We start from the raw sequence: 115,343 nt of genomic DNA, 5'->3' as shown, positions 1-115,343 counted from the left end.
GTGTTAACCGAAGTGCCTGAAATGTTTGGTGCTGAACAAATTCTAATGAACCACTGCCATGATGAACTGACGTTTGAGAAAACAGTCAATATGATCAATGACTTCAAACAGTATTTTATTGCCCATGACCAGCCAATTTATGAAAACCCATCTCCAGGTAATAAAGCCGGAGGCATTTCGACACTCGAAGAAAAATCTCTCGGCTGCACACAAAAAGCTGGCACTAGCCAAGTAATGGATGTTTTAAAATACGGGGAGCGCCTGACAACCCCAGGGTTCAACTTGTTAAGTGCACCGGGTAATGATGCCATTGCCACCAGTGCCTTAGGAGCAGCTGGCTGCCATATGGTATTATTTACAACAGGGCGCGGCACGCCATATGGTGGATTTGTCCCCACCATGAAAATTGCGACCAATAATGAATTAGCCGCCAAAAAACCCCATTGGATTGATTTTAATGCAGGTGCCTTATTAACAGGAAAATCCATGGATCAGTTATTAGATGACTTCATTCAGTTGGTTGTCAAAACCGTTAATGGTGAACCCACAAAAAATGAAATCAATGATTTCCGTGAATTAGCAATTTTTAAAATGGGCGTCACACTTTAAAAACAAACTGATCCCTATTGCTTTGGTTATTATTAAGCAATAGGGATATAACTAACTATTTATATTTATTAACTTTTTCCTACCGACCTTACTTTCTATCCTAAGCCATAAGCCCCATTATCGTGACACGAAGACAATAAAGAAAAGTCACCATTTCCCTATTTTTAAGATATGGTAGGATCCATTTCGTAATGACGAATTTTAATTTATTAGCAGGGTAAATAATGATAGACCTAAAACTTAGAGAGGCCAGAGACAGCCTTTCCACCAAAGAAAAACAAGTCGCTGAGTACATTATTGCTAATAAGAAAAACATGCAAAGTATGAGCATTCAATCCCTAGCCCAAGAAAATAAGGTCAGTACCACCACTATCTTGCGCCTGTGCCATAAGTTAGGCTACCAAGGCTTTAGCGATCTAAAAATTGATTTAATTTCATCGATTAATCACAAGTCTTACGGCACTCTACTACAAGAAGATATTGATATTAATGATTCAATGGAAACCGTTAATCACAAAGTAGGATTGATTGAAAAATCATCCATAGAAGAAACTTGCGCTTTGGTCAATTTAAATGCCTTTAAGCTAGCAAATGAATTAATTAGTAAGAGTAAAAAAATTGTCATTTATGGTGCAGGCAGTAGTGGATTAGTTGCAAAAGAATTTGAATATCAACTAATTAAAATAAAAAAAGATGTTAATTGTCACCTTGATTACAGCATTCAATTTAGTATCGTGAATACATTAGATCAGAACGATCTTGTCATTGTCATCTCTCATTCTGGTGAAAACCACGAATGTATCAAACTACTCACTCTTGCCAGAGAATTGAAAGTTCCGACCATTGCTATCACGAAAATGGGGCAAAGCTCGGTGTCATCGCTAGCAGAAACAGTCTTGCACACGATCTCCACGGAGCACGTTTCAAGGCTTATCCCTATTCGCTCAAAAATTTCGCAACTGACTGTAATTAATATGCTGATTACTAATCTATTTATTAAACAATATGATGAAAGAATTCAAAAACAAATTAGCACTCGTGCGGAGCGCTTTTCTCGCTTAAATAGCAATAACTAATCGGCTTTCTCCTCCTTAATATCTTCTATGTGGCTCTAAGTAGCCACTTCGATCTTGCTCACAAAAATGACCCTTTCTAGGAACTCCCCCTTTTCATTCCCCTTTTTTGTGATATTGTTACTTTAAAATAAATATATAAAAGTAATTTTATTACTAAAATAAAAAAATAAATATAAGGGGAAAAAATGAGCTCTCAAATACCTATCATACTGGCTAGCCATGGGCCTTTTGCACAAGGGTTATTGGAATGTGCTGAAATGCTAATCGGCTCTCAAGAAGATATCAGCGTGATTTCCATTCAAAGAGAAAGCAATATTAATGAGGTAAAAAAACATTTATTTGAAACATATCAAAATGTTAATAAAGGCGATGGCGTTTTAATTTTAGTGGATTTATTAGGCGGTTCTCCTTGCAATTTAGCCAGCGAGCTCGTTATTACCCAAAATGATGTTGTGCTGTACTGCGGAATCAATGTTCCTACTTTTCTCGAAATACTCAGCAGCCGAGACCTCCCTTTACATGAACTTCATCAAGTCATTAATGATGTATTCCCTGACAGTTGCCTTAATGTCGGTGAACAACTTAAACCATTAGCACAAAATGATAGCGAACTTTAGGAGAATCCCATGCCAATTAATGTTGCTCGAATTGATGACAGACTTATCCATGGCCAAGTTATAACCACTTGGGTTAAAAATTTTGATATTGAACAGGTGATTATCGTCAATGACAAAGTTGCCAATGACACCGTTCAACAATCAGTTCTTACTATGGCTGCTCCACCAGATCTAAAAGTAGTCGTTTTTGGCGTCGATAAATTCATTGAAGTCTTAAAAAAAGCGGAAATTAAACGCCGCACTATGCTGCTGTTTACTAACAGTATTGATGTGAACAGGCTTGTCGAAAGTGGCTTAAAACTGGAAAAACTGAATGTCGGCGGGATGCGTATGCAAGAAGGCCGTCGTAATTTATCCCGTGCAGTTGCCGTCACACCAGAAGAAGAACAAGCCTTTAGGTCACTTATCAACAATAACGTTGCCGTTGAAATTCAAATGGTTCCTAAAGATCCCATTGTTGAATTGAAAACATTACTCAATTAATTCATTTAGTCATGCTTATTTTCACTTAATAAGTGAGGAGCCTATTATGTTAGTAGAGGCCATTTTAATTGCAATTTGGGCAGGCATTTGCTCATTGGATGATGTCGGTCCGCAAATGCTAAGACGCCCACTGCTCACCGGTACTGTGGCCGGTATTATCATGGGCGATATGGTTCAAGGGTTAGCCATTAGCGCCACATTAGAATTGATGTGGATGGGAATTGGTAACGTCGGCGCTTATTCTGCACCCGATATTATCGCTGGTTCAATTATTGGAGTTGCACTCGGTATTGCTTCCAATGGCGGAATTGCAGCGGGTATCGCCCTTGCCGTGCCAGTCTCTATTCTATGTCAACAATTACTGATTATCTGGCGTTCTTTTGCCAGTTTCTTAAATGTCTGGGCCAGTAAATCCATTCTTGATGGAAACTACAGTGGCCTAACAAAAGTCCATTATTTTTCGACGCCACTGTGGTTTTTTATTCGCGCCATTCCCTGCTTTATTGCCGTTTATTTTGGTAGTGACTTAGTCAATAGCATATTAAATGCCGTACCTGAAAGTATTCTTACCGGTATGGGGGTCGCATCTAAACTGATCCCTGCTGTCGGTATCTGTATTCTGCTACTCATGTTGCTTAAAGGCAGAATGTGGTTTTTCTTTCTGCTCGGTTTTATGCTCACAACCTATTTAAAACTGCCAATTATCCCAATTACTTTTATCGCTCTGGCATTTGCAGTGCTTTATGACATGGCATTTGCCAGCAGTTTGCGCCAAACACCAGAAGAAAAAACAGCACCAACCTCCCATAAAAATGAAGAAGAGGAGTATGACCTATGAGTGAAGTAACCACCTCTGAAAATAAAAAACTCACGAAAAAAGAGCTTAATGGTATGTTTTGGCGAATTCAAACCATGTCATTCTCATACAACTACGAAAAACTGCAAACTATTGGTTTTGCGCATTGTATGGTGCCCGTTCTCGATAAACTGTATGAAAAAGCGGATCAAGAAACACGTATTAAAGCCATGCAACGCCATTTCGAGTTTTTTAACACGCAAATTAACGCTGGCGCATTAATTCTCGGTGTCACCGCTGCATTAGAAGAAAAAACAACAGAAGAAGAAAAAGAAGCTGTCGTTTCTGTAAAAGCCGGTTTAATGGGGCCATTTGCAGGCCTAGGTGATAGCTTATTAAAATTTACGTGGTTGCCTATTTGCGGCAGCATCGGAGCCGCATTTGCACTGCAAGGTAATATTATTGGCCCTATCTTAATGTTTATTCTGTTTAATATCGTCAATATCGGCACCAAATATTTCTTTATTCATTATGGCTATAACAAAGGCGTTGATTTAATCGAGCAATCGAAAAAATCAAATATTATTCAGCGAATTACTAATATAGCGAACGTTGTCGGGGTCATGGTCCTAGGTTCCTTGATAGCGACGACCGTCAAGCTTTCCACTCCGCTAACCATTGCCGTCGGTGAGCAATCTATCAAAGTACAAGAGATGTTTGACAAGGTAATACCTAACTTACTCACTCTTCTCTTTGCCCTCGGTATTTTCTTCCTTGTTCGTAAATTTCAAGGGAAACATACCGTTGCACTCATTGTCGCCATTATGGTTTTAGGTGTTATTTGTTCTGTGTTCGGAATTTTAGGATGATAAAGGGAAATATATGGAAATCGAAGTCAACAGAGTGAGTGAATCAACACTCGAAATAAAGTTTAGTGAAATTCCATCCTCTCCTCTAGCATTATATTGGACGGATAGACCTGATACTCAAGTTTATCCTGAGAATTTCATTACAGATAAATTAGAGAATACCATTACAGTTCAAGACCCATTAAATGCTAAACAACGTATCTATTTTATTTTACAAAATGCCAACGGACGTAGATTATTCGCTGAAAGAACATTGCCTATTGAGGGATTAAATAACTTCCGTGATTTTGGGGGTTATACCACAACAGACGGAAAACAGGTGAAATGGGGAATGTTATACCGTTCCAACCATTTGTTTAATTTGAATCAACAAGCGGTCAACTATATTTCCCACCTAGGGATTAACAGCATTATCGATTATCGTACTCAAAATGAAATTAATAAATCGCCTAATTGCTATGTTGGTGAAAAGGAAACTTATCACCTTGATGCAACGGCTCAAACTGCTGAATTAGCAGCACAATTTGCCGCATCACCAGATAATGAAGACAAAGCACTAATCGAAAGTGTTATCCAACACATTCCGAAAGAAATGATTAACGGCGATGGGTTACAAATATTGGAACAATATCGCCAATTTGTGGTGAGTGATAAGTCAAAAGCTGCCTTTAAGCAAATGATAGAGGTTTTATTAAATAAACAAAATGCCCCAAGTATTCAGCATTGCCGTGGAGGAAAAGACCGAACTGGTTATGGTGCATTGCTGGTACTTTCCATGTTAGGAGTGCCAAAAGAAACCATTGTACAGGATTATATGATCACCCATTTTAACCGGCTTGAACGTAACGAAATTAAAATGGCGGGATATCGAAAAATAACCCAAGACCAAAATGTACTGGATTATTTACTCTCACTAATTGATACTCAAGAATCATTTATTTTAGAAGTCTTTAATACAATGGAGGAAATATCTGGCTCTGTTGAAAGGTATATTAAAGATGAACTTAAATTCACAGATAATGATATTAAGCAGCTTAGAGAGATATACTTAGTTTAAATAAATTTAATTATCTTATAAACAACCACAGGTTTAATCAAATAAACCTGAGAAATTGCTTTATTTAAAATAACAGTAAAATAGCCACATAGAATATTCATTGTGGCTATTTTATTGACGAAAAAAAAATCCGTTATTGATCATAGAATCAATAATTACTCTCGTTCGCCAATTCTATTTAATTAATTTTTTAGCTACTTTATTTTTGCCCGTAATATGCATTTTTACCGTGCTTACGTAAATAGTGTTTATCTAATAATACTTGTTGCATTGAACCTACTTGTGAACTTAATTGACGGGTAAATAAATTCATATAGGCAATTTCTTCTAACACTACGGCGTTATGCACTGCGTTATCGGGGCTTGTCCCCCAAGCAAATGGGCCATGGCTATTCACTAATACGGCAGGAATATCTTTTGCTGACAGGCCTTTTTCCTTAAAGGTTTCAATGATCACATGGCCCGTTTCTCTTTCATAATCCCCTTCAATCTCACTTTCTGTCATTTTACGGGTACAAGGAATTTCACCGTAGAAGTAATCGGCATGGGTTGTCCCTAAGGCGCTCAATGGCTGCCCTGCTTGAGCCCATATCGTGGCGTGACGGGAGTGAGTATGAACAATACCGCCAATTTCAGGGAATGCTTTGTACAATGCCAAATGCGTGTCGGTATCTGAAGACGGTCGATATTTCCCTTCGACTACTTCTCCACTTTCTAACGATACCACCACCATGTCTTCTGCTTTCATGGTTTCATAGTCAACGCCAGAAGGTTTTATCACCATTAGCTCAGCTTCGCGGTCAATACCACTCACATTTCCCCAAGTAAATGTCACTAGGTTATGTTTGGGTAAGGCAAGGTTCGCTTCAAAAACCTGTTGTTTCAATTGTTCTAACATAACAACTCCCTAGCTTGCTTAAATATGCTTTAATATCAACAACAAAAATTTATTATGGTGATGTTTTTTGTGTGTTGATAACCTTTATCTGGCTATTAAGGTAAACAGATTTAGGCCATTTAAAAAGCACCTCACTTTACAAATTCGTAACAAAATCGCCTAAGTCGGTCTTATTCGGGCATATTCAGTCAAATAAAGTCATAATACAGATGTGGTTAAATGACCGAGTTAGCCCAATATTTTTTGTTTATTAAGAGAAAAGCAAAAAAACACCGCAAATATAGTGATTCAAATCTAATTATTATGTAACAAGCCACATTAGCACTCTTAAAATTAAGATCAAAATCACTTTAGCAGGCTTTGTTTTTTTCAAAAACAGATTACTTGAATCCAATCACGACAAAAAAAAAGCAACACGGGCAGAATAAATATCGTGGAAAGAATAGGAGTTAAATATGTTACAAGCCGAACGCCATAAATTAATTTGTTCTCATGTTTCGCAGAATGGCTCGGCGCTAGTGCGTGATTTAGCTCAATTATGTCTCGTTTCTCAAGAAACTATCCGTCGTGATTTAACTACCCTTGAGCGGGAAAATAAGATCATCCGTAGCTTTGGGGGCGCGGTAGCCATCGACCAAGAAGAAATGTCGATGGTGAATGTTATGCCTTCTTCGGTCAAACTCAGTCAAATGGTTGATGGCGCAGAGTCTTTTCGCAAAAGAACCGAAGAGCACCCTGATGCCAAGATGAAGATTTCAAAGGCCGCACTAAAATTAATTCAGCCTGGTGACTGTATTATGTTAGATAACAGCAGTACTTGCTGGTTTTTAGCACGGCAAATACCTGATATCGACATTACGGTAGTGACAAACTCGGTCAAGATTATCCAAGCCTTGGCCTGCCGTGACCGAGTACGTGTTATTGGTATTGGCGGGGAATATTCAGAACGCCATGATGATTTTCATGGCCCAATTGCAGAAAGTATTATCCGTAGCTTTCAGATAAAAACCTTATTTCTTTCATGCCAAGGGTTCAATATCGAAAATGGTATTCGCGATGGCAGTGAAATAAACTCAAAATTAAAAAATATTATGTTACAGGTTTCCGAAAATAAAGTTTTGCTCGCGGATAATAGTAAATTAGGAAAATATGCATTTAGCCAGGTTTGTACATTTGATGATATTGACGTATTAATTACAAACAAACTAAATGATAATAGTTTTCAAGAAAAGTTCTCTAACCTTAGAATTATCGAGTGCGATAAATAAGTTATAAAAATAAAAATCATGTAACTGTGATGTAAGTAAAAAACAATAAGTTCTATTTTATTTTCTGTATTAAATAAGCGCAGGGATATTATTTACCCATAATTTCTTGGCACTTAATTATAGGCATATCTAAATATAAGAAGTTCATTATTTCTAAATAATGGAATTTCTTGATTTAGTATCCATCTACACTAAGGAATACAACTATGAACATGAAGAAGCTAGTTTTACCTTGTTTAATGAGCGTTGCACTATTTTCAAATGTCGCGATGGCTGAATCACAAAAAGCACAAAAGCCCTTTACCATGGGTGTCGTCGTTAAAGTCGGTGGTATTCCTTGGTTTAATGTGATGGAACAAGGTATTACTGAAGAAGGCAAAAAACTCGGTGTAAATGCCTTCCAAGTTGGCCCAACAACGGCTGACCCAGCGGAACAAGTTCGTGCTATCGAAGATTTAATCGCGAAGAAAGTGGATGTCATTGGCGTTGTCCCTAACGACGCTAAAGTGCTTGAGCCTGTATTAAAACGTGCTCAAGACGCTGGAATTAAAGTCATTACCCACGAATCACCAAACCAAAAAAATGCAGATTGGGACTTTGAATTACTTGATACCCAAAGTATGGGCGCTAACCATATGAGAGATATGGCGGCATGCATGGGCGAAGAAGGCAAATATGCCATGTTTGTGGGAAGCCTGACAGTACCATTAGTGAACGAATGGGCCGACGCTGCAATTGCTTACCAGAAAGCGAACTACCCGAAAATGCAAATGGTCGATGACCGCTTTGGTGTTGCCGAATCCGTTGATGACTCAATGCGTACAGCTAATGATTTGTTATCTAAGCACAAAGACTTAAAAGGTATCATGTCATTTGGTTCACAAGGCCCTATCGGTGCAGGCCGAGCCATTGATAAACGCCGTAAAAATGATGAAACCTGTGTATTCGGGACATTCACACCTGGCCAAGGCATCAAATTACTGGAAAAAGGCGCAATTGATGGCGGCTATATTTCTAATCCAAAAGTCGCAGGACAAGTATTTGTACAGGTTGCGACTGCCATGATGAATGGTGAAGAAATTAAAGATGGCGTGTCTATTGGTGATATGGGTGAAATCAAAGTCAGTGGCAACACGATTTTGAGTGACAACCCCGTTAATTTGAATATTGAAAATACGAAAAAATTGGTCGAAGTCGGTCTGTAATTTCACCTTGTCAAAATAATGTTCAAAACAAAAATACAATATTTATCAAGATATTAATTTTAATGTTCTTTGAGTTCGAGTCGCCTGCACTAACGCAGCGGCTCGAACTCATCACGAACAAGCCAACACCAATTTATTTGCAGTAGGAATTGTACTTATGACAAGCACCTCAAAAGCTGACAAATCCGATCCACTCATTACCTTGCGCGACCTTTCCAAAAGCTTCGGTGGTCACCGTGCATTACGCAATATCGATTTGACGCTCAACAAAGGTGAAGTGCACTGTTTAGCGGGCACCAATGGGTGTGGGAAAAGCACATTAATTAAAACTATCAGTGGTGTCTATGCCCCTGATGACGGTAGTAAAATTGAAATTGATGGGAAAAGTTATCACCGATTGACGCCCGATAAAGCACGTGAATTAGGCGTACAAGTTATCTACCAAGATTTGTCATTATTTCCAAATTTAACCGTTGCTGAAAATATCGCCTTTGAGCTAAACCTCAAAGGCTATTTTGGCTGGTTTCGCAAAAAACAACTGCGCGAGAAAGCCTTAGAAATCCTCAATGAACTGGCTTTCACCATTGACCCAGACACACCTGTGCAATTTTTACCCATTGCTCAACGCCAACAAGTTGCTATCTGCCGCGCCCTAGTTGCTGATGCACGCCTGGTCATTATGGATGAACCAACAGCGTCATTGACCCGTACAGAAGTCAACCAACTACTCTCAACGGTTAATTACCTAAAAGATAAGGGTATTACTGTTGTTTTCGTAAGTCACCGACTAGAAGAAGTGAAAGAGATTTCTGACCGCATCACGGTGATCCGCGATGGACAAAAAATTGGGACTTGGCCTGCTGAAGGCTTAACTACCCGCAAAATTACTGAGTTAATGACTGGCTTAGACATTGTCCATGAACGCAAGCCACCCAATAATGCGGAAGACCGACGCACAGTACTTGAGCTAAAAAACCTCAGTCGAGCTGGGCAATATCGTGATATCAACTTAAATTTAAAACGCGGTGAAGTGTTAGGTTTATGTGGTTTGTTAGGCTCAGGCCGTACCGAATTAGCATTATCGTTATTTGGTATTACCCATCCAGATAGCGGCGAATTATTTATCGAAGACAAGCCTGTTAAGTTAAAAAACAACACCGACGCCATTAAGCGTGGCATTGGTTATGTCTCTGAAGACCGCCTGACTTTAGGTGCCATTTTACAACAATCCATCGCAGACAATATGGTGATTTCGATTCTTGATCGACTCAAAACACCTTGGCATTTAATCGATGAAAAACAGTGCCAAGAAATCGTACAAGAGTGGATAGCCGACTTAGATATTAAAGTCACCGACCCAAATAACGCCCTTTCAACACTTTCAGGCGGTAACCAGCAAAAAGTGGTACTTGCCAAATGGATTTTAACTCGCCCTAAAGTACTGATTTTAGATTCGCCAACCGTTGGTGTTGATATCGGCGCAAAAGACAGTATTTACAAGCTGATTCACCGTTTGTCAGGTGTCGGTATCTCCATTTTATTAATTACCGATGAAGCCTCCGAAGCTTATTACAATTGCGACAGAATTTTACATATGAAACAAGGCGCTATCGTCAAAGAAATTGTGACAGATTCCATCAATGAGCAACAATTGGAGGAAATCATCAATGGCTAATTGGCAAAAATTACGACCACAATCTGTCGAAGGCTGGCTGACTTGGGTCATTCTTATCATGGTGGTGTTCTTCACATTGATGAGCCCACAATTTCTGACTATTCAAAATTTACTCGACCTCAGTGAAAGCTATGCGGTGACGGGTATTTTCGCCTTGGGCTTATTTGTGGTTCTTGTCACTGGGGGCATTGATATTTCGTTTGCCGCTGTGGCTTCCGTAGTGCAATACGTGATTGCCACTTGGTTATTGCAAGGTTTTATTGCAAGCCCTGCCGTTAGTATCACATTGGCGATTATCATCGGTATCGCTTTTGGCTTAATCAATGCCATTTTAATTTACTCGCTGAATGTTGTGTCAATTATCATCACCATCAGTATGCAATCACTGCTGTTTGGAATGCTGATGTGGTTAACCAACGGTCACAGCATTTATGACTTGCCTGATTGGTGGGTTGACCCTGTGACTATCCTGCCTTTTGAAGTGGATGGCGAATATTACCAAGTTGGCTTGCCGTTAATTGTAATGCTAGGCATTGCCTTCTTAACGTGGATTTTAATGAATAAAACCCACATCGGCCGTCAGTTATATGCTGTTGGCGGCAGCCAAGAATCTGCATCTCGTATTGGTATTCGTGTTTCCGTGATTTATCTGTTTGCTTACGGCTACCTTGGCGCGATGGCAGCGATTGGCGGCATGTTGCAAACCTACCGAATGAGTGAAGTGGTACCGAGTGCCCTTGTGGGAGGGGAGCTGGATGTGCTTGCAGCTGCTGTATTGGGTGGAGCCAGTTTATCCGGTGGCAGAGGCTCGGTGATAGGTACATTAATGGGGGTTTTCCTGATTGGTATCTTGAAAAACGGCCTTAACCTGATTGGTGTTTCAAACTACTTCGTCAATATCGTCATCGGGCTGGTTATTCTCATTGCGATTTGTATTACCCACTATAAAAAACGTAAAGAGACGGACGTAGGTTTTGTTTAACAGGAATATCACCATGAAAAAAAATGCTTTTTTTAAAATTGATGGCTCTGTTATCGGACTGCTTTCAATCTTTGTTCTGGCTATCGCCGCGTTTAGTATTGCCATGCCAGGGCACTTTTTTACTCAAAATACCTTTTTGAGTATCACTTTTCAGTTACCTGAATTGGGCTTACTCACCTTTGCCATGTTTGTACCTATGTTAAGTGGCGGCTTAAACCTCGCCATTATTAGTACCGCTAACTTAACTGGCCTGTTTATGGCTTGGGTGTTTATCAATTACCTGCCAGTGGATGCAGGGACGGGCACACAGCTGATGTGGCTGGTCTTCGCATTGATCGGCGCAACTGTAATTGCGGTCATTATCGGTAGCTTAACAGGGCTGATGATTTCCCATATCGGGGCACACCCTATTCTAGTCACTCTCGGTACTATGACGATTATTAGTGGTATTGGCGTTTACCTAACCAAAGGAGCAGCGCTGAGTGGCATGCCGCCCATTGTTCGTGCCATTGGTTCCGATACGGTGCTTGGGGTACCAATTGCGATGATTATTTTCATTGTTACCGCAATTCTCTTAGCGCTGTTTCTAGGCTGTACGCGTTTAGGTAAAAATATCTATATGAGTGGCAGTAACATCAATGCAACGTGGTTCAGCGGTATTCGTACCGACCGTGTCATGATTGCGATATACACCATTTCTAGCCTGTTATGTGTATTAGCTGGGCTCATCATGATGGCTCGCTTTAACTCTGCACGTATGGGCTACGGGGACTCCTATTTACTGCTCACCATTCTTGCCATCGTATTAGGTGGAACTAACCCATTTGGGGGAGTTGGTAAGGTTAGCCGAGTGTTCTGTGCCTTATTGGTTTTACAGGTCATTGCGACAGGTTTAAGCCTGCTTGGTGTAAGCCTGCACTTTAACCTCGCAGTTTGGGGGATCACGCTCATCTTGGCACTAGCATTCAAGTTCTTCAAAGAAAAATGGAGTGCTAAACGTGCGATGAACCGCAACCAACGCCTTAATAAAGCATCGACACAAAGTTAATTTTTCAAGGGGAAAACCATGCGCAAGCATCCAATTGGTATTTATGAAAAAGCATTACCGAAAAACAGCAGTTGGTTAGAAAAATTAGTTATCGCAAAATCTGCAGGTTATGATTTTGTGGAGATGTCAGTAGATGAAACTGACGAACGTCTAGCTCGGTTAGACTGGAGCCCCGCTGAACGTCTGGAAGTGGTTAGAGCCATTCAAGAAACAGGTATTCGCATTCCAAGTATGTGTTTATCGGGCCATCGCCGTTTTCCTTTCGGTAGCCATGATGAAGGCACTCGCATGATGGCCTATACCTTAATGGAAAAAGCCATTAAGCTCGCTCAAGACTTAGGCATTCGCACTATTCAGCTCGCGGGTTATGACGTTTACTATGAAGAGCAAGATACCGAAACGATTGCCAATTTCGAAAAAGGCATGCAATGGGTCAGTGAAATTGCGGCCGCTTCTCAAGTGATGTGTGCGGTAGAAATCATGGATACGCCATTTATGAATTCCATTAGCAAATGGCAAACGCTTTCCGATAAAATTCGCTCGCCTTGGTTCAAGGTGTATCCTGATGTCGGCAACTTAACGGCATGGGGCAATGATGTCGAAAAAGAATTCACCCAAGGAATTGAACACGTCGCAGCAATTCACTTAAAAGATACGTATGCGGTGACTGAAACCTGTAAAGGCCAATTCCGTGATGTGCCTTTCGGTGAAGGCTGCGTGGATTTTGTTAATTTATTCAAATTATTAAAACGTTTAAATTACCGTGGCTCCTTCCTGATTGAAATGTGGACAGAAAAAGCCGATGAGCCACTGATTGAAATTATCAAAGCTCGTCATTGGATGGAAGACAAAATGCAACAAGCAGGCTGGCACAACGCCTAAAGGAGCCGATAATGAATGCATTTTTTATGGGTGTTGACCTTGGTGGTACCGTCATTAAAGCGGGTATCTACACCGCAGAAGGCCAAGAAATTACCGTTGCTGAACATTCTTTTCCCACTGAGAGTCCACAAGCAGGTTTTAGTGAACGCAATATGGAAATGCTGTGGGAAGCGGCTTGCAGCGTGATTCGCCAAGCGATTCAAAATAGCCAGCTCAACGCCGCCCAAATTTCCGGTGTCAGCTTTTCTTCTCACGGCAAAGGGCTGTATTTACTCAATAGCCAAGGAAAACCGGTTAGGAATGGGATTGTGTCATCTGATTCACGAGCTCAATCTATTGTTGATGAATGGCACCAAGACGGCACCGCGGATAAAGCTTATCCATTGAGTTTTCAGCAATTATGGGCTTCTCATCCTGTGGCGCTGTTACGTTGGTTAAAACAACACGAGCCCGATAATTATCGCGATACTCAACATGTTTTGATGGTCCACGATTACATTCGCTACCGTCTAACCGACCAAATTGCCTGCGAAGAAACCAATATTTCTGGCAGCCAATTATTTAACCAAACCCTGTCGAGTTATGACCCTAAATTATGCCAACTATTTGGTATTGATGAGACAAATGACAAACTAGCACCGGTGATTAATTCGGCTCAACTTGCAGGAACGGTAACCCACAAAGCCGCTGCTGAGTCTGGACTTGTAGAAGGAACCCCTGTATTTGGTGGCTTCTTTGACGTGGTGGGTGCAGCGTTGGCGTCAGGGGTGAGCCAAAAAGATAAACTCAGCGCCGTAGCCGGAACTTGGACCATTTCAACCCGTGTCTTCGATGAAATTGTGCCTTCAGATTACCCATACGTATGGAGTAAATACTGTATTCCAGGTACCTATTTTGTCCACGAAGGCAGCCCGACTTCCGCCAGTAACCTCGCGTGGTTCACTCGTCACTTCTTCAATCAACGTTTGCAAGATTATAACGTACTGAATCACTGTGTGGCTGAAGGGGCAACACGGCCAAATGATATTCTGTTTTTTCCTTGGCTGTACGGTTCTAACTACCACAGTAATTTGCATGGTGGTCTACTCGGTTTGAGCTCACACCATACGGATGCTGATATTGTTTATGCTATCTATCAAGGAATTGTGTTTTCACATTTGCTACATCAAGACCGTATTGTTGGCCTTGATAATACAACAGAATCTATTCGTTTCACGGGTGGCCCAACACAGTCACCACTGTGGATGCAAATGTTCTGTGATGCCAGTAACTTGCCGTTAGATGTCGTCAATGTACAGCAATCAGGTTGCCAAGCCGCTGCACTTTGTGCCGCAGTCGGAACAGGTTACTATTCAGGTTTTGATGTCGCTATTGCGGCAAGCACACCCAAAATCACGACTTACCAACCAAACGCCGTTGGGTATCAACAGTTACGTGATAAATTTGCCCGCTTTAAAGCAGTTGCAGATGCATTGAGTCAATAACTTGTTGAATAAAAATAAAGGCAGAACTGATAGCTCGGTTCTGCCTTATTTTTTGACATATTAATTGTCAGCGACAACTTTGGTATTAACTGTGGCTGGTGATAATACGGTATCCTGCGGCAAGCTATCGTACTTCACAAACTCGTCCCGTGGGAAAACAAAGACATCGATATCTTTTTCAGGTGTGATAGTCTCCGCCACGATACTTTTCGCTGGGGAGGTTAGGTTAGTTTCTACTCCTAACCACGACGCGAAGTAATCAAATAAATTCCACTCACTTAACATTTCATCGCGAAATTCACGTTTAGTATCATCCGAATTGATGACCACTAATGGGACTTGATATGCCCCTTTCACGAGTTGACCATGGCGTAAGTATAGATTTCCGTCTTTGATATACCCTTTATACTCTGCTTCCAGTGCTTTTACGTGCTGCTTATTGGCTTTGACTAGCCCTTGCCCATGGTCAGAAAAATATAAAATGGAGAACGGGTAATCCCCATTTTTATTATTTTCTTGCAAGATACTATAAATATCGCCAATAAAATCATCACTCAGTTTAATCGCTGAAACATAACAGTTCGCTATACTTCCCCAGCCCGTATCAAATTGCTCAGGGTTAATGTTGTAATTATTTTTAACGAGTTCGCAAGCTCCTTTCGGCCAACCATCATGGTGAGGCCCCCACATATGAACAAAAATGACTTTTTCTTTCTCTGACGGGTTATTTAACGCAGCTTTAAAGGCAGGTAACATTTTAAAATCATTGGTGAGTTTATTCACACTGTCATCAACGACAAACTTTTCTTGCACGAAAAGGTTTTCAAAACCAGGCTTGCTGTCTCTAACCGGTAAAAAATAATTCGCCTTTAGAAAATAATTTGTAAAGCCAATTTCATCATCACCAAAACTGCCATTATTACCGATATAATAAGTTTCATAACCCGCTTTGTTGGCTAAATCAACAACTGAATTATTATTGTAATACGGCTTTTCATGGTGCTGTGTGATCGTCTTTAGATCATTTTTCGCTAAAGCTCGCGTTAAGGTCGGTACCGTATTGGATGCCGCACTAATAAAATTATTGAAAAAACGCCCATTTACCGATGAAAGAAACGGTGTATTTTCTAATGGGTAGCCATAAGTATTCATATAATTCTTATTGGTACTTTCACCAATAATGACAACTTTTATCTTATATTTATCATCGTTTTTTTTAGTGATTTGAATATCACTAGCCGTATTCACGCCATAGCAAATATCTGCATTGCTTTTTGCTGCTTGAATTAACTCAGGTGTACAGGCTTTTTTATAGACGCCGGCACTTTCATTGGTATTTGCTTGAGCCCATGAAACGCTAGCTAACAGAAGCACACTATAAAGTGCGGTTAATTTCATTACTTTCATACTCAGAACCTCATCTTCGTAACTTATTATATTTATGAGTTGCTGTGGTGTAGCCAGGGTAGAGTTTGTGAAATAATGTAGCATTGCACTAAAATTTCACACCTTAATTAATATATTGAAATATTATTTCATTAAAAGACGAAGAAGACGAAATTGAGATACAGCTAACAATAATTAATTATGAAGAATCACGCATTTACTAGGCATATTTTCATGCTAGCTGTATATCAAGAAAGATAAAAAATTAGTAATCAACTAGTTATATACCATAAATTCATTTATCAGAATGAATAATAAGCGTTACACCCATTACATATAGAGTTGTGATAAAGATCTGCAATTAAACATTAATCGCCATTTGATTAGTGATACAGCTCTAATTTTGCTCTTTCCTCACTAGAAAGCATTATGGAACCGGTTCCATAATACATTATTCGCAATGACAAATGGGCAAAATGCCCTTTAATCAGACAGAGGAAAGTCATGAGCAAACACATTATTGTTGTCACTGCGGCCTATGGGGCGCAAACCGTAAAACAATTAGGCGGCCAACAAGCCTTATTCGAAATGATTCAAAACAGCCATGCAGATGGCGTGGAGATCCGCCAAGAGCTTTTGCTGCCGAATGATAGCCTGACGGATATTGCTGATAAGCTACAAGCAAGGCAACTAAAAGCTGTCTATTCTATTCCTGATACCCTATTTCAACAACGAGCTCCTATCGCAATCACCAAATTACAAGGCTATTTCGAAGATGCCAAACAACTCAATGCACGCTTTTTAAAACTATCACTTGGTGAGCTACCTGAGTGCTATGACTTATCCGAAGTTATTGGTGTCATCAATCAATACACCACCCAATTAGTGATTGAGAACGACCAAACAGAAGCCGGTGGTCATATTGCGCCTCTTGAACGCTTTTTTGCTGATGTCAAAACCCAGAATATGCCCATAAAAATGGCGTTTGATATGGCGAACTGGCATTGGCATCGGGAAAATCCGTTAAAAGCCGCACATATTTTTGCTCCCCAAGTCGCTTACATTCACGTTAAAGCCTGCCAATTGCGTGACAACAAACGTGTTGCTGTAGCACTTGATGACAGCGATGGCACTTGGAAAGAAGTGCTAACCGCCCTACCGAATGACGTTCCTTGTGGTATCGAGTTTCCACTCGAAGGCGATGATTTACGTGCAGTCACTGAATACTATGTTTCTCTGTTAAAGACTTTCTAGGTTAGAGGGAGAATTAATTTTATGAAAAACCAATTAGATGTCGTAACTCTTGGTGAGGCCATGATGATGTTCGTCGCCACACAAACAGGGAAATTACATGAGGTCGAAAACTTTGTTCGCCGTGCCGCAGGGGCTGAACTCAACGTTGCTGTTGGCCTTTCACGCCTTGGGTTAAAAACGGGATGGATTAGCCGCTTAGGTAATGACTCTTTTGGGCGTTTTATCCAAGCCACATTGGATAATGAATATATAGATACTCAATGTGTTACGGTAGATTCTCGTTACCCAACTGGCTTTCAACTCAAATCTAAAGCCGAAAATGGAACCGATCCCATAGTAGAGTATTTTCGTCAAGGTTCTGCGGCAAGTCACTTAGATTTAACAGACTTTAATGAAGATTATTTTCTATCCGCACGCCATTTACATTTAAGTGGCGTGGCAGCAGCACTTTCACCCACCAGCTACCAACTGTCACTGCATGCCGCGAAATGGATGCGAAATGCAGGAAAAACACTATCATTTGACCCCAACTTGCGCCCTTCTCTATGGAAGAGTGAAACAGCGATGGTAGAACAGCTCAACCAACTCGCGTTCCAAGCTAATTGGGTCTTACCAGGCTTAAAAGAAGGCAAAATTCTAACGGGTTTCGACCACCCCGAGTCTATTGCTGACTTTTATCTCGCCCAAGGTGTTGAAGCCGTTGTGATTAAAACCGGAGAACACGGGGCTTATTATAAAACTGCGGGTAACCAACAAGGTATGGTTCCTGCCGTGCATATTAAACAAGTCATTGATACCGTCGGTGCCGGCGATGGTTTTGCCGTTGGCGTCATTAGCGCCTTACTTGAAGGCTTAACACTACCGCAAGCTGTTGCAAGAGGTAATTTTGTTGGAGCTAGAGCCATTCAAGTTATAGGTGATAGTGAAGGCTTACCAACTCAAGCGCAATTGCAGCATGAAATGGCATTACTCCCCGCAGCCACCACTAAAGCTGCATGTTAAAAGGAAATCGATTATGACAATGAATACTCCAGCAGCGTCACGTTGGTGGCGCATCATGCCAATCGTGTTTATCACCTATAGCCTTGCTTATTTGGATAGAGCAAACTACAGCTTTGCCGCCGCTGCAGGTATCAACGCTGACTTAGGCATTACCAAAGGGATGTCGTCACTACTCGGCTCATTATTTTTCCTTGGCTATTTCTTTTTCCAAATACCAGGCGCTATCTACGCGGAAAAGCGCAGTGTCCGCAAACTGATTTTTGCCTGTATTTTTCTCTGGGGAATGTTTGCCAGCTTAACGGGAATGGTCAGTAATATCCCAATGCTAGTGATTATTCGCTTTAGTTTGGGTGTCGTTGAAGCCGCCGTGATGCCAGCGATGCTCATCTATATCAGTAACTGGTTCACTCAATCAGAACGCTCACGCGCCAATACCTTTTTAATTTTAGGTAACCCAGTCACGGTGTTGTGGATGTCCGTGCTATCCGGTTATCTCATTCAAGCGTTCGGTTGGCGTGAAATGTTTATCATTGAAGGGGTTCCAGCGATTTTGTGGGCTTTTTTCTGGTGGAGAACAGCACGTGATAAACCAAGCCAAGTGAATTGGCTAAGCCAGACTGAAAAAGAGACATTAGATAAAATTCTCAGTGACGAACAGAAAAACATCAAACCCGTTCGTAATTACCGTGAAGCCTTTAAGTCTCGTAACGTGATTTTACTGTGCGCCCAGTATTTTTGCTGGAGCATCGGTGTGTATGGCTTCGTACTGTGGCTGCCATCTATTATTCGTGGAGCATCTAACCTTGGGATGGTAGAAACAGGCTGGCTTTCTGCCGTTCCTTACCTTGCGGCAACCTTAGCGATGATCCTCGTATCATGGGCATCTGACCGTATGCATAACCGCAAACTATTCGTTTGGCCAATGCTTTTACTCGGTGCGATTTGCTTCCTCGGTTCGTACTTACTCGGTAGCACGAATTTTTGGTTCTCTTATACCTTATTAGTGATTGCGGGTGCAGCAATGTACGCCCCATATGGGCCCTTCTTCGCTATCATTCCTGAAATGTTGCCAAAGAACGTTGCAGGTGGTGCAATGGCATTAATCAATAGTATGGGCGCATTAGGTTCATTCTTTGGTTCATGGTTTGTTGGCTATTTAAATGGAGCAACCGGTAGCCCAAGTGCTTCGTATATGTTTATGGGACTCGCATTATTAGCCTCGGTTTTCTTTACCTTGATAGTCAAACCAAACCAAGAACAAAACAGTGATGTTGTCATCACGAAGCATGCTTAAAAGGGATACTATGAAACAGAATATTATTTTATATAAATCCATTCCTACGGATCAACTTGAACGGCTACAGCAACACTTTAATGTTACTGTATTTGATAGCGTTACACCTGAAAATCTCGCTAGCTTTAAACAAGCGTTATCCCGCGCTGACGGCATTATCGGGGCCAGCTATCCTATCACGGCAGATGACATTGCCAATGCTCCGAATTTGAAAGCGGCATCGACCATTTCCGTTGGTGTCGATCAATTTGATATTGATGCAATGAATGCTAGAAAGATTGCATTAATGCATACACCTAATGTATTAACCGAAACCACCGCCGACACCATTTTTACGTTAGTGCTTTGCAGTGCACGCCGCATTATCGAAATGGCTGAGATGGTCAAAAATGGCCAATGGACTCAAAGTATTGGTGAAGATGCATATGGCAGTAATGTGAATGGGAAAACTATCGGTATTTTAGGCATGGGCCGCATTGGCTATGCCGTTGCCAAACGCGCTTATTTAGGCTTCGGGATGCCAGTTCTCTATTACAATAACCATATCCACCCCGATGCAGAAACCCAACTTAAGGCACGTCGTTGTGACCTCGATACGTTGCTGGCAGAATCGGATTTTGTCTGTGTCGTGCTGCCATTATCAGCGTCAACCGAAAAGTTGATCGGTAAAAATGAGTTGGCAAAAATGAAACCCAGTGCATTTTTGATCAACGGTTCAAGAGGCCGTATCGTCGATGAAGCCGCCCTGATCGATGCATTAGAAAGTGGCACAATTCGCGGGGCGGGTTTAGATGTGTTTGAAGTTGAACCCCTTCCAAGCAACTCTAAGCTACTCACGCTGCCAAATGTGGTTGCTCTGCCGCACATCGGTTCTGCCACCCATGAAACCCGTTATGCTATGGTCGAATGTGCCGTTGATAACCTAATAGCGGCTTTAAAGGGTGACCTAAGCCAAAACTGTGTTAACCCTGAAATAGCAAAATAGCTGGAATGCCCTAATTTATTAGGGCTCTTTGGCTCTTTAACCATCAATGCGCATGAGCGTGTCCCGGGCGAGCAACATTGCTTCGCTCACACTCGGTCAAAAATTGGATAGAATTCAGTTTACTGGTTGATGGCGCTAAATAATATAATCCGACGGTTTTTTGACTGGGTGAGTATATCTCCAACATGCCATTGACATCAGAATAATAATCACCTTTATTTATCACGATGTTAAAATCTTTTATTTTCTCAACGCGTCGCTGTTCCGTACTTTTCACTAACGGATAACTCATATACTCATAGCCAACAAAATCAACGATATTAACCTGATTATTATTGAAAAAGACTTGTACCTTACTTGCACCCGTTGGAAAGATAAATTTGCCATTTCGCTCTAATGTGATGTGATTATAGCTTTGGTCAACTTGGCAGGTATATTCTTTGATACCGCTTCTGGTGCTACACCCCGCTAAAACAAGGCTAGCTAGCAATAATATCCCTATCTTTCTCATATGTTCCCTATGCCCTCAAAATGGTTATAACATAATCTGCATATCAGTATACATGCAACAAACCTTAAGCCAAATTGAGAAATAGTAACGAAATTTTAAGAACCGAATAACTTAGCCCCAAAGACTACAATGTCGTCGATTTTCGGATCAGCAATTCCCCATTAAATAAATATTGCATTGGTGGCTTATCTGGGTTTTCAAGTTTTTCCAATAAGCACTCCACCGCTTTATGCCCCATTTCCGCTGTCGGTTGAGACACTGAGGTTACCCCTTGCCCAGCCAATGCCGCCCATTCGAGGTTATCGAAACTCAAAAAGCCAATATCCGTTCCCCAACGTAACCCTTGTTTATTCATGACATATGCCAACTGCAAAGTGAGCACTCCATTAGCGGCAACAATCACTTTGCGCATACCACGATGTGCAGTACAAAAATCGGCAACAATGGCCTCCAATTTTGTAGGGTCAGGCAAGGTCACTTCATGAAATTCGCTTTGGATATGTTGATGGCTCTGCGATAACGCTTGAAAGGTCTGTAAGCGCTCTTGGCGTGCGCTGTTATACACAATGGGCTCAGTCACGAAGCAAATCGCTTCAAACCCTTGTTCAATCAGATGATTAAAGGCCATTTGTGCAGAAGCGGGGTTATCTAACCCAACCATGTCACTGGGAAAATTGTCGATTTTTCTATCTAACAAGACGAAAGGTAGGGTGGTTTCTTTCAGCACTTCAATGAATTGTTCGTTAACACCCGCTGAATTTATGATAAGTCCATCAACGCGGTAACCTTTTAGCAATTGAATAAATTGGCATTCACGCTCAATGCTGTTATCTGCATTGCAAACCACGGTCATGAAACCTTGTTTGATTGACTCGGCTTCTACCCCTTTTAATACTTCAACAGAGAATGGGTTACCGATATCGGCAATAATCAAACCAATCAAGCCTGTCCGCCCATGTTTCAAGCTGCGCGCCATTTGGTTTGGGCGATAGTTTAATTCACGAATGGCGCTTTCAATGCGTTGACGTAAATTATCAGAAAGCAAATGAAATTCACCATTCAAATAACGTGAGATACTGGTTTTCCCTGCCTGAGCTTTGGCAGCGACATCTTTGATCGTGGCAACTTTTTGCGTTTTCGGGGCCATAGCTTCAGGTTTTTCCATTCTCTAGAAATATCACCAAGAGGTTATCTTACTCGAATAAGCATCATTTTACTTGTGGTATTGCGTTAACTTGCTGTTTTAACCATTGAATAAAAATATCCGCCTTTGGGTTTCGTTTATCATTTAGCATCGCAAAATAGTGGCGCTGTTGACACTTCAGCGAAATATCACCAAATGGCATTACCAGTTCTTGGCGCTTTAAGCGTTTTTCAACCAATTGTTTACGTCCCATCGCCACACCGGCATGGTTCATTGCGGCAACAATCGCTAAATCAGAGCGATCAAAGCATAGGTTTCGGCGATGAGGAAACAAGGTTAATTGGTAATGTTCACTCCACGCCTTCCATTCATCATAATCAGAGTTACTGCTCCAAGCTTGTCTATCATGTAGCAAAGTACAATTTTTCAATTGATGAATATTATTAAGCAAATCATGTTGTTTAGCATATTGCGGACTACAGACCGGAACAATTGACTCTGACATTAAATCTTCACAATATAAATTGGGCCGAGTGATATCATCATAATAAATAGCAATATCAATGCCATAGCCACGAAAGTTAACGTCATCGTTGCCCGTTAATAGATTTAACTGAATTGAGGGATATTGGTTAGCAAAATCCGCAATTTTGGGAATTAACCAGCACTGGGCGATGGATGGTCGTGAATACACCGTAAGTTCACCCGAGATTTCTTGGTTCTTGATATCAATAATTTCTTGGTTAATATCATCCAAATTTTTGCGTAGTGCCCAATAAATTCGCTCACCATCAATCGTCAGCTCAATACGCCGATGAAAACGCTCAAATAATTTAAAACCTAACTCCCCTTCTAACGTATTAATTCGGTGGCTAACTGCACTGGGTGTTAATGCCAGCTCCTGTGCCGCTAATGCAAAAGAGCTATGCCGTGCTGCTGCTTCAAAGGTATGTAGGCGCGATAGCTGATAACTTGATAGCCGTTTATTCCATTGAATAAATCCAGATTGCTCAAATTGATTGAAATTTTCTGACATCAACGCCTCCAATAAAAACAACGATACTCAATGATTTCTACAATACCCTTTTTAAGATGAATTTAGATGACCCAAAGACGCTATTCTCCGTTTTATATGACTAATATCACACCTTTGAGTTAATTTGATTCATCTAAAGCTCGTGTTTCATCGTTTGTCACCACTGAATATTTATTATCCAATAGAAAAACAATAACAAGATGATCAGAGGTAGGATATGGACTCTACAATGTGGATGATTGGTACTTTAGTTATCAGTATTTTACTAATCATCGTTTCAATTATTAAATTTAAGTTTCATCCCTTTTTAGCACTTTTACTCGCCAGCTTCTTTGTCGGTATCTCCATGCAAATGAATCCATTGGAGATGGTCAACGCTATCGAAAATGGCATTGGGGGTACACTTGGTTTCTTAGCTGCCATTATCGGGCTAGGAACTATTCTTGGAAAAATGATGGAAATCTCCGGGGCAGCAGAGCGAATTGGGGTGACATTACAAAAAAGCCGTTGGTTGACTCCCGATGTCACCATGGTACTCATTGGGTTAATCTGCGGTATCACCCTGTTTGTTGAGGTCGGTGTGGTGTTACTGATCCCACTCGCATTTTCCATTGCCAAAAGAACCAATACTTCATTATTAAAGTTAGCGATCCCATTGTGTACTGCGCTGATGGCCGTCCATTGCATCGTACCGCCACACCCTGCTGCTCTATTTGTCACAAATGAATTAGGTGCTGATATTGGTACGGTGATTGTTGCAGGGTTAGCCGTAGGCCTAGTCGCATCATTAGTCGGCGGGCCACTGTTCCTCAAATTCTTAGGTGACCGCTTACCGTTTAAAACTGTGCCAGAAGCGTTCTCAGATCTTGAGGTACGTGAAGAAAAAGACTTACCTTCTTTAGGTGCGACACTGTTCACGGTGTTATTGCCAATTGCCCTCATGTTAATCAAGACTGCCGCTGACTTGAACATGAGCAAAGATAGCCAGTTATTTACCCTCTTACAGTTTATTGGTAACCCAATAACCGCTATGTTTATTGCTGCTTTTGTCGCTTATTACATGTTAGGGATAAGACGTAACATGGGTATGAGCGTATTACTCAGCAAAACCGAAGAGAGTTTTAGCTCAATCGCTAATATTTTATTGATTATCGGCGCAGGCGGGGCATTTAACGGTATCTTAAAAGGCAGTGGACTGAGCGATTCCTTAGCGATGGTGTTATCTGGTATTGATATGCACCCAATTTTACTGGCTTGGCTAGTCGCCATTATTCTTCATGCCGCTGTCGGTTCTGCCACCGTTGCGATGATGGGCGCAACGGCGATTGTTGCTCCGCTAATGCCAATGTACCCACACATTAGCCCAGAAATTATGACATTAGCCATTGGCTCAGGCGCAATTGGCTGCACTATCGTCACTGATTCATTGTTCTGGTTAGTCAAACAGTACTGTAATGCGACTTTAGCCGAAACATTCCGTTTTTATAGTGTCGCCACGTTGATTGCGTCTTTCGTCGCGCTGGCCGGGACTTTTGCACTTTCATTTGTGATTTAAAAGAGAGTAATTATGACTCAGATAAATGTTGATAAGTTAATTGCTGACTACCCTTTAGTTCAGGACTTAATCGATTTAAAGCAAATTGCGTGGTTCAACCCAAAGGTCACGACGACCCAAGCGGGTTTGCCTTATGTCGGGCTTATCATTGAAGATGTTCAAGATGCAGAAGCGCGCTTAACCCGCTTTGCGCCTTATTTGATGAAAGCGTTTCCAGAAACTCAAGCGACACAAGGGATTATTGAATCTGAAGTTATCGATATTCCCAACATGCAGGCCGCGCTGGAAAAACGGTATCAAACGCCAATAACAGGGAAAATGTTACTGAAAAAAGATAGCCACCTGCCAATTTCAGGGTCAATCAAAGCCCGCGGTGGCATCTATGAGGTTTTAACCCATGCAGAAAAATTGGCTTTAGAAGCTGGTTTATTATCAACAGATGATAATTACGAAATTTTATTCTCAGAACAATTTCGTCAATTCTTTAGCCAATACCGCATCGCGGTGGGCTCAACCGGTAACCTTGGCATGTCCATCGGTATTATGAGCGCTAAACTTGGCTTTAGCGTCAGCGTGCATATGTCCGCAGATGCCAGACAATGGAAAAAAGACAAATTGCGTTCACATGGTGTGAATGTTGTGGAATATGAGCAAGATTACAGCATCGCCGTTGAACAAGGCCGTAAAGAAGCAGAAAAAGACCCAAACTGCTTTTTTATTGATGATGAAAACTCCACAACCCTATTTCTTGGCTATGCCGTCGCAGGCCTTCGCCTAAAAAAACAATTTGTAGAGCAAGGGATTACAGTGGATAACGACCACCCGCTATTTGTCTATTTACCTTGTGGTGTTGGTGGTGGCCCCGGTGGCGTTGCTTTCGGGTTAAAACTCGCCTTTGGGGATGCCGCCCATTGCTTATTTGCAGAACCAACGCATTCACCTTGCATGTTGTTAGGAGTACATACCGGGTTACATGATGGCGTGTCAGTTCAAGAGATTGGTATCGATAATATCACTGCCGCTGATGGCCTTGCCGTTGGCCGCGCATCCGGTTTTGTGGGGCGCGCGATGGAGCGGTTGATTGATGGTTATTACACTATCGATGATAGCGAAATGTATAACCTGTTAGGCTTACTCAACCAGACCGAATCTATTAAATTAGAGCCTTCGGCCTTGGCGGGTATGACTGGCTGTGTGCATGTCACGCAAAACACAGATTATTTGCAATCCAAATCACTCACGCCTAAGCAACTGGCCAACGCAACACATCTGGTATGGGCAACAGGTGGCGGTATGGTACCCGCAGATGAGATGCAAAAATATTTATCGCAAGCCAATCTAAGTTAACAATTAACATGTTCAAAGCCCTCCTCACGTTAAATGATATGAGGGCTTTTTACCATCAGCCGCAAATTATTAGTTTTGCAATGATTGCCCCGGTAATGGGACTAAATCACTTTCAATATAGCGTCTCACTAAAGTCGCGAGCGCGACTAATGAGTCCAAATGAGTCCTTTCCCAACCGTGGGAGCTATCTAGTGCGAAACATGCTAAAGCCGCACGAATATCCCATCCTGCATCAATTGCTGCAGCACTATCCGAACGATAGTGTTTAAACGTATCGCGGACGTGAGGAATGTCATACTGCTGGCATAATTGTAATAAATGCCGCGTAATTGCTAAATCAAACGGGCCGGTTCTGTCGCGAAAAGCTAAAGTGAGTACGTCATCCCGTGTAGTTTGGTCAGGGGCAGAAACAGAGTTATCAATCGCTAATAATTCTTGAACCTGCGGACCAAAACCGTGGGTGCCTCCGATACCGACCTCTTCTGAAATCGTGAACATCATTTGGCAAGATACCGCTGGCACAATACCGTCATCCACCAGTGATTTTAATGCGGCTAACATCACTGCACATCCGGCTTTATCATCCAAATGACGCGATACAATAAAACCGTTATCAATGAATTCGGGTTGAGCATCCACTGCAACAATATCACCGACGTTTAAGCCATGGGATTGCAAATCAGCAAAGTTATAACAGGGGACATCAAGGCGAATTTCTAAATTATCCCAATCGGCTACTTGGGTATCTACCTCAGTATTAAAACGGTGCCCTGAGGCTTTTAATGGCAAAATCGTCCCACGATATTGGTGATCATCACTAAATACTGTCACCCTTGCACCTTCCGCAAAACGGGCTGCCCATGTGCCTGTATTACGCAGTGCCAAACGCCCATTCGGTTTGAGTTGTGTCACCATCGCCCCTAATGTATCAAGATGTGCGGCCAATGCACGTTTAGGTTCTTCAGAACCGAGTGTGATATAGAGCACCCCGCGGCGTGTGTATTTTGGTGTAAACCCCAACTCCGACAACCATTGGTGAGTTTGCGCAACGGCTTGTTCAGTCATCCCAACAGGGCTAGGTGTGCATAATAATGTTTTTAATACAGAGGTCAGATATACTTTATCTATCATTATATTACCTATCTTCACTTAAGAAACGTTCTTGTAATGTGGCTTGCAGCGCTAACATGGCTTGTTCTGCATAAGCCATATGTGCTTCCATTACCGATTGAACTTTAGCGGCATCTTTACGGCGTAAAGCCTCGATTAATTGATATTGGTATTCAATACCTTGGCGTCTATCGACAGGCTCAGGTTTTAAATAAATGTCCTGACAAACGGCTAAGTCTTTGAGTAAGCGTTGTAAAAAATGGCAGATAAACACTAATAAAACGTTATCGGAATAGCTGGCGACCACCGCATGAAAATCCAGCTCTGCCATTCGTTGCTGCCAGCGCTCATTTTCATCTGCGGGCTCATGGTCATAAATGGCGATGGTATCGTACAGCTTTTGAATTCCTGCGTTATCGATATTATCAATGGCACTGACTGCTACCACTGGTTCTAATAATTTACGTAACGTATAAATATCCTTTATGGATATATCCCGCGTGAATAAATAATTCGATAACAAACTCATCGCTCGCGCTTCAGTCATTGAATCAATAAACGCGCCACCACCAGGCCCAGTTTTTGTTTTAATTAACCCTTGAACTTCCAATGACTTTAATGCTTCTCTCACAGTGCTTTTGCTAGCGTTATAATGTTCAATTAACTCTTTTTCTTGTGGCAAACGGTCACCGGGTATGAGGTTATTGGCCATAATGGTTTCTTTTATCGCATTGACGATTTCATCAGTACGTTTAATACGCACTGACTCTATCGTCATTGGCTTATTGGTGCTCATATTAGCTTCTCAACTGGTTTAAATAAGTTTCTAATCGACTGAATCAACACGAATTCGTGGGGCACTTGCCAATAAATTTCGCGTATATTCATGCTCCGGTGCGGCAAATAAGCTGCGGGTATCTCGACATTCTAGCAAATCCCCTAAATAGAGTACGGCAACTCTATCTGCAATCGACTCCACTACCGCCAAATCATGGCTAATAAATAAATACGATAATGAAAACTGTTGTTTAAGTTGTTCTAATAACAATAAAACTTGCGCTTGTACCGAAACATCCAGCGCACTAACGGGTTCATCAAGTACCAATATTCGTGCATCCGCAGCTAATGCTCTCGCAATCGCTAACCGCTGTGCCTGCCCTCCTGAAAACTCATGAGGATAGCAAGCTAAAGCGTCGATTGGCATATTGACGGCTTCGAGTAATTCCGCCAAACGCTTCGCTCTTTGTGATGTGTTCATGTGCTTTAAGTATTTCAATGGAACCGTTAATGTCTCGCCTATCGTTTTACGGGGGTTCAAAGAAGCAACCGGGTCTTGAAAAACGTACTGAATGGCTTGCCCAAATGTACGTGAACCTTGTTGCAGCCATTCGGCACGAGTTTGCCCTAATACCGTAATTTCCCCCGAGGTTTCACGCTCCAACCCAACTAAAATACGCGCTAAGGTACTTTTTCCTGAGCCACTCTCCCCTACAACAGCAAGGGTTTCACCTTCATAGAGCGATAATGAAATATTTTTTAGTGCGTGAACTTGGCGCCCTCGAGGGTGAAATAGGCCTCTTGGCTGCCCGAAGGTTTTCACCAACTGATTAACCTCAATCACTTTTTTCATTAAACCTCCTGAGCCGATGTTAAATCATCACCATTGGGCTGATGACCATAAAGTTGTTGGACTTGTTTTAAAAATCCACGCCCTTCCCCTAATTTAGGGACACTGGCGATCAGGCGTTGTGTGTAAGGATGCTGAGGCTGGCGTAATACCGTTTGTGTCTCCCCTGTTTCAACTATCTCACCTTGCTGCATGACGGCAACACGGTCGCAAATTTGGTTAATAACCGCGAAATCATGGGTAATAAATAAGAGTGCAACACCGCGTTCACGGCGTAGTTGGTTGAGTAACTCTAAAATACGCGCCTGCACCGTAACATCTAATGCGGTGGTCGGCTCGTCGGCAATAATCAACACAGGATCATTAGCCAATGCCATCGCTATCCCTACCCGCTGGCGCTGCCCGCCCGAAAGCTCATGGGGGTAGGCATCAAAACGCTCCTGCGCATCTGGGATCCCAACGCTATCCAATAATTCAATGGCTTTATTTTTCGCCTCATAGAATGACAACGATTGGTGAGCAGTAATGGCCTCACGCAATTGCACACCTATGGTAAATTGCGGATGGAGTGTCGTCAGCGGGTCTTGGAAAATATAGGATACCTTCGCACCGCGACGGCGCTGCATAACAGATAACGGTAATGACAACATTTCTTCATGTTCTACATAAATACCACCAGCGGTAACCAACGCAGGAGGCGATGCAAGCAACCCCATTACAGATAAAGCCGTAACACTCTTACCCGAACCGCTTTCTCCAATTAGCCCTAAACATTCCCCCGCACCAACGGTAAAACTGATCCCTTTTACCGTTGGGCGTAATTGATTTCCTTGGCGAAAAGCGACCGACAAGTCTTTGACTTCTAATACCGCTTGTTCACCTCCCGTTTTCGCAGGAATATTAACTCTGTCAGTCTGTGTCATCGGTTGTGAGCGCTGTAAAGCGCCTGATTTTAACCGGGGATCAAGAATGTCACGCACGCCATCTCCTAACAGGTTAAAACTAATCACAATAAGAAAGATCATAATACCGGGTACCAATGCCACATGAGGAGCAACAAACATTTGTGCGCGCCCTTGCCCTAGCATTGAACCTAAATCTGCATTCGGTGGTTGAGTACCTAGCCCTAAAAATGACAAGCCTGCCGTCTCTAAGATCATCCAACCAATGGTCGTTGACATGGTAACCACAATGATTGGCAAGACATTCGGTAACACTTCCGTTAATAGGACTTGTAGGTGGTTTTTACCTGACAACCTTGCAGCTTGAATAAAGTCTCTATCACGTAACCCCACCGTTAACCCACGAATATTCCTAGCAAAAAAGGGAATATTCACTAATGCGATAGCATACAACGCATTGAGTAGTCCTGGCCCAAGTACCGCTACAATCGCTAATGCCAATAAAATGTATGGAAATGCCATTAGCATATCAATACAACGCATCAATAATGTATCGGTACGGTGGCCAACATACCCAGCAACCAAGCCAATCAGGGTGCCGAATATTGCCGCAATCAGTGTTGCGGAAATACCGACCAATAGAGATACTCGCGTTCCCCACAGCAATCGAGACAAAATATCTCGCCCTAAATGGTCAGTACCTAATAAATGGCCAGATGAAAAAGCGGGAAGTAGCCGATTAACTAAATCCGTTTCATCAGGATTAGCAAGGGGAAGCCAAGGCGCTAAAAATGCCAAGAGCATAATGATAGATAACGTAAATAAGCCCAAAGTTGCTAAACGGTTCGCCAGTAATAATGAGCCAATCGATTGGCGATGACGATGCTGAATAACAGGGGTCACTGACTGGCTCATGATTTCAACCTCGGGTCTAACATGGCTTGCACAACATCTGCAAGTAAATTGATAAAGACATAGGACGCTGCTGCAATCAATACGCCCCCTTGAACTAAAAACAAGTCACGGGTTGCGACAGCCTTCACTAGCATTGCGCCGAGCCCCGGCCACTGAAAAACGGTTTCAATATACACCGCACCACCAAAAACAAAGCCCGCTTGGATACCAATGACTGGGATAACGGAAACCAGTGCCATGCGAAATGCATGGCGAAAAATCACTTTGCGCTCGCTCAAGCCTTTTGCTCTTGCGGTACGAATAAAATCAAGTCGCAGTACTTCTAACATTGCTGTGCGTGTCAAACGCGCTATCACCCCTGTTGCGACTAATGAAAGCGTCACTGCGGGTAAAACAAGGTGATGCAATAAATCGCTCAGGCCACCGCCTTGCCAAATATCGTACATTCCTGATGCCGGAACCCATTGTAATTGAACAGAAAAAAGCATAATCATCAATAAGCCGATCCAAAAAGATGGCATTGAGATCCCCAATAAAACAGCAAGTGTAATAAATCGGTCACTCCAACTGAATTGGCGAATGGCGGAAAGGACTCCGGCCAGTAACCCTAAAACTGAACTCAGTAACAACGCACTTCCGCCCAAAATTAATGTGGCAGAAAATCGCTCTAAAACTTCATCAACGACAGGCCGGTTAAGAACAAATGAACGGCCAAAGTCACCCGAAATTAAATTATGCATCCAAATAAAATATTGCTGATATAACGGCTTATCCAACCCAAGCTCTGTTTTTACTCTAGCCACATTTTCAGGAGTCGCCCAAGGGCCAAGCAGCGCTTGAGCAGGGTCTCCAGGGATCATTGCCATGATAAAAAAGACAATTAACGTCAAACCAATCAGTATGGGTATGGTCGCTAAAATGCGTTTCAAACAGTATAACCACATAGTTTTTCCCCATAAAATCAAAAGATTAATTGAATATTTAATTCACATTAATCAATCTTTACGAACGTCTTTAAGTAATAAGTTAAAGTTAGGCTGCAATTTGAAATGTTTAACATGCTCATTAGCGACCGCATTTTGCTTCCAATTCGCCACAAATAACCAAGGGGCATCTTGATGAACAATTTTTTGTACTTGCCGATATAACTGGGCGCGCTCCTCGAGATTATTGGTGACTCGAGCTTTGTCTAATAACCTATCGAGCTGCTTGTTACTGTAATAACCGGAATTGAACCCGCCTTTATCTGGCCAAGAAGCGCTATGTAAGGTTAAAAAGGGTAAAGTATCTGGGTCATTCGTCATCCATGCCATTTCGGCCATATGCGCTTGTTTTAGACCTGCATTGACCTTTGATAGGTAAGTATTCCATTCAAAGGTTTGAATTTCGACAGATAGCCCAACCGCTTTCAGGTCTGCTTGAATGGCTGTCGCCATGGGGATCGGGTCTAGCATCCCTGAGCCCCCTTCCGTGACATAAAAAATAACTTTTTGCCCTTGAGCCCCTGCTTCTGCTATTAATTGGCGTGCTTTTTCAGGGTCATAAGGATAAGCCTTGGTTTCTGCATCAAATGCCCAATCAAATGCCGATGGGATGGGCCCTTGTGCTACCCCCGCAGAGTCCTGAAGAATGTATTTCACAATATTGTCTTTATTTACCGCATAGTTAACGGCTTGCCTCACACGCACATCATCAAACGGTGGCTGAGACGCATTGAGCATGGCATACCAAACATGAGGCCCTACGGCTTCATAAACATAAAAGCGGTTGTCATTAACAAATAATGGGACGTTATCAGCAGGGACTTCCACCATGGCATCAATTCCCCCCGATAACATTTCGGCTACCCGAGTATTGGCGTCAGTGATAGGCCGAAAAACAACATGTTTTAAACTGGGTTTACCATCCCAATAGTCTTCATTAGCGGATACGACCACCCTTTGGTTTGCGGTCCACTCATCAAACTTGAAGGGACCTGTTCCGCTAGGGTGCCGGCTAAAGTCTTTGTCATATTTCTTTACTGCTGCGGGTGAAACAATCAGCCCTGCTGGTGTCGCTAAGTTCGATAAAAACGGGGCAAACGGTTCTTTTAAGGTAAACACCACCGTTTTATCATCTGGAGTTTCTATCTTGTCTATTGCAGAAAAGAAAAATGATAATGGGAATGGCCCTGTATGGTAGTACGGGTGCTGGTTATCCAACATTCGTTCAAATGTGAATTTGACTGCATCCGCATTGAATGGGCTGCCATCATGAAATTTTATATTCTCGCGTAAATGGAAAGTATATGTGAGACCATCATCACTAACAGACCATGATTGGGCTAAAGCAGGTTCAAGCGTTAATGTACCATCCGCATTGCGAACTAACCCTTCGTACAAGTTAACCAAAATTCGAGAATCATTCGCAGCGGTTGCCACTTGTGGGTCTAATGACTGCGGCTCAGCAACTTGCCCTAATAACAAGACATCAGGATGGTTCACTGCCAATGTCGGTAGCGAAATAAAGCATAAAAGCCAAAAACTGGCTATCCACCCACATAAACGCATTTTCATTTGCTTCCCCCTGAGTGCTGACATTGCTATATGATTGTGAAGTGTGATTTGTGTCAATTTTGTTAATAATTTTATCTTTTTCTTTATTTATGATGATAAATTATATTTCAAGCAAGAATTTATAATGATAAATTTGATCAAGGTCTAATTTATGAGGTGTAAAATGACATTTTCAATTGTGGCGCGCTGCCCATTGACAGGAAAAATAGGTGCAGCGACGGCAACAGGTGGCCCTGCGGTTGGTGCATTGGTCTTACATGGCAAAAGCCAAACGGGGGCAATCGCAACTCAAGCAATGACCAACCCCATTGCTGGCTTAACAGGTATTGAATATTTGCAGCAAGGCCATAATGCGAATAAAAGCTTAAATCATCTGGTTAAGGAAGATATTGACTGTGAACGGCGACAATTAATTATTATGGATAACTATGGTGATACAGCTGATTGGACAGGTCAATATTGCTTACCTTGGTGTGGAAGTCTATCGGAACCCAACTTAGCCATTGCTGGAAATATGTTAGCTAGTGAACAAGTTTTGGATGCTATTCATCGAAGCTATCATAAAAATGCTCATCAAGATCTGGCTGATCGATTACTTATTGCCATGCAAGCTGGTGCCGATGAAGGTGGTGATTATCGAGGCATCCGCTCCGCTGCATTAAAAGTATGGAATGACCGGCAATACGCAGACATTGATATTCGCTGCGATTGGTCAGAAGCACCGCTATCAGCGCTTGAAACCATCCTTCAACAGGTTCGCTCCGAGGATTATGCTAATTTTTTCGCGCAAATCCCCACAGGAAATGAATATATCGCTAATAAGTGAAGCTATCATGGTGCATATCGACTAATAAAGTAAAATAACTGAATGATGTGTACCTGAAGTAAAAGTAACTATTTATGAAAATATTATTAACTGCATGAATAACTCTGTATTTTTTATCATTAAAGCCAGTTTAGCTTATTATTCAATTTATCATTCATTACTTAATCTTAATTATTCACTCTTGTCATACGTTCTATTACTTTTTACTATTCGTTGCCATCAGAAAATAAGTGGCTATTTTTAACAACATTAAAAATAATGAAAAATATCTATTACTTTAAATTTATCTAATTCTATCTCATAAATGATTACGATAATTAACCTTAATAAAGACTAGGTTATTTATTTTTGTTTAGGCGCTTCACTACAGAAACAAAACAACATTTATTATCAACTAGTTATACACCACACCCCCAGCTAACCTAGTGGACAATATTTATGCAACCTAACCAATCAATATTAAATACGGTTAAATACTGCAAGCCTTAACAAATGGATGATTAATAATCAAATGAACAAAAATAGCTCAAAAAGTACATTTAAAACTCATTTATATATTAATTTCCCAATTTTAGAACTTAAGGGATATTCAGAATTTTCATCTATGGTGAAATATTAATCTCCCTCTTTGACCCCCTCATCAATTATTGCCTTTAAGCTAAATTTTCATATTTACACCTGTACACTTTTAATGACATTAACATTAAAAAAATATTAATTCTTATATCTCTAAAATAAAGTAATCACCTACAAAGCCTTTACAGCACTGAGTAGATCAATTTACGTCACATTTCATTTCAATGACCTTTATTAACAAATGCTACCGCCACTTAACAATTACAAAATATATGATAAGATCATTATCTCAATTTGAAATTATTTACTATATAAAAAACAAGATTGTTATTGAGGTTATAGATGAAAATCTCGAGAAGAAAGCTATTATTAGGGGTTGGTGCTGCTGGTGTTCTAGCAGGAGGTGCTGCGGTTGTTCCTATGATTAATCGTGAAGGTCGTTTTGAATCGACTAAATCACGTGTACCTGCTGTTGCCGGTACTGAAGGCAAATTACCTGAGTCTGCGGATGCAGTCATCATCGGTGCTGGCCTTCAAGGGATCATGACCGCAATTAACCTTGCAGAGAAAGGTCTTAATGTTGTTATCTGTGAAAAAGGTGTTGTCGGTGGTGAGCAATCAGGCCGTGCATATAGCCAAATCATCAGCTACAAAACCTCTCCAGCTATTTTTCCTTTACACCACTATGGGAAAATTCAATGGCTCGGTATGAACGAAAAAATCGGTGCTGATACTAGCTACCGTGTTCAAGGCCGCGTTGAAGTGCCTTCAAGCGAAGAAGATTTAGAAATTTCAAGAGCGTGGATTAAGTCTGCATCTGAAAACCCAGGTTTCGATACGCCTTTACGTACCCGTATGATTGAAGGTACTGAACTGGCTAATCGTCTGGTTGATGCGCAAACCCCATGGAAAATTGGTGGTTTTGAAGAAGACTCTGGTAGCCTTGACCCAGAAGTTGTTACGCCAACGATGGCAAACTACGCTAAATCAATCGGTATTCGCATCTACACTAATTGTGCAGTACGTGGTATTGAAACTGCAGGCGGCAAAATTTCTGATGTTGTCACTGAAAAAGGTGCAATCAAAACGTCTCGTGTTGTTCTGACGGGGGGTATTTGGTCGCGTCTGTTCATGGGTAACTTAGGTATTGACGTTCCAACACTAAACGTTTATCTGTCACAACAGCGTATTACTGGCGTACCAGGTGCACCAAAAGGTAACGTACACTTACCTAACGGTATTCACTTCCGTGAACAAGCTGATGGGACTTATGCTGTTGCACCACGTATCTTTACCAGCTCTATCGTTAAAGACAGCTTCCTGTTAGGCCCAAGATTCCTACATGTATTAGGTGGCGGTGAATTACCATTAGAATTCTCTCTTGGTAAAGACTTATTCAACTCCTTCATGATGGCAACATCTTGGAATTTAGACGAGAAGACTCCATTCGAAGAGTTCCGTACGGCAACAAATACACCAAACAATGAACACTTAGATGGCGTTCTAGAAAGACTGAGAAAAGAGTTCCCAGTATTTAAAGAGTCTAAAGTGGTTGAGCGTTGGGGTGGTACTGTTGCACCAACGGATGATGAAATTCCAATTATTTCAACCATCGAGCAGTATCCAGGTCTGGTCATCAACACCGCTACAGGCTGGGGTATGACAGAAAGCCCTGCATCTGGTCGATTAACGGCAGAATTGTTAATGGGTGAAACACCATTTATCGACCCTACGCCGTATAAACTTTCTCGTTTTAACTAAAAAACGGGGAAAATAACGATTTTTACTGTGGATCTATTAGCGAATAGTTTAAAGTTAAATGAAAGTTTAATTTTTGATAAAATTAATAGATCCTATTTACTTTGATAATGTTAAGGAGTTTACATGCGCTATAAAACTTTATTGCTTTCTCTGCCTTTGATTTTAGGTGTAGCAAGTGCGAATGCAGCTGATGATGTTAAACGCGTTCCAGTGAAAGGATTCCCTATCTCTGAATCAGTAGAAATCAATGCGGGCAACCTCATTTTCCTAAGCGGAAAAGTTCCTTCTAAAATCTCTGCAGACGCTAAAGAAGGCGTTTTAGAGTCTTATGGTAATACCGAAGCACAAACAATCAACGTATTAAAACAAATCCAAGCTAACCTCGAAGGTATGGGTTTGACAATGAATGATGTTGTTAAAATGCAAGTATTTTTAGTTGGTGGTGAAGAAACTCAAGGTACTATGGACTTCGCTGGCTTCATGGCCGGTTACAATAAGTTCTATGAGTCTGAGAAAATTACTAATCTGCCAGCTCGTTCTACCTTCCAAGTCGCTAAACTGGCTAACCCAGCTTGGAGAGTAGAAATAGAAGTGACAGCGGTACGCCCTGCTGCAAAAAAATAAGTTATTCAATAACGAATAGCTAAACGATAATGAGGCATAGTAATGTGCCTCGTTATAATAACACTTCTTAATTGCCACATCTTTCAACATTCCCTCACAGACTGTCATTATTGCTTCCTGTATGCTATTGCTTAAAGTTCTTCAATAAATAAACGTGCTATGCTGCAATCATTAGCACTGCAATCATTAGCACTGCAATCATTAGGGTAAAAATGAGTCATCGCATCAAATAAGGCAATATATGATTAAAGAGTCTCTCAAGATCCACGGTAAAAAACAGTTTGAAATCAAACAAAAAGTTCTATTGCCTCGTAAATCAAAAGAGATCCGCTATCAGGTCGAAAGTTTTTTCTTTCTTCCATCATCATTGCAAGTCAACCCTGATCTATACACGCCATCAAGCCTTCAACGTAGCCTCAAAAACTATATCCGCTTAAGCCCATCCACGGTTAAGCTTTCAGCTTTACCAGAAGAAAATGGCGAATTAGATGACTTAAAACGCTGGTTAGAACAATGTGACCCATTAAACCCACCCTCATTGGACGAGTATGAGAACAAGTTAAAACGCTATGCTTTAACCTTTAAGCGCACGGTACGAATTAATGTCAAAATGATAAGCCAAAACGCCCAACGACAAACAGATGAATACTTAACCGAGTTTATGGCGAACATGGCGAAATGCCTCGGGGTTTATCGGGCGTTAGCGCCACTGGCGGGAAAAATTGAAGAAAGCATTCGCTCAAATGCATTTTCTTATTGCGACGAATTTATGACCTACTACACCATGAATTATTTGCGTGATTTATTAGCTGAGAAGCAAATACCGTTACGTGAAGAAATCCGTCATTTTTGGTATCAAGAAATGCGTTACCTAAAGAAACAATACCCTGATTGTTTTCCCAGTGATGAAACTGATGCCGAATTAGTGACATATCGTCGCAATTTATTGAAAAAATACATCAATCGCTACCTTTACTTAGAGATCCGCCATAAACGTGGGTTGCCATTATTATTGCACTCCATTTATGGTATCGCTGCAGCAATCTCAATGATTTTTGCCACGTTAATCGCCTTTCTTTGGCAAGGAAAATATGGCGCGTTGAGTGCAAATTTATTTTTAGCTATGGTTATTGGCTATATTTTCAAAGATAGGCTGAAAGAAATCGGTCGTGAGCAACTCTATCGCGTTTTCCAAAAGTGGATCCCGGATAGACAGCTACGTATTTATCGTGAAGGTGTTAAGGCCCCTGTCGGGCTATGCAAAGAGTCTTTTCGCTTCATCAGTGAAAACATGCTCTCCCCTGATATCCGTGAAATGCGACAAAAATCCCATTGGGTTAATTTAGTTAATGTCCAACGTATGGAAGATATCCTGTATTACCGCAAAGATGTATTGCTACATAACCGCCATTCGGTGTTTGAAAAAAACCAATCATCAATTGCTGATATCACACGCTTTAATATTTCAGATTTTCTAAAATATATCGATATTAGCTATGAAGAACTCACTGTAAATGATGATGAACCTGCAATCATTGGTGAAAAGGTGTATCACATTTACCTTTGCCGCCGTGTCACAATTAACAAAAAAACCTACAATGAGCTGGCGCGTTTAGTGGTTAATGCCGATGGGATAAAACGCTTAGAAGTGTTGCAATCACTGGACTTGCTGACAACCGATGAAGACATTGAAATTTCACCGCAATGAATTCATTCTGCCACTAACGGTCTTCTATTCGGTACATTTAGGTTGTAGCCAACACCGCTACAGCTCAAACTATGATAACCATTTAATTTTCTAAATCATTCGAACTGTAGCAAGGCGGCAAGAGAAGATATCTCGGGGAGCATACAAAAGTATGTGACCCGACCGCTACAGCTCGAAGGATGACGAAAATTTAGTAGTAGAGAGCAATATACTGATCATCCACCCGTTTAATATCAACCGGAGTATCAAAAATATCCTCAATAATGTCAGATTTCATGATCTCTTCTGGCTTACCGTGATAAGACAGGCGGCCGTTTCTCAGAGCGACAATATAGTCCGAATAAACGGAAGCGAAATTTATATCGTGGATTACTAAGATAATGGTTTTGCCTAGCTCATCTGCCGCTTTACGCAGCAGTTTCATCATGATCACCGCATGTTTCATATCCAGGTTATTCAATGGCTCATCAAGTAAAACATATTCTGTATCTTGACATAAAACCATTGCGACATAAGCCCGTTGGCGTTGGCCACCCGATAATTCATCTAAATAACGGTGACGTAAATCTGACAAATTTAGAAAAGAGAGTGACTCATCAATTTTCTTTTTATCGTCAATGGTTAAACGGCCTTTAGTGTATGGGTAACGCCCAAAACCAACCAATTCCTCGACTGTTAAACGGCTGGCAAATTGATTTTCTTGGCGTAAAACTGACAAACATTTCGCTAATTTATCACTCGGTGTTGTCGATACGTCTAAATCATTCACTTTGACGTAACCACCGTGATCAGGCTGTAACAAGCGCCCAATTATCGACAACAGTGTTGATTTACCTGCACCATTAGGCCCGATGATTGAGGTAATACCGCTATTTTTAATTGTTGTTGTTACGTTATCTAAGACTTTAGTATCCTGATAACTTTTCGATATCTGACTAATTTCAATCATACTAAAACCTTCTTAACACCATATAAATAAAGAAAATACCGCCGACAAATTCGATAACAACTGATAATGTCCCAGCCATATTTAAGCCATATTCTAGAATCAACTGCCCACCAATCAACGCAATGACACCAAGTAGAAAGGAAACGGGTAGCAAATAGCGGTGTTGGCTACTGCCAGCCACTAAATAAGCTAAATTCGCGACCATCAAACCTAAGAATGTTAAAGGCCCAACTAATGCTGTAGAAACTGCAACTAATATTGAGATAAGCAACAAAATGACAGTGACTTGCTGGCGATAATTAATTCCTAGATTCACCGCATTGGCTTGCCCTAACGCGATAACGTCAAAACAATAACGCATGCGCCACAATAGGACACCGACGACTGCCGTAATCATTAATGTGAATAGAATTAGCTCAGGTGTTCCCTTTGTGAAGGTGGCAAACATCCGGCTTTGTAAAATGGAAAATTCATTAGGGTCCATTAAACGCTGCAGCAATGTCGCTACGCTGCGAAATAATGTGCCAAGAATGATACCCACCATCAATACTAGGTTGATATTCATTTTAACTGACACAAATAACCAGCGGTAGAGCAGAACAGAGAACAGTACAAGTAGTGTGGACTCTAATAAAAACTTACCAATATTCAATAACCAAGAGGATGGAAAGCTCTCACTATAGAAGATAAAAATGGTTTGTAATAATACAAACAATGCTTCTAATCCCATGATAGATGGGGTTAATATCTTATTATTAGCAATCGTTTGAAAGAGAACTGTTGAAACCCCAGCCGAGAAAGCTACCACAATCATGGTGAGAACAATATAGCCTCGATGCGGCAAAATATAAGCAAGATTGCTACCCAAATTGACCGTCATATAAAGCACAATGGATAGCAGCGATAGTGCCAGTAGTATCCATATTCTTTGCAACGGCGTTACCCCTTTTTTAGGTAACGCTATTGATGAATTAACTTTTTGCATAACGTTGTTGCTTCAACAATAAATATAAAAAAATCACCGCGCCAACGACACCTAAAATCACACTTGCTGGGATTTCAAATGGATAGCGAATTAAGCGCCCAATAATGTCACACAGTAAAACTAAGCCACCACCAGCAATACAAATCCATGGGATGGTTTTACGTATGTTATCGCCCATCACTAAGCTCACGAGATTTGGAATAATTAAGCCTAGGAAAGGTAATGCCCCGACCACCACGACCACGACGCCACTGATTAAAGCGATAATCGATAAACCAATGGTCATCACTTTGCGATAATTTAGGCCAACATTAATTGAAAACTCACGTCCCATACCAGCCACCGTAAAGCTATCGGCAATCCAGCAAGCAATTAATGTTAATATTCCCACTAACCACAAAAGTTCATATCGGCCTTGAATGATGCTAGAAAAGTCACCGCTCATCCATGCACCAAGAGATTGTAGTAAGTCGAAGTAATAAGCGGTAAAAATGGTCAATGCGCTAATAACTGCCCCTAACATAATCCCCACCAGTGGAACTATCAGGGCAGATTTTAAAATCACACGACGTAATAGCACCATAAACAACATGGTGCCAAGAAGTGCAAAACCGCTGGCCACCACCATTTTAGTCATAATACTTGCTGCTGGGAAAAGCACCATGACGACCAATAAGCCTAAACTGGCTGACTGGGTTGTTCCTGCGAGGGAAGGTTCAACAAAACGGTTTTGTGTTAATAATTGCATGATTAGCCCAGCAACACTCATGGCGCTACCAGCTAAAATCAAGGAGACGGTTCGGGGAATTCGGCTAATAAAAAAGATGTCTTGCATCTCTGGGTCGGTGAAAAGCGAAACGGGTGACACGTCACCCGCTCCAATAAACAAGCTTAATACCGCTAAAACCAATAACGCGACAATTCCACAAAAAAGATAAAGCGTTTTCATCGGTTATTTTGCTTGGCTCTTCTCTAATGCTGTATTGATATCGTCCATTAACTGAGAATAAGTTTGGATCCCACCGGCAATATATACTGCTGTTGGGTCAAGGTAAGTAATTTGGCCTTTTTCCCATGCAGCGGTTTTTCTAACTAATGCGTTATCTAATACTTCCGCAGCAGGCTGTGCATCCGTTTTGCCAATTGCGCTGTCACGGTCGATAACAAATAACCAGTCTGGGTTTAATTTCACCAGTAATTCTGCATTAACGATATTACCGTGGCGACCCGTGTTTTCTTCAAATACATAAGCAGGTTCAAAACCTAATACATCAAAGATAAAACCGAAACGAGAACCTGGTCCATACGCAGAAATTTTACCGCCACTAACTAAGATTACCATCGCTTTACCCGCAGTCGGCGCTTTAGCTTTGATACCTTCAATTTTAGTATTGAAGTCAGAAATCAGTTTTTTGGCTTGTTCTTCTTTACCGAATAGCGCGCCAAGTTCATTAGTACGTTCAGTTAAGCTACCAATAAAGTTTTTGTTATCAATATCTAATGAAATAGTTGGTGCAACACCGCTGAGTTTGTCATAGGCATCACGAGCACGGCTACCACCTAAAATCAGGTCAGGCTTAGCATTACTTAAGGCTTCATAAGCAGGTTCAAATAATGTCCCGCCATTGATGTATTCAGAACCACTGTATTTAGTTAAGAATTCAGGGAAGTGAACGTTGGTTTGTGGAACACCGGCAACTGGTGCCCCGAGTGCATCCATGATGTCCAATGTTTCCATGTTCATCACCATGACTTTTTGCGGATGACGAGGAATTTCAGTTTTGCCTTGGGCATGTTCTATTGTGATAGTTTGTTTTTCTGCGACTTGAGCTGTTTCTGTCGTGTCTTTTGCGTTATCACAACCAGCTAACACTAACGCAGATAACAACGCAATACCCGAAACTAATGATTTTGCAAACATCTAATTTCCTCCGTCCATCGATAAAAGTACTGATGATAAAATTTGGTGATCCACAATGTAGCGTATATTACACGCAAATAAGCGCAAATGATATTAGTTTGCATTTGCATTCACTAAAAAGTTGTTGCAACGCACAAAAACATCAATTTAATTTGTTGAATCTATGAATTTTAAAGTGTTAAAAGGCAAGAGAGAGATAAAAAACGAGGAGAACTCTATAAAAGAAAGGGTTGGCAGTTTGTTACGACACTTAATTCAAAAATAAATAGGTTGAGTTTTCTACTGTACGTGCTTGCTTAGCGACTTTTATTACAGTTAGGCGACATAAAATCGTCATCTCAACCTATTTATCATTAACAACCATTTAAAGATTTATTATTGCGTATCATCCAGTCGCCCATTTTCACTGAGCTGAGAACTGATATCTTCAAGGAACCAATCAATTGGTGTTCCCATCAAAAATGCAAGTTTAAACAAGTGAAACAAATCAATCTTGATTTTGCCTCTTTCATAGCGTGAGATCTGTTGTTGACTAACACCTAATAACTGAGCTAACTGAAACCCTGTATACCCCAGTTCTCTACGCTTTTCTAAGATCCTCTGACCTACCATATAATGGATTTTTTCACTGCCATTTTCTGAATACATATTTTCACCATTTATTAAGGCACAGTTAAAATAAGGGCTGCGGCACCTTCAAACTGACCGGCTTGAACTCGGCCATTAGTACCTAATACAGCTTTCATGGTTACCGAATTTGTTCCACCAGCAGGCACATGAATTCTGTAACCAGCTTCTCCTGGCGTATCGTTTCCACCTAGATACAAATTCGCGTATAAACTGTTATCTGGTCGTAAATTAACACGGCCATTTGTCACGTTAACACCTGTGGCAATCACTAGCACATCCATCGCTAAGTTACAGGTCACACTAATGTTTACTTGTTTTGATTGACCAGCAAGTTCAGCTTCACTAATCGAACCAAAGTTAATATCAGGGATCGTATTGTTAATCTTACAAGCCCCAATCGGTGGAGGCGCAATACCACATAATGAGCCGGGAATTAACCCACCGTTACTCGTAACCCCAGTACGATCTTGGTAAAACAGCCCCACACATTCCTGATTATTCTGTAGCCTAACCCCAGTATGAACAGCCCACTGTGTTGCTGGAGCTGTCGCCTTTGCCAAAACACCGGGTATATTCTGAACGTCACGCATGTATTCATACTTAGAAATTTCGGCCAACTCGACGGTTGCCGCCCCTGGTGTTCCAGCAGCTGTATGCTTATGGCTTATGGTGAGATAGCATTTCGACCACCTAAAGCAAGGATTACGCGTAGTTGGCAATTCAGGGTCCCAGCGAGCAATGACGTACTTATAGTTTGCATCCCCATTATTTGGGTTATTACCGGGCTTTGATTCAGTGATATAGGAAAAAACAGAGGCTGATGCAGTAGATGAAAACATGACTGCACCAATTAATAGCGATAAAAATACTTTCATATTAGTTCACAGCCTTATTATTCATAATCTAATTTAAATGTTGCTACAGCACTGTAAGGGCCTACTTTTATTGTCTTATTTGCAATAGCATCCGGTTCACCTTTTAAATAGGCATAGAACCTCAATTGGTTAGCACCATCTTGTAACGTTAACTTCGAGCCTTTCTGGTCAATAGCCAGTGGTGTTTTATCTGAGTTTTGTAACCCCACTGCGAAACCAGATGCAACACTACCTGTTGATAATGCAATAAAACCAGGAAGTGCAAGATTAGGTGTTCCTGAAAACGTCACTTCCACAAATTTGCCTATCGTTGTGTCACAGTCGGCCAGTTTAATCGCAAACTCTTTAGGCGGAGTTTCACCATAGGCGTAAAAGTTTTTTTCTGGTGTATCAAAAAATTCCATCAGGATGTTTTCATCACCCGGTAAAATAGTGCAGGGTTCCTCCACTAAATTACCGATAATCCTTAAATTATCAGGCACAGCGAAAGCAGTGCTAACGTTGATAAGTAAGGCACTAGCTACTGCACATTGAATTAGTTTGTTCATTATTGGTACTCCGCTAGCAATGTCCCTGTTGCGGCAAAGCCTCCTTCAGGCAACGTAACGCCCAATCTCTTTACAGGAACAACCTCTAAAACAGGTGGTTGCCCATAGCTAATCTTTAACGGTTTATTAATTTCAAAACCGAGGCCATTTTGGGTAATACGCATGCCAAGATCTCGAACATTAGTTTCCAGTGCCGACTTATCAAAATCTGTTGCTGTCCCTTTGATAGTTAGCATTAAGTCCCAACCTTTTAAGTTTTCTTCACACTTCAATGCGTAATTAATCGGTTTCGCAAAGTTAACGCCATCAACCTTATGTAAACCAATGTCTTTGTATTCGATGACGTGAACTTTATCTTCAAAAACAGTGCAAGGCGGTGGAAGTAACAAGGTTCCAGTAAATTCCACATCGTTTGCCATCGCAGCGCTAACAGGTATAACTAACAAACTCATTATCAGAGGAAGTCTTTTCATTATTTTTTTCATTATTTTCCCCTCACTGATAATCAAGTTTGATAGTGACGCCCGCATGAAAAACCCCACCCTTTGTTAATGTTGTGGATAAATCACGAACAGGTATGGCTTCAAATTGAGGGGCATTTGGATACACAAACTTAATTTCTTGGTTTAATCGAAGTTTGCTTCCGTTATAACGAAAAGCGATTCCTAAACCTTGAATGTCTGTTTCAATCGCACCACTATCAAAGGAGGCAGGAATACCAACCAACGTCATTTTCATTTGTGATGTCGGTCTTTTTTCACAATCAATATTGTAATTTATCGATTTTGCATAGGCATTACCGTCAATCCGTGTACTCATGATTTCGTCAAAATTAACTTTGATTATATTTCCGCCATTAATTTTGCAAGGTGGTGGTGCCAAAACAACCCCTTTAATCGGTACGGTTATCATACCTGGCGTAATTGTCGCCCTTGTACTTCCTGATGGGCTAATACGCGAATCGGGTAATCCTGCATAGGAAACCGATGTAAAAAATATTCCAGCGAGACATGATGCCAGCAGGTACCGCTGCTTATTTAAATCACTCATAATCCACCTTAAAGTCCATTACGGCGCTGAAACTTCCTTCCGTCAGTTTTTCGGGAGTTCTCACTGGCGTTACAAAATATTGAAGTGTGCCTTGCGGTGCATCGAGAAATTGTGGACGACCACGACTTCCTAGCCTGATATCTTCTCGTTGTGCATCCGTCACTTCTAACGCCACGCCAGAGACACCTTTTACACTTAACATTTCTGGAAAATGCTTATCCGATACGGCAACAAAAGAAACCGTTATCACCGGTTGCATTGCATCCCAAAGTGCACGACCCGTTCGAGTGTCTTTCATTCGGCTTTCCGTACGAATGCAGTGCCTAAATTCTAATTCGAATGACACTGGCTCAGCTCTATCACCAGGTTTACGGAGTGAATAAGAAGGGATCTCCCCTAGAGACACTTCTTGGCGCTTTGAATTGGTCACATCCATCGTACAAGGTGCCTCGGTCATCATGCCATTTACTGTCAATGTTCCGTGTAATCCATCAATATCCCAGCTATTTATTCCAAAGGTAAACACTGGAACTAAGCCAAATAAGATAGTGCTGAACTGGAGAGTCCTTTTCATACATTATTCTCCGTTATCTGTCCGTCGAAGATTCAACTTTGCAAGTTGTACCGGCGCAACCAAACGTCAATTTAGGCCTTCCACCATAATCATTGATATAAGTTAGAACTGGTTTTGCCCCCATGGCACTTGCGCTACCCTTAAGCATTCCGTTACTTTTTGGTGAGATCATCACAGGCTCAAATTGCTTCACCGTATCTCCTCCCACTCTTGAACTTGCATCCACAATCGTGACAAAGTAAGCAGTTGGATTTGTGATTTCGTAGGCATCTCCTTTACGCGTTAACGTAATTTTTTCCTGCCATGGATTTTCTAAATCCGTACGAGTGGCGTATAACGCTTTTGGTCGATAAAACAATTTAATACGCGTCTGTAATGCAATCTGTAAAACGTTAGCTTCTTTACTACGTGGTGGAATCTCACGTAAGTTAAAGTAATAAACACTTTCTCTGTCTTGAGGTAATGTAGCGATATCAGGAAGAGATTGAATTTTAACCTGACTACCTTCACCTGGTTCTACACGTTGAACTGGTGGTAAAACCGTGAGTGGGCTTTCAATTTTGTTACCATTAGCGTCTTCAATCCAACCCTGCGCAAGATAAGGTAATTCTGTGTTTTCATTCTTAATATTCAAGCTAATGGTTTTTTCAGTCCCATTATAAATAACGCGTGTTCTATCAAGTGCAATAGCAGCCAGAGCCTGCCCACATAGCACCGCAGATAACGTGATTGTTGTAGTAAAAAATGCAATTTTTTTAATATTCATAAGTACCAACTATTTATAAAATCAAGCAACTTGGGTTACTCTGTATAATCTGTGCTGTAAGCAATATCCGGTGGTTTTAATAACCAACGCTGACTCGGCGCTACGCCCTGTTTAATCGGCGCAGGCTTGTAAACTGGAGCAGACTGCCCAACAGGAACGGCTTTTGCTGGCATATACCCAGGTTCAACACTTGGGCTGTTTGTACACGGTAATAACAGTGAGTTAAATTCAGCCGTGGTAATATTTTCTGGAACCTGAATTTTGCATTGCACACTTCCATCCCAATACACATCTAAAACTTCATTTGGGTTGATACCTGAGATATACACAGACCCATTATCAGTTACGATACCGAGCTCTCTATTCTTCTCATTTCTCACGGTTGCACCGAATGGCGGATAACTTCCATCTGCCAATGCCAATCTCACCATGGTTTTAATACCCGATAACACTTCAAACTCGCGATAACCTACAGCCCCTTCTGTCAGCGTAATTGGCTGAGATGTCCGGATGGCTTCTACGTTGTCAGGCAATTGAGTCACATCAATGGATGTACTGGTACGATAGTAATCACTGATATCAGCAACTACCGCTTTACCAAAAATATTGGTTTCAGTGGTCGGCCCAAAACCTTGAACAGGCACATTTTTCACCCCCTCAGTTCCCACCATCACACGGCTTCCACCTGGGGTATTAATGCGGTGCAATGCAGCACCATGCCCTGTGACTGTTGCACCACCTTGTAAAGAAAATGCAGCTGAGGTAGTATCGCCATTGATATAGCTGGTACTTGCAGTAAGTGTTGCTAAATCAGCGTAACGTGTATAGAAACCATCAATAGTTCCACGGCCTCGGTTACTTACCCCAGTACCCACGCGATAGTTCGTCTTATCATCAATGGAATCAAAATAACTGACGGTGTGTGAGTTACCATCTCTTGTCACCATATTGTTGTAGCTAATTGACGCTCTATCTGCCCAAGGCAAAGAAAGATTCATATATAGCCCGTCGTCATTATTTCTATTATCAAATTTGTTACGGAATGCCGTTAAACTTAAGTTGATATTTTTAAAACGGCCAATATCAAAATATTTCGCAATAGAAAGGTTATAACGTTTTGCCGCTGGTTTATTCCAATAGGTTTCGTGGTTATAGTTCAGATACGCTGTCAGATCTGCACTGGTGAAATACTTATTAAATGTAATCGTATACAGCTCTTTACTATTATCGAATTCCACACCTCTATAACGACGATCGAGGTACTGGTTCATACTCATAAAGTCACGTTCAGAGAATCGGTATCCTGCGAAAGTGACTTGGCTATCATAGTCTTCAAAACGTTTTGAATAACTTAAGCGATACGATGCCCCTGTATAGATTTTGTTATCTGTTTTCAGTTTCGCGCGTGACTCGGTGACATCGAATGAAATTGCACCAAAGGCGAGTAAATCTCGACCAACACCGAGTGATAACGCGTTATAGTCACCTGCTGCTATTGCACCGCCGAATAATGACCAACCGTTGGAGACCCCCCAGCTAAATTCCCCCGTAACAAACCCTTGCCCTTCTGTTTCATGTTCCATATTATTCGGTCGGCCACCTGCAATCTTAAACAGAACTGAGCCTGGACGAGTTAAATAAGGAATGGAGGCGGTATTCATTTGGAATTCTTGTACCGAGCCATCCTGCTCTTCGACGCGTACATCTAATTTACCGCTAACCGCATCACTTAAATCTTGAATACGAAAAGGCCCCGGAGCAACTTGTGTTTCATAAATAACACGTCCTTGCTGAGTCACGATCACTTTTGCATTGGTTCTTGCAACGCCAGTCACCTCCGGTGCATAGCCACGTAGGTTTGGTGGTAGCATTCTTTCGTCAGAGATCAGGCTGGCCCCCATATAACGGAATGAGTCAAATAGTCCTGAACGTAAAAATTGCTCACCCATCGTGAGCTTTGCATTTAGCTCTTTTACTGCTCTATAGGCATAATATTGGCTCCAATCCCATTTACGGTCGGTCGATTGCCCATTAGTGCGATTATAACTTGCTTGCCAATCTGCCCTAAAACGCCACGCACCAAGGTTAAAGCCAGTTGTACCGTTACCAGTAACTGACTGGGTATTGGCTGAATCCGCAGGCCTTGTTAAGTTAGCATTCAAGTTATAGTCAAAAATTAGGGCGGGTACACCTTCATCCCAACGAGATGGCGGATCCCAGTTATCAGAAGTAAATTCGATATAAGCCTGAGGTACAGTAATTGTGACTGTTTCTTTGGCTAAAGAACCGCTTACTGTCATTCCAGGGATCGTTTCTGGAATTAAACATTGGCCATTTTTAGCAAACTCAACCTTTTTCTTCCATTCATCGCGCAAAGCAATATGTTCAACAACATCTGGCGTTAAACAAGGCTCCGTCATACTTGGATCATTAGGATCCTCGATATATTCAATATCAAAAATGTCAGCTAAGTCGCGATTATTTAAATTAATTTTAAATGGATATTTCCCTGGCATAACATAGCCCGCACGAGAGAACTCGTTTAAGGAAATATTTTTTTTATCCTGAAGATCTAAAACATCTGTATTAAACTCAATACTATCATTATTTGCATTAGCTAAATTTATATGAGCAATAGCAAGAAACACCATGGTAGCAACAGGCGTTAAAAAATAACTTACTGAGTTATTAAATACTTTATTTTTACTTTTTAATTGCAGAGCCATAATAGTCCCTTAGTAATAACTCAGTAATAATCCATTTTAAAACGGATAGTTGTCTGATAATTCCCTGGTTTTAAACGTTTATTATTAGATACTACCCGCACCTTATAATGCAGAGTTGTATTGCCTGCGCTAATGGGTAAATCAGGCATTGCTCTACCAGGTATAGCTACATTTCCAGCTGTATCAGAAATTTTTACTGACAATCCATTTGCATGCCCAAAAACATCGAAGTTACGGCCATCTGTTGGACCATCGAATGTAATATTGAAAGTTTGCCAATTAGGAGTTCCAGGAGTTACCGGTGTTAAAACACAATTGATAAGGCGTATAGAGAAATCACTTGTAGGACTTTCTCTGTCGTGAATTATCTGGCTAACCGGTACAGTCGTTATGTTAACTGATTGATCTCGGCTATCTGCATCTATTGCACAAGGGCTCTCAATGATTGAACCGCCCATGGTAACAGTTCCTTTGAACTGACTTTGTGCCCGAGAATTTTGATTTTGCGCACTAACTATCGGGGCAAATATCATTCCTGAAAGCACCATGACAATGATGCCAAAGTGATTCATAGCGACTCCATTTCAACTTAATAACCAATTTCAATGCATTAAAATTAGTGCCCATACATCCTTGTACGGGCTATACCAATTACTGGTAGCTCAGAGCAAATGTTGCAATTGCATCAAATTCACCTGGTACAGCTGGTTTGTTTGCTGCATCATCATCGCCTTGCAAATAAGCTTGGAAACGCAATGTGTTCGCACCAGTTAATAAAGTTTGAGATGGTGATTTAGCACCTAAAGCAATTTTAGTTCCGTTGTAATCAGTGATCACGATACCCGCGTTTTTCGCAGTACCAGCAATAGCTAAACCATCAGTTACCGAAGTACTTGGAATACCAGTAAATGTAGTTTGAACAGTTTTCAGAGTTGTGATGTCACACTGCTCTAATTGGATATTGAAGTCACGAGCAATACTTTTACCGCCACCGTTTAATGCAGACGTCGCGATAGCACCCATTTGTACTTCAAATGCTTGAGAACCTGGTGGAATTGAGCAAGGAGCATCAATAATTGAACCTTTGAAAGTGACTTGACCGCCACCTTGGTTTGCAGAAGCAGAACCAGCAACTACTGCCAGACCTAAACCTAATACTAAAGCAAGTTTATTTAATTTCATTTTATACATTTCCATTAGATAAAAAAGACGACACAAATTAAAATAATGAGTTATTATCAATCTGATTATTTTAATTTTTTCTTAAAATATATTCGATTAGTAAATATTAAGGATTGACACTAATAACTATTCCTATTTATCAAACTCCATTAATAAATAAAATAATTAAACAATGCATCAATGCGGTGCCATTATTATATCTCATTCTAGTTATGTCAAATCTGAAGATTAATTAACTACTCACATTGTAAGTTAGTGATATATATATATAATCCAGAGAATACTCTATTTTAAATACTCCATTACTGGATAAACGAGTGATGTACATCTAATTAAATCGACCTTTTTTTAATAAAAAACCACAAAATAAACCCAATCATTACTAATAAAGTTTTTTATACTCATAAAACGGGTTCTTATTAGTGAAAAAAAATGAGGTGGAAGATAATAATAAAACTAGAATTAGATAAAATCATTAAAACGAAAAGTTTACTGAAAAATAATTAATCAGAAACATCTCAAAAAAAACAATTAAATATTTTCATAATGTTTCTCAATTCACTGATTGTTACATTTAAGCCAAAAAGAAAAATAAAAATAAAACAATAAATATCATATAGATACATTAAATTTTTGTGTTTTTTATATGAATGACACCTAGAAAACAATAATATAATAAAACATTTTTTTAAATTGAAATGAAAATAGAAACAATTAAGAACAAACGAATTAAATAAGTATCTACTAGAAAAAAATTTCATTGCAAAATATTTCAAATGGTAATAAAAAGTAATTTTCAATAAATCTATAATTATATAAATCTTATCTTTAAGCCTCAAAAAACCAAAAAATTAGCTTCTATAATCACAATCAGGTTATTTTTTAAGATTAACTAACTAAATTAATATACGTTGGATAAAGTCAGTTTCTAGAAAACCCACCATGAATAAACAGAACACCTTAAGTTATTCTCGATAATTACATCACTGACCTAATGGTGATAGTTAAAATATAGAGGCTATACATTTAAGTAAAAATACCAATAAAAAATATTGGAATTAAAATATGATTAAATTAGACGTTATTGAGCAAAATAGAAGATAGATTGATCTCTAGCAGATTAAAAACAATCTGTGCTAGCCTAGTTTGATGTTAATACGTTTTTGTTTTCCTGATAGGCTACTCATTGGGTGGTCATGTGATGTAGGTAAAAAGCCTTATCATGCTCGAAGCACTTGCGAGTCGACAAATAGCCGCTAACTAATCAGGGTATGAGATAAGAAGTTAAAAATTTACTGACGTTTCGTTGCATCAGAGTTTGAGGCGATTCCCTACAAGGATGGCATTTTCTTCTATTACTCTATGAAAACTGCCCCTCAATAGTGTTATCAGATTAGTTTTTCAGCTGTAGAGCAACATACAACAGTACCTTACTTTCAATCGTTAATAGATCTAATTTTGTTATCTCAGATATCCTTTTTAAACGATAATCTAATGTATTTCTATGAATAAACAACTCGTTAGCTGTTTCACGAGATAATAAATTATTTTTAAACCAGACTGTTAATGTTTTAATTAGCACACCATTAGAATCTTCATGTAATAATGTATTCAATGGTTTTAATAGTTCTTCTGAAGACCATTTAAAATTTAAACCGTATAATAAAACCGGTAGCATAATATCTTGGTAACAGTAAATTTTTAACTGGGGTTTCTTAGCTTTCCCTACTTGCATGGTAATTTTAGCCGTCTCGTATGATTTTTTAATCGATTCCTCTGCGGGCTCTAAAAAAAAATTACCTAATGATATTTTCACTTGTAATTTAAATAACTTCTGAATATCTGATTCTAATTTTATAATTTTCTTTTTTTCATTATCAATATCCCATCGATTGAACTTATTTAGTGCAGGGGTTAAACAAACAATTTCCGTCAAAGATTGAATAGCGACTAAGTTATCAGGATTCTTATATTCAATTAGCTTTTTAATTTCTTGCAATTCACTAAATGCACTATTCACACCTAATTGGCCACTATCTAATTCAATAATTATAGCAACTCGTGGAATAGAAAAATTAATATTAAGCTTTTTAGACCATTCAGTTATATTATCGGGAATTGTTCCATTTTCGATATAAGTTAGAATAATTTCTTCTTTAAAACGATCGTTTAAATTCAAATGGTTATAAATCTCTGCCTGCTCTAGCATCATTACGGCTGTCATTGAAACCAACTCCCCAAATTGTTTAATTTGGGTTGGTTCTCCTGTTAATCCTATTACACCTATAATTTTACTATTCAAATAAAGAGGTAAATTAACACCTGGTTTAACCCCATGTAAATGATTTGCAGTGGCGTCATCAATAACAACCGTTCGCTTTTGCTTTATTGCAAGCAAAGCGCCTTCATGAAATTCGCCTAATCTATTACTATCTCCACTTCCTATAATACATCCAGTTTCGTCCATAACATTAATATTGCAATCAATAATCTTCATGGTTCTATCAACGATTTCTTGCGCTAATTTGGAGGTAAGACAATAATCATACATATTTCAACCTCTTTTGCTGGTGCTGTAAAATAGAAACAAGATTTTAAACTATAAGTTTTAATAATGTTTATTATTAATTTAATTGGTTCCAGTATTCAATATTCATTGAAAAAATCAAGAAAAATAAATTCAATTCAAAATAAAGCAAACAAAGCTAAATTTTCAAATTATTACTTCAATTCTTGTTGTCAATTTTAATATTCAACGTATTCGCTATATTTTTAGTACAATTAAATAAATTACTTTCAGCATTATTCAGTGCTTCTTTTAGTGAACTAATTTTATGCAAAATACTAAACGCTGAATCAATACCATATTGTTGTAAATGACTGAGGTCATCACCAAGGCTTCCAACAATGGCAATAACGGGTATTTTATGTTTTCTAGCTAACTGAGCGACGCCGAAAGGCACTTTGCCATTCAAACTTTGGCTATCTAATCGCCCTTCCCCTGTAATGACTAAACTCGCCCCTACCATATGTGATTCAAGGTTCAAGGTTTGTGCAATAATATCAAAGCCAGGCTTAAGTTCCGCTTTTAGGAAAGCAAGTAAAGCCGCTCCCATCCCTCCTGCTGCACCGGCTCCTGCAATATAATGAACTTCAACATGCAAATCTCGCTTAATGATATCTGCGAAATGTTCTAAATTTTTGTCTAACATTTCAATATGTTCATTTGTCGCACCCTTTTGGGGGCCAAATATTACAGATGCACCATTTTTACCAATCAATGGGTTCGAAACATCGCAAGCAATACTAAATTGACAAGCTTTTATCCTAGGGTCTATTGTACTAACATCAATACACGCTAAGTCGGCAAGTGCTTGTCCTCCTAATTTAATTTGTTGCCCATGTGAATCTAATAATTTGGCCCCAAGTGCTTGCAACATTCCTGCTCCGCCATCATTAGTTGCACTCCCGCCTATACCAATAATAATCTGCTTTACCCCAGTATCTAGGCAGGCTTTTATCAACTCTCCTGTGCCATATGATGTCGTAAGTAACGGGTTTCTTAATTCAACAGGGACTAGCTCTAGCCCACTTGCTGCAGCCATTTCTATAAATGCTTGCTGCTTATTTTGAGATAAACCATAGAATGCTTGAACACTCGTGCCTAAAGGACCAATAACATCAAGGTGATAGATTTCGCCATGGGTAGCCTCAACCATCGTCACAACAGTGCCTTCACCTCCATCCGCAATAGGACACTTTACATAAGTTGCATGTGGAAATACCTCTTTGAACCCGTTCTCAATAACCGTTGCGACTTTCAATGCAGATAAACTCTCTTTAAATGAGTCAGGTGCAATGACTATTTTCATAAAAATAATCCTTTAGAAATTTTTATTATCAATAAGTTAAAAATTCAGGTGGGTATTGCCCCACCTGATACGACTTTTTATTATTTCGGTTCATCAAGTAACAGGATCATAATTAAGCCAATCACCGCACAGATACCAAAGTAAGAGAAAACAGCATCAAACTTACCAGTCATATCTAACAATAGCCCTGCCATCATAGGTGAAACGAAGCCACCTAAGTTTCCTCCACTATTCACAACAGATATCGCAATTGGGTAGTTATTATTATCAGCAACTCCCATTGGATAAGCAGTAAATGCAGGCCAGCCAATATTCAAGAATAAACCAACCGAGAAAAGGGCAAGCGCAACTGCAGTCGTACTTTCAGGAACATTCAACATCACTAACATCATGGCAATCGTCGCTACCGCGGTAAATAGCATCGTAGGTTTACGACGACGACCAAAAACTTTATCAGAAATCCAGCCACCAAAAATCGAACCGATAAACCCACCAACAAATGGCATTGATGCAACAAAGCCCATCTTCATAAATGAAAAGCCTTTTTCATTCACCAGATAAGAAGGTATCCAGGTTAATATTCCATATAAAATACTGACCATCATGAAATAAGAAATGGTATTACACCAAATATTTTTAGATTTAAATATTTGGGAAGCTGAACTTAATGGCGTGACTGATTTAACACGAATAAATTTATCTAGCGTATTAAATTTAGGACTCAGAACAATATTGCCTTCTATTTTCTTTTCTGCAATTTCTGAATTATCGGCACGAATATAATCTAATTCACTTTGTGAAACAAAGCGACTTTCCTCTGGTTTTGTTCTAACAAATAAATACCAAATAATAGCGAGAAAAATACCGGGAATAGCGAACAGAATAAAGACCCAGCGCCATCCATAAGTTAATGCAATCCAAACGACTAATGGTGGAACAATAATCGGAGCAAACATCGTTGAAGCAATATAAACCCCAGTGGCAGTTGCTTTTTCTTTTGCTGGAAACCAATTATTAATTGTCGACGTTAGCCCGACAGGAGTTGGCGCTTCTGCCATACCTAGGCCAAGACGCAACCACTTAATTGCAAAGGCAGATTGGGCTAAGCCAATAAACCAAGTCATGGCGGAGAAACCGAGAATGGATAATGACACCATTCCTCTGATCCCACGTTTTGCCATCCAAAAGCCCGCGGGTATTTGGCATAAAGCATAACCGAGGAAAAACATACTCGCGAGAGATCCCGCTTCTAAATTAGTTAATTTAAACTCATCAGTAATAAAAGGTAGAACTGCACCAATATTACTTCTGTCTGCATAATTTACAGCATAGACGATAAAAATCAGGGCTAATACCACCCAACGATAATTCGTCTTTGGCTTAATCGGATTTGAATTTATCATTATTTTCGCTCCAGAGCAGTTTATTATTTAATACACGTTTTATTACCTGCTTTTTTAAGAATGAAACGATCCCTGCTAATTCATTAAAATTAACATTTAGGAACGTTATTTAATTTAAACTTACTTCAAATAATTTTATTTACTCGACAAGCTATGCATTGTTTCTTTTAATAAAGGATACAGCCCATTGTAAATATTAAACTGCTTGTCATAAGTATCTTGCGTTTTTTTATCTTGATTTGGTGTGAATGTGATATCTTCTGTTTTTATAATCGGTAAATCAGGGTCATTAATGCCACAGAAAAAACCAGCTCCTGTCGCACCAACCATTGCGGCGCCAAAAGCCGCTGCGTCTGCTGTTTGGGCAATATTATATTCAACCTGAAGAATATCCGCTTTAATTTGAGTCCATAATGTATTACGTGATCCACCTCCTACGCTGAGTAATTCATCTAATATCACTCCCCATTTTTCATTAGCAATATTCAAGATCTGTTTTAGACCATATGCTGTACCTTCAAATGCCGCCCTGACCATATCATCGCGAGTATGATTTAGACGTAAGCCTATCCATGCTCCCGATGCATTAACATCCCAAATAGGGCTACGTTCTCCAGCTAAATAAGGCAGATAAATTAAGCCATTGGCACCAGGTACTGATGATTTTGAAAATATTTCCAACTGTTCATGGTCATTAACTTCCGGCCAAATAGCCTGATTTAACCAACTGAATGTTCCCCCTGTTGTCGACATCGCACCATGGGCCAACCATTGATTGGGGACGATGTGGTACCGGTTCATAAAACGAGGGTCAAAATTTGGCTCTTCTAAGCAAAACGTAATGACTCCCGATGTTCCTGTTGATTCAAAAGCCGTTTCAGGGTCAAGTAACCCAACCGCGAATGCTGCAGCGGCGGTATCTGCCGACCCTAAAATAATTGGCGTATTTTCTTTTAATCCCGTTTCTTGAGCGGCTTCTTTACTCACTTTACCAACCACAGAGGTGCATTGGTAAATCGGCGGCAAAATATCGTGATTAAACTTCCAATACCTTAATAATTCTTTTGACCACTTAGGAGCTTTCGCCAAAACCACTGCGCCAGAATACGCGGCTTGGGTCGGGTCAATGGCGGCTTTTTGGCTCCCTAACTTTAAAGATAAAAAACTATTAAGTAGCACGACTTTATGAACTTTTTGCATTAATTCCGGCTGTTGTTCTTGTAGCCATCCTAACGTTCCTACCCAACATGCAGACGGACTTGGGCTATTACAAGAAAGCGCCCGAACATGCGTTATATTTTCCCCGAGTGTTTGCTGTATGAAGCCTTCGGAACGTCCATCGAGGTAAGTAATCCCATTTGCGACAGGTTTATTATGTTTATCCAATAAAACCAGCGTTGGGCAAGCAACAGAGAAACTCACAGATACGATATTCTTTACTTGAGAAGTCACTTCTTTAACTGCATCTGCGGTCTTTCTCCAAAAATCATTTAAGTCAATTTCATGATTTTTGGGAGATTTGGAAATAATATTGGTATCACGTGAAGCCTTTGCCAATAATTCTCCATGGAAATTAAACGCACAAACTTTCACACTACTGCTACCTGCATCAATTCCCAAATAGACACTGTCCATCATGCTGCCTCCAACGCCTGCTTTTAATTGTTATGTATAATAATTTTAATCGCGTCACCTTTTTGAGCGGTTGCCATGGCCTCGTTGATCTCATCTAAAACAAATCGGTGAGTCACTAATTTCTCAATATCAATTAAGCCAGAAGAAATCAGTGTCAAAGCTTGTTGGTATCCTTCCCGGCTTAACGCACTGGCTCCCGTAAGAATAAGCTCGTTGTAGTGAATAATATTGACATCAATTTGCGCCATATCATCTTTTGAAAAACCAGCGAACAAGTTAACTCGCCCGCCTTTTCTAGCGAGTTCCAACGCAGGATTAACTAATCCAGGGATGCCAATGGCAATAATCACAACATCTGCCCCCACACCTTCCGTCAAGCCTTTTACGACATCCAGTAAGTTTTCTTGCTGGCTATTAACGACGCGTGTTGCACCGCAATTTAACGCAGCCTGTTGGCGCTGTTCATTGAGTTCACTCACAATAATATTTGTCGCACCTGAGAAACGCGCAAGTTGCACGTGCATTAACCCGATAGGCCCCGCACCAATAATGACCACCGTATCACCGAGCTCAATACCCACATTTTTTTGTCCATTGATACAGCAAGCTAACGGCTCAGCTAACGCTGCGGCTTCAAAAGACATCCCTTGCGGTATCTTAAAGACATTACCCGATGACAAAGCAACCTCTGGTATTCGAACATATTCCGCAAAAGCGCCATCAAATTCATAACCGATTGCTTGGCGGTTTAAACAGACATTTTCTTTACCGATACGACAATAAACACAAGAACGGCATGGCACGACAGGATCAACAGCGATTGCGTCACCGACTTTTAGGTCAGTCACATTTTCACCGACTTCGACAATTTCCCCTGAAAATTCATGTCCTATTACAGAAGGGTAACGCACACCTTTAGTTTTTTTACCTGAAATAATCCGTCCGTCAGTTCCACAAATCGCGGCTGCTTTGACTTTAATAACCACATCGCCTTTACCAACTTGTGGATATTTAACGTCTGCCACTCTAAGTTCATTAGGCGCATACAATACCGCTGCTTTCATTTTTCCTCCCCCATGCATAACAGCTATGAACGTTAGTTATTTGCCACCAGCTTGCTTATATTCCGCGATAGCTTGGTCAACCGAACAATCATCATTAATTAATGCATTCAGAGCCTTAATGACTGCTGTTGGGTTTTCGTGCTGCCATACAAAGCGCCCGTATGTCACACCGCCAACACCAATATCTAATGCTTTACGTGTATTTGTTAGGAAGCTAACAAGATCACTCCCCATATCACCACCAGCTAAAGCAACCATTGCTGGGCAGCTATCAACGACTGATTTAAATGTCTCAGGAGAACCTGACCAAAGTGTTTTGATGATATCGACACCTAGCTCAGCGCCTGCGCGAACACAGTAAGCGAGATTTTTCGCATCAAAACTATCTTCAATCATTGGACCTTTTGGATAAATATGCGCGACTAAAGGCAGTCCCGCGGAAGCAGCGGCTTTTGATACTTGACCTAAAAATGTCAATTGCTGTGCTTGTTCAGGTCCTCCCATAATACAACCGACTGAAATTGCATCTGCTCCTAAACGAATCGCTTCTTCAACGTCAGCAACGGGTGTGTCATAAGCTTCATGGTAAGGTATGGAATAACTTGTCGCTTTCATGATGATAGAAACATCGGAAGCAACATACGGGGGATAAACCTTTTCAATAATACCTTTATGCATCGTAATGGCATCAGGTGCACCCGCAACAACCTGTTTCATGACAGATTTAATATCACCAATTCCCGGTAATACACCACGTGTAATCGGATGATCCATAGTAATCGCAAGAAGGCGGCCAGATTTTTTATTTAATAATCTTTTTAAACGAATTTCTTTTCCTAAAAACATATTAATGACCTCTTTAAATCAATGAGTGAATTAATTAACTAAATTTTGAGGATGGCCAGATAAAAAGGCTTCGATATTGTCCATCATCATGTCTGATAAGGTTTGTATGGCTTCAAAACTAGCCCATGAAATATGAGGGGTAAGAATAAAATTTGATAACTGAGTTAATTTCATCATATAGCTTTCTTTTTCGGGTGGTTCTGAAATACAAACATCAAACCCTGCACCTAATATTTTATTATTTATTAGAGCGCCATATAATGCTTCTTCATTAACGATCCCACCTCGTGCTGTATTAATTAAAATACAAGACGGCTTCATCTGTTCGAATTCTGAAAAGCTAATTAAATCCTTGGTGGATTTGAGTAATGGACAATGAATAGAAATAATATCACTTTTCGCAATAACATCCTCAAATGGTGTATATAGTGGGCCCATATTATTCGTGCCTTTGTATGTGGAAAATAACACCTTCATACCAAAAGCTTTTGCGATATCAGCAACTGCCTTACCTAAGACACCATCACCAATAATACCAAGCGTCGACCCAGCTAAATTATTAATTTTATAATCAAAATAACAAAACTGGCCTGATTCTTGCCAACGACCATTTCGTACTGATTGTGCATAGGCTAATAAGCTACGACGTAAGGCTAAAATCAAGGTAAACGTATGCTCAGGCACTGTATTTATTGCATAATTTCTGATGTTAGAAACTAATATATTACGCTCATTACAAGCACCAATATCAATCACATCCGTTCCTGTTGCAGCGACAGAAATGAATTTGAGTTGCTTTGCAGATTCAATAATTTTTTTAGTGATTTTTACTTTATTGGTAATAATAATGTTTGCATTTTTAACTCGTTCAATAATTTCATCTTCCGATGTTTTCCCATATAGTTCTAAACTATATTCTTTATTTATTTTCTTAATATTTATTCCTTCAGGGAAAGTGTCATGATCGAGAAACACGATTTTAACTGTCATTTTTATTACCACCCAATTAATCAACAAAATGAATGTCAATTAGACTTTTTTATTTAATAAAATTATATAATTCGCTTATCAGGAAGGCATTGTAAAAATGACTAGTTTTTAACGTGAAAAATTGAATATAATTGTGCAAATGCACAATTTGTTATGAATTCGATCACAAGAATGTGATGAATAAAAAAATCGGCCACTTAAAACAAGTGACCGATATAAAATAAAGTGAGTTAATAATACAACATTAGAAAAAGGTCGGCATTTCCTCTATAACATCATATTTATCATCAACAAGATAAATCACTTTCCATTTATCAAATGTAATACAGGGGTGAGATGTCCCAAATATTAGTATATCGCCAACTTGGAAATCACAATTTTCATCAAAAGATAAAATGGCATGTTGGTCCATTAAACCGACTGTTTTTGCACTATTAGTTTGAAAACAGACTGGCTTACCCTCTCGATATTGCATTAGAGGCTGAGGCAAACCTGCATCAAAGGCGACATCCCTTTTACCAAAATTAACAATCGCTCGTCCTTTCTCAGGCACAGACTGAATTAATGCCACGATTTCCATCGCTGGCATTAAATCGCCATCTAACTGGCAGGCCACACTGTCCCGCATTTTCAATGCGTTCTGGGCTTCATCATAAATACCGTGGTCATGTGTAATATAGCATCCAGGGCGGATCACAAACCGAATAGGTTTAGAAAGATGAAACTCTGCCATCTTTTTACTGACCAGATCATACCAAACTGAACCTGCCCCAGTTATTAATAACTCCCCTGAATAGCGTGCAAATACACCTAAGTTATCCAGTTTTTGACTGGTGGTTAACACTCGCTGTAAAAATTGCTGTATCTCTTCAATATCCTTTTGGGCATCATCGCTATGAATAACGCCTTCGTAGAATTCAATGCCAGCAATCATTAAAGAAGGAAGTTTGGTTAACTCATTTGCCAATGTGATGGCTTCTTCTTCACTTCGACATCCACAGCGTCCACCATTAACCCCTAACTCAATCAGAACATTTATGGTTAAATCTAATGATGAAAAAATGGCAGCCAGCTGTTTTGCATGAATCACATTATCAACACAACAATAAATATTGGCTTGATTTAATTGCACTAGTTCCGCAAGTAATCGAATATTGCTTTTACCCACGACTTGATTAGCAATAATGATATTCTTAACACCTGACTCCACTGCCACCTTGGCTTGATAAGCTGTTCCTACACTTAGCCCCCATGCACCTTGAGCAATTTGTCGTTTAAAAATGGCAGGCGTCATGGTGGTCTTACCGTGTGGAGACAACGAAACATTCGCCACATTCGAATAATGCTGCATCCATGCAATGTTATTCTCCAATTCATTACGCTTTACTACCACCGCTGGTAAACACACATCCTCATGTAGGACATTCACCGAAATACCATCCTGATTTAATATGGCTGACTTATGAACTACGCCCGCCAATGCATTCAGTTTCGTCATTATCTTCCCTCAACTTGCTGGTTACTGACTTTTGGCTGTGTTTTCTCTTTCGTGAGTAATGTTTTCTAGTACTTCTTCACGACTGAGTTTATTCTTTGGTGTTATCAATGTCACAACAACCGCACAGACCAAACTGATGACTAATGCAGGGATTACTGGGTTGCCTAATTTTGCAGACCATTCTGGCGTCAAAATAATCGCTAATGATGTTGAACTTCCCGCAACCAATGCAGCAATACAACCTTGCCAGTTAAAACGATGCCAAAATTTACCCAATAACACGGTCACACACAGGCCTGACATAATCATTGAAATCATTTTTGTAATGTAGCCGATAATGTCATTTGAAGTTAATGCAAAGACAAGTGCTAACAAGATGACGCCAAGTAAGAAGATACGAGATAAATTGATCGCTTTCTCAGGTGGTGGCATCTTACCAGTTACCATCGTATAGATATCACGTAGGATAATAGAAACACCCGCGATAGCATCTGAGCTACCTGATGACATATTGGCAGACATACCTGCAATCAATACCACCATTGCTAATACGTGCGGTAAAGCGTTAGTTGCATATAAGAAAGCAAAGCTGCTGTTTTCTAAATTCGGTTCCATCACATGAGTTGCCATGCCGATAATCGCTGGTAGGAACGAAAAGCCCATATACAGTAAACCTGTAATAATAAAGGACTGACGGATAGCTTTAGTGGATGCCGCTGAATAAATACGTTGGCGATATGACGGTGTCGCTAACACACCAATACCAATGACCACAGCCAATGATATCGCAGGTAAAATGCCTAATTTACCAATACCAAATAAAGTAAAGGCGTCAGGGTCTGTACTCTTAACAACAACATCCCAACCACCGACATAACTTACCGAAGCAACCGCTAGAATGATAAATCCGAGGAATAAAACAATTGATTGCAGTGTATCAATCCATGAAACCGCTTTATAGCCACCAATCCCCACGTAAAAAACAAAGCCAACCGCGATAATGATCTTCGCAACAGTAATATCAATATCTGCCGCCCATGCTAGATATAAGCCGCCTCCAAGAATATGAGCGCCGAGCCAGCCTATCGATGCCAAGAATATTAATAGCGCAACCAAGTTTTTCACTAAACGGCTGCCGCCTGTGTAATAGCAGATCTCTTCACTCATGGTCATAAAGCGATAATTTCTTACTGGTGCAAATAGCCAAGCCGTTAGTAAGATCCCCGTCGCTCCACCAATCCCATACAACATTCCCGCCCAGCCATTGGAATAGCCAAAACTGACTGCACCGATACTCGAGCCCGTTCCCACCATCGTCCCGACGGTTGAACCGAGAGTGAGTAGCATCGGGAGCTTTCTTCCACCAAGAATGAAATCTTCACCCGTTTTTTGATGCCTTGTGACATACCAACCCACAAACATCATCACAAATGCATATAACAAAAACCACATTAAGAAATTATTATGTTCCATAGTAGCCTCTCATCGCCTTAGCAATTAAGATTTGAATTTGCTGTTGAAGCAGGTAATATCCACTTCAACCATACAATCGACGACAAGGTCAGCGACAAAGCACACCCGTGCAGGTGGATTATCTGCAAAGAATTGCTGAAATACTTTATTAAAAGATTGGAAATAGCGCGCATCACTTAATACCACTTTCATATGCACAATATCTTGCGTCGCAAATCCCGCATCTTTCATAATGTTTAAACAATTCTCGATAGCCAATTTAGATTGAGCGATAATTCCGCCATCAATCACTTCCCCGTCAATCATGGGTGTTTGCCCTGAAACATACAGCCATCCGTCAGCTAACACGGCCTTAGCAAAAGGCAAAGATTGCCCGCCAGTACCTTTTGAGCCTTCAATTCCGAATCTTTTAATCATTTTTATCTCTCTTTTATTTATTTCTTTCTAAGAATTTACCTGCTCTATTCCCTGTCATTTCTTTTTTGGTATAGGTCAGAACACCATTAACAAACACATATTCAATACCATCCGCTTTTTGTTTTGGGTCTTGGAACGTGGCTGTTTCATTAATTTTTTTAGGGTCAAATACAACGATATCTGCAAAATAATTTTCTTGGATAAGGCCTCTATCCTTTAAAGAAAAACGTTGTGCTGACATGCCTGTCATTTTGTAAATCGCGGTGGTCATTGGGAAAAGCTGCTCATCACGGCTATAGTGGCTAATAACTCGTGGAAAAGTTCCCCAAAGGCGTGGATGTGGATTAGGGTCACGTGGTAAGCCATCAGAACCCACCATACTGCTTGGATGCTGTAACACACGACGAACATCATCTTCGTGCATTTGGAAATAAATCGCTCCCGCAGGAACAATTTTTTCAGCAACTTGGAAAACATCGCTACTCCACATAGCGGCTATTTCTTTTAATGTCTTACCCGCAACGTCAGGGAATGGTGTCGACCAAGTTATTAGGATGTCATAGTCTTCAGTAACTTGTGTGATATCTAAGTTTGATGAACCCGCACGATATGGGTAACAATCACAATTGATATCCTGCATGGCTTGGTATTTTTCAATGAGGGCAAGCGTTTCTTTTGTACGTCCCCAGTTTTTTACACCAGCGCACTTATGGTGGGAAATTTGCACAGGAACTTTTGCATGACGGCCGATATGGAAGGCTTCATGCATCGCATCAATGATACCGTCATATTCAGTTCGCATATGAGTGGTATAAATTCCCTGATGCTCTGCTAATAATTCAGCCAACTCACAAATTTCTTCAGTCGAAGAATTAATTGCGTTACCGTAAGATAAACCAGTGCTTAATCCTAAAGCCCCTTCATCTAACGCACAGGCCAATACTTGCTTCATATGAGCGATATTGTCTTGTGTCGCGGGTTTTAATAAGTCTGTCACACAATTATTTCTTAAGGTTGTATGCCCTATTAACGTCGCAACATTAACGGTTGGCATCACATTATTAATTTTTTGTTTATAACTGGATAAATCAGAAAATTGAAATTCGTTTAACTCACCTAATAAATTAATTGGGTCAGGAACTTCATCCTTTAATGTTGCACACGCTGCACTGATACCACAATTACCAACAATAATTGTCGTTACACCTTGTGATGTTTTTTCAATATATTCAGGCTTATCAATCACAATTAAATCGTCATGAGTATGCACATCAATAAATCCAGGTGATAAAATCAAGCCTGAGCAGTCAATTATTTTTTCAGTATCTTCACTTATATTTTTTGATATTTTAATAATCCGTTCATCTTTAACTGCAATATCACTGACAAACTCGCTTTTACCACTACCATCTATTACAGTGGCATTTTTAAAAACATAATCGTATTTCATTTTAATATCTCTTTAGGATTAATTAGTTTGATTTTTAAATGCGATATATGCAGATATAAATGCTTTCGCTTTTTCTCTGGTTTTCTCTGGTGTTTGGCCTATTTGGTAAAGATCATTTCCCAGTCCTGCACCATGGCAGCCAATATCTAGGTATTCATGCAGATTATTCGGAGTTATGCCTCCTACCGCATAAATAGCAATATTTTTTGGGAGCACTGACATCAGCGATTTCACATAATTAACCCCAAAAGGCGCTGTAGGGAAAATTTTTAAATTAACAGCACCGGCGTCAATCGCGGTAAAAGCTTCTGTTGCTGTTGCACAACCTGGAAATATTTCCATCTTATTTTCAAGAGCAGTAGTGATCACAGAAACGTTAATATTGGGAGTGACAATAATTTTAGCGTTCATTATTGCCAACTTTTCAACATTGCTTTTATTGAGCACAGTACCGGCACCGATTTTTAATTTATCGCCGTAGTTTTCAATCGCTAATGGAATACTTTTTTCCCACTCGGGAGAGTTAAGAGGAATTTCTATATAATTAAAACCTTCATCTGCAAGGATAGCGATATGTTCTAAAACTTCGTCAGGTTTTATTCCCCGTAATATTGCAATAAGCGGTATTTCATTTTTAGAATTCATAACAATCACCTAATAAAAAACCATTAATAATATTTATTTGCATTGCGTTTCTTTTAATATTGAAATTGCACCCAATCCAGAAAAAGGCTGTTCCTTTTTATCGTCTAATAGGTGTATTTCCCCAGTGAAGTAACTATCATTTTTAATTAACTCTTTAAGTGCATCCGCTAAAATAGGTTTTCCACTAATAACAATTTTTATATCGCTAGTAATATTAAGAGCTTGGCTATGTTTTATTGCGAGTAAATCTGACGCCAAAATAGCTCCCAATAAAAAACTTGAGCGTTGGTCAAGTGTCGCTTCCGTGAAAAGGTCTAGTAGCCTCACCGAAAAACAACTTCTCGCAATCCCTACTTGCAGACTAAGCTCAGCACCTTTGCGTAAATATTCTTTATCTAAATATTGAACAAACTGGTGTTCTAAAGAACTGGCTAAGATAGTCTGGTGCGTTAATGTATCGAAAATTTCCCCAGCCATCGTTGTTGCCAATGCAACCACATTATTTTTTTCATCAAGACGTACAAACTTAGAATGTGACCCAGGTAAAATGACTAAGGCAGGGCCAAGATCCGGTTGCTGTGTTAGAATGCCAAAAACTTCAACTTCTTCACCACGCATTACATCTATACTTTCAATTGAATCAAACGTCATATTTGCCACGTTATTTTTAACGCCTGGTATAAAAATAATCGGTTTTTCACTGATCTCTTTGATAACACAAGGCATTGTGGCTTTAGCAAGTTGCTGCATTGAAACGGGGGTCACTTGGTGAGGTAAGTGACACAGCCCAATTTCGGATGTAATCATACCTGATGCAACGAGCTGATAATTTTCTCTTTCTTCGACACTCACCCCTGACAACAGCTTATCTAGTACTGTTTTTATCGATTGAATTAACAGCGTTTTATCGCCATTTTTTGCACAATCCCTAATACCAACTTCAACACTTTGTTCACGAACAACCGCGTTATTTTTCCATGCTCTAACTCGGGTATTCGTTGTCCCTGTATCAATGGTCACTATCAACATGTTTATCCCTTTAAAATAACGGAACATCGTTCCTTTTTTAATAACATACATTAAAAATTAGGAATGTCGTTCCGATTTTGTAAGAATAACGACAGCGATCACAATCAAAAAGTCAAACTCAATGAAGATCAATACATTACGTACTGCATGTTTTTTCAGAGAAAAAGGTAACATCGAGGTAAAAATGGAACGGCGTTTAAAAAATGAGTACAATGAGAGGGCTTAGCGTGAGTGAGGAACCTACGATGACGAAAGAAAGTCAAGCAAACTCGTCGAGTATCGACAGAGTACTGACCATACTTGAAGAGATTAGTAACCATTCTGACGGAATTTCTTTGGCCGAATTGGTCAAAAATACGGAGATTCCAAAAACCACGGCTTTTCGCGTATTAGAAACACTAAAAGAGCGTCAATATGTCAGCTTAGACCATCTTACAGAACGCTATAACCTTGACTTAAAAAGCCTCGAATTAGGCATTAAAGGCTTAATGAATGTTAATTTAGTTGAAGTTTCAATCCCTTATTTAAAAACGTTGTCGAGTTCAACGTTTGAAACTTGCTTTTTAGGAGTTTATAACAGTGGCCATGTGGTCTACCTCTATAAAAGTGAAGGAACGCTATCCATTCAAACCTCCGCAAAACTGGGTGCTCGACTACCCGCTTATTGTACTGGTATAGGGAAAGCTTTATTAGCCTTCCAGCCGTTAGAAGAAATTGATGCTGTACTAGATAAACCATTAACCAAATACACTGAAAAAACAGTTATCGATCGCATGAAACTGTATGAAGTTTTGGCTGATATTCGTTTAAAAGGCTTTTCTTTAGATGATGAAGAAAATGAAGAAGGGCTCACCTGTGTGGCAAGGCCGATATTTAATTATACCGGTAATATTATCGGCGCGATTAGTGTCGCTGGGCCGACTCACAGAATGGTTTCCAAAATAGACCGTGTTAATGAAGAACTTGCCCACGTTTGCTTACTGATTTCCCGCCGCCTTGGCTATATTGAGCCAACCAACACTAAATAAAACAAAAAACCCCATCTCCTATGAGATGGGGCGCCAAAATAGCAATATTTGTTGTTTACACAAGAACAAGTTGTACAAAAGCAATGTATTGGCCCACCTCCTTGTGGAACCCAAACCTAATGGCGATTTCTCACCAATTGATACCGACGAGTCAGGTATTCGATAGGTGCACTCCAAATGTGCACTAAGCGGCAGAATGGGAAGAGTAAAAATATCGTCATCCCCAACACAATATGCAGTTTAAAAACAATGCCAACCCCTTCAAGGTAATTGGATGCCCCCCAATGGAATGTCACAATAGACTGTGCCCATCCCACTAATTTCAACATTTCGCTACCATCCATATGTTGTGCTGAGAATGGAATGGTGAGTAATCCTAAGCAAACTTGCACCACCAGCAAGGTTAAGATCATGATGTCACCAAAGGATGAAGTTGCTCTCACTCGTGGGTTTGTCAGGCGGCGCTTCAATAGCATCGCGCCACCAATTAACATCATCACACCTGCTGATCCCCCACCTATCATCGCCATTAACTGCTTAATGTGCATTGGCAGAAAAGATTCATACATCCAATGAGGCGTTAACATACCTAAAAAGTGCCCGACAAAAATCCCAATAATCCCCAAATGGAATAAGTTTGATGCCAAACGCATGTTCTTTTTATCCAACATTTGGCTGGAACCCGCTCGCCACGTGTATTGCCCGTAATCGTAACGTAACCAACTACCGACAATAAATACCGTCCCAGCGATATAGGGGTAAATATCGAAGAAAAATTGATTGATAAAATTCATTTTTGAACTCCTACATGGCTGCCCACACTGAGATCCAAATACTGTGGTACCACCGCATTGGCGAAGCGATGTTGATGCGCTGCAACTTCGCTACCACATGTTTTTTCATCGGCAAAAAATTTCACTTGCTCCTCTTCCCAAACTGCATCTAGCGCCTCTGGGGTATCATCCCGTACTTCGGTTGCTACTTGTTTGCTTAATTGCTCCGCAGCAATGTCGCTATGGGAAAGCTCAAGTAAAAAATCAAATAAAACAGAGAAACGGCTTTCTCGCTGTTTCAACCTTTCCCCTAACAGCGCTAAAATTGGCGCAATATCCTGTAACCCCTCGATAGTTTCATCGGTCGGTAATGCCGTGAGGTATTCCAAATAAATGGGCAAATGATCGGGTAATTCACGGCAATCAATGTGCAAACCCTGTTGCTGATATTGAGCCATTAAATCAACCATCGCTTGCCCTCGGTCTCGGGATTCGCCATGTACATGCTCAAATAGCAATAATGATGTCGCGCGCCCTCTATCAAACAGTTCACAATATTGCGCCTGCATATCAAGTAAGTCTTCGTTGAGATACTCACGCACAAACACCATCAGTTGAACAGCCCGTGTGACAGGCAGCTCATCAGCCTGTTCTAGCGCTTCAATGAGCTCATCACGATGTAACCAAAGCGCTTCCGAAGGGTATTCCAATAACCGAGAAATCACTTTTAGTGTCATCATAGTGCTTTCTCCTGATTATTTTTTGGTGTGATATCAATGGCGTCAATGCGCCTGCTATTAAATAAATTCGCTTTGCTATCGCTGCCATGGCAACCATCACCAAAACTAAAGCCACAAGCTTTCGCTTCAGGGAATGCTTCACGCGCCAATTCTCGATGACTGGATGGAATGACAAAACGGTCTTCATAGTTAGCAATGGCTAAATAGCGGTACATTTCTTGTGCCTGAGCTTGTGTTAAGCCGACTTGCTCTAATGCACTGGTATCACATTGGTTTTCCACGGTTTCTGCCCGTTTGAAATGGCGCATCGCTAACATACGTTTTAACGCCAATAACACCGGTTCGGTATCCCCTGCGGTTAACAAATTCGCAAGGTATTGCACTGGAATGCGTAAACTTTCGACATCCGGCAATACACCTTTATTAGCTAATAGCCCTGAATCCGCCACTGACTGGATCGGTGACAAAGGTGGTACATACCACACCATTGGTAACGTGCGGTATTCAGGGTGTAATGGCAGAGCTAAGCGCCACTCCATCGCCATTTTGTACACTGGAGATTTCTGTGCCGCATCGATCACACTTAATGGGATCCCTTGTTTTTGCGCTTCTTCAATCACTTTTGGATCATGGGGATCAAGGAAAACATCAAGTTGGCTCTGGTAAAGGTCGGTTTCCTTTTCGACACTGGCAGCTGACTCAATTTTATCGGCGTCATACAGCAATACCCCTAAATAGCGGATACGACCAACACAGGTTTCAGAGCAAACCGTTGGCATGCCTGACTCAATACGTGGGTAACAGAAAATACATTTTTCTGATTTACCGCTTTTCCAATTGAAATAGATTTTTTTATACGGGCAACCAGTTAAGCACATACGCCAGCCACGGCATTTGTCTTGGTCAATCAACACAATACCGTCTTCTGAGCGCTTATAAATTGCACCACTTGGGCAGGTCGCGACGCAAGCTGGGTTTAAACAATGTTCACACAGGCGTGGCAAATACATCATGAACGTATTTTCAAACTGCCCATACATCTCTTTTTGAATATGTTCAAAATTTTTATCTTGGGCTCGTTTGGCGAATTCACCGCCTAAATCATCTTCCCAGTTTGGTCCCATTTTCACGTTACTCATTCGCTCACCAGTAATTAATGAACGAGGGCGTGCTGTCGGTACGTGCTTACCTTCTTTAGCATTTTTTAAATGGCCGTAGTCATAATTAAACGGCTCATAATAATCATCCAAAGCAGGTACATCTGGGTTAGCGAAGATTTTTGATAAAACGCCAACTTTGTTCCCCATACGTGGAACCAATTTACCCTTAATGGTGCGGATCCAGCCTCCTTTCCATTTTTCTTGGTCTTCCCAATTATGGGGGTAACCAATACCTGGTTTGGTTTCGACGTTATTAAACCATGCGTATTCTACCCCTTCGCGGCTAGTCCACACGTTTTTACAGGTCACTGAGCAAGTGTGACAACCAATACATTTATCAAGGTTTAGCACCATGCCGACTTGAGAACGAATTTTCATTATGCTTTCTCCTTTCCGCTCAAGGTCTGCTGGTAGGCATCACCTTCACCATCCAGCCAGTCAACCTGTTTCATTTTGCGAACAACCACAAATTCATCACGATTAGAACCTACGGTTCCGTAATAATTGAAGCTATAGGCAAGGTGCGCATAGCCGCCGATCATATGCGTAGGTTTCGGGCAAACACGCGTGACCGAATTATGAATTCCGCCACGTTGGGCCGTAATTTCAGAACCTGGTAAGTTGATCAGTCGTTCTTGGGCGTGGTACATCATGATCATGCCATCAGGAATACGTTGGCTAACGATCGCTTTAGCGGTTAATGCACCATTACTGTTAAAAGCTTCAACCCAATCGTTATCTTCAACACCCAGTTCGCGGGCATCTTCTTCGCTAAGCCAAACAACTGGACCACCGCGGCCTAACGTCAACATTAATAAGTTGTCACTGTAAGTAGAGTGGATCCCCCATTTTTGGTGCGGTGTTAAAAAGTTCAGTGCTTTTTCTGGGAATCCATTGGATTTTTTCCCCATAAGTGGCTGAGCCGCTCGAGTGTCAATTGGTGGGCGATACACCACAAGGCTTTCCCCAAAGGCGCGCATCCATTCGTGATCTTGATATAATTGCTGACGACCACTGAGCGTCCGCCATGGGATCATTTCATGCACGTTGGTGTAACAGGCATTGTAGGAAACATGTTCATCTTCCAGCCCTGACCATGTAGGGCTTGAGATAATTTTACGCGGCTGCGCAACAATATCGCGAAAACGGATTTTTTCGTCTTCTTTATAACGAGCAAGATGAGTATGGTCGCGGCCCGTTACTTTGCTTAACGCATCCCATGCTTTTACTGCCACTTGCCCATTGGTTTCAGGTGCAAGTGTTAAAATGACTTCCGCGGCATCAATTGCCGTTTCAATTTTTGGCCGCCCAGCATTAGTACCGTCAGGCTGGGTTTTATTGAGTTTTTTCAAGAAATCAATTTCATCTTGTGTATTCCAATTGATCCCTTTACCACCATTACCCAATTTATCCATCAATGGGCCAAGAGAGGTAAAACGTGCATAAGTATTTGGGTAGTCACGCTCAACACAGATAATATGCGGCGCTGTTTTCCCTGGAATAAGCTCGCATTGCCCTTTTTTCCAATCTCTAACATCAAAAGGCTGTGCCATCTCGGCTGCACTATCATGTTGAATCGGCAGCGTCACCACATCCGTTTCTTTGCCTAAGTGCCCAACGCTGACCTCAGAAAATGCTTTGGCAATCCCCTTATAAATTTCCCAATCGCTTTTGGATTCCCAAGCTGGGTCAACTGCAGCTGATAATGGGTGAATAAATGGATGCATATCCGAGGTATTCATATCGTCTTTTTCATACCAAGTAGCAGTCGGTAAAATAACGTCCGAGAACAGGCAGGTGCTCGACATTCTGAAGTCGAGAGTCACCACTAAGTCAACTTTCCCTTCTGCCGCTTTATCTTGCCATTCCACTTCTTCTGGTTTGACGCCGCCTTGTTGACCTAAGTCTTTGCCTTGAATACCATTTTCAGTTCCTAATAAGTATTTCAGTAAGTATTCATGGCCTTTCCCTGCGGAACCCAATAAATTTGAACGCCAAATAAACAGATTTCGTGGGAAATTTTGAGGGTCATCAGGTTGCTCTGAAGCAAAGCGAATATTCCCTTCTTTCAACTGCTTAACAGTATAGTCAGTGGGTGACATCCCTTCACTTTGAGCATTCTTCGCAATATTTAATGGGTTGACATTTAATTGTGGTGCTGACGGCAGCCACCCCATGCGTTCTGCACGTACATTCATATCAACCAAACTGCCGCTAAAGGCTTGCTTATCGGCTAGAGGCGATAACAACTCTTCTGTTGCGACTGTTTCATAACGCCATTGGCTTGAATGGTTATAAAAGAAAGATGTGCTATTCATATGGCGAGGTGGGCGCTGCCAGTCCAAACCAAAGGCTAAAGGTAACCAACCCGTTTGTGGCCGTAATTTCTCTTGCCCAACATAATGAGACCAGCCACCGCCGCTTTGCCCAACGCAACCACAGAAAATCAACATATTGATAATCGCACGATAGGTCATATCCATGTGATACCAATGGTTAATCCCTGCACCAACAATCACCATAGAACGGCCATGGGTTTTCTCTGCGGTATCGGCAAACTCACGCGCTATGCGAATAATATTTTGGCGGCTAACCCCTGTGACTTTTTCCGCCCACGCAGGTGAATACGCTTTCATATCATCGTAATCAACCGCACAGTTTTCATCACCAAAACCACGGTCAATACCGTAGTTCGCTAGCATTAAATCATAAACACTAGTAACCAATGATTCGCTACCATCAGCTAACTGAATACGTTTAGTGGGCAGTTTATGTAATAAAACATCTTTAAGTTCAACATGCTGGAAGTGCTCACTTTCTAATCCACCAAAGTAAGGAAAACCAACATCGACAAATTCATCATGGCTATCTGCCAAGCTGAGTTTCATTTTAATGTTATGTGCATCTTGCCCAGCACGCGGTTCTAAATTCCATTTTTGGCCGCCATCCCAACGGAATCCCATTGAACCTTGTGGAGCACATAATTCACCTGTCTCTTCATCAATCGCAATAGTTTTCCATTCGGCATTTTTTTCTTCGCCTAATGAATTATGTAAATCAGATGCCCGTAGCATGCGGCCTGCGGCATAAGAACCATCTTCACGCTTATCTAGCATAACAAGCATCGGCATATCGGTATAAGTGCGCACATATTCACGGAAGTATTCCGCTTCACGTTTTACATGGAATTCATTGAGGATCACATGCCCCATCGCCATTGCCATGGCGCTATCCGTTCCTTGTTTCGGGTTCAACCAATGGTCACATAATTTGGCAATTTCCGCGTAGTCTGGCGTCACCGCGACCGTTTTCGTCCCTTTATAACGCACTTCTGCAAAAAAGTGTGCGTCTGGCGTACGCGTTTGCGGTACGTTAGAGCCCCAAGCAATAATATAAGACGAGTTGTACCAATCCGCTGATTCAGGTACGTCAGTTTGTTCGCCCCACGTCATGGGTGACGCAGGTGGCAAGTCACAATACCAGTCATAAAAACTTAAGCATGAGCCACCAATTAACGATAAATAGCGAGCACCCGAGGCGTAGGAAACCATCGACATCGCGGGAATTGGTGAAAAGCCAACAATGCGGTCAGGACCAAATTCTTTAATCGTCGCGACGTTCGCTGCCGCAATCAGTTCATTCACCTCCTGCCAGCTTGAGCGAACAAAACCACCACGACCACGAGCTTGTTTATAGCTTTGTGCCTTCTGTGGGTCATTGATAATAGATAGCCACGCTGCAACAGGGTCTTGCTGCTCCGCTTTTGCTTCACGCCATAGTTTAAGTAAGCGCTTACGCATCATTGGGTATTTAACACGGTTTGCGCTATATAAATACCAAGAGTAACTCGCACCACGAGGGCATCCTCTCGGCTCATGATCAGGTAAATCTGGGCGAGTTCGTGGGTAATCCGTCTGTTGAGTTTCCCAAGTCACTAACCCATTTTTGACATAAATCTTCCAGCTACAAGAGCCCGTACAATTGACACCATGGGTGGAACGCACGACTTTGTCATGCTGCCAGCGGCTACGATAACCATCTTCCCAATCACGGTTTACATTTAACTCTTGCCCGTGATCACCTGAAAAGGTTTCGCCCAACTGCTTAAAATACCGAAATCTATCTAAAAACTTGCTCATCGGATTGCCTCCAAAGAGACGGCGACCGGCGCCGTACATTGCTAAAATTGATTTTTATGACTTGTTATTATTTGTGTTTACGGCCGTATACCAGCCATGTGATAAACACACAGGAAAGATAAAATATAAAAAATACTTTCATTGCATCTGCCGGTGAACCCGTCAGTGTTAATGATGTACCGAACGCTTTTGGAATAAAGAAGCCACCTATTGCACCAATAGCAGAGATAAACCCTAAAGCTGCAGCACTTTCTGTTACCGCCTCTTTTTGGGCTTCTTGCTCTGAAGCTCCTCTTAAGATGGCTTTGTCCATGGTTAATTTACGAAAAACAACAGCAATCATTTGGAAGGTTGAGCCACTGCCTAGCCCTGCCGTTAAAAACAGCACCATAAATACGCCATAAAACGCCCCGAAAGAGCCTCCTTGACCGTTTTCTGGTAACGTAAAAAACAGCAAGCCGGAGAAAACAGCCATGACCACAAAGTTCAGTAATGTGACTTTCACACCACCAAAACGGTCAGATAACATGCCACCGACTGGGCGAGCTAACGCACCGAGGAAAGGGCCAAAAAAGGCAAACTTCAAGATAATGACGTCTGGAAACTGGGTTTTCGATAACATCGCGAAACCAGCAGAAAAACCGATAAACGAGCCGAATGTCGCCAGATATAACAGGCTTAATACCCATAGATGGCCACGTTTCAAAACAGGTAATTGTGCTTTAAGAGATGCCTTATTAGCCGCTAAGTCATTCATGCCAAACCAAGCCATTACCGTAAAAAGCAGTAGAAATGGCACCCAAATCCAAGCAGCATTTTCTAACCACAACGTTGAGCCATCAGGCTGAGCCGCTCCAGTCCCACCAACGAAAGTAAATACACCAACACCAACGATAAAAGGCGCCACTAATTGCATGACACTGACCCCTAAATTTCCTAGCCCACCATTCAGGCCAAGTGCACCGCCTTGGCGAGCTTTAGGGAAAAAGAAGCTGATATTGGCCATGCTGGATGCAAAGTTAGCGCCGGCAAAACCACAAAGTAGGGAAATAATGACAAAGACTTGATAAGGCGTGGCAGGGTTTTGAATCGCATAACCTAGCCAAATACATGGGATCACTAAAAACAACGTACTAATAGCAGTCCAACGGCGCCCACCAAAAATAGGAATAACGAATGAATAAGGGACTCTTAATAAAGCACCTGAAACGGAAGGTAATGCGGTTAATAAAAATAATTGGTCTGTCGTAAAATTAAAACCCACTTTATTTAAATTAACCGCAACTGCACTAAATAACATCCATACGCAAAATGCGAGCAATAAACATGGAATAGAAATCCATAAATTACGATTGGCAATACGCTGTCCTGTTTGCTGCCAAAACCGAGTATCTTCAGGACGCCAATCCTGTATAACACCATTATTTGACTGTGCAGCTACACTATTAACATTATCTCGTTGAGACATAAATCACCCCGATAAATACAATTTCTGCTCGCAGTGTGTGGCGAATAGACCACCGTGAAGCTGATCTAAATCAAGAGAGATTTAAATGAAATATGCGTGATTTTTCTCGTTAACCACCAGAGTAGTATTAGGAGTACAAAACAATAATTGATTGAATTAAAACAAAAAAAATCATTGCTTGGTAATTTTATTTGTTGAAATTTAAAGCGAATAATTCAATGGGATATTAAGGAGTAATACCGAAGTGGCATATTCAATTTTATATAATAGAGAAACAATATCTACGTTATCAAAAATAATAAATAAACGTATAGAATAGAGTAGAAAGGATCATTTATGTCTATTGCTTATCACCGATTTTCAATCATTAACCAAGTTATTGGTTTAATGCTATTGATTGCCGTACTCGGTATTATTGGCATGACAATTTCAAATAGTATGATTATTAGTGTGCAAGGAAATGCACATGCAATAAATAAATCAGGCTCATTGCGGATGCAAAGTTATCATTTACTTTCATTAGTACCACTCAACCAATATTCTGACGTATATGTTAGTGAGCTTGAAAAAAATTTATTAAGCAATGAACTAACACAAGTTGTCGATATAGAAGATTTAAATCCGCAATTTGCTGAGCTTTATCAATATTGGGTTACAGAATTAAAACCTGCACTTAACCATGCAGTTTCTCCTAATGATGCACGTCTCGCGGTCGTTACCTTTGTTAATAAACTCGATGCATTAGTTCGTAATATTGATGAAAAAACAGAACGAAAAATAACCTATGTAGCAATCACTCAAATGGTATTTATTGGCCTCGTTTTATTGCTACTTATTTTTGCTATCTGCCATTTTAGAAAGAAAATTTATACACCTTGGCTTAAGTTACTTCATATGGTGAACGCGATTAGTCACCAAGACTTTAGTCAGCGCTTTCCTGTAGGCAAAAAACAAGATGAGCTAAATTCACTGGGCCATACGTTAAATCAAATGTCGGATGAGCTCGCACAGAGTTACCATCAATTAGAATCTCGAGTTATCGAAAAAACCGCCGATCTGCAAAAGAAAAATAAAGTATTACTCTATTTATACCAATCTAATCGAACCCTACATGCCATTGGGCCACTATCAATAAGGTTAGAAAAAGTGTTATTTGAGCTTAAAAGTTTAATCCCACTGCAAAATATTAGATTGAGGCTATACGAAGAAAACAATGATGCCTGCTTTCATGAAATTCATTGTCCAGAAAACGAGGAGCACTCTCTCAAGTCACCCAAGATGGCTGAACACCTTAAAGTAATATCATGGGAGATTTCTGATAATTTACAGCGTTATGGCATGATTTTAGCTGAAATGGATATAAATCAGCCATTATCTGAAGAACAAAATAATTTAGTGCTGATGCTAGTTAAACAAATCGCTGGAATGCTAGCGATGGAGCACCAATTAGAGCAACAACAGCAGTTACTGATTATGGATGAACGATCGGCGATTGCGAGAGAATTGCATGATTCCATCGCACAATCATTATCTTGCCTCAAAATGCAAATTAGTTATCTGCAAATGCAACCTAAAACATTGCCAACTAAGCACCAAGAACTATTAAACGAAATGCGCAATGAAATAAATTCCGCTTATAGTCAATTACGTGAGCTTTTAACAACCTTCAGACTAAAATTAACTGAACCAGGCCTATTCCCTGCCTTAGAAAGCACAATCCAAGAATTCAGTCAGCGCCTTGGTTTTCAAATTGGATTAAATTACCAAATTCCAGCCAAAAGCCTCTCTCCACATCAATCTATTCATATTATCCAGATAATCCGAGAAGCTTTAAGCAATATTCTCAAACATGCTAATGCAAACTGGTCACAAGTCTCATTAATCGAAAATAACGGATTAATCACCATGGCAATAGAAGATAATGGGGAAGGTATTCAGCCTCAGCCAACAAAAAATAACCATTATGGATTGATTATTATGAGAGAAAGAGCGCTAAGCCTAAATGGGAAATATCAAATTTCGCCAAGAGTTCAGGGTGGCACTATTGTTAATGTCGTATTTCCACTGACTTTGGCTTAATTAAATTGGAGTAACTCATTAATGAAAAATGAAAATAAACTGACTGGGCAATCTACCATTTTACTGATTGATGATCACCCGATGCTACGTAATGGTGTTAAACAATTAATTAGTTTAGAACCCACATTAAAGGTAATTGGTGAAGCAGACGATGGAATAACGGGTATTAAAATTGCGGAAGAACAAGACCCAGATTTAATCCTATTAGATCTCAATATGCCTAGTATGAATGGCTTTGAAGTACTCGATAATTTACGTAACCGCGAACTTTCAGGCCGTATTATCTTATTTACGGTGTCCAATTATGGCGAAGACTTAATTAATGCGTTAAAACGAGGTGCTGATGGCTATTTACTCAAAGACATGGAGCCTGAAAAATTAATTATTGCATTAAAAGAAGCCGCAAGTGGTAAAATGGTCGTTAGCCCAACGCTCGCTTCCATTTTAGCTGAATCTTTAAGAGATAACCGAGCCCCTACAGAGCATAATCTATCAGCACTAACCCCAAGAGAAACCCATATCTTAGATTTAATCTCACAGGGGCTATCAAATAAGATGATTGCGAATAAATTACAAATCACAGAGAGCACCGTCAAAGTCCATGTCAAACACTTACTAAAGAAACTTAATTTAAAATCGCGCGTTGAAGCCGCTATTTGGGTTTTACAACAAAAGTAATGATACGGCTCCTTAACTTAATGCATCGAGCCATGGCTGTTGTTTTGGGTAACGTCGACGGTAGCCATGCATCGCAACAGATAACTGAATGAGATCCGTAAACCTTGTCGGGTCCAAACTGGTTTGCTTTTTAATTTGTTGTAACCGATAACTTAATGTATTTCTGTGAATGCCTAATTGCTGCGCGGTGCTACCTATTTCGCCATTTTGCGATAAAAACAACTCAAGGGTTTCAAGCAAAATATCGCCCGAATCATGCAACAATATTTTATGGCAAATATCTAAAAAGAAATTAAATAGATAGCTATTTTCCAATTCATTAAAGAGGCATAAAGATGCCATTTCTTTAAATAAAAAGACTTGTTTATCGGGAACCGTTAGCCGTCCAACTTCAATAACTGAACGTGCAAAATGTACTGCATCCCTCACATGTTCTTGCGTATCTGCCTGAACACCAACACCAATATAATATTGGCTAAGTTGGCTATCTAGAATGAAATGAAGATTAGAAATAAACGATTCATTTTGATAATGCGTTGATGGGAATAGCATCAAAATTTCGCGGCTATTGAGTAATAACACATCACTTTTTTCCATAGCTGATAATTCAGTAATGATCGTATCGAGTATTTCTGGGCGGTACTGAATAGCTTCAATATTAATAATCACAGGAATAGTCGGTAAAGTGAACGCAAAACCGGAATTATGTAATTTTAGTAATGCACTGCGCCCCTGTGCTGGCGTTGTGCTTTCTATAAACTGGACAAATAGCATGTCACGCAAACGATGCTGCCAGTTAATACTACGCCGCTCAATTTCTTGTTGAATTAGCAGCTCAGCCGTCAGTATAGCGAGCTCGGCATAACGCTGGATCACAACAGGGTCACCACTCACGCCAATCACTAATTCCACTTTATCAGCCACAACAATCGGATGGTTTATCCCCGGTGCCACATTCGAATAAGCTCGTGCTTCATTTTCATTGTAGATGGTGATCCGTTTGCCGCAGCGGATCACTTCCACTGCGGCTTCATGGGTTTCACCAATACGCTTTTTTTCACCTGAAGCGATAATCACGCCCTGACTATTAATCACATTGACGTTGTGATGGATAATTCCCATTGCACGCGTGACAATATCATTGGCTAGTTTTTCAGTCAGTAGCATATTACCGCCTCACTTTAGGGTTTTATTTGCGTATTCGGATTTGCGAGTACGGTACGCAGCAAATTTTCTGCTGTATCTGCCAAATAACGTTCACCATTTGTCATGGCTTGCTCAAGGGAAACTGGCCCCGGACAAAGCGACCACATTGCGGTAATGCCATGTTGGAATAAGATACGGCTATCTTCACTATACCCCCCACAAAGCGCAATGACAGGCACACCATAATGACTGGCCATACGAGCCACTCCCACAGGAGCCTTACCATTCGCACTTTGACTGTCAAGCCGCCCCTCTCCTACAATGACTAAATCCGCTTGTTGAATATAAGATTTTGCGCCAAGGAGTCCCAAAACGAGATCGATTCCTTTTTCGAGCTTTGCCGAAACAAACCAACGAAGCCCCGCACCTAATCCACCCGCTGCACCACTGCCAGCCTCCAGTGAAACATCTTTTCCCGTTATTGCTGACATTAATTTCACATAGTGAGCCATCCCAATTTCAAGCTGGTCAAGTGTGGCTTGGTCGGCCCCCTTTTGGGGACCATAAACATAAGTCGCACCATTTTTGCCTAATAAAGGGTTTTCAACATCGCAAGAGACATTAAATTCAACCTTAGCGGCTCGCGAGTCAAATTTATCAAAATCAATCTTTGCAATATTAATGAGGTCTTTTCCGCAAATTGGCGTCTCAATAAGCTGAGAATTTTTATCGTAAAACTGAGCACCCAATGCTTGAGCAAACCCTGCACCACCATCATTAGTTGCACTTCCTCCTATCCCGATAACAATACGAGAACAACCCATATCGAGTGCATGCTTGACCATTTCACCCAAGCCATAAGTTGAGGCATTTTCAACTCGACGATGCTCACGTTGAACGAGTTCCAGCCCACAACATTGCGCCATTTCGATAAAAGCGGTTTTTCCCTCCAATACTAATAACCCTGCATCAACCTTACTACCATAAGGCCCAGTACAGCTAAAAATGTAAGGTGTTACACCAGAAAGCGCGGGGCTATTCTCCAGTGACTCCAACAAACCTTCTCCGCCATCAGATATGGGTAATAACGTCATATCTAACTCAGAGGATACACGCTTGAAACCCTCAGCAACGGCTTGGCACGCTAACCTTGCAGAACAACTTCCTTTAAAGGAATCAAGTGCGATAACAATTTTCATGCAGACTTTCCTATTGTAAATGGCGATGTTGAATTATTTGCTTTCCACTGAAGTCGATACTTGTAATGGCTCAGCTTCGCTCATACCGTTAGTATTCACTCGTGACGCAATAATCGTTCCGATAACTAGCAAACCGACACCAAACCATAATCCAGAAGTGGCTGTTCCTGTATAATCTTCAAAAAAGCCAAGAATGAACGGGCCAAGGAAGCCGCCAAACAGCCCTAAGCAGTTCAATAGTGCCAAACTTCCCGCTAACATGCTGCCACTCATATAAGTCGGAGGAAGCGAGAAAATAATCGATTGAACCACAAAAAACATAAATGCCGTTAAGCAAAAGCCAATTAAACCGACAACTGGGCCACCCAGTGCACCAATCACTAACCCTACGGCCATTACTGCATAACCTGAAATTAAAATACGTGATGAACGACGCGGTGTATTAGCTTTTCTCGCGACAAAAATGCCACCAATTGCGGCTGAAATCCATGGAATCGCTGTTAATAAGCCGATTTGAATAGGTGTTAATTTGCCATATTCACCGATAATAGTCGGTAAAAAATAACTTAAACCATAGACCGAGAACTGGTGAGTAAAATAGATAGCAACAATCATCATAAAGGCTTTATTCTTAAATGCCGCCTTGAGTGAGAATTTACTGTTACTCACACTAATACTGTTTTTGTCTTGATCATGTTTATATTTAATATAATTCCGATCATCTTCATCTAACCATTTTGCATCTTCTGGTTTATTCGGCAACACGAACCACACAACAAATGCTAGGATAACTGCTGGCAAGCCTTCAATAACAAACATCCATTGCCAACCATGGAAGCCTAATAAGCCATCCATACTCAGCAATAAACCACTCAGCGGCGCCCCAATAATATTTGCAAGACAAACCCCGAGTAAAAATAACCCTGTTGCTTTAGCCCGTTCTTCTTGGCTAAACCAATATGTCATATATAGAATAACCCCAGGATATAAGCCCGCTTCAGCCGCTCCCAGTAATAACCGCAAGATATAAAAAGAAGTCGGCCCTGTCACAAACGCCATCGCCGCAGATAATAACCCCCAAGTGATCATGATCCGCGTGATCCAAAAACGCGCGCCTACTTTCTCCATTATCAAATTACTTGGGATCTCAAGAATCGAGTAGGTTAAGAAAAAAAGCCCCGCACCAATACCAAACGCGGTTGCAGATAATCCTAAATCAATCGACATCGCATTTTTTGCCATGCCAATATTTGTTCGGTCAATAAAGCTAATAATGTACGCTAAAATCAACAACGGCATCAGGTTACGGTATATCTTTGCGTTGGTTTTTTTCCCCTGAGCCACATAATCTAACTTTGCATTTGTAGAAAACATAGATAAGATCCTCATGTTGTAGTGAAACAGGTACGGCTCTTGGCAATAAGTGACATACCTGTTGTTTTACTTCAGCAACAGCCCGACGCCCCACGTCGGGCTTTCTGCTTGCAGCTTTTCTTATTCTCTTTCGAACAACATTGATATCCCTTGACCACCACCGATACACATAGTCACTAACCCGGTAGTAACCTGACGGCGTTCCATTTCATACATTAACTTCACAGGTAAAATAGCCCCACTGGCACCCACTGGATGACCCAGAGCAATTGCCCCACCATTCACATTCACTTTAGTGCTATCAAGAGACAAATCATTCATAACTGCAATGGCTTGTGCAGCAAATGCTTCATTTAGCTCAATTAAATCAATGTCTTTTACATCCATTTTGAGCTTTTCCATTAATCGACGGGTTGCTGGCGCGGGTCCAAAGCCCATAATGGCCGCTTCACAACCTGCTACAGCCCAATCGACCACTTTCATTCTTGGCTTCAGACCACGTTTTTCCGCTTCTTCACGACGCATCATCACTAATGCCGCAGCACCATCATTGATACCTGAAGAGTTTGCTGCCGTAATCACACCATCAGTTTTAAATGCAGGGCGCAATTTTGCTAATTTTTCACGTGGTGTATCACGCGGATGTTCATCGGTATCAAAAATACGTGTACCTTTACGGCCTTCGGGTATTTCTACTGGTAATATTTGGTCAGAAAAATAACCGGCTTGAATCGCTTTTAACGCTTTTTGCTGGCTATCCCATGCAAAATCATCCATTTCTTCACGGGTAATATTGAACTGCTCTGCAACATTTTCTGCCGTCATTCCGTTGTGGTAAGGGCCTTCTGGCCAAGTTAGGATGGACGTTAACCCATCTTCCAGTACATCATTTCCCATGCGGTAGCCATAGCGCGCTTTGCGTAAGTAGTACGGCAGCATTGTCATATTTTCAGTACCACACGCCACCACAACATCTGATTGGCCGGTCTGCAACAACATCATGCCATCGGCTAACGCTTGTAGCCCTGAACCACATTGGCGGTTAACAGAATAAGCGGTGGTTTCTTTTGGTAACCCTGCTCGCAGTTGGCAAATACGAGCGATAAAACCACTTTCTGCGATTTGCCCAACATTACCCACAATGACTTCATCAACATCTTCGGGAGCAATTCCAGCTCTTTTCACGGCTTCACGGATAACCACCGCCCCGAGGTCATGTTGATGCGTATTTGCAAAACTTCCCCCCATCGTGCCAATTGCCGTTCTCACACCACTCACAATGACAATATCATTCGCTTGTTTCATTATTTCCCCCTATAACACCATTCCGCCGCCAACATTGATTACTTCGCCATTGATATAACGCGCTTTATCAGAGGCTAAAAATGCAACACATTGGCCAACATCGCGCGGATCTCCTGCAAAACCCGCAGGTATCTTGCTGATCATGATGTCCCACACTTTTTCAGGCACACCACGGGTCATATCCGTATCAATAAACCCTGGGCAAATCGCATTGACTGTGACCCCTTTACGGGCGAGTTCACGACAAGCCGTTTTAGTCAGGCCAATAACCCCAGCTTTGGATGCGGCATAGTTGGCTTGCCCAACATTCCCAAGCCAACTTGCCGAGGAAATATTGACAATTCGGCCATTTCCTTGTTCACGCATTAGCTTTGCCGCCTCTTGCATGCAGTTAAATGTCCCTTTCAGATTGATATCAATCACTTTGTCCCAATCATCTTCCGTTAATTTATGCAGCATGCCATCTCGGTTGATCCCCGCATTATTTACCAGTACATCAATCGCCCCAAAATGCGCTAATGCGTTAGAAAATAAGGCATTTACCTCTTCACGTTTGGCAATGTCACAAGGAATGAAAATGGCTTGATGGCCTTGCTCTTGTAGCTGTTTTGCACTTTCTTCACCTGATGACATGGCTAAATCAGAAATAACGACTTTTGCCCCTTCTTCCGCAAGTACCTGAGCAATCGCAAAACCAATACCTCTTGCAGAACCCGTCACAATGGCGACTTTATCTTTTACTAACATGGATAAATTCCTCTTTAATATTGAAACTACAAATACGAAACCAGTCCAAAAGGCGCTTCTTCAAATAGTGAAGAAGACATCACTTTCAAATCAGGAGAAATTTCAGGTACGAAGTCCATATGGGCAAGAATGTCACGCTCTAGGTCAATACCGGGGGCAATTTCAACCAGTACCGGGGTTTTTCCCCCTAAAGTGAACACCGCACGTTCCGTGACAAAATGCATGGTTTGGTTAATATTTCGCGCGACATCCGCATTCCATGAAATTTGCCGTACTTGGTTAACTAACTTTCTAATATCCCCTTCCCGCACAATATTTAATTGCCCATTTTCACAACGAATATCTAACCCTTTTGCTGTGAACGTTGAGCAAAACACCACGTGTCGAGCATTTTGGGTAATATCAATAAACCCACCTGCACCAGGGCAAATATTGCCTAACAACGTCGCATTGACATGGCCACTGGCATCCATTTCCCCTGCGCCCATATACGTGATATCAACGCCTGCACCGTTGTAGTACAACATTTGGTCTTGGTGACTAATCATCGCTGACAGGTTACGGCCTATGCCAAAATCAATACCGCCTGCTTGGACGCCCCCCCAAATCCCTGACTCCACGGTGATATCGACGCGCTTGGTTGCATTTTCTTCCTGAATAATTGAGCCAATAACATCGTTTGGAATACCCGTTCCTAAGTTAATCACGCAGTTTTCGTATAGATAACGACATGCAATTCGCCCAATCAATTTGCGAATATCTAAAGGTAATGGCGTAGTTTGTTGGATAGGCGTGCGAATATCACCGCATAGCGTTGGGTCAAAAAACCAGCTCGAGGACTGGCGATGGTCTTCTTCAGGGTTATCACACACGACAATGTGGTCAATAAAGCTCGCGGGAACAGTGATACGCTTGGGATGTAAAGTCCCTTCTTCAACGCAATACTTCACTTGTGCAATCACTTTGGCACCAAAGCGTTTAGCCGCCAGTACCGCATGCAAGACCTCTAGGGCCATGGCTTCTTCATCGGTGGTGAGGTTGCCTTTACTATCAGCGTGAGTTCCTCTGATCACCACCACATCTAAGGGAATTTCTGGGTACCATAACCATTCTTCCCCTTTGAAATTCACTTTTTCAACCAAAGGGGGAAGTACCAACGTTTTAGCGTTCATCCTACCGCCTTCAAGGTCAGGGTCGATAAATGTTCCTAACCCTACTTTGGATAAGCGCCCCGGTAAGCCTGCGGCCATTGCACCATATAAATGCACCATTTGCCCTTGAGGGAGGCAATATGCTTCAACTTGGTTGTCATTAATCATTTGCATCCATCGAGGTGCTAGCCCCCAATGGGAACCAATAATCCGTTTCACCATCCCTTCATGGGCAAAGTGTTGATTCCCTCGAATACGGTTACATTGCCCAGCTGCATGAACCAGTGTTAATTGATTTGGTGTTCCCTCGGATAAAAAGCGTTGCTCAATTGCTGATAAAATAGATTCAGCAGCACTGGTTAATGTCATTCCCACAGTACAAATCGTATCGCCATTATTAATTAATTTAGCGGCATCTTGTTTAGAAATAAATTTATTATTCATGATAAAACCTACCTGAAGGCTAATATTTCATAGCCCCTTTTTGATTAATTAAAAACTAATTTATATTTTAGTTATTTAAAGAGTAATATCGTAATTTCAAATCTTTCTTGCTTATTTTCCCATTCCAAGTTCTAGGGAAGTTACGCGTAAACATAATTCTTACTGGAACTTTATACGTTGGCACCCTATCTTTTAACCACTCAATAATTTCTTTACTGGTTAAACACACTTGATTCTCAGGAATAATAAATGCAATGGGTTCTTCACCATAAATTGTGCTTTCAATTGGAATAACAGCGACCTCATTAACTCCTGGATAATTAGAAATTAAATCCTCGACTTCAATAGAATATATTTTTTCACCACCACGGTTAATCATATCTTTAATTCTATCTTGAATATAAAGAAAACCATCATCATCCATATAGCCAATATCCCCTGTGAAAAACCAACCATCATTAAATGATGTGGTATTCGCAGGGCTATCCGGCCAATAACGTTGGATAACAACATCTCCCTTAACCCAAATATTACCTGTGTAGTTCGCGGGAAGATTTTCACCTTTATCACTACGTATGGTCACCTGTAACCCAGGGACTGGTGTACCAGAGCTAGACTTCTTATCGCTATAACGAATATCTTCACGAAATACGGTTGCTGGCGAAGAGGTTTCAGTCAAACCATAAATAGAATGAATAGATGTTTTAGCAAATATATAAGAAAGCTCTTTAATCGTACCTTCATTTAAATGCCCTGCACCACAAGCAATCATTTTTAATGAATTAAATCTTTCTAGGTTAATGCTTTTATTTTCTTTTATTTTTTGAATTAACAATATAAATACTGTTGGAGAACCATGTAAGAATGTGATTTTTTCTTTTGCAATTGTTGAAATAATATCTTTTGCATTGAATTTTTTATGAAGATAAATCGTCCCACCAATATGGATAAATAACGCCAAAATAGCAGAGAGCCCCGTAATATGATAAATCGGTACTGCTAAAATTGTTTTATCGTGTTCAGATAGCTTTAATGTTTCCTGATAGGCATATACTGCAGACAATATATTTTTATGCGTGATCACCGCACCTTTTGGCGCCCCTGTTGTACCCGAGGTAAATATTATAACAGCTGGGTCTTCTTCATTAACTTGGTTAATAAAATTAATTTCATCCGTGAGTACTACATTACGCCACTGAGAAAGACTCATCCCTTTTGCACTGAGCTGTGCTAACCATGGTTGATATGTATCATCCCAAAAAACAGCATCTGCATTAATACAAGATAAATGCTCTTTACCTTCAAACTCTTTCATTTTGGTACTCAAAGGAATTACCTGAATACCCAGACCTACCGCGGCATAAAATAATTGGCAAAACTCAATCGTATTTCCCCAGCCAAGTACAATTCGATCGCCTTTTTTCAACTGCACGGTGGTTGTTAGCCACAACATTGTTTGGTTTACTTTCACAAGTAATTGGTGATAACTCCAACTTTGCTCTTCAAATACAATCGCAACAGCGTCTGGCTGCACTTTTGCTCTCTGTAATAAGCTTTGGTAGATGTTTGAATTTGGCGCAAACATGGACACACTCCGATACCGCTGAATATGACTGATATGCTATCAATGTATAAAATACACTCCGATAAATTAGTGCCAATCTTCACAAATTATTCACACCCTTTTTTTATTTGAATTAGTGATCTGCACAATTCGATTGTTAACAAATTTTTAACTTAAGTCTCATTTTAAGCTCTGGTTTTTATTGCAAATGAACATATTTACCTTTTGTTATTATCAAGCCATCTCAAAAAACATATAAATTCCTATGAATAGCTCGGTCATCATTGTGCGTATATACAATTACTCATAAACCCAAAAATAGTTTAGAACTAATAATTAACTCTTTCGTTTATCCCCTATGTGTTCTTGCACTCTGTGCTATTTATCCTACCCACCAAAGCAAATATGATAAAAACAGTGGAGAATTCACGACAGATTGCTACAGTGGGGGGCCTTTATAATTAAAGAATTGATGAGAAAATAATCGCCACCTTTGAAAATGGTTAAGGAGATAACTCATGGCAAACACCCCCTATATTCCCCCGAGAGTCTGGCAATGGGAGCAAGGTAATGGCGGAAAGTTCGCCAATATTAATCGCCCAATTTCTGGTGCAACTCACGAAAAATCTTTACCTATAGGTAAGCACCCACTACAGCTATATTCATTAGGAACTCCCAACGGACAAAAAGTCACTATCATGTTAGAGGAGCTGTTAGCCCTTGGCATTAAAGAGGCTGAATACGACGCTTGGTTAATTAATATTGGTGAAGGCGACCAATTTAGTTCGGGTTTTGTTGAAATTAACCCTAACTCAAAAATACCTGCTTTAGTCGATAGAAGCAGTAAGGAGCCTATCCGAGTATTTGAATCGGGTTCTATTCTGACCTATTTAGCTGAAAAATTTTCTGCTTTTTTACCCACAACTCAACCAGAACGCGCTGAAACCTTATCATGGCTATTCTGGCAAATGGGTTCAGCACCTTTTGCAGGTGGCGGTTTTGGGCATTTTTATGCCTACGCCCCTGAAAAATTTGAATACCCTATTAACCGCTTTGCGATGGAAACTAAGCGTCAATTAGATGTATTAGACAAGCGTTTAGCAGAACACAAATATGTCGCAGGCCAGAACTATAGTATTGCAGATATCGCTATCTGGCCATGGTATGGCGCTTTAGTGAAAGGTTGGCTTTATGATGCTGCAGAATTTTTATCTGTCCATGAATATAAAAATGTTATTCGTTGGGCTGATGAAATCTATGCACGCCCAGCGGTACAGCGCGGCCGCCGTGTTAATCGTTTAACGGGTAATGAATGGGAAAAAGTTTTTGAAAGGCATAGTACAGAAGATATTGATCAAATTTTAAATCTTAAACCGTAAGCTGTCCAATAAAGCGTACCTTCTATAGTACGCTTTATTTATCATTACATTACGTTCTTATATGGACTATCCATAGCCTTCGCTCCTTAAAATTTAAACATTCTATATAATCAGTTCTAGCCCTCATTTCTTATTATTATTTTGCAAAAAACCTTTTTGTTTAATAGCAATTCTGTACTTTAATATGTTATGGTTTTCATAGTATTAAGTTATTTTATAAATTCATACTTATATGTATATGTTTTTTATTTTGGTAAAACTACAATGTTAAAGCAAGTTTTTAATAAAGAGCAACTTTCCAAGGTTATTTCATCAACAGATGTATGGGGATGGGACTTATTGTCCAAATTTAACGACGTTGACTCCGCATTAGATCATACAATTAAATATTGGAAAATCAATGATCTAAATTTATCTCCTATTACAACAAAAGTAGTCAATGGGAAAACTGTTTTTACACCAAGCCGTGTTGAAGATGCATTAGCTATAAAATTGCTCGATAGATTCGTAAGAAGAATATATAAAATTAGGCAGTCTGATCGTAATAGAATTGTAAAACAAGTGATAACATTACTAAAAGATTCAGGTGACTACCATGTACTTAGACTTGATATTAAAAATTGCTATGAAAGCATTAGCTTCAAAAAAATTATTGCTAAGTTTCAAGATGATCTTATTTTGTCTCCGGACAGTCTAAAGTTATTAAATAATATTAATCAACAGTTAGAAAATAGCTTTGGATTTAGTGGATTACCTAGAGGTTTGTCAATAAGCCCCACCCTTGCGGAGCTATACCTAGAAAAACTAGATAGAAAAACCGCATCAAATAATGATGTAATTTATAGTGCCAGATATGTCGATGATATCATATTAATCACAACAGACCGTAAGAAAACAGGTCTAGAAGATTATCTTAATAAGGCTCTTATCGAAATGGGGCTTGAACTCAACCAAAATGTAACGAAAAAATTTTCAGGCTCCTCTCATAATGCCAGCTTTGATTATTTAGGGTACTCGCTCAAAGTTACACAAAAAGTAAATAGCCCAAATCAGGTTGATGTTACTATTTCTAAATCAAAAATAAAAAAAATCAAGTCTAGAATTCTAAAATCACTATATGAAAATAAGAAAAATAAAGATATAGCTCTATTGAAACGAAGGATTGAGTTCTTAAGTTTACTAAAAACTGTTAAAAAAGGTAAAAATGGAGACTTATTAGCAGGAATAGCTCATAACTATCAATATTCTACTGATAGTTTTGAATGTTTAAAATGTTTAGATGGATTTCTTATAAATCAACTAAACAATCCAAGATTTAGTTTAACTCCATTAGAAATAAATAAGTTAAAGAAGATATCATTTTATGGAAACGTAAAAAAAAGTAACACTGGTAAATTTACAAGAAAACAAACCGCAAAAATAATGCAGATTTGGAAAAATGCCTAAAATAGTTAAAGTTAATACTAAAGATAAGTATAGAGCATTATTAACTGATGTTCTACCTTATGAGCTACCACTATGGTACTCTAATTTTACGATGTATGAGAGACTCCGTAATTCAGAACATTACAACTCTTATGCTACTATATCCGGGATTAAATTCGAAAATAGCTCAGGAAGCTATATACCTCTAGACTATTTAATTAGTCGCGGGGGAAATAAATCTTCTCGTTCAATATCTATAATGCACCCAGCTGCTCAGCTAAAAGTATGTAAGTTTTATGAAGAATATGGGGATCTTATAGAATACTACTGTACTAAATCTAAACATTCACTAAGATATCCATACAGAAAAACCACCAAATTTTATGGCAAAACCCAACAGAGTTCGAAAGTTACTGATGGGGTTGAAGGTGAACATGAAGACCGCATTGTTTCAAGTTCCTATTTTAAATATAAAACATACCCTTTCTTATATCGTTTTTTTGAATCATACGAATACCATAGACTTGAGAAAAAATTTCATAGTATGCTACAAGTTGATGTATCCAAATGTTTTCCAAGCATTTACACTCATTCTATTGGTTGGGCTGTGAAAAATAAGCGCCTAGCTAAAGCTAAAACTAAAGGTAGCTTTGATAGTGAATTCGATAATTTAATGCAATTAACAAATTATCGAGAAACTAATGGGATCCTTATAGGCCCGGAAGTTAGTAGGATATTTTCTGAAGTTATATTACAGAGAATAGACCTAAATTTAATAGATAAAATGCATGAACAGGGCTATACAGTCTCAAAGGATTATGATTTTAGAAGATACGTTGATGATTATTTTATTTTCTATCGCTCAGAAGAAGTTAAACAAGTCATTGAGAAAAAACTGGAGATTTGCCTACTTGATTATAAAATGTATTTAAATGAAGCAAAAAAAACAATAGCCTCAAGGCCATTTGCCACTGAAATTTCATTAACCAAGCACTCTTTAAGAAAAACTGTAAGCGAGTTTTACTCATCACGATACAATAACTTAGCCGAATCAGATGATAATTCCATAGTTATGCTTCATAGACCTGATGCAAAAGCTAATAGGACAATATCCGAGATAAAAATGGCGCTAGCTAATTATAAAATAGAATATAGCTCCATATCAAATTACTTATTTAGTGCTATTACTAAAAAAATTCATTCTTACATAGCTAAATTATCAAATATTGATACACTAGAAGAGCATCATATAAATTGGCTTCTTGTTGACTTAGATGTCTTATTTTTTGTTCATGCTATGGATATTAGAATTAGACCAACGGATAGGCTTGCTAGGCTTATCAGTGAATTGACAGATCATGTATCAAATTGGTCAAAACCTCACTTTGATACAATAAATAAAAAAATATTTGACCATGTTAAACAAGCTATAAACATTTACATAGATCACTCTAACGATATTATTGGCCTAGAAACTCTAAATTTATTGATGATACTGACAATGTTGCCTGATGAGTATCAACTTCCCGCCAATAAGCTAGAAGAATATATCAATTCTTTAAGTGTTAATTCAGAAACTAACGATTTTTATTTTCGTTGGGTTACTTTTATGCTTTATGTTGGCTCCAAAGCTCAGTATCAAGAAATTCACGATAAGTTAATTAATTTGGCTGAGGATTATTTACTTAATCACGAAGATATGTTTATAAGCACAGAGTATTTTATCTTCTATTTTGATTATCTTGCATGCCCTTATATTGATGAATCTCGTCGACAATCAATAATGGATAAGGTCAAAAAAATAACTTTTGATACCAAGAAAAAACCTGTATCATTCAAATTAATACATCATGGAAAAATAGTCCTCAAAAATGATTTTGTAGTAGCTTGGCGTGATCCTGATTATTTAAAAGCTACCCTAGAGAAAAAAGAGTATATTTTTTCATATAATTAAATTTATGTCGTCTGCCTCCGTAGGTTTTCTGCATTCATTTAGGCAATCAAACAGTTAACTCATGGTCAACACGTAGTTTAATGTTAGTTTACTTAGATGTTTGTACGGGTTGCAAGTAATTGTGACCACACACACGATAGGAGGTGGACGGCGCCCCATTCTATGGAAAATATTTATTCTGAATTAGTTAATTTACATATAAGTGACTAAATATAATGTGGGAATATTTATAGCTTCATTTACCTCGTTTCAATATCTAGTAAAATAGAACACAAGTCGTTAGAGATAAAGTGTTAGACATATAATCAGTACACGATGCGAGTGATATAAGTTAGGAACCACTCTTAATCCACTGAATTATAAAATAGTACAAGGTAGGTTAGTGAGTGCTTACCCTGTGCTACTCTATATGTCATCGACTATAACGCCCCTGCACCCACTGTGCGCATAACATCAAGCTCAAACTAATCAGCACGGCTAAACACGCCATCGCCATGCCACTACCAATTGAACCTTGCTCAAATTGACGCCATACAAAAATTGAAACCGTTTGCATACCGGCTGGGGCGAGTAATAGCGAAGAAACTAATTCACGCGAGGCCACGGCAAACACTAACATCATGGCAGCGACAAGGCTCGGTAAGACTAATGGAAACAAGATCAAACGCAGCGCTGTCATCGCAGATGCGCCATGCACTCGAGCAGCATCCGCTAAACTGCCACCGATTTGTGTTAATGCCGCGCTGCAATAGCGAACGGGGTAAGGCAATAACAAACAGCTATAGGCAAGCAATAAAATACCCCATGTATGATAAGGCGTTATTGGCCAAAAAGGTTGGTTCCACGCGAGGATCATCCCGACCGCTATCACTATTCCCGGAATAGAGATCGGTAACAAAGACAGCGCATCAATCATCACGGCACCGCGAATGCGCTGAGAAACCACCAGCCAAGCACAGAGAAAACCGAGTACACCAGTAAAAATAGCAGTTAACGTCGCCAGAGAGAGGCTCGTCCATAATGCAGACAATGCTTCAGTTTGTGAGCCAATTAACCCAGAAAAATGCCTGAATGTTAAGTTATCCCACGCCAGACCACCGGATACCGTTGAAGAAAATGCCGTGCCAAACATCGCTAACAATGGCATTCCTACCGCAAGAAATGCGGTTAAAGCAAATAGCCCAACGACTGGCCAGCGCCAGTAGCCAAGTGAGCGAGTCACCACTTCTGCCGCTTTTCCTGTTGTGGTAGCCACGTTTTTCCCTGACACAATAGAACGCTGTAATGTATAAGCAAAAATCGCCACACTGGCCAAAATCAACGATAATGAGGCCGCGCCGGGTAAATCAATCGGCCAATCCGCCAAACGCTGCTCAATATCTGTGGTTAAAACACGAATACCATTCGAGGCACCAATGGCGGCAGGAATGCCATATTCTTCAATCGCCAAAGTAAAAATCAGCAATAACCCCGCCGCAATAGAGGGTAACGATAATGGAAGCGTCACTCTGAAAAAGGCATTCCAAGGAGAAGCCCCATGCACACGAGCCACATCGGCAAGTCGGTTACCATTCGCTGCCATGCTTTTCGACACCGCAAAATACAGAACTGGGAAGAGGTTTAGCGCCATAATCCCCATCATTCCACCCAGTGAGAAAATCGCACTTCCGGGGCTCACACCAAATAGCTGTTGGGAATAACCATTAGGTTGTAACGTAAGCATCCACGATAATCCAGCAATATAAGGTGGGATTAAAAAAGGAATAAGAAACAGTAGATCCCAACCTTTGGCGAAAGGGATATTAAACAGCCCGCGTAATGCCCCTAACGGAATAGCGATAATGGCGCTGATTGCTGCAACGCCTGTGCCTAGTGATAATGTATTTTGCAGTAATGATGGAAGCTCTGGCTCGTTGAGTAGCTGAATGATAGGCTCTAGCGGCTGGACAAACTGCCCTTGCCCTAATTGTGGGAAAATAGCCTGCAATACAATAAAGCATAATGGGATCACCACTAAAACCACTAATGTGGCCATCACCAAAAGCGGTAGAAAACGCGTTTTTGTCATTGAATACAACACTCCTGCTGGGCAGACAATCTACCCAGCGGTTTGCTAATTAATATGCTTACAAAACCAGCCTTAACGGAATAAAGCGCTTAAACGAGAGAGAACTTCGCCGCGCTCAGCGTTGTCTGTCGCAGCTTCTGGCAACAATTTGAGTGTTGAAAAATCAGGGCGTTTACCTGCAATATCTGCCCTAGCAGGCATTAGCCATGCATTAGCCACAATTTCTTGCCCTTCTGGCGATAGTACATAGTCGATAAATGCTTTAGCTTGGTCAGGCTGCTTAGAACTTTTTAAAATCATCATTGGGCGCGGAGCAATCGCAGTGCCACTACTAGGGAAAATCACTTCAATCGATTCTCCGTTCGCGATGCTACCATAAGCAACATAATCAACCGCACCAAAAACCGCCGCTTTAGCGCCTTGTAATACAGGAGTCAAGGCTTGAGCATTCGGCCCTGAAATCACCATACCATTGGCTTTCAAATCAGAAAATAGTGTCCATGCGGCTTCTTTTTTCGCATTCTGTAACCCTAAAACTAAGTCTAATGACGCGCCAGAAAGTGCGGGATCAGGCATTGTGACTTTATCTTTAAACTCGGGTTGGGCTAAATCTTGCCAATCTGTTGGTTTTGGGGTACCACTTTGGTTATTCCACACAATACCCAGTGCAGAGATCCCTTGCGCCACATAGTATGGCGTTTTAAAACGCTCAGGAACTTGCTGGGCATTTGGGCTTTCATAAGGTAGTAACCAACCTTTTTGTTGCAGATCAACCGCGGTATCCCATGATGCGGAAATCAATACATCCGCACGCGGGTTCGCCTGTTCCGCTTCCAGCCTCGCCATCACTTTTCCGGTTGTCGCTTGGAAAACATCTACTTTGGTACCCGTTTGTTTTTCAAACCCTGCGGCAAGCTGTTTTGCCATGGCGCCTGGGCCTGCGGTATACACGGTAATCGCTTGGGTTGAAACAGAAAATAGTGCACAGGAAAGGCCAAGGCTCATGGTAATACCCTTTAGTGAAAATCCGTTCTTTGATAGTAAATTTCGCATAACAATCTCTCTATTTATAGTGTCGTCAAACTGTCAATATTACCGTTTCGCATATGGGCGATTTGGTGTGCTAATACATGGGCTTCCGTAGGGTCGTGAGTGACATACACTGCAGTGATCCCCAAGGTTCGCAATAACTGAGCCATTTCCTCACACAGAGATTGGCGCAACGCGATATCGAGGTTTGACAGGGGCTCGTCGAATAACAAAATTTCAGGTTCAGCGATAATAGCGCGAGCAAGAGCCACACGTTGTTGTTGCCCGCCTGACAAATCGGCAGGTTTCCGTTTGGCGAAATCAGCCAGCCCTACGCGTTCTAAAGCTTGCATCACACGTTGCTGTATTTCTAGGCTGCCAATACCTCGCATCCGTAAAGGAAAGGCAACATTTTGGGATACAGTCATATGCGGCCACAGCGCATAATCTTGAAAAACCATGCCGAGGTTGCGTTTTTCTGGGGGGATAAGGTGATGTGAGCTCGCCACAAGCTGTTCGCCAAAATAAATAGTGCCATCAGTTGGTTGTAATAAACCCGCTAACAATTTCAGTAATGTGCTTTTACCACAGCCTGAAGGGCCTAATAGCGCAAGAACGGTGCCTTTGGTTACTGTTAAATTAATACCATTGAGCACATATTGATGTGAAAATGCCTGAGATAAATTTTGTATTGAGATCATCTGTAAGCTGCTCGCTTCTTGCTTAGGAGGCAAAAAGACCGAGCACTCACTCGATGAAGAGAGAGTGTTTTGCATGTTCATTGTTATCCTCTTTGGGACTTAATCGTTATCAATGATGCTACGGCTTGAATACGTCAAATTGATGACAGTTTTGTGGCTAATTAATTTCAAATTCAATTGAAAAATAATTACCAAATGAAATGAGAACAAAAAAACAGAAATTAATATAATTTATGTTAATTTAAATCTAACCTTCACGATAAAGAGAAAGACAATGTTACGAATAAAACAAATCATAAAGCTATTATCTGAAATGACCCCATTTGCACCCTACACATATAAAAGCAAATCAGATAGAAAAATAAATAAGTTTAACTTAATCCTTATGTATCCTTTGATTATTTCTTTCATTTTACTTGCTGCTCTTATTTTTTCTTATAAAACAGATGGTTATTTCAATGGTTCAATCACACTATACTTCATATACCTATTCTATATAATCTGTAATATACTCGGCATCATCATAATGTTCTTACCAACTATACAAATGGCCTTATATCTTTTAAATTGGAAAAAAGAAACTTCAAATGAATTTATCTACGAAATTGATCATGATGAAGAATATGCAAAAAAATTAATTATTTACCAAGAGGAAGAACTTCTTTATGCGAGCTTTTGGTTACAACAAAAAATTAATCGTTTGAATTCAAGAGTAAGTGGTTTTTTCGGTGAAAAAACAGCTATTTTATCACTTTTAGGTTTATGCTATTCCGCTGTCCACCTATCCATTGGGTTTGATAAACTAGGAAAAGCTCTGACTAATGGGGCATTAACTTCTGATATAACAAGTCTATCTATTATGCTTGGATTAGGTTTATTGTTCGGCCTTTCATTAGGTGCTTTAATGCTAAAAAAAATAGCTAATCATAAAATATATTTAAAAGAAATTGTTGAGCTTGCCATTAGGCTTAAAAAGGACAGCTCAAATAATATCCATCTATAAGTTATATAAGTGAATAAGCAAAGCCACTAATCCGATAGTTTTAATCTAGTGGCTCTACTAAATAATTCCCAAATAAAATAGTCACTTTATTTTACTGATGAACACCAATATATCTTTGATAACGTGCTGGCTTTAATTTAGTTAAATCCACCAGCACCAACCCGTCGATGCAATCGTTAAACGCGGGGTCTGTACCGAAATCCATAAACTGTACGCCGCCGGGTTCGCATAATTCGGTATATTGCTTATAAAGCGTTGGAATCGAACAGCCAATGTTATTGAGTAAGCTTTTCAATTTAACCAAATCTTCATGGTAATTGTCCCCTGAAAATTGGGCTAATACCTGTGGCAAAGAAGCTGGGTACGGCTGATGTGACTGTGCAATGCTGTGTGGCGCTGAAAAATAGAGCCGATAAAAAGTAATCAGTAAATCACGTGCCGCAATTGGCATTGAGCCAGAAATAGATACAGGACCAAAAAGATAACGATAGTGTGGATATTTTGCCAAATACGCGCCAATACCTAACCATAAGTAATCTAAACCCCGTTTTCCCCAATATTTGGGCTGAATAAAACTCCGACCAAGCTCAATACCTTGCGCTAATATTGGCATCATGGCTTGGTCATAGTGAAATAAGCTAGAGCTATAAATACCCTCAAGGCCTTTGGTCTCAATTTGCTTTTTAGTCGGTATAAACCGATAAGCGCCAACAATATCAAGTTCGCTTTCATCCCATAAAACCAGATGATAATAATCGTCATCATAGCTGTCTAAATCACGGCGCTTACCTGAACCTTCCCCTACCGCACGAAATGCAATTTCGCGTAATCGGCCAATTTCTCGTAAGATCGGCGACCTTACCTCTTGGTTTCGGTGATAAAGGTAAATCGCTTTCCCATCAGGAGAAGTTCCTAGCTGCTCACAGGCCAGTAACGCTTTTTTTAATTCAATTCTGTCTTCCGGTAAAGCAATTGGCGATTCACTGGTAAATAGCCCTTCCTTACCTTTACCCAACAAATAGACATGGCGACGAAAGCGCCCTGCTAGCTCATGAGCCGCCGTATGACCATCATGCCAATGAATAAATGGGATACTGCCACCAATACGAATTTTTAGCCTTTTTCCTCGCTGTTTAAACATTTCCCTGACTAACATTAAAGTAGATAACGGCTTGCAAACTAACGAAGTTAAATAGAATAAATGGCTATTACGCCCTTGAATATGGATGGGGACGATAGGCGCTCTAGCCTTTGCGGCTAAACGCAAAAAACCTGTACGCCAGTGGCCATCACAAACCCCTTTGCGACCAAATCGAGAGACTTCCCCCGCAGGAAACACAATTAATGCCCCTTGTTTATCCAAATGCTGTTGCATGGCTTCAACTTGTTGTCGACTAGTTCGGTTATTCATATTATCCACTGAAATAAATAAGCTTTTTAGTGGTTCTATATAATTGAGAAACTGATTTGCCACTATTTTTACATCAGGACGAACGGCAGCAACCACACGTAATAATGCAAGGCCATCGAGTGAACCTATCGGATGGTTAGCAACTAAGACAACAGGTCCTTGAGTCGGAATATTTTCTAAGTCACCCTCAACCATTTCACTAGAAATATCAAAGAACTCCATGATTTGTTCAATAAGATCCAAGCCCTTTAAGTGCGGATAATCTTGAGCAAATTGGTGAAATTCCTGTTCAAACAAAAGCTTTTTTAATAAGCGACGTTTCCATTTGCCTGGTGTTTGATGAGGAAAAATATCGTGCAGCAGGGTATCGACACTAAACATAATGCTATCTCCTAACTGAGTTACGACGAACTTAAGTCAGATTCATAACAACAATATGTTTATTTTATGACAAAATGGTGAAAGTACAAAAATGATGATGTAGATCATTACTTTTGATTTGCCAATATTATGGTTATCTAAAATCAATAATTTCCAGGAATGTTGCTTTCTTAAATAATTTATATTTTACTTATTTTGTAATATGCATTTAGTCCACAACAATTAAAAAGGTAAAAACTAAACTTTTCGATTAGTTTTACTTAATTTATTTTAATAATTAAGAATTATTCATTTATAAATACCCACCTATTAAATTGAACTAAAAACCTATTGCAGCAAGATTAATTTGAAACAATATCCTTTAAATTCAATCTAATAAAATTTAATCATCAGCTTATTTTTTTAACTATTATTTCATTGATAGGTAAATCTTATTTAAACAATCGCTTAAACCGATGGCCATCATTGATAAAAATCAAGAACCTCTCGGACTTATTTATCCATCATAGTCCGGCTGTAGAATTATATTAATTAAAAAATATTTAAATATATTTGACCGCAATCTTTCAAGGATAGTGTAATGAAAAAACTTACTCGCATTACGGTCGCTGTCATATTTTTGCTTTTACTCGGTTATTTTGGGTTATCTGGATATGTGTGGTATCACGATAATCAACGAAGAGAAAATAATGACATTCAGACATCTAAAATTGCAGAAAATAATCAAGTCCTCCAATTCTTTGCCGAAAAGGGATGCGATTACTGTCACACACCGTCAACTGATTTACCTGCCTACGCATCATTCCCCATTGCTAAGCAACTGATGGAATACGATATTCAGCTAGGTTATAAGTCATTCAACCTTGAGGCAGCTCGCGCTGCACTCATCGCAGGAGAACCTGTACCACAAAGTGAATTAAATAAAATTGAGTGGGTTATGCAGAACCACACCATGCCTCCAACACGTTATGTTGCACTTCATTGGGCCAGTAGTGTCAGTGATGAAGAACGTAATAACCTATTGAATTGGATAGCTAAACAGCGGGAAGAGCACTATGCCAGCCAAGATACCGCCGCTGAACATCGCAACGAACCAATTCAACCAATTCCAAAATCACTGGATGTTGATGATGCAAAAGTCGCATTAGGTTTCCGCTTGTATCATGATGCACGCCTGTCAGGGGATAGCACAATTTCTTGTGCACACTGCCACGCACTCAATGCAGGTGGTGTTGATGGCCGTAAAACATCAATTGGTGTTGGTGGCGCAGTAGGCCCAATCAATGCGCCAACGGTGTTTAACTCTGTATTTAATGTCGAGCAATTTTGGGATGGTAGAGCACCTGATTTACAAGCCCAAGCCGGTGGCCCACCATTAAATCCTATCGAAATGGCATCAAAGTCATGGGATGAAATCATTGAAAAATTGGATAAAGACCCTGTCTTAAAACAAGATTTTAATGCGGTTTACCCAGAAGGTTTTACGGGTGACACCATCACCGATGCGATTGCAGAGTTCGAAAAAACCTTAATCACTCCAGACTCTCCGTTTGATAATTGGTTAAGAGGTGACAAAACTGCATTAACCGCACAGCAGCTCCATGGTTATCAGTTATTTAAAGAGAACAAATGTGCAACCTGCCATGGTGGCGTGATCTTAGGTGGTCGTTCCTTCGAACCTCTGGGCCTGAAAAAAGACTATGAGTTCGGTGAAATCACTGCTCAAGATATTGGTCGTATGAATGTCACCTCTGATGAGCGCGATAAGTTACGCCAAAAAGTCCCAACACTACGTAATGTCGAGCTAACCGCACCGTATTTCCACCGCGGCGATGTAGCAACCTTAGATGAAGCAGTGAAACTGATGCTGCGTTATCAAGTGGGTAAAGAACTGCCACAAAAAGATGTCGATGATATTGTTGCCTTCCTTAAGAGTTTAACAGGGGTATATACACCCTATGTGCAACAAAGTGAGTCACAACAGTAAATATCAATAGCTGATTGATATAAAAAACTAATAGCACCGTTCAAATAATAACGGTGCTATTTTTTATATAACACTGCCGTATAAGCTACCTACAACCCTGACTTGACCTGTATTCACAGCAATTCACATTATCGAACACCTCTTCCTCACTGCGTTATTACTTAAAAAGTTTCTGTTTCCTATTCATACGAAACAATGTTATCTAGCTCAAAGTTTTTATCAAATGGTATTTAAAAGGTATTATTAAATGGTATTGTTGTTTGCGTACCCTACAATACCTATAATTAGCCGTATAAAGGAATGAAAGATGAAAAAAACGACAGCAAAACTCTCATTCATGATGTTCATTGAATGGTTTATATGGGGAGCTTGGTTTGTTCCCTTATGGCTATTTTTGAATAAAAGTGGCTTTACCCCTTCTCAAATAGCATGGTCTTACGCCTGTACAGCCATTGCTGCAATTATCTCTCCGATCCTTGTAGGATCAATTACTGACCGATTTTTTGCTGCACAAAAAGTCCTGGCGGTACTGATGTTTGCAGGGGCAGTTTTTATGTTTTTCGCAGCTCAACAAACTGAATTTTCTAGCTTTTTCCCTCTACTATTAGCGTATGCACTGACTTACATGCCAACCATTGCGCTCACCAATAGTATTGCTTTTTCCAATGTGGAAGATGTGGAACGTGATTACCCTCGTATTCGTGTAATGGGGACTATCGGCTGGATTGCATCGGGTATTGCATGTGGTTTTTTACCTTCCATGATGGGCTTTGGTGATATTTCTGCGACCAATATTCCACTCTTAGTGACAGCCGCTAGCTCGGCTTTACTGGGCTTTTTTACCTATTTCTTGCCAGACACCCCACCAAAAGGAACAGGCAAAATGAGTATTAAAGTCATGCTTGGATTGGATGCCATTGTACTATTAAGAGACCGTAATTTCTTAGTATTTTTCGTGTGCTCATTCCTCTTCGCCATGCCTTTAGCCTTTTACTATATTTTTGCTAACGGCTACCTTACTGAAGTTGGGATGAAAAATGCCACGGGGTGGATGACCTTAGGGCAATTCTCCGAAATCTTTTTTATGCTTGCTTTGCCCTTCTTTACCAAACGTTTTGGTATCAAAAAGGTATTACTTCTTGGTTTAATCACTGCGGCTATCCGTTATGCTTTCTTTATCTATGGTGATGCAGACCACTTATTTACCTATGGATTACTCTTCCTCGGTATTTTATTACACGGAGTTAGCTACGATTTTTACTATGTCACTGCATATATTTATGTCGACAAAAAGACCCCTGTACATATGCGAACAGCGGCTCAAGGCTTAATTACGCTCTGTTGCCAAGGCTTTGGTAGCTTACTGGGTTATAGCCTAGGAGGCCAAATGATGGAAAAACTTTTTTCTTACGGTGAACCTGTCAACGGCCAGACCTTTAACTGGGCCGGTATGTGGGGCTTCGGCGCTGCCATGATCGTCGTAATCACGATTGTCTTCATGTTAATGTTTAAAGAATCGAGTCGTGATATTCAAGAAATTGATATTAATAAAAGTGGCGTAAAACCCACATCCAATTAGTCAAGCAATCATTAATTAAACGCCTTTATTAACCAACAACCAACACATGAAGGCGCTGTTTTTAGCCAAAATTGAAGGAATTATAATGAACAAAGAGAACCGTATTTTAGGCACGTTTTATGGCCAAGCCTTAGGTGATGCAATGGGAATGCCTTCTGAATTATGGCCTCGCTCTCGTGTTAAAGCACATTTTGGTTGGATAGACCGCTTCTTACCTGGGCCAAAAGAAAATAATGCAGCTTGCTACTTCAATACGGCAGAATTTACAGATGATACCTCAATGGCCCTCGCTCTTGCGGATGCGATTATAGAATGTTGTGGCAAAGTAAACCCTGAACTTATTGGACGTAATATTCTAAAATGGGCAGAGCAATTTGATGCCTTTAACAAAAATGTCCTAGGGCCAACCTCTAAAATTGCATTAAATGCAATAAAACAAGGGACTCCAATTTCTCAGTTAGAAAATAACGGCATGACAAATGGTGCCGCAATGCGAGTTTCCCCACTCGGTTGTTTACTGCCAACTCATTCTATTAATGAATTTATTGATGAAATTACACTCGCCTCATCGCCAACTCATAAATCGGATGTAGCAATTGCAGGTGCGGTCGCTATCGCTTGGGCAATATCTAAAGCGATAGATGGCGAAAATTGGTCGCAAATTCGCGACCAATTACCCGCTATTGCGAAATTAGCACAAGAAAAACACGTCACAACCTTTAGCCCATCAATAGCTGCACGTATTGAACTTGCTTTACACACGGTGAAAAACACAATTGGCACCGAGCAAGCAATGGAACAGCTTTATCAACTCGTTGGCGCTGGTACTAGCACCATTGAGTCAGTTCCTGCCGCCATTGCTATGGTTGAATTAGCGAAAACCGATCCCAACCGCTGTGCCATTCTGTGTGCTAATTTAGGGGGAGATACCGATACCATAGGGGCAATGGCCACCGCCATTTGTGGCGCACTGCATGGCATTGATGCCATCGACAAACAACTTAAAAAACAATTAGATGATGTGAATCAACTTGATTTTACACAGTATAGCCAAGCCTTTATGGCATTGAGAACTGCAAGAGAAAAAGCTTATGAAAACCGCTGAACTTATTGCCCATCTTCCATTACAAGCAGAACATCGTCCTGTCTGCCTGATTGGCGCAGCCGTTATTGATGTGATTGCAGATGCGTATTCACTGCCTTATCGCGGAAGTGACATCGAATTGCACCAACAAAGTGTCAATATCGGTGGATGTGCTCTGAATATTGCTGTGGCCTTGCAACGCCTTGGTATCCAATCACTCAATGCATTACCTATTGGGCAAGGTGTGTGGGCAGATATCATCCGCAACCAACTCAATAAAAAAGGTGTGAGTTCAGTTATAGAAACGAATAAAGGTGATAATGGCTGGTGTTTAGCCTTAGTCGAACCCGATGGAGAAAGGACATTTCTTTCAATTAGCGGTGTGGAAAACCAGTGGGAACGCCATACATTAGATGATTTACCAATTACATCTAACACCATTATCTATCTTTCTGGCTACCAATTAGCAGCAAAATGTGGCGAAACTCTGCTTTCATGGCTGGAATCACTCTCCGATAACGTCACTTTATTTATTGATTTTGGCCCTCGGATCGCCGACCTTTCGAAAACACAATTATTACGATTGATGGCTTTAAAACCTATCATTTCATTGAACCGTCAAGAAGTCGAACATATCGTCACGCTGTTCCCTGATATCGCACACCAAGGAATGGATACAGAAGCATTAGCCAATATTTGGCATTCTCAATTTTTAGTTCCCGTGATTGTTAGAGTCGACAAAGAAGGCGCGTTCTTTCAAGAAAGTTGTCGTTCATCAGGCTGGGTGGCACCATTTAAAACTACCGTTGTCGATACCATTGGTGCAGGGGATAACCATGCAGGAGGCGTGATTGCTGCATTGGCGTCCGGCTGGGCACTACAAGATGCCGTATTACTTGGAAATGCTGTCGCATCCTATGTTGTTAGCCATCGAGGAGGTGATTGTGCGCCTTCGTCTGAGCAACTCGCCGCGTATTTACAGCAATATTAATCATCAGAATAAAAAGAGGTCATCCCTCTTTTTATTCTTCAGATACAAATACATACATATCACTACGACATTGATTGAAACTGTATTCAATAGGGACATTTTTATGGTCGAAAGCCACCTGCTTAATCACTAAAACAGGCACGGTCTTTTCTAATTTAATGTGCGTTTGAAAGTCTTCATCTGGCATTCGAGCACTTACCTTGCTCTTTGTTCGCGTAGGATAAATATTTTGGCTGCGGAAATAATCGTACAAAGATAAACCAATATCGTCTACGTCACCAATCAGCCCAATAGGAACATATGATTCCTCAATAGAGACAGGCTGCTCATCCACGTAACGAATGCGTTTTAACATAAATACATCACTATTGATGGGGAGCGCTAGCGACTCTGCGACTTCCTGTGAACAAGGCACGATACTTTTATTGACCCAAAGTGTGTCTGGTTTTTTTCCAAGTAAAACAACTTGTTGTGAAAAACCCTTAGCTTCTTTGAGCGAATACTCAAACTTATCACTAATTTGGGTACCGTAGCCTTGTGACCGAATGATAACGCCTTCTTGCTCAAGTAACTCTAACGCTTTTCGAACGGTAATACGCGACACACCTGTTTGTTGACCTAACTCCCTTTCACTGGGCAGCATATCACCTTGATGTAAAACCCCTGTTCGCACGGCAAATTTCACCGTTTCAGCAAATTTTACATATAAAGGTGTATTGTCTATTTCAGCAAGACGGGTACAAAGTTGTTGGATCAAAGATAAATGCGCATCATTCATATTGAGTTAGTCACCTAAAAATCGCAGCAATAATCCATAGTACCACTATCCATAGATTAATTGCAGGCAATTGAATTAGATAAATTTATTGCCAATGAAAAACAAAATGCTACAGGGTACCATTTCCACTGAGGTACACGCTTTTCTCTAATATAGGTAAAGTTAACTGTTGTTGATATCCATCCAATGTTTCTTTTGCCAATATTGCTAATGCACGGTAAAAATCGCTGTTAGCCGAATCTATCAATACTTCGAGAAAATGTGCCGACCAAGGTAATAGATGCCAAGCGAGTAACTCTTCTAAATCAGCTCTGCGATTTTGCTCAGCGAGCCAAGCCGCTAACATCAAGATCAGCCCAAAGTGGTCTTCTGGCTCTTTTTGTGTCGTTACGGGTTCAACACCTTTGGCTCGCATCTATTGGCGCAGCTCAACGGTTGAATCACCAAAAACAATCTTTTCTTTGTCTAACCAGACTGAGCCCCAAGGAGGCGCGGGTAAAGCATAAGGCCCGATAAACAAGCGCTGCCATGCTTCACTCAGTGGTTCATTCTCCTGAGCACTGGATTGCAAAAGCTGGCTAATTTTTACTAAGGAAGGTAAAGCAAATGGCCATTCTTCATGCCAAGTTGGCTCTTGTAAAATCGAAATAATCTCTGCGTTGTTTTCATTTTCTGGTGAGAAATAAAATAAAGACCCCAGAACTCGCCCTGTCACTGCGACGTGTTCAAGAAAGCGTGCTTCTTGCATATTTGATTGTCTCTGAAGTTATCAGCGCAGGGAAACCATCTCCTGCGCTGAAAGGTTTACCAATTAAGCCACAGCCATGCCGACTGTCATGTGTAAACCATAGAATAGCCCACGACCGATAAATTCACCAATCAGTACCAGCACGGTACCAAGAAGTAAACTCAATACCGAAGGCTGATTTTGTCGCACAACAGGCAAAATCCATAGCAGCAACCCGAGACTGGTCACCACTAAACGTATCACTTGTAAAACACCAAAATCAGGGACTAAATCCACTGCTTTTTGTACAGAAGTGGCAATTAGCGCAATTTCTCCGCTTTGCAGTAGTACCGACGCGATAGTCACAATATAAGCCACGATACTAATCGCCGCTAATTTACCACTATTAAACGGAAATTTAGCCACTCGTAATAGCAAAGTGCCTAAAATTGGTCCGACAACAAACAGGGTCATAAAGAAGCCGATAGTGGTATGTGGTGTGTTCCATGTTGGCACCGTGCTTATCATATAAACTCGTGTCATTGCCCAAACAAATAACAGCCCCATCAACATGGTGATGATTAACCACACTTTATCTAACCCTGTTGGCATCTTTTTCATTGCAGATAACAGCCACCATAGGCCACCTAAAGCAAAGAAAATAGAGCCGAATAACACTTCGTTACTTAGTGATGAAGCAAATACTCTGTTCATCGAGTTAAATGCACGCATCGGTGAGCCCATATGCATCATCGATGCCAAAAATCCTAAGCCCATCAATACCCATAACGCGAACATTGCGTTCACAATGCGCTGTTTTTGTGGCTTATCATCTGTCGATAACCAAGCAAGCCCTGTCACAATCACGCCACCTGCAATACTTTGGCCTAATACCGTAAATAAAATCAGCGGCCATTCGTGTAATCCATTGCCCATGTTATACCTCCCGAGGATTGGCTAAATGGCCTGTCGTATCATTGACAGGGCGACTATTGGCATTGGGTTTAATGACAATATTGGGCTTGGTATAGTGCGCTTCTGGTAGTGGCGCAATCTCTGCCAAATTGCCATGTTTCTCACGTAACTCATCAATAGGACCAAAGTCTAATGCACGCAGTGGACAAGACTCGGCACAAATCGGTTTTTTACCGACGGCAACACGTTCATAGCAACCATCGCACTTGGTCATATGCCCTTTTTCGCTATCAAATTGCGGCGCACCGTATGGGCAGGCCATATGGCAATAGCGGCAACCAATACACACACTTTCATCCACAACGACAAAGCCATCTTCACGTTTGTGCATCGCGCCACTTGGGCACACTTTCACACAAGCAGGGTCTTCACAGTGGTTACATGAAATCGACAAATAATAACTAAATACGTTTTGATGCCACACTCCGTTATCTTCTTGCCAATCTCCCCCCGCATATTCATAAATGCGCCTAAAATTCACCGCAGGAGATAAATTTTTGTAGTCCTTACACGCTAATTCACACGTTTTACATCCCGTGCACCGTGCAGAATCAATATAAAAACCATATTGTGTTGTCATGATTTATCCCCCTATACCCTTGCCACTTCAACCAAATTACTGTGTTGCGGATTACCTTTCGCTAACGGTGACGGGCGCTGAGTCGTCAGGACGTTTAGGCTACCACCATGGTCCACCTTGTTTTCATCAGGCGCGTACCATGCCCCTTCCCCCATGGCCACAACCCCTGGGATGATGCGTGGGGTCACTTTGGCAGCGATCTGCACTTCCCCTCTATCGTTATAAATACGCACCATGTCACCATCTTTAATATTGCGACGTTTTGCATCAATAGGGTTGATCCACATCTCTTGTAAACAAGCAGCCTTAAGCACATCAATGTTGCCGTAAGTGGAGTGAACGCGCGATTTATAGTGGAAGCCACTCAATTGCAGTGGATATTTTTCGGTGAGCTTATCATCATGGCTTTCAAAGCCTGGGGAATACATTGGGAGTGCTGATATCAAATCACCTTCCGCTAGCGTCCATGTTTTCGCGATATCCGCTAATTGTGATGAATAGATCTCAATCTTTCCTGACGGGGTATTTAATGGGTTCGCAATTGGGTCTTCGCGGAAAGCTTTGTGTGCCACGACATGCCCTTGTGGGTTCATTTTTTTGTAAATCCCTTGCTGCTGGAATGTCTCAAAATCAGGTAGCTCAGGTAACTTCTGTCGTGAAATTTCATACAAATGGCGTAGCCACTCTTCTTGGGTTCGCCCTTCGGTAAATTTCTCTTCAACCCCCATACGGCGTGCGATTTGTGTACACATTTCATACACCGTTTTGCTCTCAAAACGTGGTTCAATGGCTTGGCTAGCGAAAATCACATAGCCCATATTACTAGCGGCACCATCCAAGCAAAAATCCATCTGTTCAGACGCGGTACAATCTGGCAGGACTAAATCCGCATATTTCGCTGAAGCCGTCATATGGTTATCAATCACTACTATCATTTCGCATTTTTTATCATCCTGAAGAATGTCATGCGTTTTATTAATATCAGAGTGTTGATTGATTAAACTGTTGCTGGCGTAGTTCCAAATAAACTTAATCGGAACATCCAGTTTATCTTTACCTCTTACCCCATCATGAGTTGCAGTCATTTCAGGGCCGCGCTCTATCGCATCAGTCCATAAAAATACGGAAATACTTGCTTTGACTGGGTTTTCTAACGTTGGCATCCGCTCAAATGGAATATCATAGTTCCCTTCACGAGCCCCCGTATTTCCCCCATTTATACCAACATTACCGGTTAAAATCGGTAACATCGCAATCGCACGTGCGGTTTGCTCGCCGTTCGAATGGCGTTGTGGCCCCCAACCTTGGCTAATATAAGCAGGTTTTGCGGAACCGATTTCACGTGCTAATTTGATGATTTTATCAGCAGGAATACCGGTGATTTGCGCAGCCCATTGTGGTGTTTTTTCTACACCGTCATCCCCTTGCCCTAAAATATATGCCTTGTAGTGGCTATTTTTCGGAGCATCTGCGGGTAGCGTTTTCTCATCATAACCCACGCAATATTGGTCTAAGAAGGGTTGATCAACCATATCTTCAGTGATCAACACATGGGCGATCCCTGCCACTAATGCAGCATCTGTTCCGGGGCGGATCGGGATCCACTCATCTTCTCGTCCAGCAGCAGTATCGGTATAACGCGGGTCGATCACTATCATTCTTGCATTAGAACGCTCACGCGCTTGCTCTAATTGATAAGTGATCCCACCACCGCTCATACGGGTTTCGGCAGGGTTGTTTCCGAACAGAACCACCAACTTGGAGTTTTCGATATCGGAAACACTATTACCCGCCCCGCTACCATAGGTATAAGGCATCGCACAGCTGATTTGTGCTGTACTATAGGTACCGTAATGGTTTAAATAGCCGCCCATGCAGTTCATCAAACGGGCGATAGGTGAATTCGCTGGCGGCCATGAACGTGCGACTGTGCCACCTAATGTGCCAGTTCCATAGTTCAAATACACAGCTTCATTGCCATAATCGGCAATAATCCGTTTTAGATTATCGCTGATTAAATCGTAGGCTTCATCCCAACTAATTTGTTTGAATTTACCTTCACCACGTGCCCCAACGCGCAACATCGGGTATTTCAAGCGGTCAGGGTTATAGACACGACGGCGCATTGAGCGCCCACGTAGACAGGCCTTAACTTGATGCTTATTTCCGTAAACATCATCGCCGGTGTTGTCGGTTTCGACATATTTTATTTCACCATCAACAATATGCATACGCAGTGGACAGCGACTCCCACAGTTAACGGTACATGCGCTCCAAACTATTTTTTCTTCAGGTATGGCTGTTTTGGGTGTGATTTCACTGGTATCAGCAATACTATTAAAAGGTAAACTTAGCGCTCCACTTGCAAGTGCGAGTCCCCCGACGGTACTGGTTTGCATTAGCTTCCTGCGGCTGATCTCCGATTGGAGTACTCCCTCAGATAATGCTTTACTCATATCTGCCTCACTTAACATTGCTTCAAAGTTTTAAAATGGCTTTTTTGAAATTTATTTTTATCTTTAATTTATTTATCGACTTCCAATTACCATTCTATAACCGAGGCACCGTGAGGTATTGTGCACGATCAATAATCCAATATAAATTGTGTGGTTTTAATGCGTTATATCGAGTCATTCAAGCCAAATTAAAATTAATATAATTATTTTTAATGTTTAATAATGAATTAAATTGAAATAAATATAATTCCATTCTTCTTTAACTTGAGTTTACTGTTTTTCATTTATTTCCGAGTCTCAATTCATAAAAAACCCCTTAAACGAAAATCGACTAAGACGTTTAAGGGGAAATATAAAATATAAATTATCGAGTGAATATTTGTTCTGCTAACAGCACTTAAAACGGGCAATTACGCCGTTAATCCACCATCTAAGACCAATGTTTGACCTGTTAAGTACTGGCTGCTATTGCCAATCAAAAATTCAACTAGCTCTGCCACTTCTTGGGGTTGCCCTAAGCGGCGTAACGGGATGTTTTGGCACATAGCTTTTAATTTAGCTTCAGGCATTGCACGGGTCATATCACTATCAATAAGCCCCGGAGCAATACAATTCACACGTAACCCAAAACGCCCAACTTCATGAGCCAATGAACGCGTCAACCCCATCATCGCTGATTTACTCGCCGCATAAGCTGTTTGGCCAATATTGCCTTTTAACCCAGTAATTGATGACATCAATACGATTGAGCCGCTCCCCGCCATCAACATTGCAGGTAATAATTTACGGTGCCAATTCATCACGGAAATGACGTTATTCTCTAGCACATCTCGCCAGATTTCAGCATTTTGATGAATATGTAAGGCGTCCCTAGTGATACCCGCATTATGAATAATAGCCGTAGGAGCCCCAAATTGTTCCAATAACGAGCTAGAAAGCGCGTCAACTTGTGCTTCATTCTTACCATCACACGGGGATCCTTTCACCCATGTATCTAAATTGGGGTTTTCAAGATTCGCTTGTGTTTCATTAACGCCATCAACGCTACGCCCAGTAAAAACCACATTCCAGTGGCGTCGCAATTCACTAACTAGTGCGAGCCCAATTCCCCGGCTTCCTCCCGTCACGAGTATCCATTGATTATTTGCCATTTTAAGATTTCGACTCCTTATCAATATGTTCACACAGCGCTTTCACCGAAATTTCTGGATGTTCTAGGAAAAATTCCGCATCTAAAGCAACATTAAAGTCACGTTTAACAAGCACCATAAGTTCAACATAATCTAAGCTATCGAACTCTAACTGGACTAAAGTCATCTCCGCATTCAACTCTTCTGCTTCTAAATCTTTTGCATCACAGATCATGTCACTAATTTTGATATAAATTTCTTGATATTGGCTCATTTGTTTTATCCTTGCATTCTTATTGAGTTATTGAATTAACTTTCAATGTTATTGAATTATTTATTATTTTTTCTCTGTAGCGGGCGGCGATACTAATACTCACTAATCGACCACTCTCACTATCCGCGATCACTAAGGCCGGCAAAATACGTAGGTAAATAGGCTCAGGAGAGGTGATAGGAGCCCATTTCGTTAGAAGTTCACGGTCAAACAACACCTCTTGGTGGGTTTGTACGATAGGATAACGGCAAAAAATATCTTTCAATGTTGAGCCGACCGGCAACCATTGTGCGATCTCTTGTTGTTCAAATAACGAGCTATCATGAATTAAGTACCAGAACAAAACTGCGTCAATAAACTGCCATTCATACATTTCGTTGGAAAACTGAGAAAATATTGACTGCAATTTCACCATCTCTGCGGTCGAAATCATTATTTCATTCGCGATTTCATGTAATACCGGTGGAGGGGTGAGTGACAATTGGCAAGTTAAGCAGTTTTGTTGCTCATCAGAAGAGAGTAAAGCCACCGATCCCGCTTTATTTCGTGCAACTAATTGATAATCTTTATCGTTCCATAGCGGATTGCGTAACCGCACGACACATTTGATAAACTCAGAGTCGATAACCTCTTGTGAAGCCAATAATGGGTGATTTAATGACTCACTCGCGAATTGTTTCACATCGAGTAGTGCACGCATGCCATGCACACTCAGTTGATCTCCGCCCTTCGCTTTGACCCATTCAAGGTCGAAATGAATCGGGTTATCATCACCAGAAAATGATGCCCACTGTTTTGCATCCTCAAGGGTATAACGTAACGTTCTCATAACGCTTTCTCTAAAATCAGCGCCGCGTTTGCCCCACCGAAGCCAAAACTCAGGTTTAGTGCACGCTTAACTTCACCAATACGGTGTTCGTTAGGAATATAATCGAGGTCACATTGCGGGTCCGGGTGATGTAAGTTAGCGGTTGCGGGCATCACGCCATGCGCCATCGCTTGCAAGCAAATAATGGTTTCAAAGCTACCAGCAGCGGCGATTAAATGTCCGGTATAGGATTTCGTACTGGATATTGGGACTTGGTAAGCTGCCGCACCTAATGCCTTTTTCAATGATTCTGTTTCATTTAAGTCATTAAGAGCTGTTGAGGTTCCATGGGCATTGATATAATCGAGAGATTCAGGAGCGGCTTCCGCTTGTTGTAAAGCCATTTCAATAGTTTTCACCCGAGCAACACAATCTTCTGCTGGTGATGTAAAATCAAAAGCATCAGAAAAATTTGCATACCCCGTAATCTCGCCCAAAATGGTGGCCCCACGAGAAATAGCGCTCTCACGCTCTTCTAAACACAACACGGCCGCACCTTCAGAAAGGACAAAACCACTACGATCTGCACTAAATGGGCAACTGGCACGAGTCGAGTCTTCCGCTTCACGTGTTAAAGCTCCAAGAATATCGATATTCCATACAGCACAATCTGTCCGTAAGGACTCTCCTGCACCAGCGAGCATCATATCGGCTCGTCCATGACGAATCGCTTCAAAAGCATCACCAATCGCAATAGTGCCTGTCGCACAAGCCGCGATGGTCGTGTTTTGATATCCACGCAGGTTCCAAAACTGGCTGCAAGCCGCCGTTGTCACATTTGGCATTGCATAAAAACAGTTGAAAGGCGAGGTCATCCCTGTCGCTTCGAATTCACTGACTGACATATAACTTTCATCAAGCCCTGCCCATCCTGTTCCCATAATGACACCGCACATCAGTGGGTCATAAAAATCAGTTAATGGCGTGCCTGCGAAGGCCATATCCATGGCTTCTCGCGCTGCCCCCAAGGCTAAACGCGTATGGCGTGGTAAACGACGACGAATAGCCGCAGGAACCCCTTTTAAGCTGGGTTCATTATCAATAAGCCCTAAAAAATGGCTGTGGATATTTTGTGCAGTTTTATCAACGTAACGATAACCGAGCTTTTTATCCATAATCGCTTGCCAACATGCTGAAGCCGTATCCCCCAAAGGAGTGACAGCCCCATAACCTGTGACAACAACGCGCTTAAAGTGAGATTTTTGGTTCATAATGGGTTGTCCTCCTGTTGGGCGCTACCGCCACCTTGTGCTAACCAAAGCTGTAGCGTTGCATAAAGATAATCGTATTGATTTTGAGCTAATGAATTTTCAATAGTTAAAAGGTCATCTTGCGCATTAAGCAGTGTTTGATAATCCACGGCACCTGCTCGGTAACGGCTGCTGGTTAGCTTTAGCCGCTGCTGGCTAAGTGATAATGACTGTTGTAATTGCTGACGAATTTCATCCGCAGCAAAACGGGCTTCCATCGCATTATCGACTTCTGACAAGGCGGTATAAGCCGCACTACGAAATGCCACCGCCGCTTGTTGCACTTGTAAGTCGGATTGTTCAATGGTCAATTTCACCGTATTCCACTGAATAAATGGCAAAGAAATCGAACCCCCAACAACACGTGTCGGGTCACTAAACCATTGAGAAAACAGCTGGCTACCCGCATTAAGCGCACCTTGCAAAGACAGTGTCGGGTAGAAGCTCAATTTAGCAGCGTCAGAATCAGCAAGCGCGGAACGTAAACGTGACTCGGCAGCTTGAATATCCGGCCGCTGTGCTAATACGGCCAACGGTGTCGCGTTAAGAATTTCAATCCGTTGATTTCGATTAAGTGCGGTGAGCTCACGCACATGTTGCTCTGCAGGGCGGTTTAACAATAGCGCTAATGCATTACGGGAGCTGTCACGTTCTTTAATGAGCCGTCGTAATTCATTTTTTCGACTAATCACAGTTTGCTGTGATTGTAAGAAATCCAGCTGG

Annotated in this window: 98 protein-coding genes and 1 pseudogene (2 of these 99 cut by a window edge); 35 read left to right on the top strand and 64 right to left on the bottom strand. The window is 40.7% G+C overall.

Annotated features, from left to right (window positions below):
* From PSE83_RS14675 to PSE83_RS14645, 7 genes are all read left to right on the top strand, one after another.
* Positions 1-609 carry the 3' end of a UxaA family hydrolase gene (locus PSE83_RS14675; protein ID WP_272660955.1) on the top strand. Its footprint begins 885 nt before the window's first position, so 609 of the gene's 1,494 nt are visible here — the last part of the coding sequence; the start codon falls outside the window, past its left edge; the stop codon is at positions 607-609.
* Between the two features lie 224 nt (positions 610-833).
* Complete coding sequence (locus tag PSE83_RS14670; protein ID WP_004259175.1) at positions 834-1,685, top strand: MurR/RpiR family transcriptional regulator; 852 nt, start codon at positions 834-836, stop codon at positions 1,683-1,685.
* Between the two features lie 185 nt (positions 1,686-1,870).
* Positions 1,871-2,302 carry a PTS sugar transporter subunit IIA gene (locus PSE83_RS14665; RefSeq protein ID WP_004259178.1) on the top strand — a complete coding sequence of 144 codons (432 nt, stop codon included), beginning with the start codon at positions 1,871-1,873 and terminating at the stop codon, positions 2,300-2,302.
* A 9-nt stretch (positions 2,303-2,311) separates the two neighbouring features.
* Complete coding sequence (locus tag PSE83_RS14660) at positions 2,312-2,785, top strand: PTS system mannose/fructose/N-acetylgalactosamine-transporter subunit IIB (protein WP_096864481.1); 474 nt, start codon at positions 2,312-2,314, stop codon at positions 2,783-2,785.
* A 46-nt stretch (positions 2,786-2,831) separates the two neighbouring features.
* Positions 2,832-3,623, top strand: a complete 792-nt coding sequence (locus PSE83_RS14655; RefSeq protein WP_047756133.1) for a PTS mannose/fructose/sorbose/N-acetylgalactosamine transporter subunit IIC — start codon at positions 2,832-2,834, stop codon at positions 3,621-3,623.
* The gene (locus PSE83_RS14650) at positions 3,620-4,450 is read left to right on the top strand and encodes a PTS system mannose/fructose/sorbose family transporter subunit IID (protein WP_004259186.1); all 831 of its coding nucleotides are present in this window, start codon (positions 3,620-3,622) and stop codon (positions 4,448-4,450) included. Before PSE83_RS14655 ends, PSE83_RS14650 begins: the two co-directional genes overlap by 4 nt.
* 13 nt (positions 4,451-4,463) lie before the next feature.
* The gene (locus tag PSE83_RS14645; protein WP_164565557.1) at positions 4,464-5,507 is read left to right on the top strand and encodes a tyrosine-protein phosphatase; all 1,044 of its coding nucleotides are present in this window, start codon (positions 4,464-4,466) and stop codon (positions 5,505-5,507) included.
* A gap of 199 nt (positions 5,508-5,706) precedes the next feature.
* Here PSE83_RS14645 and araD read toward each other — a convergent pair whose 3' ends face one another.
* Positions 5,707-6,405, bottom strand: coding sequence for an L-ribulose-5-phosphate 4-epimerase (gene araD, locus PSE83_RS14640; RefSeq protein ID WP_164565558.1), 699 nt, complete (start codon positions 6,403-6,405; stop codon positions 5,707-5,709).
* A 455-nt stretch (positions 6,406-6,860) separates the two neighbouring features.
* Between araD and PSE83_RS14635 the strand changes: the two genes are divergently transcribed.
* The 7 genes from PSE83_RS14635 (at position 6,861) to PSE83_RS14605 (ending at position 14,949) form a co-directional block, all read left to right on the top strand.
* A complete protein-coding gene (locus PSE83_RS14635) occupies positions 6,861-7,673 on the top strand; it encodes a DeoR/GlpR family DNA-binding transcription regulator (protein ID WP_004259195.1) in 813 nt (270 codons plus the stop codon).
* A gap of 212 nt (positions 7,674-7,885) precedes the next feature.
* Positions 7,886-8,878 (top strand): substrate-binding domain-containing protein, encoded by a 993-nt coding sequence (locus tag PSE83_RS14630; RefSeq protein ID WP_036958239.1) that lies wholly within the window; start codon positions 7,886-7,888, stop codon positions 8,876-8,878.
* Between the two features lie 157 nt (positions 8,879-9,035).
* The gene (locus PSE83_RS14625) at positions 9,036-10,553 is read left to right on the top strand and encodes a sugar ABC transporter ATP-binding protein (RefSeq protein WP_094961581.1); all 1,518 of its coding nucleotides are present in this window, start codon (positions 9,036-9,038) and stop codon (positions 10,551-10,553) included.
* The gene (locus tag PSE83_RS14620) at positions 10,546-11,535 is read left to right on the top strand and encodes an ABC transporter permease (protein WP_004259203.1); all 990 of its coding nucleotides are present in this window, start codon (positions 10,546-10,548) and stop codon (positions 11,533-11,535) included. Before PSE83_RS14625 ends, PSE83_RS14620 begins: the two co-directional genes overlap by 8 nt.
* A 13-nt stretch (positions 11,536-11,548) precedes the next feature.
* Positions 11,549-12,583, top strand: a complete 1,035-nt coding sequence (locus PSE83_RS14615; protein WP_004259206.1) for an ABC transporter permease — start codon at positions 11,549-11,551, stop codon at positions 12,581-12,583.
* An 18-nt stretch (positions 12,584-12,601) separates the two neighbouring features.
* Entirely contained in the window at positions 12,602-13,465 is an 864-nt protein-coding gene (locus PSE83_RS14610) for an L-ribulose-5-phosphate 3-epimerase (protein ID WP_172767441.1), read from the top strand.
* Positions 13,466-13,476: 11 nt separating this feature from the next.
* Positions 13,477-14,949 (top strand): FGGY-family carbohydrate kinase, encoded by a 1,473-nt coding sequence (locus PSE83_RS14605; protein ID WP_172767442.1) that lies wholly within the window; start codon positions 13,477-13,479, stop codon positions 14,947-14,949.
* A 60-nt stretch (positions 14,950-15,009) separates the two neighbouring features.
* Here the strand turns inward: PSE83_RS14605 and PSE83_RS14600 are convergent, their stop codons facing one another.
* Entirely contained in the window at positions 15,010-16,356 is a 1,347-nt protein-coding gene (locus PSE83_RS14600) for a phosphoethanolamine transferase (RefSeq protein WP_164565560.1), read from the bottom strand.
* Positions 16,357-16,839: 483 nt separating this feature from the next.
* On the opposite strand from PSE83_RS14600, the gene PSE83_RS14595 reads away from it, so the two are divergent.
* The 4 genes from PSE83_RS14595 to PSE83_RS14580 are packed head-to-tail and all read left to right on the top strand — an operon-like array spanning position 16,840 to position 20,870.
* Positions 16,840-17,589 carry a sugar phosphate isomerase/epimerase family protein gene (locus PSE83_RS14595; protein WP_272660954.1) on the top strand — a complete coding sequence of 250 codons (750 nt, stop codon included), beginning with the start codon at positions 16,840-16,842 and terminating at the stop codon, positions 17,587-17,589.
* Positions 17,590-17,610: 21 nt separating this feature from the next.
* Positions 17,611-18,591, top strand: a complete 981-nt coding sequence (locus PSE83_RS14590) for a sugar kinase (RefSeq protein WP_164565562.1) — start codon at positions 17,611-17,613, stop codon at positions 18,589-18,591.
* Positions 18,592-18,604: 13 nt separating this feature from the next.
* Complete coding sequence (locus PSE83_RS14585) at positions 18,605-19,885, top strand: MFS transporter (RefSeq protein WP_094961588.1); 1,281 nt, start codon at positions 18,605-18,607, stop codon at positions 19,883-19,885.
* A gap of 10 nt (positions 19,886-19,895) precedes the next feature.
* On the top strand, positions 19,896-20,870 hold the full coding sequence (locus PSE83_RS14580; RefSeq protein ID WP_096864472.1) for an NAD(P)-dependent oxidoreductase: 975 nt from the start codon (positions 19,896-19,898) through the stop codon (positions 20,868-20,870).
* 43 nt (positions 20,871-20,913) lie between these two features.
* Here PSE83_RS14580 and PSE83_RS14575 read toward each other — a convergent pair whose 3' ends face one another.
* The 3 genes from PSE83_RS14575 to dsdC form a co-directional block, all read right to left on the bottom strand.
* Positions 20,914-21,381, bottom strand: coding sequence for a hypothetical protein (locus tag PSE83_RS14575; protein ID WP_004259227.1), 468 nt, complete (start codon positions 21,379-21,381; stop codon positions 20,914-20,916).
* 124 nt (positions 21,382-21,505) lie between these two features.
* Positions 21,506-22,546, bottom strand: a complete 1,041-nt coding sequence (locus PSE83_RS14570; protein WP_096864470.1) for a LacI family DNA-binding transcriptional regulator — start codon at positions 22,544-22,546, stop codon at positions 21,506-21,508.
* A gap of 43 nt (positions 22,547-22,589) precedes the next feature.
* Entirely contained in the window at positions 22,590-23,561 is a 972-nt protein-coding gene (dsdC, locus tag PSE83_RS14565; protein WP_004259232.1) for a DNA-binding transcriptional regulator DsdC, read from the bottom strand.
* A gap of 217 nt (positions 23,562-23,778) precedes the next feature.
* Here dsdC and dsdX point away from each other — a divergent pair, with 217 nt between their 5' ends.
* Complete coding sequence (dsdX, locus tag PSE83_RS14560; RefSeq protein WP_094961591.1) at positions 23,779-25,116, top strand: D-serine transporter DsdX; 1,338 nt, start codon at positions 23,779-23,781, stop codon at positions 25,114-25,116.
* Positions 25,117-25,128: 12 nt separating this feature from the next.
* Positions 25,129-26,463: a D-serine ammonia-lyase gene (dsdA, locus tag PSE83_RS14555; protein WP_172767443.1), complete on the top strand. Its 1,335-nt coding sequence runs from the start codon at positions 25,129-25,131 to the stop codon at positions 26,461-26,463.
* A gap of 69 nt (positions 26,464-26,532) precedes the next feature.
* Here dsdA and PSE83_RS14550 read toward each other — a convergent pair whose 3' ends face one another.
* The 6 genes from PSE83_RS14550 to PSE83_RS14525 are packed head-to-tail and all read right to left on the bottom strand — an operon-like array spanning position 26,533 to position 33,572.
* Positions 26,533-27,594, bottom strand: coding sequence for an osmoprotectant NAGGN system M42 family peptidase (locus tag PSE83_RS14550; protein ID WP_272660953.1), 1,062 nt, complete (start codon positions 27,592-27,594; stop codon positions 26,533-26,535).
* A 4-nt stretch (positions 27,595-27,598) separates the two neighbouring features.
* Positions 27,599-28,369, bottom strand: a complete 771-nt coding sequence (locus PSE83_RS14545; protein ID WP_272660952.1) for a FadR/GntR family transcriptional regulator — start codon at positions 28,367-28,369, stop codon at positions 27,599-27,601.
* Positions 28,370-28,399: 30 nt separating this feature from the next.
* The gene (locus PSE83_RS14540; RefSeq protein ID WP_164565568.1) at positions 28,400-29,203 is read right to left on the bottom strand and encodes an ABC transporter ATP-binding protein; all 804 of its coding nucleotides are present in this window, start codon (positions 29,201-29,203) and stop codon (positions 28,400-28,402) included.
* Entirely contained in the window at positions 29,203-31,017 is a 1,815-nt protein-coding gene (locus tag PSE83_RS14535) for a dipeptide/oligopeptide/nickel ABC transporter permease/ATP-binding protein (protein WP_004259247.1), read from the bottom strand. Before PSE83_RS14535 ends, PSE83_RS14540 begins: the two co-directional genes overlap by 1 nt.
* Positions 31,014-31,961 carry an ABC transporter permease gene (locus tag PSE83_RS14530; RefSeq protein WP_096864463.1) on the bottom strand — a complete coding sequence of 316 codons (948 nt, stop codon included), beginning with the start codon at positions 31,959-31,961 and terminating at the stop codon, positions 31,014-31,016. Before PSE83_RS14530 ends, PSE83_RS14535 begins: the two co-directional genes overlap by 4 nt.
* Positions 31,962-32,012: 51 nt before the next feature.
* Positions 32,013-33,572: an ABC transporter substrate-binding protein gene (locus PSE83_RS14525; protein WP_272660951.1), complete on the bottom strand. Its 1,560-nt coding sequence runs from the start codon at positions 33,570-33,572 to the stop codon at positions 32,013-32,015.
* A gap of 163 nt (positions 33,573-33,735) precedes the next feature.
* Here PSE83_RS14525 and PSE83_RS14520 point away from each other — a divergent pair, with 163 nt between their 5' ends.
* From PSE83_RS14520 to PSE83_RS14505, 4 genes are all read left to right on the top strand, one after another.
* Complete coding sequence (locus tag PSE83_RS14520; protein ID WP_144140545.1) at positions 33,736-34,398, top strand: DUF1028 domain-containing protein; 663 nt, start codon at positions 33,736-33,738, stop codon at positions 34,396-34,398.
* A gap of 918 nt (positions 34,399-35,316) precedes the next feature.
* Entirely contained in the window at positions 35,317-36,735 is a 1,419-nt protein-coding gene (locus PSE83_RS14515; protein ID WP_004259261.1) for an NAD(P)/FAD-dependent oxidoreductase, read from the top strand.
* 123 nt (positions 36,736-36,858) lie between these two features.
* The gene (locus PSE83_RS14510; RefSeq protein ID WP_004259262.1) at positions 36,859-37,359 is read left to right on the top strand and encodes a RidA family protein; all 501 of its coding nucleotides are present in this window, start codon (positions 36,859-36,861) and stop codon (positions 37,357-37,359) included.
* 241 nt (positions 37,360-37,600) lie between these two features.
* Positions 37,601-39,067 carry a hypothetical protein gene (locus tag PSE83_RS14505; RefSeq protein WP_172767447.1) on the top strand — a complete coding sequence of 489 codons (1,467 nt, stop codon included), beginning with the start codon at positions 37,601-37,603 and terminating at the stop codon, positions 39,065-39,067.
* A gap of 190 nt (positions 39,068-39,257) precedes the next feature.
* On the opposite strand, the gene PSE83_RS14500 is transcribed toward PSE83_RS14505, so the two are convergent.
* From PSE83_RS14500 to PSE83_RS14370, 27 genes are all read right to left on the bottom strand, one after another.
* Entirely contained in the window at positions 39,258-40,016 is a 759-nt protein-coding gene (locus PSE83_RS14500; protein WP_004259268.1) for an iron ABC transporter ATP-binding protein, read from the bottom strand.
* Position 40,017: 1 nt separating this feature from the next.
* Positions 40,018-41,001 (bottom strand): iron chelate uptake ABC transporter family permease subunit, encoded by a 984-nt coding sequence (locus PSE83_RS14495; protein ID WP_004259269.1) that lies wholly within the window; start codon positions 40,999-41,001, stop codon positions 40,018-40,020.
* Positions 40,988-41,950, bottom strand: a complete 963-nt coding sequence (locus PSE83_RS14490; protein ID WP_004259272.1) for an ABC transporter permease — start codon at positions 41,948-41,950, stop codon at positions 40,988-40,990. The genes PSE83_RS14495 and PSE83_RS14490 overlap by 14 nt, the downstream gene beginning before the upstream one ends.
* 3 nt (positions 41,951-41,953) lie before the next feature.
* Positions 41,954-42,922, bottom strand: coding sequence for a siderophore ABC transporter substrate-binding protein (locus PSE83_RS14485; protein WP_094961600.1), 969 nt, complete (start codon positions 42,920-42,922; stop codon positions 41,954-41,956).
* A 375-nt stretch (positions 42,923-43,297) separates the two neighbouring features.
* On the bottom strand, positions 43,298-43,570 hold the full coding sequence (locus PSE83_RS14480) for a helix-turn-helix domain-containing protein (protein ID WP_004259284.1): 273 nt from the start codon (positions 43,568-43,570) through the stop codon (positions 43,298-43,300).
* A gap of 14 nt (positions 43,571-43,584) precedes the next feature.
* Positions 43,585-44,427, bottom strand: coding sequence for an MrpH family fimbial adhesin (locus tag PSE83_RS14475; RefSeq protein WP_096864459.1), 843 nt, complete (start codon positions 44,425-44,427; stop codon positions 43,585-43,587).
* A gap of 17 nt (positions 44,428-44,444) precedes the next feature.
* The gene (locus tag PSE83_RS14470) at positions 44,445-44,975 is read right to left on the bottom strand and encodes a fimbrial protein (RefSeq protein WP_004259289.1); all 531 of its coding nucleotides are present in this window, start codon (positions 44,973-44,975) and stop codon (positions 44,445-44,447) included.
* Positions 44,975-45,460 carry a fimbrial protein gene (locus PSE83_RS14465; RefSeq protein ID WP_036958061.1) on the bottom strand — a complete coding sequence of 162 codons (486 nt, stop codon included), beginning with the start codon at positions 45,458-45,460 and terminating at the stop codon, positions 44,975-44,977. The genes PSE83_RS14470 and PSE83_RS14465 overlap by 1 nt, the downstream gene beginning before the upstream one ends.
* 10 nt (positions 45,461-45,470) lie before the next feature.
* The gene (locus tag PSE83_RS14460) at positions 45,471-46,025 is read right to left on the bottom strand and encodes a fimbrial protein (RefSeq protein WP_004259293.1); all 555 of its coding nucleotides are present in this window, start codon (positions 46,023-46,025) and stop codon (positions 45,471-45,473) included.
* Entirely contained in the window at positions 46,018-46,599 is a 582-nt protein-coding gene (locus PSE83_RS14455) for a fimbrial protein (protein WP_096864457.1), read from the bottom strand. Before PSE83_RS14455 ends, PSE83_RS14460 begins: the two co-directional genes overlap by 8 nt.
* 13 nt (positions 46,600-46,612) lie before the next feature.
* Positions 46,613-47,365: a fimbria/pilus periplasmic chaperone gene (locus tag PSE83_RS14450; RefSeq protein ID WP_004259296.1), complete on the bottom strand. Its 753-nt coding sequence runs from the start codon at positions 47,363-47,365 to the stop codon at positions 46,613-46,615.
* Positions 47,366-47,400: 35 nt separating this feature from the next.
* Complete coding sequence (locus tag PSE83_RS14445; RefSeq protein WP_140171760.1) at positions 47,401-50,091, bottom strand: outer membrane usher protein; 2,691 nt, start codon at positions 50,089-50,091, stop codon at positions 47,401-47,403.
* Positions 50,092-50,111: 20 nt separating this feature from the next.
* Positions 50,112-50,663, bottom strand: coding sequence for a fimbrial protein (locus PSE83_RS14440; RefSeq protein ID WP_004259299.1), 552 nt, complete (start codon positions 50,661-50,663; stop codon positions 50,112-50,114).
* 79 nt (positions 50,664-50,742) lie between these two features.
* On the bottom strand, positions 50,743-51,273 hold the full coding sequence (locus PSE83_RS14435; protein WP_036958062.1) for a fimbrial protein: 531 nt from the start codon (positions 51,271-51,273) through the stop codon (positions 50,743-50,745).
* 1,393 nt (positions 51,274-52,666) lie between these two features.
* Entirely contained in the window at positions 52,667-53,824 is a 1,158-nt protein-coding gene (locus PSE83_RS14430; protein WP_004259303.1) for a sugar diacid recognition domain-containing protein, read from the bottom strand.
* 175 nt (positions 53,825-53,999) lie between these two features.
* On the bottom strand, positions 54,000-55,145 hold the full coding sequence (locus tag PSE83_RS14425; RefSeq protein WP_004259307.1) for a glycerate kinase: 1,146 nt from the start codon (positions 55,143-55,145) through the stop codon (positions 54,000-54,002).
* A gap of 80 nt (positions 55,146-55,225) precedes the next feature.
* Positions 55,226-56,548, bottom strand: coding sequence for an MFS transporter (locus tag PSE83_RS14420; protein ID WP_004259309.1), 1,323 nt, complete (start codon positions 56,546-56,548; stop codon positions 55,226-55,228).
* Positions 56,549-56,683: 135 nt separating this feature from the next.
* Positions 56,684-58,186, bottom strand: a complete 1,503-nt coding sequence (locus tag PSE83_RS14415) for a xylulokinase (protein WP_096864455.1) — start codon at positions 58,184-58,186, stop codon at positions 56,684-56,686.
* A 20-nt stretch (positions 58,187-58,206) separates the two neighbouring features.
* The gene (locus PSE83_RS14410) at positions 58,207-59,247 is read right to left on the bottom strand and encodes a zinc-dependent dehydrogenase (protein WP_036958064.1); all 1,041 of its coding nucleotides are present in this window, start codon (positions 59,245-59,247) and stop codon (positions 58,207-58,209) included.
* A 36-nt stretch (positions 59,248-59,283) separates the two neighbouring features.
* Positions 59,284-60,093: a class I fructose-bisphosphate aldolase gene (locus PSE83_RS14405; protein ID WP_004259316.1), complete on the bottom strand. Its 810-nt coding sequence runs from the start codon at positions 60,091-60,093 to the stop codon at positions 59,284-59,286.
* 30 nt (positions 60,094-60,123) lie between these two features.
* Positions 60,124-61,083 carry a D-2-hydroxyacid dehydrogenase gene (locus PSE83_RS14400; protein WP_096864453.1) on the bottom strand — a complete coding sequence of 320 codons (960 nt, stop codon included), beginning with the start codon at positions 61,081-61,083 and terminating at the stop codon, positions 60,124-60,126.
* Positions 61,084-61,327: 244 nt separating this feature from the next.
* Positions 61,328-62,581 (bottom strand): amino acid deaminase, encoded by a 1,254-nt coding sequence (locus PSE83_RS14395; protein WP_004259325.1) that lies wholly within the window; start codon positions 62,579-62,581, stop codon positions 61,328-61,330.
* Between the two features lie 21 nt (positions 62,582-62,602).
* Positions 62,603-64,054 carry a sodium:solute symporter family protein gene (locus tag PSE83_RS14390; RefSeq protein ID WP_004259327.1) on the bottom strand — a complete coding sequence of 484 codons (1,452 nt, stop codon included), beginning with the start codon at positions 64,052-64,054 and terminating at the stop codon, positions 62,603-62,605.
* A gap of 24 nt (positions 64,055-64,078) precedes the next feature.
* Positions 64,079-64,471: a RidA family protein gene (locus PSE83_RS14385; protein ID WP_004259329.1), complete on the bottom strand. Its 393-nt coding sequence runs from the start codon at positions 64,469-64,471 to the stop codon at positions 64,079-64,081.
* A 13-nt stretch (positions 64,472-64,484) separates the two neighbouring features.
* Positions 64,485-65,921, bottom strand: a complete 1,437-nt coding sequence (locus PSE83_RS14380; protein WP_272660950.1) for an N-acyl-D-amino-acid deacylase family protein — start codon at positions 65,919-65,921, stop codon at positions 64,485-64,487.
* 18 nt (positions 65,922-65,939) lie between these two features.
* Positions 65,940-66,566 carry a 2-dehydro-3-deoxy-6-phosphogalactonate aldolase gene (locus PSE83_RS14375; RefSeq protein ID WP_136134274.1) on the bottom strand — a complete coding sequence of 209 codons (627 nt, stop codon included), beginning with the start codon at positions 66,564-66,566 and terminating at the stop codon, positions 65,940-65,942.
* A 33-nt stretch (positions 66,567-66,599) separates the two neighbouring features.
* A complete protein-coding gene (locus PSE83_RS14370) occupies positions 66,600-67,595 on the bottom strand; it encodes a 2-dehydro-3-deoxygalactonokinase (protein WP_036958065.1) in 996 nt (331 codons plus the stop codon).
* Positions 67,596-67,840: 245 nt separating this feature from the next.
* Between PSE83_RS14370 and PSE83_RS14365 the strand changes: the two genes are divergently transcribed.
* Positions 67,841-68,623 (top strand): IclR family transcriptional regulator, encoded by a 783-nt coding sequence (locus PSE83_RS14365; protein ID WP_036958066.1) that lies wholly within the window; start codon positions 67,841-67,843, stop codon positions 68,621-68,623.
* A gap of 116 nt (positions 68,624-68,739) precedes the next feature.
* Here PSE83_RS14365 and narI read toward each other — a convergent pair whose 3' ends face one another.
* From narI to PSE83_RS14340, 5 genes are all read right to left on the bottom strand, one after another.
* On the bottom strand, positions 68,740-69,417 hold the full coding sequence (gene narI / locus PSE83_RS14360) for a respiratory nitrate reductase subunit gamma (RefSeq protein WP_004259342.1): 678 nt from the start codon (positions 69,415-69,417) through the stop codon (positions 68,740-68,742).
* The gene (gene narJ / locus PSE83_RS14355; RefSeq protein WP_004259346.1) at positions 69,414-70,136 is read right to left on the bottom strand and encodes a nitrate reductase molybdenum cofactor assembly chaperone; all 723 of its coding nucleotides are present in this window, start codon (positions 70,134-70,136) and stop codon (positions 69,414-69,416) included. Before narJ ends, narI begins: the two co-directional genes overlap by 4 nt.
* Positions 70,133-71,674: a nitrate reductase subunit beta gene (gene narH, locus PSE83_RS14350; RefSeq protein WP_004259350.1), complete on the bottom strand. Its 1,542-nt coding sequence runs from the start codon at positions 71,672-71,674 to the stop codon at positions 70,133-70,135. Before narH ends, narJ begins: the two co-directional genes overlap by 4 nt.
* Complete coding sequence (locus PSE83_RS14345) at positions 71,674-75,435, bottom strand: nitrate reductase subunit alpha (protein ID WP_272536704.1); 3,762 nt, start codon at positions 75,433-75,435, stop codon at positions 71,674-71,676. Before PSE83_RS14345 ends, narH begins: the two co-directional genes overlap by 1 nt.
* Before the next feature lie 67 nt (positions 75,436-75,502).
* Positions 75,503-76,903 (bottom strand): NarK family nitrate/nitrite MFS transporter, encoded by a 1,401-nt coding sequence (locus PSE83_RS14340; protein WP_094962389.1) that lies wholly within the window; start codon positions 76,901-76,903, stop codon positions 75,503-75,505.
* Positions 76,904-77,239: 336 nt separating this feature from the next.
* Here PSE83_RS14340 and narX point away from each other — a divergent pair, with 336 nt between their 5' ends.
* Together narX and narL are read left to right on the top strand one after the other, a co-directional pair.
* Positions 77,240-78,982, top strand: coding sequence for a nitrate/nitrite two-component system sensor histidine kinase NarX (gene narX, locus PSE83_RS14335; RefSeq protein ID WP_272660949.1), 1,743 nt, complete (start codon positions 77,240-77,242; stop codon positions 78,980-78,982).
* 21 nt (positions 78,983-79,003) lie between these two features.
* A complete protein-coding gene (gene narL, locus PSE83_RS14330) occupies positions 79,004-79,660 on the top strand; it encodes a two-component system response regulator NarL (RefSeq protein WP_004259360.1) in 657 nt (218 codons plus the stop codon).
* A gap of 12 nt (positions 79,661-79,672) precedes the next feature.
* On the opposite strand, the gene PSE83_RS14325 is transcribed toward narL, so the two are convergent.
* From PSE83_RS14325 to PSE83_RS14295, 7 genes are all read right to left on the bottom strand, one after another.
* Complete coding sequence (locus PSE83_RS14325) at positions 79,673-80,827, bottom strand: CdaR family transcriptional regulator (RefSeq protein ID WP_004259365.1); 1,155 nt, start codon at positions 80,825-80,827, stop codon at positions 79,673-79,675.
* Between the two features lie 14 nt (positions 80,828-80,841).
* Positions 80,842-82,005: a glycerate kinase gene (locus tag PSE83_RS14320; RefSeq protein WP_144141122.1), complete on the bottom strand. Its 1,164-nt coding sequence runs from the start codon at positions 82,003-82,005 to the stop codon at positions 80,842-80,844.
* A 33-nt stretch (positions 82,006-82,038) separates the two neighbouring features.
* On the bottom strand, positions 82,039-83,379 hold the full coding sequence (locus PSE83_RS14315) for an MFS transporter (protein ID WP_004259371.1): 1,341 nt from the start codon (positions 83,377-83,379) through the stop codon (positions 82,039-82,041).
* Positions 83,380-83,499: 120 nt separating this feature from the next.
* Positions 83,500-84,684, bottom strand: coding sequence for a thiolase family protein (locus tag PSE83_RS14310; protein WP_153674139.1), 1,185 nt, complete (start codon positions 84,682-84,684; stop codon positions 83,500-83,502).
* Positions 84,685-84,693: 9 nt separating this feature from the next.
* Positions 84,694-85,431 carry a 3-oxoacyl-ACP reductase FabG gene (gene fabG / locus PSE83_RS14305; protein ID WP_096864443.1) on the bottom strand — a complete coding sequence of 246 codons (738 nt, stop codon included), beginning with the start codon at positions 85,429-85,431 and terminating at the stop codon, positions 84,694-84,696.
* A 26-nt stretch (positions 85,432-85,457) separates the two neighbouring features.
* Entirely contained in the window at positions 85,458-87,026 is a 1,569-nt protein-coding gene (locus tag PSE83_RS14300) for an acyl CoA:acetate/3-ketoacid CoA transferase (protein WP_004259380.1), read from the bottom strand.
* A 67-nt stretch (positions 87,027-87,093) separates the two neighbouring features.
* A complete protein-coding gene (locus PSE83_RS14295) occupies positions 87,094-88,611 on the bottom strand; it encodes a class I adenylate-forming enzyme family protein (protein ID WP_004259384.1) in 1,518 nt (505 codons plus the stop codon).
* A 497-nt stretch (positions 88,612-89,108) separates the two neighbouring features.
* Between PSE83_RS14295 and yghU the strand changes: the two genes are divergently transcribed.
* The 3 genes from yghU (at position 89,109) to drt3b (ending at position 93,348) form a co-directional block, all read left to right on the top strand.
* A complete protein-coding gene (gene yghU / locus PSE83_RS14290; RefSeq protein WP_272660948.1) occupies positions 89,109-89,969 on the top strand; it encodes a glutathione-dependent disulfide-bond oxidoreductase in 861 nt (286 codons plus the stop codon).
* 264 nt (positions 89,970-90,233) lie between these two features.
* Complete coding sequence (gene drt3a / locus PSE83_RS14285; protein WP_196725361.1) at positions 90,234-91,415, top strand: antiviral reverse transcriptase Drt3a; 1,182 nt, start codon at positions 90,234-90,236, stop codon at positions 91,413-91,415.
* Complete coding sequence (gene drt3b, locus PSE83_RS14280) at positions 91,408-93,348, top strand: antiviral reverse transcriptase Drt3b (protein ID WP_196725360.1); 1,941 nt, start codon at positions 91,408-91,410, stop codon at positions 93,346-93,348. The genes drt3a and drt3b overlap by 8 nt, the downstream gene beginning before the upstream one ends.
* A 412-nt stretch (positions 93,349-93,760) precedes the next feature.
* Here drt3b and PSE83_RS14275 read toward each other — a convergent pair whose 3' ends face one another.
* The 3 genes from PSE83_RS14275 to PSE83_RS14265 form a co-directional block, all read right to left on the bottom strand.
* Positions 93,761-95,416, bottom strand: a complete 1,656-nt coding sequence (locus PSE83_RS14275; RefSeq protein WP_272660947.1) for an ABC transporter permease — start codon at positions 95,414-95,416, stop codon at positions 93,761-93,763.
* A 72-nt stretch (positions 95,417-95,488) separates the two neighbouring features.
* On the bottom strand, positions 95,489-96,469 hold the full coding sequence (locus PSE83_RS14270; RefSeq protein ID WP_094962380.1) for an ABC transporter substrate-binding protein: 981 nt from the start codon (positions 96,467-96,469) through the stop codon (positions 95,489-95,491).
* Positions 96,470-96,483: 14 nt separating this feature from the next.
* Positions 96,484-97,221, bottom strand: a complete 738-nt coding sequence (locus PSE83_RS14265; RefSeq protein ID WP_432807058.1) for an ABC transporter ATP-binding protein — start codon at positions 97,219-97,221, stop codon at positions 96,484-96,486.
* A 199-nt stretch (positions 97,222-97,420) separates the two neighbouring features.
* On the opposite strand from PSE83_RS14265, the gene PSE83_RS14260 reads away from it, so the two are divergent.
* Positions 97,421-98,149: a hypothetical protein gene (locus PSE83_RS14260; protein ID WP_272660946.1), complete on the top strand. Its 729-nt coding sequence runs from the start codon at positions 97,421-97,423 to the stop codon at positions 98,147-98,149.
* 91 nt (positions 98,150-98,240) lie between these two features.
* Here the strand turns inward: PSE83_RS14260 and PSE83_RS14255 are convergent, their stop codons facing one another.
* Positions 98,241-99,941 (bottom strand): lysophospholipid acyltransferase family protein, encoded by a 1,701-nt coding sequence (locus tag PSE83_RS14255; protein WP_272660945.1) that lies wholly within the window; start codon positions 99,939-99,941, stop codon positions 98,241-98,243.
* Between the two features lie 580 nt (positions 99,942-100,521).
* Between PSE83_RS14255 and PSE83_RS14250 the strand changes: the two genes are divergently transcribed.
* From PSE83_RS14250 to PSE83_RS14235, 4 genes are all read left to right on the top strand, one after another.
* Positions 100,522-101,928 carry a cytochrome-c peroxidase gene (locus PSE83_RS14250; RefSeq protein WP_004259445.1) on the top strand — a complete coding sequence of 469 codons (1,407 nt, stop codon included), beginning with the start codon at positions 100,522-100,524 and terminating at the stop codon, positions 101,926-101,928.
* A gap of 307 nt (positions 101,929-102,235) precedes the next feature.
* Positions 102,236-103,507, top strand: a complete 1,272-nt coding sequence (locus PSE83_RS14245; protein WP_004259450.1) for a nucleoside permease — start codon at positions 102,236-102,238, stop codon at positions 103,505-103,507.
* A gap of 85 nt (positions 103,508-103,592) precedes the next feature.
* A complete protein-coding gene (locus PSE83_RS14240) occupies positions 103,593-104,612 on the top strand; it encodes an ADP-ribosylglycohydrolase family protein (RefSeq protein ID WP_272660944.1) in 1,020 nt (339 codons plus the stop codon).
* Entirely contained in the window at positions 104,599-105,582 is a 984-nt protein-coding gene (locus PSE83_RS14235) for a PfkB family carbohydrate kinase (protein ID WP_272660943.1), read from the top strand. The genes PSE83_RS14240 and PSE83_RS14235 overlap by 14 nt, the downstream gene beginning before the upstream one ends.
* Positions 105,583-105,613: 31 nt before the next feature.
* On the opposite strand, the gene PSE83_RS14230 is transcribed toward PSE83_RS14235, so the two are convergent.
* The 10 genes and pseudogenes from PSE83_RS14230 to PSE83_RS14185 form a co-directional block, all read right to left on the bottom strand.
* Positions 105,614-106,360: a GntR family transcriptional regulator gene (locus PSE83_RS14230; RefSeq protein WP_004259463.1), complete on the bottom strand. Its 747-nt coding sequence runs from the start codon at positions 106,358-106,360 to the stop codon at positions 105,614-105,616.
* 109 nt (positions 106,361-106,469) lie between these two features.
* Positions 106,470-107,108 (bottom strand): annotated as a pseudogene (gene dmsD / locus PSE83_RS14225) (Tat proofreading chaperone DmsD).
* Positions 107,109-107,171: 63 nt separating this feature from the next.
* Positions 107,172-108,023 carry a DmsC/YnfH family molybdoenzyme membrane anchor subunit gene (locus PSE83_RS14220; protein WP_094962375.1) on the bottom strand — a complete coding sequence of 284 codons (852 nt, stop codon included), beginning with the start codon at positions 108,021-108,023 and terminating at the stop codon, positions 107,172-107,174.
* A 1-nt stretch (position 108,024) separates the two neighbouring features.
* Positions 108,025-108,642, bottom strand: a complete 618-nt coding sequence (locus tag PSE83_RS14215) for a DMSO/selenate family reductase complex B subunit (protein WP_004259506.1) — start codon at positions 108,640-108,642, stop codon at positions 108,025-108,027.
* An 11-nt stretch (positions 108,643-108,653) separates the two neighbouring features.
* A complete protein-coding gene (locus PSE83_RS14210) occupies positions 108,654-111,098 on the bottom strand; it encodes a DMSO/selenate family reductase complex A subunit (RefSeq protein ID WP_096864428.1) in 2,445 nt (814 codons plus the stop codon).
* Positions 111,099-111,508: 410 nt separating this feature from the next.
* Positions 111,509-112,249: an SDR family NAD(P)-dependent oxidoreductase gene (locus PSE83_RS14205; RefSeq protein WP_094962373.1), complete on the bottom strand. Its 741-nt coding sequence runs from the start codon at positions 112,247-112,249 to the stop codon at positions 111,509-111,511.
* A gap of 1 nt (position 112,250) precedes the next feature.
* On the bottom strand, positions 112,251-112,502 hold the full coding sequence (locus tag PSE83_RS14200) for an acyl carrier protein (protein WP_004259523.1): 252 nt from the start codon (positions 112,500-112,502) through the stop codon (positions 112,251-112,253).
* A 19-nt stretch (positions 112,503-112,521) separates the two neighbouring features.
* A complete protein-coding gene (locus tag PSE83_RS14195; RefSeq protein WP_172767464.1) occupies positions 112,522-113,331 on the bottom strand; it encodes a MaoC family dehydratase in 810 nt (269 codons plus the stop codon).
* The gene (locus tag PSE83_RS14190; protein WP_272660942.1) at positions 113,328-114,581 is read right to left on the bottom strand and encodes a beta-ketoacyl-[acyl-carrier-protein] synthase family protein; all 1,254 of its coding nucleotides are present in this window, start codon (positions 114,579-114,581) and stop codon (positions 113,328-113,330) included. The genes PSE83_RS14195 and PSE83_RS14190 overlap by 4 nt, the downstream gene beginning before the upstream one ends.
* Positions 114,578-115,343, bottom strand: the 3' portion of a protein-coding gene (locus PSE83_RS14185) for an efflux transporter outer membrane subunit (protein ID WP_036958244.1). The gene runs 647 nt beyond the window's last position; the window shows 766 of its 1,413 coding nt (coding positions 648-1,413); its start codon lies beyond the right edge, outside the window; the stop codon is at positions 114,578-114,580. The genes PSE83_RS14190 and PSE83_RS14185 overlap by 4 nt, the downstream gene beginning before the upstream one ends.

This window comes from Providencia sp. PROV150 (genome assembly GCF_028481025.1).
Classification (GTDB): domain Bacteria; phylum Pseudomonadota; class Gammaproteobacteria; order Enterobacterales; family Enterobacteriaceae; genus Providencia; species Providencia hangzhouensis.
This window is presented reverse-complemented; position numbering and strand designations above follow the sequence as displayed.

What these genes read in the sequence shown, in the direction of transcription:
- PSE83_RS14575 (WP_004259227.1), bottom strand. Translation starts at nt 21,381, where the DNA reads ATGAGAAAGATAGGGATATTATTGCTAGCTAGCCTTGTTTTAGCGGGG.
- PSE83_RS14540 (WP_164565568.1), bottom strand. Translation starts at nt 29,203, where the DNA reads ATGAAAAAAGTGATTGAGGTTAATCAGTTGGTGAAAACCTTCGGGCAG.
- PSE83_RS14440 (WP_004259299.1), bottom strand. Translation starts at nt 50,663, where the DNA reads ATGAATCACTTTGGCATCATTGTCATGGTGCTTTCAGGAATGATATTT.
- PSE83_RS14195 (WP_172767464.1), bottom strand. Translation starts at nt 113,331, where the DNA reads ATGAGAACGTTACGTTATACCCTTGAGGATGCAAAACAGTGGGCATCA.
- PSE83_RS14340 (WP_094962389.1), bottom strand. Translation starts at nt 76,903, where the DNA reads ATGTCTCAACGAGATAATGTTAATAGTGTAGCTGCACAGTCAAATAAT.
- PSE83_RS14390 (WP_004259327.1), bottom strand. Translation starts at nt 64,054, where the DNA reads ATGGAACATAATAATTTCTTAATGTGGTTTTTGTTATATGCATTTGTG.
- drt3b (WP_196725360.1), top strand. Translation starts at nt 91,408, where the DNA reads ATGCCTAAAATAGTTAAAGTTAATACTAAAGATAAGTATAGAGCATTA.
- PSE83_RS14310 (WP_153674139.1), bottom strand. Translation starts at nt 84,684, where the DNA reads ATGAAACAAGCGAATGATATTGTCATTGTGAGTGGTGTGAGAACGGCA.
- PSE83_RS14665 (WP_004259178.1), top strand. Translation starts at nt 1,871, where the DNA reads ATGAGCTCTCAAATACCTATCATACTGGCTAGCCATGGGCCTTTTGCA.
- PSE83_RS14485 (WP_094961600.1), bottom strand. Translation starts at nt 42,922, where the DNA reads ATGTTTGCAAAATCATTAGTTTCGGGTATTGCGTTGTTATCTGCGTTA.
- PSE83_RS14415 (WP_096864455.1), bottom strand. Translation starts at nt 58,186, where the DNA reads ATGATGGACAGTGTCTATTTGGGAATTGATGCAGGTAGCAGTAGTGTG.
- araD (WP_164565558.1), bottom strand. Translation starts at nt 6,405, where the DNA reads ATGTTAGAACAATTGAAACAACAGGTTTTTGAAGCGAACCTTGCCTTA.
- fabG (WP_096864443.1), bottom strand. Translation starts at nt 85,431, where the DNA reads ATGTTAGTAAAAGATAAAGTCGCCATTGTGACGGGTTCTGCAAGAGGT.
- PSE83_RS14255 (WP_272660945.1), bottom strand. Translation starts at nt 99,941, where the DNA reads ATGTTTAGTGTCGATACCCTGCTGCACGATATTTTTCCTCATCAAACA.
- PSE83_RS14590 (WP_164565562.1), top strand. Translation starts at nt 17,611, where the DNA reads ATGAAAAACCAATTAGATGTCGTAACTCTTGGTGAGGCCATGATGATG.
- PSE83_RS14260 (WP_272660946.1), top strand. Translation starts at nt 97,421, where the DNA reads ATGTTACGAATAAAACAAATCATAAAGCTATTATCTGAAATGACCCCA.
- PSE83_RS14410 (WP_036958064.1), bottom strand. Translation starts at nt 59,247, where the DNA reads ATGAAAGCAGCGGTATTGTATGCGCCTAATGAACTTAGAGTGGCAGAC.
- PSE83_RS14425 (WP_004259307.1), bottom strand. Translation starts at nt 55,145, where the DNA reads ATGAAAATAGTCATTGCACCTGACTCATTTAAAGAGAGTTTATCTGCA.
- PSE83_RS14515 (WP_004259261.1), top strand. Translation starts at nt 35,317, where the DNA reads ATGAAAATCTCGAGAAGAAAGCTATTATTAGGGGTTGGTGCTGCTGGT.
- PSE83_RS14595 (WP_272660954.1), top strand. Translation starts at nt 16,840, where the DNA reads ATGAGCAAACACATTATTGTTGTCACTGCGGCCTATGGGGCGCAAACC.
- narL (WP_004259360.1), top strand. Translation starts at nt 79,004, where the DNA reads ATGAAAAATGAAAATAAACTGACTGGGCAATCTACCATTTTACTGATT.
- PSE83_RS14365 (WP_036958066.1), top strand. Translation starts at nt 67,841, where the DNA reads ATGACGAAAGAAAGTCAAGCAAACTCGTCGAGTATCGACAGAGTACTG.
- PSE83_RS14535 (WP_004259247.1), bottom strand. Translation starts at nt 31,017, where the DNA reads ATGAGCCAGTCAGTGACCCCTGTTATTCAGCATCGTCATCGCCAATCG.
- PSE83_RS14450 (WP_004259296.1), bottom strand. Translation starts at nt 47,365, where the DNA reads ATGAATATTAAAAAAATTGCATTTTTTACTACAACAATCACGTTATCT.
- PSE83_RS14270 (WP_094962380.1), bottom strand. Translation starts at nt 96,469, where the DNA reads ATGCGAAATTTACTATCAAAGAACGGATTTTCACTAAAGGGTATTACC.
- PSE83_RS14630 (WP_036958239.1), top strand. Translation starts at nt 7,886, where the DNA reads ATGAAGAAGCTAGTTTTACCTTGTTTAATGAGCGTTGCACTATTTTCA.
- PSE83_RS14400 (WP_096864453.1), bottom strand. Translation starts at nt 61,083, where the DNA reads ATGACAGTTAAAATCGTGTTTCTCGATCATGACACTTTCCCTGAAGGA.
- PSE83_RS14380 (WP_272660950.1), bottom strand. Translation starts at nt 65,921, where the DNA reads ATGAAATACGATTATGTTTTTAAAAATGCCACTGTAATAGATGGTAGT.
- PSE83_RS14385 (WP_004259329.1), bottom strand. Translation starts at nt 64,471, where the DNA reads ATGATTAAAAGATTCGGAATTGAAGGCTCAAAAGGTACTGGCGGGCAA.
- PSE83_RS14320 (WP_144141122.1), bottom strand. Translation starts at nt 82,005, where the DNA reads ATGAAAATTGTTATCGCACTTGATTCCTTTAAAGGAAGTTGTTCTGCA.
- PSE83_RS14240 (WP_272660944.1), top strand. Translation starts at nt 103,593, where the DNA reads ATGAACAAAGAGAACCGTATTTTAGGCACGTTTTATGGCCAAGCCTTA.
- PSE83_RS14435 (WP_036958062.1), bottom strand. Translation starts at nt 51,273, where the DNA reads ATGAAATTAAATAAACTTGCTTTAGTATTAGGTTTAGGTCTGGCAGTA.
- PSE83_RS14645 (WP_164565557.1), top strand. Translation starts at nt 4,464, where the DNA reads ATGGAAATCGAAGTCAACAGAGTGAGTGAATCAACACTCGAAATAAAG.
- PSE83_RS14420 (WP_004259309.1), bottom strand. Translation starts at nt 56,548, where the DNA reads ATGATAAATTCAAATCCGATTAAGCCAAAGACGAATTATCGTTGGGTG.
- yghU (WP_272660948.1), top strand. Translation starts at nt 89,109, where the DNA reads ATGGCAAACACCCCCTATATTCCCCCGAGAGTCTGGCAATGGGAGCAA.
- PSE83_RS14480 (WP_004259284.1), bottom strand. Translation starts at nt 43,570, where the DNA reads ATGTATTCAGAAAATGGCAGTGAAAAAATCCATTATATGGTAGGTCAG.
- PSE83_RS14245 (WP_004259450.1), top strand. Translation starts at nt 102,236, where the DNA reads ATGAAAAAAACGACAGCAAAACTCTCATTCATGATGTTCATTGAATGG.
- PSE83_RS14275 (WP_272660947.1), bottom strand. Translation starts at nt 95,416, where the DNA reads ATGACAAAAACGCGTTTTCTACCGCTTTTGGTGATGGCCACATTAGTG.
- PSE83_RS14265 (WP_432807058.1), bottom strand. Translation starts at nt 97,221, where the DNA reads ATGCAAAACACTCTCTCTTCATCGAGTGAGTGCTCGGTCTTTTTGCCT.
- PSE83_RS14500 (WP_004259268.1), bottom strand. Translation starts at nt 40,016, where the DNA reads ATGATTGAAATTAGTCAGATATCGAAAAGTTATCAGGATACTAAAGTC.
- PSE83_RS14600 (WP_164565560.1), bottom strand. Translation starts at nt 16,356, where the DNA reads ATGAAAGTAATGAAATTAACCGCACTTTATAGTGTGCTTCTGTTAGCT.
- drt3a (WP_196725361.1), top strand. Translation starts at nt 90,234, where the DNA reads ATGTTAAAGCAAGTTTTTAATAAAGAGCAACTTTCCAAGGTTATTTCA.
- dsdA (WP_172767443.1), top strand. Translation starts at nt 25,129, where the DNA reads ATGACTCAGATAAATGTTGATAAGTTAATTGCTGACTACCCTTTAGTT.
- PSE83_RS14650 (WP_004259186.1), top strand. Translation starts at nt 3,620, where the DNA reads ATGAGTGAAGTAACCACCTCTGAAAATAAAAAACTCACGAAAAAAGAG.
- PSE83_RS14475 (WP_096864459.1), bottom strand. Translation starts at nt 44,427, where the DNA reads ATGAAAGTATTTTTATCGCTATTAATTGGTGCAGTCATGTTTTCATCT.
- PSE83_RS14460 (WP_004259293.1), bottom strand. Translation starts at nt 46,025, where the DNA reads ATGAGTGATTTAAATAAGCAGCGGTACCTGCTGGCATCATGTCTCGCT.
- PSE83_RS14295 (WP_004259384.1), bottom strand. Translation starts at nt 88,611, where the DNA reads ATGTTTGCGCCAAATTCAAACATCTACCAAAGCTTATTACAGAGAGCA.
- PSE83_RS14655 (WP_047756133.1), top strand. Translation starts at nt 2,832, where the DNA reads ATGTTAGTAGAGGCCATTTTAATTGCAATTTGGGCAGGCATTTGCTCA.
- PSE83_RS14325 (WP_004259365.1), bottom strand. Translation starts at nt 80,827, where the DNA reads ATGCTACTGACTGAAAAACTAGCCAATGATATTGTCACGCGTGCAATG.
- PSE83_RS14470 (WP_004259289.1), bottom strand. Translation starts at nt 44,975, where the DNA reads ATGAACAAACTAATTCAATGTGCAGTAGCTAGTGCCTTACTTATCAAC.
- narI (WP_004259342.1), bottom strand. Translation starts at nt 69,417, where the DNA reads ATGAATTTTATCAATCAATTTTTCTTCGATATTTACCCCTATATCGCT.
- PSE83_RS14315 (WP_004259371.1), bottom strand. Translation starts at nt 83,379, where the DNA reads ATGTTTTCTACAAATGCAAAGTTAGATTATGTGGCTCAGGGGAAAAAA.
- PSE83_RS14220 (WP_094962375.1), bottom strand. Translation starts at nt 108,023, where the DNA reads ATGGGCAATGGATTACACGAATGGCCGCTGATTTTATTTACGGTATTA.
- PSE83_RS14190 (WP_272660942.1), bottom strand. Translation starts at nt 114,581, where the DNA reads ATGAACCAAAAATCTCACTTTAAGCGCGTTGTTGTCACAGGTTATGGG.
- PSE83_RS14670 (WP_004259175.1), top strand. Translation starts at nt 834, where the DNA reads ATGATAGACCTAAAACTTAGAGAGGCCAGAGACAGCCTTTCCACCAAA.
- PSE83_RS14215 (WP_004259506.1), bottom strand. Translation starts at nt 108,642, where the DNA reads ATGACAACACAATATGGTTTTTATATTGATTCTGCACGGTGCACGGGA.
- PSE83_RS14580 (WP_096864472.1), top strand. Translation starts at nt 19,896, where the DNA reads ATGAAACAGAATATTATTTTATATAAATCCATTCCTACGGATCAACTT.
- PSE83_RS14445 (WP_140171760.1), bottom strand. Translation starts at nt 50,091, where the DNA reads ATGGCTCTGCAATTAAAAAGTAAAAATAAAGTATTTAATAACTCAGTA.
- PSE83_RS14615 (WP_004259206.1), top strand. Translation starts at nt 11,549, where the DNA reads ATGAAAAAAAATGCTTTTTTTAAAATTGATGGCTCTGTTATCGGACTG.
- PSE83_RS14550 (WP_272660953.1), bottom strand. Translation starts at nt 27,594, where the DNA reads ATGATAGATAAAGTATATCTGACCTCTGTATTAAAAACATTATTATGC.
- PSE83_RS14375 (WP_136134274.1), bottom strand. Translation starts at nt 66,566, where the DNA reads ATGAATTCTAAAAATGAAATACCGCTTATTGCAATATTACGGGGAATA.
- PSE83_RS14525 (WP_272660951.1), bottom strand. Translation starts at nt 33,572, where the DNA reads ATGAAAATGCGTTTATGTGGGTGGATAGCCAGTTTTTGGCTTTTATGC.
- PSE83_RS14235 (WP_272660943.1), top strand. Translation starts at nt 104,599, where the DNA reads ATGAAAACCGCTGAACTTATTGCCCATCTTCCATTACAAGCAGAACAT.
- PSE83_RS14405 (WP_004259316.1), bottom strand. Translation starts at nt 60,093, where the DNA reads ATGTTTTTAGGAAAAGAAATTCGTTTAAAAAGATTATTAAATAAAAAA.
- narX (WP_272660949.1), top strand. Translation starts at nt 77,240, where the DNA reads ATGTCTATTGCTTATCACCGATTTTCAATCATTAACCAAGTTATTGGT.
- PSE83_RS14545 (WP_272660952.1), bottom strand. Translation starts at nt 28,369, where the DNA reads ATGAGCACCAATAAGCCAATGACGATAGAGTCAGTGCGTATTAAACGT.
- PSE83_RS14205 (WP_094962373.1), bottom strand. Translation starts at nt 112,249, where the DNA reads ATGGCAAATAATCAATGGATACTCGTGACGGGAGGAAGCCGGGGAATT.
- PSE83_RS14430 (WP_004259303.1), bottom strand. Translation starts at nt 53,824, where the DNA reads ATGTATGATTATTGTCTTACCTCCAAATTAGCGCAAGAAATCGTTGAT.
- PSE83_RS14510 (WP_004259262.1), top strand. Translation starts at nt 36,859, where the DNA reads ATGCGCTATAAAACTTTATTGCTTTCTCTGCCTTTGATTTTAGGTGTA.
- dsdX (WP_094961591.1), top strand. Translation starts at nt 23,779, where the DNA reads ATGGACTCTACAATGTGGATGATTGGTACTTTAGTTATCAGTATTTTA.
- PSE83_RS14455 (WP_096864457.1), bottom strand. Translation starts at nt 46,599, where the DNA reads ATGAAAAGGACTCTCCAGTTCAGCACTATCTTATTTGGCTTAGTTCCA.
- narH (WP_004259350.1), bottom strand. Translation starts at nt 71,674, where the DNA reads ATGAAAATTCGTTCTCAAGTCGGCATGGTGCTAAACCTTGATAAATGT.
- PSE83_RS14345 (WP_272536704.1), bottom strand. Translation starts at nt 75,435, where the DNA reads ATGAGCAAGTTTTTAGATAGATTTCGGTATTTTAAGCAGTTGGGCGAA.
- narJ (WP_004259346.1), bottom strand. Translation starts at nt 70,136, where the DNA reads ATGATGACACTAAAAGTGATTTCTCGGTTATTGGAATACCCTTCGGAA.
- PSE83_RS14490 (WP_004259272.1), bottom strand. Translation starts at nt 41,950, where the DNA reads ATGAAAACGCTTTATCTTTTTTGTGGAATTGTCGCGTTATTGGTTTTA.
- PSE83_RS14530 (WP_096864463.1), bottom strand. Translation starts at nt 31,961, where the DNA reads ATGTGGTTATACTGTTTGAAACGCATTTTAGCGACCATACCCATACTG.
- PSE83_RS14570 (WP_096864470.1), bottom strand. Translation starts at nt 22,546, where the DNA reads ATGGAAAAACCTGAAGCTATGGCCCCGAAAACGCAAAAAGTTGCCACG.
- PSE83_RS14250 (WP_004259445.1), top strand. Translation starts at nt 100,522, where the DNA reads ATGAAAAAACTTACTCGCATTACGGTCGCTGTCATATTTTTGCTTTTA.
- PSE83_RS14605 (WP_172767442.1), top strand. Translation starts at nt 13,477, where the DNA reads ATGAATGCATTTTTTATGGGTGTTGACCTTGGTGGTACCGTCATTAAA.
- PSE83_RS14585 (WP_094961588.1), top strand. Translation starts at nt 18,605, where the DNA reads ATGACAATGAATACTCCAGCAGCGTCACGTTGGTGGCGCATCATGCCA.
- PSE83_RS14625 (WP_094961581.1), top strand. Translation starts at nt 9,036, where the DNA reads ATGACAAGCACCTCAAAAGCTGACAAATCCGATCCACTCATTACCTTG.
- PSE83_RS14505 (WP_172767447.1), top strand. Translation starts at nt 37,601, where the DNA reads ATGATTAAAGAGTCTCTCAAGATCCACGGTAAAAAACAGTTTGAAATC.
- PSE83_RS14620 (WP_004259203.1), top strand. Translation starts at nt 10,546, where the DNA reads ATGGCTAATTGGCAAAAATTACGACCACAATCTGTCGAAGGCTGGCTG.
- PSE83_RS14635 (WP_004259195.1), top strand. Translation starts at nt 6,861, where the DNA reads ATGTTACAAGCCGAACGCCATAAATTAATTTGTTCTCATGTTTCGCAG.
- PSE83_RS14200 (WP_004259523.1), bottom strand. Translation starts at nt 112,502, where the DNA reads ATGAGCCAATATCAAGAAATTTATATCAAAATTAGTGACATGATCTGT.
- PSE83_RS14520 (WP_144140545.1), top strand. Translation starts at nt 33,736, where the DNA reads ATGACATTTTCAATTGTGGCGCGCTGCCCATTGACAGGAAAAATAGGT.
- PSE83_RS14395 (WP_004259325.1), bottom strand. Translation starts at nt 62,581, where the DNA reads ATGACGAAACTGAATGCATTGGCGGGCGTAGTTCATAAGTCAGCCATA.
- PSE83_RS14495 (WP_004259269.1), bottom strand. Translation starts at nt 41,001, where the DNA reads ATGCAAAAAGTTAATTCATCAATAGCGTTACCTAAAAAAGGGGTAACG.
- PSE83_RS14230 (WP_004259463.1), bottom strand. Translation starts at nt 106,360, where the DNA reads ATGAATGATGCGCATTTATCTTTGATCCAACAACTTTGTACCCGTCTT.
- PSE83_RS14610 (WP_172767441.1), top strand. Translation starts at nt 12,602, where the DNA reads ATGCGCAAGCATCCAATTGGTATTTATGAAAAAGCATTACCGAAAAAC.
- PSE83_RS14210 (WP_096864428.1), bottom strand. Translation starts at nt 111,098, where the DNA reads ATGAGTAAAGCATTATCTGAGGGAGTACTCCAATCGGAGATCAGCCGC.
- PSE83_RS14300 (WP_004259380.1), bottom strand. Translation starts at nt 87,026, where the DNA reads ATGAATAATAAATTTATTTCTAAACAAGATGCCGCTAAATTAATTAAT.
- PSE83_RS14370 (WP_036958065.1), bottom strand. Translation starts at nt 67,595, where the DNA reads ATGTTGATAGTGACCATTGATACAGGGACAACGAATACCCGAGTTAGA.
- PSE83_RS14465 (WP_036958061.1), bottom strand. Translation starts at nt 45,460, where the DNA reads ATGAAAAAAATAATGAAAAGACTTCCTCTGATAATGAGTTTGTTAGTT.
- dsdC (WP_004259232.1), bottom strand. Translation starts at nt 23,561, where the DNA reads ATGTCAGAAAATTTCAATCAATTTGAGCAATCTGGATTTATTCAATGG.
- PSE83_RS14660 (WP_096864481.1), top strand. Translation starts at nt 2,312, where the DNA reads ATGCCAATTAATGTTGCTCGAATTGATGACAGACTTATCCATGGCCAA.